General features: G+C 68.2%; 130 protein-coding genes and 22 pseudogenes (2 of these 152 only partly in view). 75 read left to right on the forward strand and 77 right to left on the reverse strand.

Translation table 11 applies throughout. From position 1 onward, the window contains the following. Window positions 1-276, reverse strand: partial view of a DUF2975 domain-containing protein gene (locus tag G7085_RS09465; RefSeq protein ID WP_231980124.1) — the 5' portion only. 57 nt of this gene lie to the left of the window's left edge; the window shows 276 of its 333 coding nt (coding positions 1-276); it begins with the start codon at window positions 274-276; its stop codon lies off the left edge, out of view. Beyond that, the gene (locus G7085_RS09470; protein ID WP_197510772.1) at window positions 240-449 is read right to left on the reverse strand and encodes a hypothetical protein; all 210 of its coding nucleotides are present in this window, start codon (window positions 447-449) and stop codon (window positions 240-242) included. The genes G7085_RS09465 and G7085_RS09470 overlap by 37 nt, the downstream gene beginning before the upstream one ends. 405 nt (window positions 450-854) lie before the next feature. Between G7085_RS09470 and G7085_RS09475 the strand changes: the two genes are divergently transcribed. From G7085_RS09475 to G7085_RS25300, 5 genes are all read left to right on the forward strand, one after another. Then, on the forward strand, window positions 855-1073 hold the full coding sequence (locus tag G7085_RS09475) for a hypothetical protein (RefSeq protein WP_197510773.1): 219 nt from the start codon (window positions 855-857) through the stop codon (window positions 1071-1073). 414 nt (window positions 1074-1487) lie between these two features. Continuing rightward, window positions 1488-2141, forward strand: a complete 654-nt coding sequence (locus G7085_RS25290) for a helicase domain-containing protein (protein WP_231979375.1) — start codon at window positions 1488-1490, stop codon at window positions 2139-2141. Continuing rightward, the gene (locus G7085_RS25295; RefSeq protein ID WP_231979376.1) at window positions 2129-2986 is read left to right on the forward strand and encodes a helicase domain-containing protein; all 858 of its coding nucleotides are present in this window, start codon (window positions 2129-2131) and stop codon (window positions 2984-2986) included. Before G7085_RS25290 ends, G7085_RS25295 begins: the two co-directional genes overlap by 13 nt. Before the next feature lie 59 nt (window positions 2987-3045). Next, window positions 3046-3174, forward strand: coding sequence for a hypothetical protein (locus G7085_RS30025; protein ID WP_269451824.1), 129 nt, complete (start codon window positions 3046-3048; stop codon window positions 3172-3174). Continuing rightward, window positions 3167-3352, forward strand: a complete 186-nt coding sequence (locus tag G7085_RS25300) for a hypothetical protein (protein WP_231979377.1) — start codon at window positions 3167-3169, stop codon at window positions 3350-3352. The genes G7085_RS30025 and G7085_RS25300 overlap by 8 nt, the downstream gene beginning before the upstream one ends. 187 nt (window positions 3353-3539) lie before the next feature. On the opposite strand, the gene G7085_RS09485 is transcribed toward G7085_RS25300, so the two are convergent. Then, on the reverse strand, window positions 3540-3725 hold the full coding sequence (locus G7085_RS09485) for a hypothetical protein (RefSeq protein WP_197510774.1): 186 nt from the start codon (window positions 3723-3725) through the stop codon (window positions 3540-3542). Beyond that, entirely contained in the window at window positions 3700-4491 is a 792-nt protein-coding gene (locus tag G7085_RS09490) for a pirin family protein (RefSeq protein ID WP_197510775.1), read from the reverse strand. The genes G7085_RS09485 and G7085_RS09490 overlap by 26 nt, the downstream gene beginning before the upstream one ends. Window positions 4492-4626: 135 nt before the next feature. On the opposite strand from G7085_RS09490, the gene G7085_RS09495 reads away from it, so the two are divergent. Then, on the forward strand, window positions 4627-5784 hold the full coding sequence (locus G7085_RS09495) for an FAD-dependent oxidoreductase (protein WP_331715580.1): 1158 nt from the start codon (window positions 4627-4629) through the stop codon (window positions 5782-5784). Here the strand turns inward: G7085_RS09495 and G7085_RS09500 are convergent. The 4 genes from G7085_RS09500 to G7085_RS09510 form a co-directional block, all read right to left on the reverse strand. After that, on the reverse strand, window positions 5756-6904 hold the full coding sequence (locus G7085_RS09500; protein WP_197510777.1) for a DUF2207 domain-containing protein: 1149 nt from the start codon (window positions 6902-6904) through the stop codon (window positions 5756-5758). The two genes, G7085_RS09495 and G7085_RS09500, sit on opposite strands and share 29 nt — an antisense overlap. A 120-nt stretch (window positions 6905-7024) precedes the next feature. Further along, on the reverse strand, window positions 7025-7336 hold the full coding sequence (locus tag G7085_RS32440; protein WP_408647084.1) for a hypothetical protein: 312 nt from the start codon (window positions 7334-7336) through the stop codon (window positions 7025-7027). Continuing rightward, entirely contained in the window at window positions 7330-8730 is a 1401-nt protein-coding gene (locus tag G7085_RS09505; RefSeq protein ID WP_331715582.1) for an ABC transporter ATP-binding protein, read from the reverse strand. The genes G7085_RS32440 and G7085_RS09505 overlap by 7 nt, the downstream gene beginning before the upstream one ends. A gap of 430 nt (window positions 8731-9160) precedes the next feature. Next, the gene (locus G7085_RS09510) at window positions 9161-10483 is read right to left on the reverse strand and encodes a citrate synthase (protein WP_197510778.1); all 1323 of its coding nucleotides are present in this window, start codon (window positions 10481-10483) and stop codon (window positions 9161-9163) included. Window positions 10484-10802: 319 nt separating this feature from the next. Between G7085_RS09510 and G7085_RS09515 the strand changes: the two are divergent. The 3 genes and pseudogenes from G7085_RS09515 to G7085_RS09525 all read left to right on the forward strand — a co-directional run bounded on the left by G7085_RS09515 (window position 10803) and on the right by G7085_RS09525 (window position 14619). Beyond that, window positions 10803-12055, forward strand: a pseudogene (locus tag G7085_RS09515) (MFS transporter). 3 nt (window positions 12056-12058) lie between these two features. Further along, window positions 12059-13885, forward strand: coding sequence for a DEAD/DEAH box helicase family protein (locus G7085_RS09520; protein ID WP_197510779.1), 1827 nt, complete (start codon window positions 12059-12061; stop codon window positions 13883-13885). Further along, window positions 13882-14619, forward strand: coding sequence for a hypothetical protein (locus tag G7085_RS09525; protein ID WP_197510780.1), 738 nt, complete (start codon window positions 13882-13884; stop codon window positions 14617-14619). Before G7085_RS09520 ends, G7085_RS09525 begins: the two co-directional genes overlap by 4 nt. A gap of 480 nt (window positions 14620-15099) precedes the next feature. Here the strand turns inward: G7085_RS09525 and G7085_RS09530 are convergent. The 19 genes and pseudogenes from G7085_RS09530 to pduA form a co-directional block, all read right to left on the reverse strand. Beyond that, a pseudogene (locus tag G7085_RS09530) lies at window positions 15100-16085 on the reverse strand (malate dehydrogenase). Beyond that, window positions 16082-17373: pseudogene (locus G7085_RS09535) on the reverse strand (aldehyde dehydrogenase family protein). Before G7085_RS09535 ends, G7085_RS09530 begins: the two co-directional pseudogenes overlap by 4 nt. Before the next feature lie 333 nt (window positions 17374-17706). Next, a pseudogene (locus G7085_RS30035) lies at window positions 17707-18495 on the reverse strand (cob(I)yrinic acid a,c-diamide adenosyltransferase); the annotation flags it as partial. 3 nt (window positions 18496-18498) lie between these two features. After that, the gene (locus G7085_RS09545) at window positions 18499-18765 is read right to left on the reverse strand and encodes a EutN/CcmL family microcompartment protein (protein WP_197510781.1); all 267 of its coding nucleotides are present in this window, start codon (window positions 18763-18765) and stop codon (window positions 18499-18501) included. Window positions 18766-18768: 3 nt separating this feature from the next. Beyond that, on the reverse strand, window positions 18769-19500 hold the full coding sequence (locus tag G7085_RS09550; RefSeq protein WP_197510782.1) for a flavoprotein: 732 nt from the start codon (window positions 19498-19500) through the stop codon (window positions 18769-18771). After that, entirely contained in the window at window positions 19493-20197 is a 705-nt protein-coding gene (gene eutJ / locus G7085_RS09555; RefSeq protein WP_331715583.1) for an ethanolamine utilization protein EutJ, read from the reverse strand. The genes G7085_RS09550 and eutJ overlap by 8 nt, the downstream gene beginning before the upstream one ends. Window positions 20198-20311: 114 nt before the next feature. Further along, complete coding sequence (gene pduL / locus G7085_RS09560; RefSeq protein WP_197510783.1) at window positions 20312-20944, reverse strand: phosphate propanoyltransferase; 633 nt, start codon at window positions 20942-20944, stop codon at window positions 20312-20314. A gap of 2 nt (window positions 20945-20946) precedes the next feature. Beyond that, the gene (locus tag G7085_RS09565) at window positions 20947-21219 is read right to left on the reverse strand and encodes a BMC domain-containing protein (protein ID WP_197510784.1); all 273 of its coding nucleotides are present in this window, start codon (window positions 21217-21219) and stop codon (window positions 20947-20949) included. A gap of 271 nt (window positions 21220-21490) precedes the next feature. Next, window positions 21491-21715 (reverse strand): annotated as a pseudogene (locus G7085_RS09570) (BMC domain-containing protein); the annotation flags it as partial. After that, on the reverse strand, window positions 21715-22107 hold the full coding sequence (locus tag G7085_RS09575; protein WP_197510785.1) for a glycerol dehydratase reactivase beta/small subunit family protein: 393 nt from the start codon (window positions 22105-22107) through the stop codon (window positions 21715-21717). The pseudogene G7085_RS09570 and the gene G7085_RS09575, both read right to left, overlap by 1 nt. Beyond that, window positions 22104-23132: a diol dehydratase reactivase subunit alpha gene (locus tag G7085_RS30040; RefSeq protein WP_331715584.1), complete on the reverse strand. Its 1029-nt coding sequence runs from the start codon at window positions 23130-23132 to the stop codon at window positions 22104-22106. Before G7085_RS30040 ends, G7085_RS09575 begins: the two co-directional genes overlap by 4 nt. Then, window positions 23036-23917, reverse strand: coding sequence for a hypothetical protein (locus tag G7085_RS30045; protein ID WP_331715585.1), 882 nt, complete (start codon window positions 23915-23917; stop codon window positions 23036-23038). The genes G7085_RS30040 and G7085_RS30045 overlap by 97 nt, the downstream gene beginning before the upstream one ends. 42 nt (window positions 23918-23959) lie before the next feature. Then, a complete protein-coding gene (locus G7085_RS09585; RefSeq protein WP_197510786.1) occupies window positions 23960-24490 on the reverse strand; it encodes a diol dehydratase small subunit in 531 nt (176 codons plus the stop codon). A gap of 12 nt (window positions 24491-24502) precedes the next feature. Further along, window positions 24503-25165, reverse strand: a complete 663-nt coding sequence (locus G7085_RS09590) for a propanediol/glycerol family dehydratase medium subunit (RefSeq protein WP_197510787.1) — start codon at window positions 25163-25165, stop codon at window positions 24503-24505. A gap of 10 nt (window positions 25166-25175) precedes the next feature. Next, window positions 25176-26837, reverse strand: a complete 1662-nt coding sequence (locus tag G7085_RS09595; RefSeq protein ID WP_197510788.1) for a propanediol/glycerol family dehydratase large subunit — start codon at window positions 26835-26837, stop codon at window positions 25176-25178. Continuing rightward, window positions 26834-27046 (reverse strand): BMC domain-containing protein, encoded by a 213-nt coding sequence (locus G7085_RS30050; RefSeq protein ID WP_331715586.1) that lies wholly within the window; start codon window positions 27044-27046, stop codon window positions 26834-26836. Before G7085_RS30050 ends, G7085_RS09595 begins: the two co-directional genes overlap by 4 nt. Further along, a complete protein-coding gene (pduB, locus tag G7085_RS09600) occupies window positions 27043-27504 on the reverse strand; it encodes a propanediol utilization microcompartment protein PduB (RefSeq protein WP_269452108.1) in 462 nt (153 codons plus the stop codon). The genes G7085_RS30050 and pduB overlap by 4 nt, the downstream gene beginning before the upstream one ends. Further along, entirely contained in the window at window positions 27447-27626 is a 180-nt protein-coding gene (locus tag G7085_RS09605; RefSeq protein WP_197510789.1) for a hypothetical protein, read from the reverse strand. The genes pduB and G7085_RS09605 overlap by 58 nt, the downstream gene beginning before the upstream one ends. 8 nt (window positions 27627-27634) lie before the next feature. Next, window positions 27635-27910, reverse strand: a complete 276-nt coding sequence (gene pduA, locus G7085_RS09610; protein ID WP_197510790.1) for a propanediol utilization microcompartment protein PduA — start codon at window positions 27908-27910, stop codon at window positions 27635-27637. Between the two features lie 142 nt (window positions 27911-28052). On the opposite strand from pduA, the gene G7085_RS09615 reads away from it, so the two are divergent. From G7085_RS09615 to G7085_RS36285, 5 genes are all read left to right on the forward strand, one after another. Further along, window positions 28053-28436 (forward strand): BMC domain-containing protein, encoded by a 384-nt coding sequence (locus G7085_RS09615; RefSeq protein ID WP_231979379.1) that lies wholly within the window; start codon window positions 28053-28055, stop codon window positions 28434-28436. 50 nt (window positions 28437-28486) lie between these two features. Further along, entirely contained in the window at window positions 28487-28780 is a 294-nt protein-coding gene (locus G7085_RS25310; protein ID WP_231980130.1) for a EutP/PduV family microcompartment system protein, read from the forward strand. Between the two features lie 76 nt (window positions 28781-28856). Then, the gene (locus G7085_RS09625; protein WP_197510791.1) at window positions 28857-30146 is read left to right on the forward strand and encodes a PocR ligand-binding domain-containing protein; all 1290 of its coding nucleotides are present in this window, start codon (window positions 28857-28859) and stop codon (window positions 30144-30146) included. Next, the gene (locus G7085_RS36280; RefSeq protein ID WP_456300394.1) at window positions 30143-30670 is read left to right on the forward strand and encodes an iron-containing alcohol dehydrogenase; all 528 of its coding nucleotides are present in this window, start codon (window positions 30143-30145) and stop codon (window positions 30668-30670) included. Before G7085_RS09625 ends, G7085_RS36280 begins: the two co-directional genes overlap by 4 nt. Further along, complete coding sequence (locus G7085_RS36285) at window positions 30664-31128, forward strand: hypothetical protein (protein WP_456300395.1); 465 nt, start codon at window positions 30664-30666, stop codon at window positions 31126-31128. The genes G7085_RS36280 and G7085_RS36285 overlap by 7 nt, the downstream gene beginning before the upstream one ends. A gap of 465 nt (window positions 31129-31593) precedes the next feature. Here the strand turns inward: G7085_RS36285 and G7085_RS25315 are convergent, their stop codons facing one another. Together G7085_RS25315 and G7085_RS09635 are read right to left on the reverse strand one after the other, a co-directional pair. Further along, complete coding sequence (locus G7085_RS25315; RefSeq protein WP_331715587.1) at window positions 31594-31836, reverse strand: AMP-binding enzyme; 243 nt, start codon at window positions 31834-31836, stop codon at window positions 31594-31596. After that, a pseudogene (locus G7085_RS09635) lies at window positions 31719-33307 on the reverse strand (AMP-binding protein). Before G7085_RS09635 ends, G7085_RS25315 begins: the two are co-directional and overlap by 118 nt. Before the next feature lie 99 nt (window positions 33308-33406). Here G7085_RS09635 and G7085_RS32445 point away from each other — a divergent pair. The 6 genes from G7085_RS32445 (at window position 33407) to G7085_RS09660 (ending at window position 37239) form a co-directional block, all read left to right on the forward strand. After that, the gene (locus G7085_RS32445; RefSeq protein WP_331716051.1) at window positions 33407-33601 is read left to right on the forward strand and encodes a hypothetical protein; all 195 of its coding nucleotides are present in this window, start codon (window positions 33407-33409) and stop codon (window positions 33599-33601) included. Beyond that, window positions 33535-34356, forward strand: coding sequence for a macro domain-containing protein (locus G7085_RS25325; protein ID WP_331715589.1), 822 nt, complete (start codon window positions 33535-33537; stop codon window positions 34354-34356). The genes G7085_RS32445 and G7085_RS25325 overlap by 67 nt, the downstream gene beginning before the upstream one ends. 1120 nt (window positions 34357-35476) lie before the next feature. After that, window positions 35477-36097 (forward strand): hypothetical protein, encoded by a 621-nt coding sequence (locus G7085_RS09645; protein ID WP_197510792.1) that lies wholly within the window; start codon window positions 35477-35479, stop codon window positions 36095-36097. Window positions 36098-36099: 2 nt separating this feature from the next. Continuing rightward, window positions 36100-36294 (forward strand): hypothetical protein, encoded by a 195-nt coding sequence (locus G7085_RS09650; RefSeq protein ID WP_197510793.1) that lies wholly within the window; start codon window positions 36100-36102, stop codon window positions 36292-36294. Window positions 36295-36445: 151 nt separating this feature from the next. Beyond that, complete coding sequence (locus G7085_RS09655) at window positions 36446-36697, forward strand: hypothetical protein (RefSeq protein WP_197510794.1); 252 nt, start codon at window positions 36446-36448, stop codon at window positions 36695-36697. Continuing rightward, window positions 36694-37239 carry a COX15/CtaA family protein gene (locus tag G7085_RS09660; RefSeq protein WP_231979381.1) on the forward strand — a complete coding sequence of 182 codons (546 nt, stop codon included), beginning with the start codon at window positions 36694-36696 and terminating at the stop codon, window positions 37237-37239. Before G7085_RS09655 ends, G7085_RS09660 begins: the two co-directional genes overlap by 4 nt. Window positions 37240-37308: 69 nt before the next feature. On the opposite strand, the gene G7085_RS09665 is transcribed toward G7085_RS09660, so the two are convergent. From G7085_RS09665 to G7085_RS09680, 4 genes and pseudogenes are all read right to left on the reverse strand, one after another. Next, window positions 37309-37473: a CBS domain-containing protein gene (locus tag G7085_RS09665; protein WP_197510796.1), complete on the reverse strand. Its 165-nt coding sequence runs from the start codon at window positions 37471-37473 to the stop codon at window positions 37309-37311. Further along, window positions 37470-38300 (reverse strand): CNNM domain-containing protein, encoded by an 831-nt coding sequence (locus G7085_RS09670; protein WP_197512835.1) that lies wholly within the window; start codon window positions 38298-38300, stop codon window positions 37470-37472. Before G7085_RS09670 ends, G7085_RS09665 begins: the two co-directional genes overlap by 4 nt. Before the next feature lie 31 nt (window positions 38301-38331). After that, on the reverse strand, window positions 38332-39000 hold the full coding sequence (locus G7085_RS09675) for a transporter associated domain-containing protein (protein ID WP_197510797.1): 669 nt from the start codon (window positions 38998-39000) through the stop codon (window positions 38332-38334). Then, a pseudogene (locus tag G7085_RS09680) lies at window positions 38970-39679 on the reverse strand (CNNM domain-containing protein). The gene G7085_RS09675 and the pseudogene G7085_RS09680 overlap by 31 nt, the downstream one beginning before the upstream one ends. Window positions 39680-39848: 169 nt before the next feature. Between G7085_RS09680 and G7085_RS34670 the strand changes: the two are divergent. Next, window positions 39849-41389, forward strand: a pseudogene (locus G7085_RS34670) (ribose-phosphate diphosphokinase). On the opposite strand, the gene G7085_RS09705 reads toward G7085_RS34670, so the two are convergent. The 5 genes and pseudogenes from G7085_RS09705 to G7085_RS09725 form a co-directional block, all read right to left on the reverse strand. Further along, window positions 41334-41537 carry a hypothetical protein gene (locus G7085_RS09705; protein ID WP_197510802.1) on the reverse strand — a complete coding sequence of 68 codons (204 nt, stop codon included), beginning with the start codon at window positions 41535-41537 and terminating at the stop codon, window positions 41334-41336. The pseudogene G7085_RS34670 and the gene G7085_RS09705 sit on opposite strands and share 56 nt — an antisense overlap. A 68-nt stretch (window positions 41538-41605) precedes the next feature. Continuing rightward, window positions 41606-42004: an MFS transporter gene (locus tag G7085_RS09710; protein WP_197510803.1), complete on the reverse strand. Its 399-nt coding sequence runs from the start codon at window positions 42002-42004 to the stop codon at window positions 41606-41608. Next, window positions 41887-42162 (reverse strand): hypothetical protein, encoded by a 276-nt coding sequence (locus tag G7085_RS09715; RefSeq protein WP_197510804.1) that lies wholly within the window; start codon window positions 42160-42162, stop codon window positions 41887-41889. The genes G7085_RS09710 and G7085_RS09715 overlap by 118 nt, the downstream gene beginning before the upstream one ends. Before the next feature lie 271 nt (window positions 42163-42433). Further along, window positions 42434-43473, reverse strand: a pseudogene (locus G7085_RS34675) (NAD(P)-dependent alcohol dehydrogenase). A 97-nt stretch (window positions 43474-43570) separates the two neighbouring features. After that, window positions 43571-44296, reverse strand: coding sequence for a hypothetical protein (locus tag G7085_RS09725; protein ID WP_197510805.1), 726 nt, complete (start codon window positions 44294-44296; stop codon window positions 43571-43573). Between the two features lie 427 nt (window positions 44297-44723). Between G7085_RS09725 and G7085_RS09730 the strand changes: the two genes are divergently transcribed. Further along, window positions 44724-45236, forward strand: a complete 513-nt coding sequence (locus G7085_RS09730) for an SAF domain-containing protein (RefSeq protein WP_197510806.1) — start codon at window positions 44724-44726, stop codon at window positions 45234-45236. Then, entirely contained in the window at window positions 45233-45364 is a 132-nt protein-coding gene (locus tag G7085_RS30055) for a hypothetical protein (RefSeq protein ID WP_269451825.1), read from the forward strand. Before G7085_RS09730 ends, G7085_RS30055 begins: the two co-directional genes overlap by 4 nt. On the opposite strand, the gene G7085_RS09735 is transcribed toward G7085_RS30055, so the two are convergent. Beyond that, entirely contained in the window at window positions 45345-45860 is a 516-nt protein-coding gene (locus G7085_RS09735; protein WP_197510807.1) for a hypothetical protein, read from the reverse strand. The two genes, G7085_RS30055 and G7085_RS09735, sit on opposite strands and share 20 nt — an antisense overlap. 508 nt (window positions 45861-46368) lie before the next feature. Here G7085_RS09735 and G7085_RS09740 point away from each other — a divergent pair. The 14 genes and pseudogenes from G7085_RS09740 to G7085_RS09805 form a co-directional block, all read left to right on the forward strand. Further along, window positions 46369-47230, forward strand: a pseudogene (locus tag G7085_RS09740) (CpaF family protein); the annotation flags it as partial. A gap of 924 nt (window positions 47231-48154) precedes the next feature. Then, on the forward strand, window positions 48155-48529 hold the full coding sequence (locus tag G7085_RS09745) for a hypothetical protein (RefSeq protein WP_197510808.1): 375 nt from the start codon (window positions 48155-48157) through the stop codon (window positions 48527-48529). Between the two features lie 186 nt (window positions 48530-48715). Then, complete coding sequence (locus tag G7085_RS09750) at window positions 48716-48994, forward strand: hypothetical protein (RefSeq protein ID WP_197510809.1); 279 nt, start codon at window positions 48716-48718, stop codon at window positions 48992-48994. Window positions 48995-49080: 86 nt separating this feature from the next. Continuing rightward, window positions 49081-49335: a hypothetical protein gene (locus tag G7085_RS09755; RefSeq protein ID WP_197510810.1), complete on the forward strand. Its 255-nt coding sequence runs from the start codon at window positions 49081-49083 to the stop codon at window positions 49333-49335. Window positions 49336-49465: 130 nt separating this feature from the next. Next, the gene (locus G7085_RS09760; RefSeq protein ID WP_197510811.1) at window positions 49466-49657 is read left to right on the forward strand and encodes a DUF5906 domain-containing protein; all 192 of its coding nucleotides are present in this window, start codon (window positions 49466-49468) and stop codon (window positions 49655-49657) included. Then, window positions 49654-50058 (forward strand): hypothetical protein, encoded by a 405-nt coding sequence (locus tag G7085_RS09765; RefSeq protein WP_197510812.1) that lies wholly within the window; start codon window positions 49654-49656, stop codon window positions 50056-50058. The genes G7085_RS09760 and G7085_RS09765 overlap by 4 nt, the downstream gene beginning before the upstream one ends. Before the next feature lie 12 nt (window positions 50059-50070). After that, window positions 50071-50220, forward strand: a complete 150-nt coding sequence (locus G7085_RS09770) for a hypothetical protein (protein WP_197510813.1) — start codon at window positions 50071-50073, stop codon at window positions 50218-50220. A 141-nt stretch (window positions 50221-50361) separates the two neighbouring features. Beyond that, window positions 50362-50712 carry a hypothetical protein gene (locus G7085_RS09775; protein ID WP_197510814.1) on the forward strand — a complete coding sequence of 117 codons (351 nt, stop codon included), beginning with the start codon at window positions 50362-50364 and terminating at the stop codon, window positions 50710-50712. A 16-nt stretch (window positions 50713-50728) separates the two neighbouring features. Further along, the gene (locus G7085_RS09780; RefSeq protein WP_197510815.1) at window positions 50729-51190 is read left to right on the forward strand and encodes a hypothetical protein; all 462 of its coding nucleotides are present in this window, start codon (window positions 50729-50731) and stop codon (window positions 51188-51190) included. A 294-nt stretch (window positions 51191-51484) separates the two neighbouring features. After that, entirely contained in the window at window positions 51485-52084 is a 600-nt protein-coding gene (locus G7085_RS09785) for a hypothetical protein (protein ID WP_197510816.1), read from the forward strand. Window positions 52085-52351: 267 nt separating this feature from the next. Continuing rightward, complete coding sequence (locus G7085_RS09790; protein WP_197510817.1) at window positions 52352-52804, forward strand: MobC family plasmid mobilization relaxosome protein; 453 nt, start codon at window positions 52352-52354, stop codon at window positions 52802-52804. Between the two features lie 326 nt (window positions 52805-53130). After that, window positions 53131-53514: a relaxase/mobilization nuclease domain-containing protein gene (locus G7085_RS09795; protein WP_197510818.1), complete on the forward strand. Its 384-nt coding sequence runs from the start codon at window positions 53131-53133 to the stop codon at window positions 53512-53514. Next, on the forward strand, window positions 53511-54290 hold the full coding sequence (locus tag G7085_RS09800) for a hypothetical protein (protein ID WP_231979387.1): 780 nt from the start codon (window positions 53511-53513) through the stop codon (window positions 54288-54290). The genes G7085_RS09795 and G7085_RS09800 overlap by 4 nt, the downstream gene beginning before the upstream one ends. A 268-nt stretch (window positions 54291-54558) precedes the next feature. Further along, window positions 54559-54942, forward strand: a complete 384-nt coding sequence (locus G7085_RS09805; protein ID WP_197510820.1) for a hypothetical protein — start codon at window positions 54559-54561, stop codon at window positions 54940-54942. Between the two features lie 229 nt (window positions 54943-55171). Here the strand turns inward: G7085_RS09805 and G7085_RS09810 are convergent. The 3 genes and pseudogenes from G7085_RS09810 to G7085_RS09825 all read right to left on the reverse strand — a co-directional run. Further along, window positions 55172-55924, reverse strand: a pseudogene (locus G7085_RS09810) (DUF4192 family protein); the annotation flags it as partial. A 186-nt stretch (window positions 55925-56110) separates the two neighbouring features. After that, a pseudogene (locus G7085_RS32450) lies at window positions 56111-57438 on the reverse strand (DNA-processing protein DprA). A gap of 261 nt (window positions 57439-57699) precedes the next feature. Continuing rightward, window positions 57700-57906, reverse strand: a complete 207-nt coding sequence (locus G7085_RS09825; RefSeq protein WP_197510823.1) for a hypothetical protein — start codon at window positions 57904-57906, stop codon at window positions 57700-57702. A 376-nt stretch (window positions 57907-58282) separates the two neighbouring features. Between G7085_RS09825 and G7085_RS25355 the strand changes: the two are divergent. The 14 genes and pseudogenes from G7085_RS25355 (at window position 58283) to G7085_RS09905 (ending at window position 69312) form a co-directional block, all read left to right on the forward strand. After that, window positions 58283-59640 (forward strand): annotated as a pseudogene (locus G7085_RS25355) (type I restriction-modification system subunit M). Beyond that, entirely contained in the window at window positions 59633-59839 is a 207-nt protein-coding gene (locus G7085_RS09845; protein ID WP_197510827.1) for a hypothetical protein, read from the forward strand. Before G7085_RS25355 ends, G7085_RS09845 begins: the two are co-directional and overlap by 8 nt. 52 nt (window positions 59840-59891) lie before the next feature. Beyond that, complete coding sequence (locus G7085_RS09850; protein WP_197510828.1) at window positions 59892-61328, forward strand: type I restriction-modification system subunit M; 1437 nt, start codon at window positions 59892-59894, stop codon at window positions 61326-61328. Continuing rightward, complete coding sequence (locus tag G7085_RS09855) at window positions 61328-61750, forward strand: hypothetical protein (RefSeq protein WP_197510829.1); 423 nt, start codon at window positions 61328-61330, stop codon at window positions 61748-61750. The genes G7085_RS09850 and G7085_RS09855 overlap by 1 nt, the downstream gene beginning before the upstream one ends. A gap of 306 nt (window positions 61751-62056) precedes the next feature. After that, the gene (locus tag G7085_RS09860; RefSeq protein WP_197510830.1) at window positions 62057-62395 is read left to right on the forward strand and encodes a restriction endonuclease subunit S domain-containing protein; all 339 of its coding nucleotides are present in this window, start codon (window positions 62057-62059) and stop codon (window positions 62393-62395) included. A gap of 213 nt (window positions 62396-62608) precedes the next feature. Further along, entirely contained in the window at window positions 62609-62881 is a 273-nt protein-coding gene (locus G7085_RS09865; RefSeq protein WP_197510831.1) for a hypothetical protein, read from the forward strand. Beyond that, window positions 62878-63747 carry a type I restriction endonuclease gene (locus tag G7085_RS30060; RefSeq protein ID WP_197510832.1) on the forward strand — a complete coding sequence of 290 codons (870 nt, stop codon included), beginning with the start codon at window positions 62878-62880 and terminating at the stop codon, window positions 63745-63747. The genes G7085_RS09865 and G7085_RS30060 overlap by 4 nt, the downstream gene beginning before the upstream one ends. Further along, window positions 63630-64379, forward strand: coding sequence for a DEAD/DEAH box helicase family protein (locus G7085_RS30065; protein ID WP_197510833.1), 750 nt, complete (start codon window positions 63630-63632; stop codon window positions 64377-64379). Before G7085_RS30060 ends, G7085_RS30065 begins: the two co-directional genes overlap by 118 nt. Window positions 64380-64468: 89 nt before the next feature. Continuing rightward, the gene (locus tag G7085_RS09880; protein ID WP_197510834.1) at window positions 64469-65416 is read left to right on the forward strand and encodes a hypothetical protein; all 948 of its coding nucleotides are present in this window, start codon (window positions 64469-64471) and stop codon (window positions 65414-65416) included. 769 nt (window positions 65417-66185) lie between these two features. Continuing rightward, the gene (locus G7085_RS09885) at window positions 66186-66518 is read left to right on the forward strand and encodes a hypothetical protein (protein WP_197510835.1); all 333 of its coding nucleotides are present in this window, start codon (window positions 66186-66188) and stop codon (window positions 66516-66518) included. Window positions 66519-66650: 132 nt separating this feature from the next. Beyond that, on the forward strand, window positions 66651-66860 hold the full coding sequence (locus G7085_RS34680; protein ID WP_408647199.1) for a helix-turn-helix domain-containing protein: 210 nt from the start codon (window positions 66651-66653) through the stop codon (window positions 66858-66860). Window positions 66861-66974: 114 nt separating this feature from the next. Next, window positions 66975-67160, forward strand: coding sequence for a hypothetical protein (locus tag G7085_RS09895; RefSeq protein ID WP_231979388.1), 186 nt, complete (start codon window positions 66975-66977; stop codon window positions 67158-67160). A gap of 892 nt (window positions 67161-68052) precedes the next feature. Further along, on the forward strand, window positions 68053-68355 hold the full coding sequence (locus G7085_RS09900; protein WP_197510838.1) for a hypothetical protein: 303 nt from the start codon (window positions 68053-68055) through the stop codon (window positions 68353-68355). Between the two features lie 382 nt (window positions 68356-68737). Then, window positions 68738-69312 (forward strand): annotated as a pseudogene (locus G7085_RS09905) (recombinase family protein). A 102-nt stretch (window positions 69313-69414) separates the two neighbouring features. On the opposite strand, the gene G7085_RS09910 reads toward G7085_RS09905, so the two are convergent. After that, complete coding sequence (locus tag G7085_RS09910; RefSeq protein ID WP_269452109.1) at window positions 69415-70359, reverse strand: recombinase family protein; 945 nt, start codon at window positions 70357-70359, stop codon at window positions 69415-69417. Window positions 70360-70371: 12 nt separating this feature from the next. Next, window positions 70372-70794 (reverse strand): annotated as a pseudogene (locus tag G7085_RS30070) (recombinase family protein); the annotation flags it as partial. Between the two features lie 133 nt (window positions 70795-70927). Here G7085_RS30070 and G7085_RS34685 point away from each other — a divergent pair. Next, the gene (locus G7085_RS34685; RefSeq protein ID WP_408647085.1) at window positions 70928-71380 is read left to right on the forward strand and encodes a hypothetical protein; all 453 of its coding nucleotides are present in this window, start codon (window positions 70928-70930) and stop codon (window positions 71378-71380) included. After that, window positions 71340-71882 carry a type II secretion system F family protein gene (locus G7085_RS25365; protein WP_231979389.1) on the forward strand — a complete coding sequence of 181 codons (543 nt, stop codon included), beginning with the start codon at window positions 71340-71342 and terminating at the stop codon, window positions 71880-71882. The genes G7085_RS34685 and G7085_RS25365 overlap by 41 nt, the downstream gene beginning before the upstream one ends. A 101-nt stretch (window positions 71883-71983) precedes the next feature. Here the strand turns inward: G7085_RS25365 and G7085_RS09925 are convergent, their stop codons facing one another. Beyond that, the gene (locus G7085_RS09925; protein WP_197510841.1) at window positions 71984-72433 is read right to left on the reverse strand and encodes a hypothetical protein; all 450 of its coding nucleotides are present in this window, start codon (window positions 72431-72433) and stop codon (window positions 71984-71986) included. A gap of 214 nt (window positions 72434-72647) precedes the next feature. On the opposite strand from G7085_RS09925, the gene G7085_RS09930 reads away from it, so the two are divergent. From G7085_RS09930 to G7085_RS34690, 7 genes and pseudogenes are all read left to right on the forward strand, one after another. Next, the gene (locus G7085_RS09930) at window positions 72648-72935 is read left to right on the forward strand and encodes a hypothetical protein (RefSeq protein WP_197510842.1); all 288 of its coding nucleotides are present in this window, start codon (window positions 72648-72650) and stop codon (window positions 72933-72935) included. A 299-nt stretch (window positions 72936-73234) separates the two neighbouring features. Continuing rightward, on the forward strand, window positions 73235-73789 hold the full coding sequence (locus G7085_RS09935; protein WP_197513063.1) for a hypothetical protein: 555 nt from the start codon (window positions 73235-73237) through the stop codon (window positions 73787-73789). A 51-nt stretch (window positions 73790-73840) separates the two neighbouring features. Beyond that, entirely contained in the window at window positions 73841-74191 is a 351-nt protein-coding gene (locus G7085_RS25370) for a LysM peptidoglycan-binding domain-containing protein (RefSeq protein ID WP_231979390.1), read from the forward strand. 488 nt (window positions 74192-74679) lie between these two features. Further along, window positions 74680-75774: a hypothetical protein gene (locus G7085_RS09945; RefSeq protein ID WP_197510844.1), complete on the forward strand. Its 1095-nt coding sequence runs from the start codon at window positions 74680-74682 to the stop codon at window positions 75772-75774. A 253-nt stretch (window positions 75775-76027) separates the two neighbouring features. Further along, entirely contained in the window at window positions 76028-76165 is a 138-nt protein-coding gene (locus G7085_RS09950; protein ID WP_197510845.1) for a hypothetical protein, read from the forward strand. Next, window positions 76162-76485, forward strand: coding sequence for a DUF5107 domain-containing protein (locus G7085_RS32455; protein ID WP_197510846.1), 324 nt, complete (start codon window positions 76162-76164; stop codon window positions 76483-76485). The genes G7085_RS09950 and G7085_RS32455 overlap by 4 nt, the downstream gene beginning before the upstream one ends. Before the next feature lie 312 nt (window positions 76486-76797). Continuing rightward, window positions 76798-77010 (forward strand): annotated as a pseudogene (locus G7085_RS34690) (DUF5107 domain-containing protein); the annotation flags it as partial. Here the strand turns inward: G7085_RS34690 and G7085_RS09965 are convergent. After that, window positions 76992-77360: a hypothetical protein gene (locus G7085_RS09965; RefSeq protein WP_197513064.1), complete on the reverse strand. Its 369-nt coding sequence runs from the start codon at window positions 77358-77360 to the stop codon at window positions 76992-76994. The pseudogene G7085_RS34690 and the gene G7085_RS09965 sit on opposite strands and share 19 nt — an antisense overlap. A 77-nt stretch (window positions 77361-77437) precedes the next feature. Between G7085_RS09965 and G7085_RS09970 the strand changes: the two genes are divergently transcribed. After that, window positions 77438-78853, forward strand: a complete 1416-nt coding sequence (locus tag G7085_RS09970) for a hypothetical protein (protein WP_197513065.1) — start codon at window positions 77438-77440, stop codon at window positions 78851-78853. Next, window positions 78850-79290: a hypothetical protein gene (locus G7085_RS09975; RefSeq protein ID WP_197510848.1), complete on the forward strand. Its 441-nt coding sequence runs from the start codon at window positions 78850-78852 to the stop codon at window positions 79288-79290. Before G7085_RS09970 ends, G7085_RS09975 begins: the two co-directional genes overlap by 4 nt. A 737-nt stretch (window positions 79291-80027) precedes the next feature. Here the strand turns inward: G7085_RS09975 and G7085_RS09980 are convergent. The 7 genes from G7085_RS09980 to G7085_RS25390 all read right to left on the reverse strand — a co-directional run bounded on the left by G7085_RS09980 (window position 80028) and on the right by G7085_RS25390 (window position 85661). Further along, complete coding sequence (locus G7085_RS09980) at window positions 80028-80456, reverse strand: hypothetical protein (RefSeq protein ID WP_197510849.1); 429 nt, start codon at window positions 80454-80456, stop codon at window positions 80028-80030. A 305-nt stretch (window positions 80457-80761) separates the two neighbouring features. Next, the gene (locus tag G7085_RS09985; RefSeq protein ID WP_197510850.1) at window positions 80762-82039 is read right to left on the reverse strand and encodes an ABC transporter substrate-binding protein; all 1278 of its coding nucleotides are present in this window, start codon (window positions 82037-82039) and stop codon (window positions 80762-80764) included. Between the two features lie 56 nt (window positions 82040-82095). After that, entirely contained in the window at window positions 82096-82998 is a 903-nt protein-coding gene (locus G7085_RS09990; RefSeq protein ID WP_231979392.1) for a carbohydrate ABC transporter permease, read from the reverse strand. Beyond that, window positions 82998-83498 carry a carbohydrate ABC transporter permease gene (locus G7085_RS25375; protein ID WP_231979393.1) on the reverse strand — a complete coding sequence of 167 codons (501 nt, stop codon included), beginning with the start codon at window positions 83496-83498 and terminating at the stop codon, window positions 82998-83000. The genes G7085_RS09990 and G7085_RS25375 overlap by 1 nt, the downstream gene beginning before the upstream one ends. Further along, window positions 83474-83923, reverse strand: a complete 450-nt coding sequence (locus tag G7085_RS25380) for a carbohydrate ABC transporter permease (protein ID WP_231979394.1) — start codon at window positions 83921-83923, stop codon at window positions 83474-83476. The genes G7085_RS25375 and G7085_RS25380 overlap by 25 nt, the downstream gene beginning before the upstream one ends. A 12-nt stretch (window positions 83924-83935) precedes the next feature. After that, window positions 83936-84646 carry a hypothetical protein gene (locus tag G7085_RS25385; protein ID WP_231979395.1) on the reverse strand — a complete coding sequence of 237 codons (711 nt, stop codon included), beginning with the start codon at window positions 84644-84646 and terminating at the stop codon, window positions 83936-83938. After that, the gene (locus tag G7085_RS25390; protein ID WP_331715591.1) at window positions 84570-85661 is read right to left on the reverse strand and encodes a glycoside hydrolase family 35 protein; all 1092 of its coding nucleotides are present in this window, start codon (window positions 85659-85661) and stop codon (window positions 84570-84572) included. The genes G7085_RS25385 and G7085_RS25390 overlap by 77 nt, the downstream gene beginning before the upstream one ends. 217 nt (window positions 85662-85878) lie before the next feature. Here G7085_RS25390 and G7085_RS10005 point away from each other — a divergent pair, with 217 nt between their 5' ends. Further along, window positions 85879-86052, forward strand: a complete 174-nt coding sequence (locus tag G7085_RS10005) for a LacI family DNA-binding transcriptional regulator (protein WP_197510851.1) — start codon at window positions 85879-85881, stop codon at window positions 86050-86052. Beyond that, window positions 86052-86852 (forward strand): substrate-binding domain-containing protein, encoded by an 801-nt coding sequence (locus tag G7085_RS10010; RefSeq protein ID WP_197510852.1) that lies wholly within the window; start codon window positions 86052-86054, stop codon window positions 86850-86852. Before G7085_RS10005 ends, G7085_RS10010 begins: the two co-directional genes overlap by 1 nt. 11 nt (window positions 86853-86863) lie before the next feature. Here the strand turns inward: G7085_RS10010 and G7085_RS34695 are convergent. Both G7085_RS34695 and G7085_RS10020 read right to left on the reverse strand, forming a co-directional pair. Then, window positions 86864-89139 (reverse strand): annotated as a pseudogene (locus tag G7085_RS34695) (heavy metal translocating P-type ATPase). Further along, window positions 89136-91004, reverse strand: a complete 1869-nt coding sequence (locus G7085_RS10020) for a cytochrome c oxidase assembly protein (RefSeq protein ID WP_197510853.1) — start codon at window positions 91002-91004, stop codon at window positions 89136-89138. The pseudogene G7085_RS34695 and the gene G7085_RS10020 overlap by 4 nt, the downstream one beginning before the upstream one ends. Window positions 91005-91239: 235 nt before the next feature. On the opposite strand from G7085_RS10020, the gene G7085_RS25415 reads away from it, so the two are divergent. Next, window positions 91240-91635: a DUF5134 domain-containing protein gene (locus G7085_RS25415; protein ID WP_197510854.1), complete on the forward strand. Its 396-nt coding sequence runs from the start codon at window positions 91240-91242 to the stop codon at window positions 91633-91635. A gap of 4 nt (window positions 91636-91639) precedes the next feature. On the opposite strand, the gene G7085_RS10030 is transcribed toward G7085_RS25415, so the two are convergent. The 21 genes and pseudogenes from G7085_RS10030 to G7085_RS25435 all read right to left on the reverse strand — a co-directional run bounded on the left by G7085_RS10030 (window position 91640) and on the right by G7085_RS25435 (window position 102631). Continuing rightward, window positions 91640-92059, reverse strand: coding sequence for a substrate-binding domain-containing protein (locus G7085_RS10030; protein WP_197510855.1), 420 nt, complete (start codon window positions 92057-92059; stop codon window positions 91640-91642). Window positions 92060-92092: 33 nt separating this feature from the next. Next, a complete protein-coding gene (locus G7085_RS10035; protein WP_197510856.1) occupies window positions 92093-92254 on the reverse strand; it encodes a hypothetical protein in 162 nt (53 codons plus the stop codon). Beyond that, window positions 92223-92378 carry a hypothetical protein gene (locus tag G7085_RS10040; RefSeq protein WP_197510857.1) on the reverse strand — a complete coding sequence of 52 codons (156 nt, stop codon included), beginning with the start codon at window positions 92376-92378 and terminating at the stop codon, window positions 92223-92225. Before G7085_RS10040 ends, G7085_RS10035 begins: the two co-directional genes overlap by 32 nt. Window positions 92379-92597: 219 nt before the next feature. Further along, window positions 92598-93185, reverse strand: a complete 588-nt coding sequence (locus tag G7085_RS10045) for a M56 family metallopeptidase (protein WP_197510858.1) — start codon at window positions 93183-93185, stop codon at window positions 92598-92600. Then, window positions 93068-93394: a hypothetical protein gene (locus tag G7085_RS10050; protein WP_231979398.1), complete on the reverse strand. Its 327-nt coding sequence runs from the start codon at window positions 93392-93394 to the stop codon at window positions 93068-93070. Before G7085_RS10050 ends, G7085_RS10045 begins: the two co-directional genes overlap by 118 nt. Continuing rightward, window positions 93391-93600 carry a hypothetical protein gene (locus G7085_RS10055; protein WP_331715592.1) on the reverse strand — a complete coding sequence of 70 codons (210 nt, stop codon included), beginning with the start codon at window positions 93598-93600 and terminating at the stop codon, window positions 93391-93393. Before G7085_RS10055 ends, G7085_RS10050 begins: the two co-directional genes overlap by 4 nt. Then, the gene (locus G7085_RS10060; RefSeq protein ID WP_197510860.1) at window positions 93597-93761 is read right to left on the reverse strand and encodes a hypothetical protein; all 165 of its coding nucleotides are present in this window, start codon (window positions 93759-93761) and stop codon (window positions 93597-93599) included. Before G7085_RS10060 ends, G7085_RS10055 begins: the two co-directional genes overlap by 4 nt. A gap of 223 nt (window positions 93762-93984) precedes the next feature. Next, window positions 93985-94539, reverse strand: coding sequence for a LacI family DNA-binding transcriptional regulator (locus tag G7085_RS10065; protein ID WP_197510861.1), 555 nt, complete (start codon window positions 94537-94539; stop codon window positions 93985-93987). Continuing rightward, window positions 94455-94832, reverse strand: coding sequence for a LacI family DNA-binding transcriptional regulator (locus tag G7085_RS10070; protein ID WP_197510862.1), 378 nt, complete (start codon window positions 94830-94832; stop codon window positions 94455-94457). The genes G7085_RS10065 and G7085_RS10070 overlap by 85 nt, the downstream gene beginning before the upstream one ends. Beyond that, on the reverse strand, window positions 94825-94977 hold the full coding sequence (locus G7085_RS34700; protein ID WP_197510863.1) for a hypothetical protein: 153 nt from the start codon (window positions 94975-94977) through the stop codon (window positions 94825-94827). Before G7085_RS34700 ends, G7085_RS10070 begins: the two co-directional genes overlap by 8 nt. A 52-nt stretch (window positions 94978-95029) precedes the next feature. Continuing rightward, a pseudogene (locus G7085_RS25420) lies at window positions 95030-96117 on the reverse strand (GH116 family glycosyl hydrolase). Beyond that, complete coding sequence (locus G7085_RS10085) at window positions 96117-96746, reverse strand: hypothetical protein (protein ID WP_197510865.1); 630 nt, start codon at window positions 96744-96746, stop codon at window positions 96117-96119. The pseudogene G7085_RS25420 and the gene G7085_RS10085 overlap by 1 nt, the downstream one beginning before the upstream one ends. Next, a complete protein-coding gene (locus tag G7085_RS10090; RefSeq protein ID WP_197510866.1) occupies window positions 96746-97369 on the reverse strand; it encodes a GH116 family glycosyl-hydrolase in 624 nt (207 codons plus the stop codon). The genes G7085_RS10085 and G7085_RS10090 overlap by 1 nt, the downstream gene beginning before the upstream one ends. Then, a complete protein-coding gene (locus tag G7085_RS25425) occupies window positions 97366-97602 on the reverse strand; it encodes an ABC transporter permease family protein (RefSeq protein WP_231979400.1) in 237 nt (78 codons plus the stop codon). Before G7085_RS25425 ends, G7085_RS10090 begins: the two co-directional genes overlap by 4 nt. Beyond that, window positions 97602-98036, reverse strand: coding sequence for a carbohydrate ABC transporter permease (locus G7085_RS32460; protein WP_331715593.1), 435 nt, complete (start codon window positions 98034-98036; stop codon window positions 97602-97604). Before G7085_RS32460 ends, G7085_RS25425 begins: the two co-directional genes overlap by 1 nt. 181 nt (window positions 98037-98217) lie before the next feature. Continuing rightward, window positions 98218-99147, reverse strand: a complete 930-nt coding sequence (locus G7085_RS10100; protein ID WP_197510867.1) for a carbohydrate ABC transporter permease — start codon at window positions 99145-99147, stop codon at window positions 98218-98220. A gap of 73 nt (window positions 99148-99220) precedes the next feature. Further along, complete coding sequence (locus G7085_RS10105) at window positions 99221-99361, reverse strand: hypothetical protein (protein WP_197510868.1); 141 nt, start codon at window positions 99359-99361, stop codon at window positions 99221-99223. Further along, complete coding sequence (locus tag G7085_RS10110; protein WP_197510869.1) at window positions 99322-100416, reverse strand: ABC transporter substrate-binding protein; 1095 nt, start codon at window positions 100414-100416, stop codon at window positions 99322-99324. The genes G7085_RS10105 and G7085_RS10110 overlap by 40 nt, the downstream gene beginning before the upstream one ends. Next, window positions 100308-101336, reverse strand: a pseudogene (locus tag G7085_RS32465) (DUF4185 domain-containing protein); the annotation flags it as partial. The pseudogene G7085_RS32465 and the gene G7085_RS10110, both read right to left, overlap by 109 nt. A gap of 19 nt (window positions 101337-101355) precedes the next feature. After that, window positions 101356-102477, reverse strand: a complete 1122-nt coding sequence (locus G7085_RS10120) for a DUF2961 domain-containing protein (protein WP_197510870.1) — start codon at window positions 102475-102477, stop codon at window positions 101356-101358. A 37-nt stretch (window positions 102478-102514) separates the two neighbouring features. After that, on the reverse strand, window positions 102515-102631 hold the full coding sequence (locus G7085_RS25435; protein ID WP_231979402.1) for a DUF2961 domain-containing protein: 117 nt from the start codon (window positions 102629-102631) through the stop codon (window positions 102515-102517). A 426-nt stretch (window positions 102632-103057) separates the two neighbouring features. Here G7085_RS25435 and G7085_RS34705 point away from each other — a divergent pair. The 5 genes and pseudogenes from G7085_RS34705 to G7085_RS34720 all read left to right on the forward strand — a co-directional run. Beyond that, a pseudogene (locus tag G7085_RS34705) lies at window positions 103058-103228 on the forward strand (hypothetical protein); the annotation flags it as partial. Window positions 103229-103314: 86 nt separating this feature from the next. Further along, window positions 103315-103536, forward strand: a complete 222-nt coding sequence (locus G7085_RS30080) for a Rossmann-fold NAD(P)-binding domain-containing protein (RefSeq protein WP_269451828.1) — start codon at window positions 103315-103317, stop codon at window positions 103534-103536. Window positions 103537-103674: 138 nt separating this feature from the next. Continuing rightward, a pseudogene (locus G7085_RS34710) lies at window positions 103675-103724 on the forward strand (hypothetical protein); the annotation flags it as partial. A gap of 1 nt (window position 103725) precedes the next feature. Continuing rightward, a complete protein-coding gene (locus G7085_RS34715; RefSeq protein ID WP_408647086.1) occupies window positions 103726-103890 on the forward strand; it encodes a GNAT family N-acetyltransferase in 165 nt (54 codons plus the stop codon). After that, window positions 103827-104108, forward strand: a complete 282-nt coding sequence (locus tag G7085_RS34720; protein ID WP_408647200.1) for a GNAT family N-acetyltransferase — start codon at window positions 103827-103829, stop codon at window positions 104106-104108. Before G7085_RS34715 ends, G7085_RS34720 begins: the two co-directional genes overlap by 64 nt. A 53-nt stretch (window positions 104109-104161) precedes the next feature. Here G7085_RS34720 and G7085_RS10135 read toward each other — a convergent pair whose 3' ends face one another. Then, a complete protein-coding gene (locus G7085_RS10135; RefSeq protein ID WP_197512841.1) occupies window positions 104162-105499 on the reverse strand; it encodes an FAD-binding protein in 1338 nt (445 codons plus the stop codon). Window positions 105500-105505: 6 nt separating this feature from the next. On the opposite strand from G7085_RS10135, the gene G7085_RS30085 reads away from it, so the two are divergent. The 5 genes and pseudogenes from G7085_RS30085 to G7085_RS10150 all read left to right on the forward strand — a co-directional run. After that, window positions 105506-105799: a TrmH family RNA methyltransferase gene (locus G7085_RS30085; RefSeq protein WP_331715966.1), complete on the forward strand. Its 294-nt coding sequence runs from the start codon at window positions 105506-105508 to the stop codon at window positions 105797-105799. A 64-nt stretch (window positions 105800-105863) separates the two neighbouring features. Then, the gene (locus G7085_RS32470; protein WP_331715594.1) at window positions 105864-106004 is read left to right on the forward strand and encodes a TrmH family RNA methyltransferase; all 141 of its coding nucleotides are present in this window, start codon (window positions 105864-105866) and stop codon (window positions 106002-106004) included. A 129-nt stretch (window positions 106005-106133) separates the two neighbouring features. Beyond that, the gene (locus tag G7085_RS32475; RefSeq protein ID WP_331715595.1) at window positions 106134-106526 is read left to right on the forward strand and encodes a type I restriction-modification system subunit M N-terminal domain-containing protein; all 393 of its coding nucleotides are present in this window, start codon (window positions 106134-106136) and stop codon (window positions 106524-106526) included. Window positions 106527-106669: 143 nt separating this feature from the next. Further along, window positions 106670-107662 (forward strand): annotated as a pseudogene (locus G7085_RS10145) (type I restriction-modification system subunit M). Next, window positions 107659-108664, forward strand: the 5' portion of a protein-coding gene (locus tag G7085_RS10150; protein WP_197510872.1) for a restriction endonuclease subunit S. Its footprint extends 107 nt past the window's final position; only the first 1006 of its 1113 coding nucleotides appear in the window; its start codon is at window positions 107659-107661; its stop codon lies beyond the right edge, outside the window. Before G7085_RS10145 ends, G7085_RS10150 begins: the two are co-directional and overlap by 4 nt.

Below are 108664 nucleotides of genomic sequence, written 5' to 3' on the forward strand. Positions count from 1 at the left end.
CGCCGGCCTGGTCGATGGCCTGCCGCAGCAGCCTGCGGAGCACGAGCACGAGCAGCGCGATACCCCCAGCACCAGGGAGGCGCCGCAGATGAGCCCGACCATCCCGGGGGCGACGTCTCCCGGTGCCAGCAGCACTCCGAGCGCGAGCGCGAGCAGAGAGGCAGCCACGAAGGCCCCGATGACGACGTCGACGTAGCGGAACGACGCCTCGGAGAAGACCGATCCGCGGCGCACAAGTGTCAGGAGGCGCCAGATGCACACCGCGAACACCTGCATGGTGAGCACCGCCAAGCCCCCGATGGCGACGAACGCGACACGCGCCCATCCCGGACACCGGGGTCGTCCAGGTCGTTCCAGACGGTGGGCAGGATCATCACCTGCACCACGAGCGACCCGGCCAGCGACAGCGCGATCACGGCCTTCAGCACGCCTATCGTGACATTGCCCATCTCGGACCTCCTCCACGCCCTTCGCCGAAAATCTATCGTTTTACGATAGCTTTCTCAAGACAGTCGACAGATCCGGCGGCAACCCGCCCTGGCGAAGCGGCCCACCCGCGGAGGATGAGCCCATGACGACTCTGCGACCCATGACCTTCCGGGACGCCGCCGCCCTGCACGCGTCCTTCGCCACGCTCGGCTGGGACAAGCCGGCCGCCCTGTTCGAGGAGTACGCGCGACTTCACGCCCGCGGAGAGCGGGTCGTCCTCGTGGCGGAGGTCGACGGCGAACCTGCCGGCTACTGCACCCTGCGGTGGGCAGCCAACTATCCCCCGTTCCGGGCGGCGGGCATCCCGAACTCGTGGATCTCAATGTGCTGCCCGGTACCGGCGGCACGGCATCGCAACCCTGCTGATGGACGCGCTGGAGGCGGCCGCCGCGGAGCGGTCGGACACGATCGGCCTCGGCGTCGGGCTGTACGCCGACTACGGCCCTGCCCAGCGGATGTATGTCCTGCGCGGCTACGTACCCGACGGGCGGGGCATCGTCTACGCCGACGAGCAGGTCGCTCCGGGCGGATCGATCCCCATCGACGACGACGCCTGCCTGATGTTCACCAGGCGCCTGCGGTAGGAGGGCCTCCCTCGACCAACCGGCCCTTCCGGGGGACACGTTACGGAAGGCCCGGGGCCTTCCGTACCTCCAATCTATACCGGGCAGGGGCCTTGTGGCAAGGCCCAACCGCGGAGCAGAATCGCTCTCCTGCACCGCCGCCCCGCCCTCACCCGAGGGCCCTGGGCGGCATCGGTCAGGAGGAACGCCCATGCAGCTGTCCGTCTTCAACCTTCCCCCGCGCGCCACGCCAAGGCCGACCCGACCCTGATCGGACCCGACGACGAGCGCCTCACCGCGATCGCCGCCACCCTGGCGACACAGGTCGCCGAGGCCGGGCGCCGCCTCGATGAGCTCCGGCTCGAGCCGGCGGGGAACGGCCGCAAGGCCCTCGACCGCGACCTCGCGATCCACCACCTCACCTCCCGGTTGGGAGTGCTGCGGCGCTTCGGGGTCGACGTGTGCCTCGGCAGGATGGTGCCGACCGACGGGAGCGACCCGGTGTACGTCGGGCGCGTCGGACTCACCGACTCCGACGGCGATCCGCTCCTGATCGACTGGCGGGCTCCGGCCGCCGAGCCGTTCTTCGCCGCCACCCACGCGGCACCGGCCGGGCTCGCCAGCCGCCGCCGCTACCGGTGGCGCGACGGCCGCGTCGTCGACTACTGGGACGAGGTGTTCAGCGGCGAGGTCGGCCCCAGCGCGGCACACGACGACCAGTCGGCCTTCATCGCGAGCCTGGCCGGGCGCAGGACGAGCCGGATGCGCGACGTGCTGGCCACGATCGCGTCCGATCAGGACGCCGTCATCCGCGCCGACGCAGACGGGGCGCTGGTGGTCGACGGTGGGCCGGGCACCGGCAAGACCGTCGTGGCGCTGCATCGCGCGGCGTACCTGCTCTACGAGGACCCACGCCTCGGCAGCCGCGGCGGGGTGCTCGTGATCGGCCCGCACCGCGGCTACCTCCATTACGTCGCCGACGTGTTGCCGGCCCTCGGGAGGACGGCGTCGCCGTCGCCACGCTCGCGGACCTCGTCCCCCAGGGCAGGGACGCCGGGCCCGAGACCGACCCCGAGGTGGCGCGCCTGAAGTCCTCTGCCCGCCTGCAGGACGCCGTCGAGGCGGCGGTCGCGTTCTACGAGGAGGCCCCGACGGACGCGCTGACGGTGGAGACGGCCTGGTCGGAGGTCGAGGTGGAGGCCGCGGACTGGCAGGAGGCGTTCGGCTCACCCGAGCCGGGCACGCCGCACAACGAGGCGCGCGACGACGCCTGGGAGGCGTTGCTCGACATCCTCGTCGACAAGCACGGGGGCGACGACGACCTGGATGAGGCCGACGTGCGGGCCTCCCTGGCAGGCAACGGGGAACTGCGCGACGCCTTCCGCGCGGCCTGGCCGATCCTCCACGCCGACGACCTCGTCTCCGACCTGTGGTCGGTCCCGGCGTACCTCAGGCTGTGCGCACCGTGGCTCTCCCCGGAGGAACGGGTGACCCTGCGCAGGCCCGAGGGGTCACCGTGGACGCAGGCAGACCTGCCGTTGCTCGACGCCATGCGCCGCAGGCTGGGCGATCCGGCCGCCTCGGCCCTGCGGCAGCGCGGGGCGACCGCGATCGCGGAGAACCGCGCCTACATGGACGACGTCGTGTCAGGGCTGCTCGCCTCCGACGACGACCCCGAGTCGCCCCTGCCCTACCTGAACCGGGCCTCGATCCGCGAGGCCCTGATCGATCGCGACGTCGCTCCGGCAGGGAAGCGCGACGCTCTTGCAGGGCCGTTCGGGCACATCATCGTCGACGAGGCGCAGGAGCTGACGGACGCGCAGTGGCAGATGGTGCTGGCCCGGTGCCCCTCGCGCGCCGTCACGGTCGTCGGGGACAGGGGCCAGGCCCGCGACGGCTTCCCGAGAGCTGGGACGAGCGCCTCGCGCGGGTAGGGTTCGGGGCCGTCACCACCCGCACCCTCACCCTGAACTACCGCACCCCGCGGCAGGTGATGGAGGCCGCGGAACCGGTGATCCGCGCCGTGCTGCCGGACGCCAACGTGCCCGAGTCGGTGCGGGAGGGTCCCCGGTCCGCTACCGACCCGCCTCCGACCTCGGCCTGTTGGTGGACGGGTGGTTGACCGGGCACGAGGAGGGATCGTCGCGGTGATCGGCGAGCCGGGGTATCCGTCGTCCGAGCGGGTAAGCAGCCTCACTCCCGAGTTGGTGAAGGGCCTCGAGTTCGACCTGGTCGTGCTGGTGCGCCCCGACGAGTGGGGTGACGGCATCCGCGGGCTGTCGACCGCTACGTCGCCATGACGCGGGCGACCGACGAGCTGGTCATCCTCAGCTGAGCGGCCGAGGTACGCCAGCGCCTGCGACGCCTCTTCCTGCTCCCACTGCCGGCAGCGGTGGCGGGCCGGACCGACAGCCCCGGCGCAAGCCTTCTCCCGAACCCACTCCAAGGGCCGACGGTCCGCGATCTACGCTCAGACACCGGCGCGCATCAGGCCTCCCGACCGCGGCGGAAGCGCCGCTTGAGCGTGCCATCGGGCAGCTCCGGGGCCCGCAGGCGCGGCACCGGGCCGCGGTATCCGGGCACGCGGCCGAAGCGGTCGTCAGGCGCCTCGTTCCACTCGGAGCGGAGCCGCGCGATGTCCTCGTGGCTACGGCCGATGAAGTTCCACCACATCACGATCCCTCGTCGAACGGTTCCCCGCCGAGCAGCATGATCCGGGCTGGCGCGTCGGTCGGGTTGTGCAGCCGCAGGTGGCCGAGGCCCGCGTCGCGGACCCCGAGGACGCTGTTGTCGAGGCGCACACCATCGAACTCGACGTGACCGGTGTCGACGAGGACGCCGTGCTCGAAGCCCGGGTCGACCTCGGTCTCCCAGGTCGTGCCCGGGCGAGCCAGATCTCGGAACCGAGCAGCGGCGTCTCGGTGTGCACCGGCGAACCGGACGCGCCGAGCGAGCCGATGAACGTGCGGGCCTGCACACCGGGGTGGTCGTCCCAGACCTCCGGCTCGTGATGCTGGAACTCCCGGGTGAGGTCCTTCGCCCGGTCGGGCAGCACCACCCACAGCTGCACCCCGTGCAGGGCGGCACGGCTCCTCGTCGACACCTCGGAGTGGGAGATCCCGTATCCCGACGTCATCAGGTTCACCTGCCCGGGCAGCACCATGGCGTGCACGCCACCGGAGTCACGGTGCTCGATCTCGCCGGAGAACAGCCAGCTGACGGTCTGCAGCGACGTGTGGGGTGGGGCGGCACGTCCATGCAGGCGCCCTCTTCCGGGCCGTAGTGGTCGATGAAGCACCAGGCGCCCACGAAGGATCGGCGCAGGTTCGGCAGCGTGCGCCGCACCCGGAGGGCGTCCTCGCCCCGAGCGCGACGTCCTTCGGCGGGAACGTGTCGACCAGGTCGGGACGATGCTCGAACGGGACGGGCAGTCGAGCACGGGGCGTCGGTCTCGGTGTTGCTCATGGCGGCTCCTCTCCTCCGAACACCATCCCCCGGGGTAGGCGGCCGGTCAAGGTCCCGGACAACCCGGTTGCCGGGCGGGTTAGGCTCGTCGACGAAGGGGTGCCAGGAAGTGAGAGCTGTCGACGCCATCGTCATCGGGGCGGGTCAGGCCGGGCTTTCGGCCGCTTACCACCTGCAGCGCCTCGGCATCGACTTCGTCGTCCTCGACGCCAACGAGCATCCCGGCGGGGCATGGCAGCACCGCTGGGATTCCCTGACGATGCGCGACGTGCACGGGGTGGCCGACCTGCCGGGTATGCCCGTGCCGGACCTCGACCCGACGGCGCGCGCGAACGAGACGGTGCCCGCCTACTTCGCCAGCTATGAGGCCCACTTCCACCTCCCGGTCGAGCGCCCCGTCACGGTCACCTCCGTGACCCCGGAGGGCCCGTCACCGGACGCGCTCCTCACCGTCGACACCTCCGACGGACGCTGGTCCACCCGCGCCATCGTCAACGCCACCGGTACCTGGGACACGCCGTTCCTCCCCTACTATCCCGGCGCCCGAGACTTCACCGACCCACAGTTCCACACGGCCAGCTACCCGGGCCCCGAGTTCTTCCGCGGTAAGCGGCTGGTGGTGGTCGGAGGTGGCGCCTCCGCGGTCCAGTTCATCGGCGAGCTGGCGGGCATCGCCTCCGGCATCGTCTGGGTGACGCGCCGCGAGCCGGTGTGGCGAACCGGGGACTTCGACCCGGAGGCCGGGCGCGAGGCGGTCGCCATGGTGGAGGACCGCGTCCGGCGTGGCCTGCCTCCCCGCTCGGTGGTGAGCGTCACCGGGTTGGCGCTGCGCCCACAGGAGCGCAGGGCGGCGGAGATGGGCATCTACGAGGCACGCCGCCCGATGTTCGACCATGTTGAGGCGGACGGTGTGCGCTGGGCCGACGATTCTTTCGAGCGTGCCGATGCGATCGTCTGGGCGACCGGGTTCCGGGCCAGCATCGGGCACCTCACGCCCCTGCGGCTGCGTGGCGTGAGCGGGGGCATCCAGCTGGAGGCGCCCCGCGACCCGCACACGTACACAACTGCCGCCCGTGATGGGCGCATCCACTTCGTCGGCTACGGGCCCTCCGCCTCGACGATCGGTGCGACGCGGGCGGGCGGGTGGCCGCGCTCGCCGTCCGCGACCAGTTGGCCCGCTGACCCTCGCTGCGCCCTGTGGAGTCCGCGTCCAGGGTTCTCCTGCCCGCAGGTTCGCGCTAGAAGTCGAAGTCGAGGTCGGAGATGAAGTCGCCGATGCCCTCCACGAAGCCTCCCAGCCCGTCCGCCACGTCACCGATGCCGCCGAGCACGTCGCCGATGTCGAACATCGCATCGAAGTCCCCGAACATCGCCATGGAGTAGGCGAAGTCGACGCCCAGATCCATCCACAGCAGACCCTCCATGATGCCGCCGTCCCCGAAGCCACCACCCTCGCTGGCCTTCGCCACATCCCCGAACACCTTCGCCCAGTGCGCGGCGACGCCGAACACCAGCGCGTAGGGAAGGTAGCGGCTGAAGATGCCCGCGGCCTCCTCGGAGCTGAACTGGTCGGCCTCCGCCGTCGCAAGGTACTTCTTGAAGCCGAGCGCCTGGATCATCGCCGCGGTGCCGGTCGCGGTGCGGGGCACGCGCCTCTTGACGCGCCTCGCCGCGAAGACGGCAGCGCCGATCAGGATGCCCGCCGAGAGGAGGGTCCACAGCGAGAGCGTGTTGACGAACATCAGGAGGCAGTAGGCACCCAAGGCGATCCAGCCGAGGGCGGCGAGGCATCCGGCCGACTTCGAGCGGGGGTCCTTGTCATACCAGCCGTTGTTGACCGTCTGCGCGTACAGCTCGTTCTGCAGGCCACGCACATCTCCACCGCGGAGCTGCGTCCAACGGCTCATCAGGACGCCGTTCGCGTCCGCAACCGAGAACAGCGAACGGAGCAGCCGCTCCTCGAACGGGTCGAGGCGGTCGCCGGCAGGTTGAGGATCGACAGCGGTGATCTGCCAGTCGCGGGCCTTCTTCTTCGGATCCGCCTGCCGCTTGGCGTCGGCGTCCACCGCCTTGATCCTCAACCAGCCGCGCACCGCGAGATCGACGACGGTGGCGGTGATGTCGCGCATCTCGGCCTGCCCGTCGACGATGGTGCCGACGAGCCCCGGGCGGAGCCCGCGCGGCGGCGAGAACGCGACGGCGACCTCGCCGGAGTACTCACGACCCGGCTGCACCTTCGTGATGGGCGCCGACTGCCCCACGGGTGGCACGAGGCCCGGGGTCAGCCCGACGAAGATCCGGTCGTGGAAGAACCGGTTGGCGAGCGCTCCGACGGCGAACAGCGCGCCGGAGCCGAGGACCGCGATGACCAGAAACCCGAGTTCCATGGAAGACATGCCTCCCATTGTGTCGGACGAGGCAACCAGCCGCACCGGCGCCGATCGGCGGTCTCGAGGAGCTCAGGCCCCGGTCGCGGAGTCAGCGTCAGGCCATGCGCCCCGCGCCGGTCAGCGGACGATGTCGTAGCGGGCGAGCTTTGCCTTGTCCGCCTTCGACGTCGAGCCCTGCAGCGCGAGCAGCTCGGCGTAGATGCCACCGGTGGTCGCCAACTCGGCGGGCGTGCCGACCTCGTCGACCCGCCCCTCACGCAGCGTGACGATCCGGTCGACCGAGGAGATCGTCGACAGGCGGTGCGCGATGATCAGCGTGGTGCGTCCCTCCATCAGCTCGTCGAGCCCGGCCTGGACGGCCCGCTCGGCCTTGGTGTCCAGCGAGCTGGTCGCCTCGTCGAGGATCAGGATGGGTGCGTCCTTCAGCAACGCCCGCGCGACGGACAACCTCTGCTTCTGCCCCCGGACAACTTGATGCCCCGCTCGCCGATCTCGGTGTCGAAGCCGTCCTTCAGCCGGTCGATGAACGTCAGGGCGTTGGCGCGGCGCGCCGCGGTGGCGAGCTGCTCGTCGGTCACGCCGTCGATCCCGTAGGCGATGTTCTCCCGGATGGTGCCGCTGAACAGGCTCGCATCTTGGAACACGACGCCGATCTCCCGGCGCAGCAGCTCGGACGGCACGTCGTGCACCGACTGGCCGTGCACGTGGACGGTGCCGGAGGTCGCCGGATACAGCTTCATCAGCAGGTTCACCAGCGTCGTCTTGCCGCCGCCCGACTCGCCGACGAACGCCACCCGCTCACCGCGGTTGATGGCGAGGTCGATGTTCTTGAGCACCAGGTCGGTGGTGTCGCCGTAGCCGAAGCTGACGCCGTCGAAGGAGACAACCGGGTCGTCGTCGCCCCACGCGACCGTGGGCTGTTCCGTGGCCACGTCGAGCGCGAGCGGGCTGTTCGGCTCGTCGATCTCGGCCATCACCTTGAAGAACTCCTCGCTGCCCGCGATCGCGCGCTGCGTGGTGTCGACCAGGTAGCTCATGCCGGTGACCGGCTGCTTCGCCATGTTGACCAGCTGGATCAGCATCACCATGACGCCGATCGTGAAGGCACCCTGCGCAGTCTGCACGAAGATGATGGCGAAGATGACGAAGAACACCACGTCCAGCACAGCGCGGCGCAGGGTATCCATCTTGTGCCAGAACGCGGACTGCTCCGCGGTCAGCGAGACGGCGTCATCGTAGTGGCCGCCGAAGCGGGCCAGTTCGTTCCGCTCGGTGACGAAGGACTTCACCACGCGCATCTGGCCGACGACCTCGGCGAAACGGCCGCCCGCGATGTCGTAGTGGTCGTTCTTCCTGTGCTCCCAGACCTGCCACTTCTTCGAGGTGAGCGCGGTGAGCCACACGAACGCCGGGTAGATGATGATCAGCAGCAGCGCGAGCCACGGCGAGTAGACCAGAGCAATCACCAGGACAGCGAACACGGTGATCAGCATCGGGAAGAAGTTGTTGGAGAACATCTGCAGGAAGTCGGTGATCGACGTGATCGACCGGTTCAGCCGCGAGATGATCGTGCCGGTGAGCTCGTTGTCGTAGTAGCGCTGGGGAAGGCGCAGCAGCTTGTGGTAGTAGCGCCGCGACAGGATGGCACGCAGCCGCGTCGCCATCAGGTCACCCCAGTACCCCGTCAGGTTCGTCAGCAGGGTGTTGGCAAGCGACAGCACGAGCAGCGCCCCGGCGAGCCAGATCAGCGTCGAGATCTCACCCCCGTGGCCGCCCACGATCCCCACGACCACATCGGTGGCTCGTGCGATGACGAACGGCATCAGCAGGGCGGTGGCCGCGATGGCGATGGCCCGACGATGATGCCGAGATATAGGTGCCACAGCTCCCTGGCCGTGGACAGGATCCTGACGATGCTTCGCATTTCTTGTTTCTCCTCCGGCCGAAACTCTAGACGGCGGCGGAAGGAACACCTAAAGGCTCCGGCTCGGCCCTCCCGTGATCTCATTCGGGGCACTTCCGGTGTTCACGGGCCCGCCGTCGCCTCGATCGCAGGGTGGCGCATGCAGACGAGGGCAGGTGCCTCCGGTTGCCTCCTGCTCGTCCTTCCTTGATGAGAAGGGCACCCACTCGTCAACGCACCCGTCGGCTGGTGACGACAAAGAAGGGCAGGCGGCCGAGGCCACCTACCCTTCTAATTCATTGGCGCCAACCCCACGATCGCGGAGCCCGGTGACGCCTCAGACTGTTGTGTCAGCGCTCGTTGACCGGCACGTAGTCGCGCTTCTCAGGGCCGACGTAGATCTGGCGCGGGCGGCCGATCTTGCGGCCGGGCTCGGCGTGCTGCTCACGCCACTGCGCGATCCAGCCGGGGAGCCGGCCGAGGGCGAACAGCGCCGTGAAGTGCTGGGCCGGGAAGCCCATCGCCTCATAGATCAGGCCAGTGTAGAAGTCGACATTCGGGTACAGCTTGCGCTCGATGAAGTAGTCGTCGCTCAGCGCCGCCTGCTCCAACTCGAGGGCCATGTCGAGAAGGTGGTTGGAGCCGCCGGAGTTGCGCAGCAACTGGTCGGCGTGGCCCTTGATGATCTTGGCCCGGGGATCGTAGTTCTTGTAGACGCGATGCCCGAAGCCCATGAGCTTCACACCAGACTTCTTGTCCTTGACCTGGGCCACGAAGTCCTTGATGTTGAGGCCCTCCTTCGAGATCTCACGCAGCATCTCGAGCACGGCCTGGTTCGCGCCGCCGTGCAGCGGACCGGAGAGGGCATGGACTCCCGAGCTCATCGAGGCGTAGATGTTCGCGTCGGCGGAGCCCACGAGGCGCACCGTCGAGGTGGAGGCATTCTGCTCGTGGTCGGCGTGCAGGATGAAGAGCGTCTCGAACGCGCGGACGACGTCGGCGTCGATCTCGTACTCCTCCTGCGGCGTGCCGAAGGACAGCCGCAGGTAGTTCTCCACGTAGCCGAGCTTCGTCTGCGGGTACAGGAACGGTGCGCCCACCGACGACTTGTACGCGTACGCGGCCAGCGTCGGCATCGAGCCGAGGAGCCGGAGGCTGGCCTCCTCGACCTGCTCGTGGTTGTGCACGTCGAGGGTGTCACGGTTGAACGACCCGAGGGCGGTGACGCCCGCGGCGAGCACCTGCATGGGGTGGGCGCCGCGCGGGAACGCGCGGAAAAGTTCCCGCATGCGCTCATCGAGCATCATGCGGCGGGCGATCTTGCCGTTGAATGTGTCGAGCTGCTCCTGGGTGGGGAGCTCACCGTAGATGAGGAGATACGCGACCTCGATGAAGGTGGCCTTCTCGGCCAGCTGCTCGATCGGGTAGCCGCGGTACTGGAGGATTCCCTTGTCGCCATCGATGAAGGTGATCGCCGAGACGCACGATGCGGTGTTCACGAAGCCGGGGTCGAGCGTGGTCACGCCCGTTGTCGACAGCAGCTTGCCGATGTCCAGCCCGTTGTTGCCCTGTGTGGCCTTCACCGTCGGGAGCGGGAGTTCGGCATCCCGTACCTGAGGACTCCGCTTTCGGTCATGCGATTGCCTTTCTCTGCGATTCCTGGCGGCCGCCATGGGCGCCGGGCAGCCTCTCTTGGGCTCTGCGGAACCCCACCATACAGCCCTCCGTGAACAACCCGGAAGGCTCGTTCGCGGCCGGGGCGGCCCTGGACAGGAACCGGCACCGTGGCTGTACGGACCACAGGGAGGCTCTGGCTACCCATCATGACCGAGCCTCGATCCCTGGCTGGGGAATCGACGAAGGTTAATGGATGGCTTCGGTTCGCGGCCCGGTACACAGTAGGTTGACGGCGTGAGCACCCCAGCACCGGCGGCACCCAGGACCGCCCTCTCCTCCTCCAAGGCCTCCACCCGGAAGGTCCTTGCCTGGGCCATGTGGGACTGGGGAACCCAACCATACGCAAGCGTCATCACGACCTTCGTGTTCTCCGTCTACATCGTCAGCAGCGCCTTCGGCGAGAACGATGTGCTCACCCAGAGGCTCGCGTGGGCGACCGCACTGTCGGGCCTGTTCGTGGCGCTGCTCGCTCCGGTCCTCGGGCAGGGTTCCGACCGCAGGGGTCGCCGCATGTTCCACCTGCGGTGGCAGACGTGGCTGCTCGCGGCCATCTCCGCGGCCATGTACTTCGTGGCGCCGTCGCCCGAGTACTTCTGGCTGGGCGCGATCCTGCTGGCGGGCGGCAACGTGGTGGCGGAGATCGCCAACGTCAACTACTACGCCGCCATCGACCAGGTCTCGACGCAGCGCAACGTCGGCCGGGTCAGTGGGTTGGGCTGGGGGCTCGGCTACCTCGGAGGCATCTCCATCCTGTTGCTGATCATCGTCGTGCTCGGCGCCGACTTCCCCGCCTCCGACGTGCGGCTCGCCATGCTGATGTGTGGCGCGTGGACCCTGCTGTTCACCATCCCCATCTTCGTCGCGCTGAAGGACCGCAGGCCCTCCGAACCGGTCGAGAAGCTGGGCGTCGCGGGCTCGTACCGGCAACTGTTCGTGTCGATCCGGGATCTCTGGCGCACATCGCCGAACACGGTGTTCTTCCTGCTGGCTTCCGCGCTCTTCCGCGACGGCCTGGCCGGCGTCTTCACCTTCGGCGGCGTGCTCGCCGCAGGCACTTTCGGCTTCGAGTTCAGCGAGGTGGTCATCTTCGGCGTCGTTGCCAACGTGGTCGCGGGCGTCGCCACGATGCTGTTCGGCCTGTTGGACGACCGGGTCGGCCCAAGGCCGTGATCGTCTTCTCGCTCGCCTGCCTCGTCGCCCTCGGCATCGGCATCTTCCTCCTGCACGACGGCGGAAAGCCGGTCTTCTGGGTGCTCGGCCTGCTCATGTGCCTGTTCGTCGGGCCGGCCCAGTCGGCCAGCCGCAGCTTCCTGGCCCGCCTGATCCCGGAGGGCATGAGCGGCGAGATCTTCGGTCTCTACGCCACCACCGGCCGTGCGGTGAGTTTCCTCGCCCCGACGCTGTTCGGGGTAGGGATCGCCTTGGGCCACATCGTGCTCGACGACCCGGCGACCGACACCCAGTACTGGGGCATCCTCGGCATCGTGCTCGTGCTGCTGGTCGGGCTGGTCGTGGCCCTCGCGGTGAAGGAACCGGCCCGTCCGGATCACGCGCCCGGGACGGCCTGAGGGGTGCGCTGGAGGCGCCACCAGCGCGAAGCCCTCGACGCTGTCGACGGGTCGACCGACGCCAGGCACTGGGTGGTGCTTCCTCCCGGGGCCGGCAAGACACTCGCCGGGGTCGGGGCCGCAGCGGCCTGGGAGCGACCCGTCGTGGCGTTCGCCCCCAACGTTGCGATCGTCACGCAGTGGCGGGCCGCCTGGGAGTCGTTCACGGGTGAGCGCGCCACCTCCGAGCGTGACCTGCCCACCGGTTTCACCGCACTCACCTACCAGTCGCTTGCCGTGTTCGACGGCGAGGCCGACGGCGGATCGCAGAAGGCGCGGCTGCACCCGAACGGGCTGGCGCTCGTGGAGCGGCTGCACGACGCGGGCCCCATCACGCTGGTGCTCGACGAATGCCACCACCTCCTCGAGGTGTGGGGCGATCTGCTGGACGAGATCGTCGCCGGGCTCCCCGATGCCATCGTGCTGGCCCTGACCGCAACCCCGCCGGACATGCTGACCGCGGCCCAGGCGGCCCGGGTGGAGCGGCTGTTCGGCGACATCACGTACCAGGCGGGGATCCCCGCGCTCGTGGCGGAGGGCGACCTGGCCCCGTTCGCCGAGTTGGCCTGGTTCACGACCCCGTCGACGCGGGAGGAGGAGTGGCTCGACGACCGCGCCGCACGGGCGCGCGAGTTGGTCTCTGAACTCACCCGGGTCGACGTCGTCGACGTGCCGCTGCTGGCCTGGGTGGGGCTGCACGACTGGCGCGACCTGGAGCCGGACATCGCGGACGCGGTCGTGCGGCTTGCGCTGTCCGGTCATCTCGACCTGCCGGAACATTCCCGGGTGCAGGAACGGCACCGCCGCGACGTGACGCTGGAGGACTGGCTGCTGGTGGCCGACGGCTGGCTCGCGGGCCTGGCGAAGGAGGACGGCGCCGGCCACGCCTTCCAGCGGCGGGTGGCGAAGCTGCTGCCCGGCGTGGGATACCGCTGGACCCGGCACGGGATCCGGCCCGGCCAACCGCTGGTCGACCGCGTGCTGAGTCGTTCGTCGTCGAAGGCCCAGGCCACGGTCGAGATCGCGGCCCGCACCCTGGCCGAGGATCCAGAGGCGCGGCTGCTCGTACTCACCGACCATGCGCGGGCGGCCGCGCTGCCCGCCGACCTGGACGGCATCGTCGAGCCGCAGTCGGGTTCGGTCGGCTGGCTGCTTGAGGCATTGGTGGCCGACGACCGGCTGGCCGACGCCCGGCCCATCGCCGTCACGGGTTCGAGCATCGGCGCCGAGGCCCATGTGCTGCGCGAGTTGCTCCCCGACGAGGCCTTCGACGCCACCGAGGGCGTCGTCGTGCTGGAGGGTACCGCCGCCGACAGGTGGCTTCTGGCTGCGACCGAGGCCCTGAACGCGGGCTGGACCCGCTGCCTCGTCGGCACCCGCGGTCTGCTGGGTGAGGGGTGGAATGCCCGCGCCGTCAGTGGGGTGATCGATCTGACCACCGCCACCACGTCGACGGCGATCGTGCAGACGCGCGGCAGGTCGCTGCGCACCGACCCCGGGCGCCCCGACAAGGTGGCGGTGAACTGGACGGTGACGTGCATCGCACCTGACCGGCCGCAGGGTGACGCCGATTATCGACGGTTGGTCCGCAAGCACACCGGCTGGTTCGCCGTCGATGAGGAGGGCGACGTGGTCGACGGGGTGGCTCATCTCGACTCGTGGCTGAGCCCGACCGCTCCCCGGCCGAGATCGGGTCGCTCAATGCCCGGGCCATGGCGCGCGCCGTCGACCATGCCTCGATCCGTGAGGCGTGGTCACGGGTCGATCCGGAGCGCACGGATGCGGTGGTGACCCTCCGGATCACGGCCGACCGCGGCCCCGTCGCCGTATCGGGCTCTCCCCTTCGTTCCCCCGCGGAGCTGGCGCCCAGGGCGCCGGTCGGCGCCGCCGGACTGGGCGTCGTCGCGGCTGGGATCGCGGGCGGGCTGGGGGTCATCGCGGGGCCGGTGGCCGCGGTGCTGATCGCGGTGTTCCTGGTCGCGTTCGTCGGCGAGTGGCTCTTCCGGGCTGCGCGCGTCCGCTCGGCTCTGACTGCGGAGCCCGCAATCTCCGACTACGCCCGCGCCGTCGCCGATGCCCTGCGCGACGCCGGCGAGTCGCCGGTGGGCGCCGAGGGCGTGCGCGTCGAGGTGACCTCCGGCGGTGAGACCCGGGTGCACCTCGAGGGCGTCGACGAGTCGGTCACGCTGCTGTTCGCGACCGCCGTCTCGGAGGTGATGGGCCCCATCGAGCAGCCCCGCTATCTGATCTCGCGCCCCGTCTGGGACCGGCGGCCCCTCTCGTTGAGGGACGCGCTGAGGCCACCGGCCGCCGACCGTGAGGTGTGGCATCAGGTGCCGGCCGGTTTCGCCCGGACGGCCGCCCGCGCCGAGCGGTTCCGGGTGGCGTGGGCGCGCTGGGTCCGCGACGGAAGGGTCGTCTACACGGGCAGCCCCGAGGGCGCCGGGCTGGCGACCGCACTGCGGTGGAGCTCCCCGTTCGGCGAAGACGCGGGCCTGCGGATCGTCGAGCGCCGCCACTGGTGAGGCGCCCCGCCCGCCCATTCGGAAAAATCGGCCAGTAGCCCATTCTGGTTGGTCAGCCTGAAAGTTCCGGCCACTGACCGGCCCCATGTGCGGCCGTGAAGGTCACCCCGAGCAGAGAAGAGAGGCGGCAAAGAGCTGAGCCCCGGCACGAGGAGAGGATGATGGTACCGGAGGGCCTGGCGTGCGTGAGCTGTTCCGCGACCTGCAAACCATCACAAACCGCTTGACAACACATAGGAGCAGGCGACGTCTCGTACCTCGCCGCCGGCCCGGCTCAACCGACTGCTACTGGCCGACCCCGACGACCACCCCGACCGGCGCAGAAACCCGAGTAGAGCCCACCTGCCTGTGGTCGGGTACCTGCCCATCGTCGGGGGTGGTTTCAGCACAAACCGCCTGGTGACCCTTGACAACACATAGGAGCCTCACGACAGGCGGTCGACTCCGTCGACACCAGTCAGGTTCACCCAGCAATCCGGATCAGATCAGACCCAACCCAGCGACGGCCTCAGCCTCCCGCCGAAGCTCCTCAACCGAAGCATCCAATTTCGACCGACCGAAGGCATTCATCTCCAAGCCCTGAACGATCGACCAGTCCCCGCGGAGCAGGTCACCGGGAACGACGACACCAGACCGTCAGGCACACCGTAGGACCCGTCGCTCGGCACGGCCATCGAGGTCCATACCCCTGGTTCGGTGCCCAGCAGCCAGTCCCTGGCGTGCTCGATCGTCGCGTTCGCCGCCGAGGCCGCACTCGACGACCCGCGCGCCGCGATCACCGCCGCGCCACGGGCAGCCACCTCAGGGATGAAGTCGAAGTTCAACCAGGCGTCGTTCCCGATCCACGTCGCCGCCGACACCCCGTTGATCCGGGCGTTGAACAGATCCGGGTACTGCGTCAGCGAGTGGTTTCCCCAGATCGTGACCCCCTCGACCGCATCGACGGGCAGGTTCGCCTCCCGCGCGGCCATGGAGCGGGCGCGATTGTGGTCGAGCCTCGTCAGCGCCGTGAACCTCTCCCTCGGCACGCCGGGCGCGTTGCGGTACGCGATCAACGCGTTCGTGTTGGCCGGGTTGCCGGTGACGACGACCCGCAGATCATCGGCCGCGACATCGGCGAGCGCCCTCCCCTGTTCGGTGAAGATCGCACCGTTTGCGGCAAGCAGGTCGGAGCGCTGCATGCCCGCCTTCCGCGGCATGGCGCCCACGAGCAGCGCCAGGTTGGCCCCGTCGAACACCTGCCTCGGGTCCGACCCGATCTCGATCCCCGCGAGGAGCGGGAACGCGCAATCGCTGAGCTCCATGACCACGCCCTCGAGCGACCTGAGCGCACCGGGCACCTCCAACAGCCGCAGCTCGACCGGCCGGTCGCCGGCCAGGTCACCGGCGGCGATCCGGAAGAGCAACGAGTAGCCGATCTGCCCGGCGGCGCCGGTGACGGCGATCCGTAGCGGCCGCATGGTCAGCGGACGTTGAGGTCGTCGACGAGCACGCAGCGGCGGGTGCGGGCGAAGTTGCGGGTCCGGGTGAGGCCCTCACCGGTCGGCCCGGCGATGGTGAACGTCGAGTACCCCTCGCCACCGATGCCGATGCCGTTGAACGACGGCCCGTTCTTCACAAAGATCGTGGTCTGGATCTCGCGGCCCATCTTCGTCAGCATCTTGACGTCGCGCGAGTGCATGATCGCCGTGTGCCGGTTGCCGTGCTCGAGTTCCACGGCGAGCGCGATGGCCGTCTCGACATCGGGCACCCGCACGATGCCGAGGATCGGCATCATCAGTTCGTGCACCACGAACGGGTGGTCGGCGGCGGCCTCGCACACGATGAGCCGGACCCGACGGGCGGCTCGACGCCGATGGCGCGCAGGATCTCGGCTGCGGGCTTGCCGACCCAGCCGGTATCGGGGCCGGTGCCCTTCGGGTTGAGGACGAGCCGCTCCAGCTTGGCGACCTCGTCGGCAGTGGCCTCGTAGGCGCCGGCCTTGATCATGTTGAACTTCAGCAGGTCGGCGATCGACTCGACGGCGATGCATTCCTTCTCGGCGGTGCACGGCAGGTTGTTGTCGAAGCTCGCTCCGTCGACGATGCTCTTGGCCGCGTGCTCGAGGTCGGCGGTGGAGTCGACGACGACGGGCGGGTTGCCCGCGCCCGCGCCGATGGCCTTCTTGCCCGAGCTGAGGACGGTGCGCACGATGCCGGGGCCACCGGTGGCGACGAGCATCTTCACGCTCGGGTGCTCGATCATGGCGTTGGTCGCCTCGATGGACGGTTCCGCGACGGTGACGATGAGGTTGTCGGGGCCCCGACGGCACGGAGCGCCTGGTTGAGCTGGCGCACCTGCCACACGGACAGGTTCTTGGCACGCGGGTGGGGGCTGAACACGACGGCGTTGCCTGCGGCGAGCATGCCGATGGCGTTGCAGATGATCGTCTCGGTCGGGTTGGTGGTGGGCGTGATGGCCCCGATGACACCGTAGGCGGAGTACTCGACGGTGGTGAGTCCACCGTCGCCCGACCAGGCGGAGGTCTCGAGGTCCTCGACGCCGGGGTGTTCTCGGCGGCGAACTTGTTCTTGAGGTATTTGTGGGCGACGTCGCCCATGCCGGTCTCGATCACGGCCTGCGCGGACATGTGGTCGAGGTTCTCGGGCGGAGCATGACCTCACGGATGGCCGCGACGTAGCGTCGACGCTCTGCCATGGAGCAGCGCCGGTACTGGTCGGCCGCGGTGGCAGCGGCCTCGATGGCGCTCTGCATGTCGGCGAAGACGCCGTCGCCTACGGTGTCGGCCGATCCGGCCGGAACCTGGGCGAGCACCTTACGGATGACGGCCTCAATCTGGGATGCGTCGATCGTCATGACATTTCTCCAAACACTTGATTCATCGCAAAGTTCAGGATTTCGCAGTCTTCTTCGACGGTTCCGCCGGAGACGCCCAGCCCACCGAGCAGTTGGCCGCACGCGAATACCGGCTCGCCGCCCCGAAGAGGACGACGCGCCCCTGGTTGCCGTCGGCCAACCCTGGAGGGCGGTGGAGGCGGCCCGGCCGAGCGCGGCCGTGGACTGCTTGAATGCCGCCGCGCTCCACGCCTTGTTCTGGGCGATGTCGACGCTACCGAGCAGCGAGTCGGCCATCCGGTGCAGTAGGACGGGCACGCCGGAGGCGTCGACCGCGGCGAACACGATCGGGACGCCCATGGCGGCGGCGCGCTCCTCGGCGGCCTCGGCGAGACGCTTGCACGAGTCGAGGGTCATCTCGACAGGTCGGGTGGCCTGTCGCATGGCGCCCCAACGGCCGGGTTCGGCTGCGGGGAGCAGGCGGGCGACGACGTCGCGCACGACCTGCTCGATGCGGGCCAGCTCGAACCAGGTCTCGGTGAGCCTGGCCAGCGCGTAGACGGCGTCGGAGAGCCGGTTGAGGTAGCGGACGAGTTCGGGCCGCACGGCCTCGGACTCGGACAGCGTCAACACGCGGCGTTCGGCGCGGCGCACGATGGTGCGGGCGGTGTGGAAGGGCGCGGAGACGGCATCGCGGCCGGGCACGACGAAGGCGCGCTGCGGGCCGGTGACCGCGAGGCAGTCGTCGATCAGCCGCTCGAGCAGGGCGACGTCGTCCTCGGAGATCTTGTTGCCGAGGATCTCGGCGCCGGCAGCATCGGAGGCGAGTTCGGCACCGAGCACGAACAGCCGCTGCTGGACGGCGTGCACGCGGTCGCGCCAGGCACCTGGTTCGAGGCCGGCCTTGGCGACGCCGATGGCGGCGTTGGCCTCATCGACGGTGCCGTACGCCTCGACGCGCAGGCTCTGCTTCGCGACGCGCGAGCCACCGAAGAGGCCGGTTGCTCCCTTGTCGCCGGTGCGGGTGTAGACGGCAGGCATGGCTCAGCCGATCTCCACCTCGTCGACGATGCCGACGATGGTCGAGTCGATGGGGGCGTCCGAGCGGTCCGCGGCGAACCGGGCAGACGAGCCCTTGGTGACGATGACGGTCTCACCGCGGCCGGCGCCGACGGTGTCGACGCACACCTCCGGCAGCCCGTCCTCGACGGCGTCAGCGGTCAGTCGGCGCGTGAGCAGCAGCTTGAACCCGGTCAGGCGGGCATCCTTGCTTGTCGAGACCACGGTCCCGATCACCTTGGCGAGATACATCCTTCACACCCTCTCTAGCGTGATGTGGGCGGAGGCGGCGGCCTCCAGGGCGAGGTCGGTGATGATGGCGGCGCGGGCGATCCGGACGGTGCTGTCCGGCCTCATGCCCGCGACTGTTGAGGCGGAGATGACCCGTTCACCGCAGTCGACGGCTGCCTCGTGGGAGGCGCCGACCAGCCGGGCGACGGCCCGGTCGAGTCGTTCGGCGGCGGAGAGCTTGACCCCGAAGGACGCCAGCCGGGTGAGATTCTCCCGCAGCATCGCGGCGTATCCCTCGGGCATGGCGGGGAACCACCCTCGCTTGTCTGCCGAGTCGGGGCAGGCGGCGTTGGTTGCGACCACCACCGGCTTGCCCGACATGATGAATTCGGACAGCACGTTGGAGGCCAGGCAGTCACCGATGCCGTGCACGACCTTCGCGATCATGTTGACGGTCATGGTGGGCACGATGAGAAGGTCGTGCGAGACGACCAGCGAGGTCGACGCCTTCGTCATGCCGACCCGCTCGATGGCGGCCTGGTCGAGGATGCGGGAGGCGCTGTCGGTCTGGATCCAGTCGAGGTTGACGGTGGACTTCGCGCGTCCGAGCGACTCGAGTGATGCCTCGAAGCCGAGCAGCGCCCCGGTGAACAGCACCAGCGCGTTGGGGCGCTGGGACTCCGGTGCGCGTGCCTCGGAGGCAAGGGCCTGCGCGACGATCTCGGCGATCATGGCGCGCAGCTCGTTCTCACTCATGGGTCCTCCTCATCGCTGTGCCGAGCGGGGTCGGGTAGAGCGGGTCGGGCGCCTGGGTCACGGGACGCCCGAGGATCTCGGCGAACACCTCGGCGGTGCCGGGCAGCGAACTGGCGCCGCCCACCAGGTGGATGGACAGCTCCGGTTGTCCGTCCAGCACACCGGCCGCGATGGTCGCCATCTTTTCGATGGTGGGTCGGATCAGGCCGAACACGAGGTCGGCGTTGGCCTTCTTCCGCTTGTACTTCTCGGCCGTCTCGAAGTCGATCCCGAGTGCACCCGCGACGACCAGCGACATGTGCTGCCCGCCGGTGGCCTCGTCGGCGCTGAGCTCGACAATGCCGTCGCGGAGGATGGAGACGCCTGTGGTGCCGTGGCCGATGTCGATGACGGCGCCGGTGGCGATCCCGAGCGCGGTGGCGGCGGCCACCGGCTCGTCGACCACCTCGGCCGACTCGAGGCCTGCTGCCTCAATGACGTTGGTGAAGATCTTGATGGTGGCCTTGTCGATCCCTGGCGGGACGGCGACGGCAGCCTCGTCGAAGCGGATGCCGAGGCTCGCCTCGAGGGCGTCCCTCAGCTTCTTCACGGCCCGGACGGCGCCGAGCCAGTCGATGACGACGCCGTCGCGCACAACGGTCGAGCGCATCCGGGCTCCCGCGATGGGCGCATCGGAGCCGTCCACGGCCGCCAGCACGATGTTTCCCGTGCCGAGGTCGACGCCGAGTCGCGTCGGCCCGGACGGCGTGCCCGTCTCCCCGTTCGCACCATCCGTGCGAACCGGTGCAGCGGTGTACGGCTCCCTCCCATGTCAGCGGCAGATCCGGACGTGGTCGCCCGTGCGGGCGCCGATGGCATTGCCCTCGTCGGTGTCGAGGTGCAGTTCCAGCAGGTAGGAGTCCTTCACCCGGACGAGGAAGTTGTCGAGGCGTCCGCCGCGCTCCCCCTCGAACTGGACGCTGACGCGGTCGTGGTTCTTCACGCCCAATGCTGCGGCCTCCGTCGGGCCCATGTGGATGTGGCGTCCGGCGACGATGACGGCATGGTCGAGCTTCACCCGGCCGCAGGGCCCCTCGATCTCGATCGGCGCGGCGTCGGCCAGGTCACCCGACTGCGCCATGGGCGCGTCGATGCCCAGCGCGAAGCAGTCGGTGCGGCTCAACTCGACCTGCGTCTGGGACCTGTTGGGACCCATGACCCGGACGCGGGCCATGGCTCCCTTCGGGCCGTGCAGCGTCACGCTCTCCTCGGCCGCGAACTCGCCGTGCTGGCGCACATACTTCCTGACCGACGGCGCGTCGTAGCCGAAGAGGGTCCGGAAGTCGGCGTCGCACAGGTGCAGGTGCCGGTTCGAGATCCCGACGATCACGCGTCGTGGGTCCGACTCCGCGATGCGGGCCAGTACCCGTTCCGCGAGGGTTGCGATCAGCTGCGTCTCCGTCACGATCAGGCCTTCGGCAGGATCTTCTCGACGTCGGCGTGGGGACGCGGGATGACATGCTGCGAGACGAGCTCACCGACGCGGGAGGCGGCGGCGGCACCGGCGTCGACGGCGGCCTTCACGGCGCCGACGTCACCACGGACGAACACGGTCACGTAGCCGGCGCCGATCTTCTCGGTTCCGACCAGCGTCACATTGGCGGACTTGGTCATGGCGTCGGCCGCCTCGACGGCTCCGACGAATCCCTTGGTCTCGACGAGACCCAGCGCTTGGCTCATGGGTTACTTCCTTCCAGCATTGGTCTTGGCAGGGTTTGCCGTTGCCTTGGCGGGAGCCTTGGCGATTTCCCGGGCCGGGCTCTTCGTCCCGGCGGGCTTGGTGGGGGCGGCCGCCTTGGCGGGCGCCTCTTCCGGGGCCGCTGCGGGCTCCGGGGCCGCTGCGGGCTCCGATGCGGGGCAGGCTCCGGTGCGGGGCGGACACGGGCGGCGTCAGGCCGACGGTTGCCGCGGAACGGACCATGGGCTCGACCTGCGTGTTGGGCCGCGGGATGACGAGCTTGCTCACCACGCGGGTGATCCTCGAAGCGGCGAGCGCGGCGGCGTCGACGGCGGCGGTGACCGCGCCGACCTTGCCGAGGACCTTGATGGTCACGAACCCGCCGCCCTTGGCGAGTTCGTAGCCGACCAGCTCGACGTTTGCGCTCTTGCAGGCCACGTCAGCGGCCTCGACGCCGGCGGTAAGGCCGACGACCTCAATCAAGCCGAGTGCTTCCATCAGTGCTTCCTTTCAGTCACCGGGGTTCCAGGGGTGCGGGTGGCGAACCCCCGCAGTGGGAGTCGCTTGACGACGCGGGCGGCGTCGCCGCCGATGAGCCTGCCGTCGACATCGGCCAGGAACCGTGCGATGTACGGGCGGTCCTCTGGCAGCTTCTCCGTGGTGATGACGACGTAGTCGAGCGAGACGCCGATACCGATGCCGAGCTTGGAGGCGACGGCGGCGGCGTGGGCGAGCTTCAGCGGGTTCAGCTCGGCGTGGCGGGTGAGCTCCACCGGGACCCCCTCTTCCTCGATGCCGAGCAGCAGGGTCACCAGGTCGTCGCCGGGCACCTGGTCGTGGACGTGGATCAGGATGCTCGGTGGAGTGAGCTTCGGGTTACGCGGGTTCATCGCTTCTCCTCCGCCCAGCTCAGCGCCAGCCCCGTCGCGACTGCGTTACGGGGCCCCTCGGTGCCGCGGATGTTCGCCCGGCCCGCAACCACGCGGTACTCGGCGAGCGCCTTGGTGACCAACTGCGGGATCTCGAAGTCGAGGGCGGAGCCGCCGACCAGCACGACAAAGTCGATGTCGCGGACGTTGTCGTTGGGAGATACCTTCCGCAGCGCGCGGATGGCGTTGGTGACGAAGACGCGCTCCTTTGCGCGGATCCGGATCTGGCGGATGGTCTCCACCGGAAGATCGATGTCGAGCGGGATCATGCCCTCGGGCTTGAGGACCACCACGCGAGCGTAGACCTGGGGCGGGAGCGGCTCGTCGAAGAATTGGACCGTGCCGTCCTCGTGCCGGATGTTGAAGACGGTCTCGACCTTGGCGAGCGGGTAGCGCTTGATGTCCTCGGCGGTGTCGAACATCTCCAGGCCGAGTTCGGACTGGATCATCAGGGTCACCATGTTGCCTGCGCCCGCCAGGTGGATGGAGACTCCGGATCCGTCGGCCCGCATGACGGAGGCGTCGGTGGATCCCGCGCCCATGTCGAGCACGGCGATCGGGGCCGCGCTGCCCGGGGTGGTGAGCGCGCCGCGGATGGCCATGTCGGCCTCGATGCCGCCGACCTCGACGGGCACGCCGACCTGGGCGGCGAGCAGGCTGGCGATGCGGTTCATCTGGAGCCGGTCGGTCTTGACCATCACGGCGATGCCGACCGCGGCCTCCATGGAGAACTCGTTGGCGATGCCGCCTGCCACCATGCGCGGCACCTGGGTGTCGACGGCCAGCAGGTCGGTGATGCGGATGTCCCGGGGCGACTGGTCGGTCAACTGGGCCATCGTGACCCGGACCTTCTCCATCATGCCGCCGACGTTGGTGCCGGGTTCGCCCGTCACATCCGAGACGGCGCGCACCGACACCACGGCGTCCATGATCTCGTCGGCGCCGCGCTCGACGTCGACCTCGGTGCCGCGGGGCTCGCCGTGCACGGTGAGCCTCCCTGCGGGGATCCGGCGCTCCTGGACATCACCCTTCGGGTCTTGATGACCACCGCGGAACGGTTGCCGACCAGGGAGCGGGCGAGGGGAACGACGTGCTTGGTGTCCTCGTTGTCGAGCTCGAACAGGGTTGCGATGCCGTAGGGGTTCGAGAGCGTCTCGACGATGCGGCCGACCTCGGCGACCTCGATGGCGGCGAGCATGCCCAGCGGCACCTTCTCGATGAGCCGCACCTCGTCGACGATCGGGATCTTGCAGTTGAGGCGGTTGTGCACCAGGTTGCCGTCGTCGGCCTGCAGGATGGCGCCGGTGACGTTGAGGTGCGGGGAGTCGTTGATGATCTGCGCGACGCGGTCGAAGGGGTGGCCGTGGTCGGCCACGACGATCCAGGGCCGGTCGGCGGATGCGCCCGCCAGTTCGGAGATGTGGATGGTGGTGCCGACGCCGATGCCGAGGCCACCGGGGGTCGACGGATTGTGTCCGATCATCGTGGACTCGGTGATGATCGTCTCGGTGATGGTCTCCATCGCGACGTCGCCGATGACGGGCGCCGCCTCGTTGACGCGGATCATGTCCAGGTCGTGGAGCTTCAGGTCTGCTTTGCCGAGGGCCACCTGCAGGGCGTGGAAAACGCCCTGCAGGTTGGCCTCGGTGCCCTTGATCCCGGTGGTCGGGATCGTAGAGCTTGCGAGGAACGAGATGCCGTCTCCGGTGACCCTGGCGAGCGCGACCTCAGTCGTCGCGTTGCCGATGTCGACGCCGGCTACGAGGCTCATCTTCGGTTCCTTCGGTAGTGGTGGATGGGAAGTTGAGGCTTGTCAGTCGACGCGGAGTCGGCCCCGGGCCTCGTAGACGTCGGCCGCCTCACGGAGGAAGCCCGCGGAGACGGTGGCGTCGTAGGTGCCTTCGAGCTCGGCAGCGATGTCGTACAGCTCGGCCTTGGTCGAGCGGTACGGGCGCAGCGCGTTGTAGATGGCGAGGAGGCGCTCATCGGGGACGGACACCAACTCGGCGGCACGGCGCATGTTGCGGGCAAGGGGGCCACGACCGGAGTCGTCGGCAACCTGGGCCTGCAGTTCGAGCGTGCCGGACGAGATGCGGAAGTCCTTGGCGTCGATGGCGCCCGACTTCATCTTCTCGAAGGTGAGGTCGTTCAGCTTCACGCCGCTGTCGGTGGTCACCAGCTGGGGTGACTTCTCAGCCAGCGGGTAGTCCTTGACTCCGACCGTTGCTCCGGTCGCTGCAGCGGCCGGGGCGGGCTTCTTCTCGAAGCTCACCTGATCGCTGCCGCCTCCGAGGTTCTTCATCACCTCGGCCATGATCTGACGAATCAGTTGCTCTTGATCCATTTTCGCTTCTCCTTAGCCGAAGCTGATCTGAAGGCCCTGGGCCTTCTTCTTCAGGTCGACGAGCGTGGTTTCCTTGTTGTGTAGCAGGGCCGCGATCGCCTGGTACTTCGGCCGGGCCATCTGGTCGTTGCGGACCGGGACGGGCGTCGGGCTCTCACCCTTGGCGTACTTGGCCGCGTTCTTGCCGATCGCCCGGAAGGTCGCCTCGTCGATCAGCGGCGACTGCGAGAACAGTTCCACGTTGCTGAGCGGCGGAAGGTCCTTCTGGTGGATGACGGTCGTGCCACGCGACTGGATCCCGATGCCGATGCCGGAGCCCGACAGCTTGGCCGCCTCGTGGGCGAGGAAGCCGACGTCCGCGGTCTTGTAGAGGCGGACGAAGCGGTACTTCAGCCCCTCCTCCTCGATGCCTGCGCAGATCTCCTTGAGCACCTGCGCGTGCGGGATCCCGATGATGGTCTCGTGGATCATCGTCGAGAACGCGGGCGAGAGGGCGATGACGACCTCCTTGGGATCGGTGCCGCGCGTGGCTTCACCGGTCTCGGCGATGGTCAGGTTCCCGACCGTCGTGGGCGTCATGGTGGCGACACCACCACCTGTGGGCTGGGCGGCCGGCTGCGAGACGAGCTCACGTACGACCTCTTCCACGAGTCGCTTGATGGTTGCTTGATCCATGGTGCTCACCTCAGATGCTTTCCGGGCTGACGGCCTGGCGGATCGTCTTGAGGATTTCCCACTTCTCATCCGAGATCTGGTAACCCGTCCTGGGTCCGGCGTAGTCGTTCGGGTTGTTGACGGCGGAGTCGACGTTGAAGTTGCGGTCGAAGATGGCGCTCGTGTGCAGGTAGTCGCCGGCGGCCCGGCGCTTCAGCAGGTTGAACACCGCCTCGGACACGTCGTCGAAGCCGCCGCGGGACAGCGCCTTCGCCACGTCGAGGCCGGTGACCTCGCGCTTCATCATCTCTTCTGCCGCCTTCAGGTCCTCGACGACATTGCGCGCCGGCATGTCCTTCGAACCGTTGGCGTAGGTGGCTGCCTCAACCTCTGCATCGGTGATGGCCGGGAGACCCAGCTCCTTGAAGGTGGCCTGGATCGCACGGGCGGCCTTGCGGCGCACCGCAACGACGTCTTCCTCGACGGCGGGCACGAGGCCTCCGTCTACGCGCAGGTCGCGCTGCAGGATGACCCAGTCGTCGTAGTCCTCGGCGTCCCAGTTCGAACCGGCGAACATGTTGTCGTAGTTCGGGGTGGCCGAGTAGCCGGAGCAGATGAAGTCCGTGCCGGGCACGAACTGCATCAGTGTGCGGGCGACGCGGCGCAGGTCCGAATGGGTGAACGTCTGGTCGTTGGACGAGGCGCACTCGAGGTCGAGCATGATGGCGATCAGGTTCTCGGCCAGGATCGCCCGGATGCCCTGCGGCACGGCGGCGGGAACGCCGACGCAGCTGACGGAGCCGTTCTGGGTGCCCTGCGAACCTGCCGCCTTGGTGACGAACAGGCAGCGGCTCTCGAGGTAGAGCATGCTCATGCCCTCGGCGAAGCCCATCTGCACCTCGGAACCGGTGCCCGACGTGAAGCGCATCTTCAGGCCGCGCGACGCGTAGCAGGAGGCGAGGAACGCCTTCGACCACGGGGTGTCGTCACCGTCCATGAACACTGCCTCGGTGCCGTACACCGAAACGGTCTCGGCGTATGCCGTCAGCCCCCGCATTCCGAGCTGGAGCTCGGTGGCTTCCTCAACCGCGCACTGGGTGAGGATGCCCGGGCGACCGACCTGCGCACCGACGAGAATCGCCAGGGCGTTGAACGGCGCGTAGCGCACGATGCCGACGGTGGTCTCCTCCTCAGCGAAGCCACGCAGGGCTGCCTCGGCGGCGTCCGCCGCGATCTGCACCGGGTTGTCGGCGACGTTGGTGACATGGCACTGGTTGGCCGGCGTCTTCCTTGCGCGCAGCTTGGTGACCGCGTTCATCATCTCGAGCACGCTCATCTGCGAGACGACCTCGGCCGCCTTGGCGGGGGTCATCGCGGTGGTGAGCGGGATCAGGGCGCTGCGGGGCACGTTGATGTCGCACAGCATGTGCGCGAGCACCACCGAATCCATCGCATTGACTTCCTCGGCACGCTCAAGGTTGATGCCGTAGGTGGCGATGAACGTGTCGAGCATGTCGAACTCGGCCTCGGCCTTGCCGTCAAGCTCGACGACCTTGCCGCCGACGATCTTGATCGACGGCTTCGGGTCGTTCGGCCCGTCCATCGCGATCAGGCCGACCTCCGGCCATTCGCTGACGAAGCCGTCCTGGTTCACGGGGCGGGCGTCGAGAACCTCAAACCTCTTGGATCTCACTGGTCAGTCTCCTCAGATGTAGGGAGTGGTCGAGGACTCGGGGTATGCCCGAGCGCACCCAGCAGGCCGCGGCCGACGTCGCGGGCGGCCACGATGGCCTGCCGGACGGCACCCGAGTCGCCGCTGAAGGCGCAGATGACCTCGTTGGAGAAGCTCGTGCCCTTGGCCGGGCTCGAGTAGGCGATCACGTCGATGGTCGACGCCTTCACCGCGGTGTCCGCCAGGACGACACCGATGGCGGCTGGGCCGCCGACGGTGATGCCGAACGACTTGCCGATGGGGCGCCGAACGCCTTGTTGAGGGCGTAGCTGGCGCGTGCCGTGTACTGGAACTCGAGGTGGCCCGCGTCGTTGCCGTACACGTCACCGAAGGTGCGGTCCAGCTCGGAGAGGGTGACCTCGACTGCGCGACGGGCGTCGGAGACGTCCTCGGCACCGAACACGATCAGCGAGCCGTGGCCGGCACCGCCCTTGGTGTCACGGGGGAGCTCGATCGTCAGGATCTCGCAGTTGGTGGCCTTGACTGCCTCATCGGCGGCGAAGATGTGCGGGCCTGCTCCGGTGCGGGCGCCGACGATGCCGATGGAACGGTACTTGGCCTCGAGGCCCATCATCTCGTGCAGCGCCGGGTCGACGTTTGCGATGACGAGTCCGATGGTGTCGCCCAGTGCGTTGGTGCCGACGAACTCGGTGGCGGCCGGGCGCTCACCTGCGGCGACCGCGGGGCCTGGTCGACAGGAAGCTTCTTCATGACCTCGGCCATGACCTTGTTGATCAGATCTTCAGACATTTCCACACTCACTTCACGCTCGGGAGGAGCTTCTCGACATCGGTGTGGGGACGCGGGATCACGTGGACGGAGATGACCTCGCCCACCTTGCCCGCAGCAGCCGCACCGGCGTCTGTCGCCGCCTTGACCGCTCCGACGTCGCCACGGACCATGACGGTCACGAAGCCGGCGCCGATCTTCTCGCTGCCGATGAGCTGGACGTTTGCCGACTTCACCATCGCATCGGCGGCCTCGACCGCACCGACGAATCCCTTGGTCTCGACAAGTCCCAGTGCCTCTTGCATGCTGGACTCCTTCGTCTGTCAACGGCCGCCCTGGCCGCATCTCCTGAAGGGTAGGCAGGCTTTGGCTACACGTTGCGGCCCCGTTGTTACACAATCCCGCCACCACCTGAGGGCACCCCTTGACCCTCTGGAGGCACCACGTATGGTGGGGGAGCAGGGAGGCACAGAGGCCGATGGAGAGCACCACAGAGAAGCAGCGGATCATCCAGGAATTCGTTCCTGGCAAACAGGTCACGCTCGCGCACATCATCGCGAATGCCGACCCGTTGCTGTTTCCGAAGATCGGCCTCGCGGACGCCCGCGGCGGTTCGGTCGCAGTGTTGACCCTGACCCGGGCGAGGCCGCGATCATCGGTGGCGACATCGCGAGCAAGGCCTCTGACATCCAACTCGCCTACGTCGACCGGTTCTCCGGATCATTGTTGATCACGGGGCAGTTGGCGGACGTCGAATCGGCCGTCCAGGCGGTGGTCGAGACGCTCTGCTCTGTGCTCGGTTTCACTCCGGCCCCGGTGACCAGGACGTAGACCTTGAAGTCGATCCTGCTCGTGGGCAGCGTTGGCGCGGGAAGACGACCCTGCGGCAGCGCCTCCAGGGCGGCGTCCTCGACTACGCGAAGACCCAGGCCATCGAGGTGCACGACGGAGTGGTCGACACCCCGGGAGAGCTCCTGGAGTCCATGTTCTTCAAGAACGCGCTGATCAACGCCTCATGGAGCGTCGACAGCGTCGTGCTTGTGCAGGCTGCCGACGAGCGCGGCACCCGATTCCCACCCGGTTTCAGCACGGCCTTCAACCGTGAGGTGCTGGGCGTGGTGACCAAATGTGCGCAAGCCCCGAGAGCCAGCGCGACGCCGCCGTCGGCCTGCTGAACCTCGCCGGGGCCTCGCGCGTCTTCTGTCTCGATTCAGTCACCGGTGACGGGGTCGACGAGTTTGTGGAGGCGATATGTCTTCCCTGATGCTGGGGACGCCCGGAATGGGCCCCGACCTGCGTCACCTGGTCGACATCGACCGGTTGCAGGAGATCCAGGACAACTACGCGGCCGAGACGGGTCTCGCGATGATCACCGTCGACTCGACGGGCTCACCTGTGACGACGGCGTCGCAGTTCAGCCAGCTGTGTCAGCTGCTGCGCCGCGACCCGAAGGTGCGGCAGCTCTGCTACGGATGCGACGCCCACGGCGGCTTCCAGAGCGCCATCGAGGGCCGCCCTGTCATCTATCAGTGCCACGCGGGCCTGGTCGACTTCTCGGTGGCCATCACACGCGGATCGCAGTACCTCGGCGCGGTCATGGCCGGGCAGGTGCTGCTCGACCGCGACCAGGAACAGCTCAACCGGATGCTGACTGGAAGTTCCGACCTCCCCTACTCGGAGGAGGCCAGGGCCCTGGCGAAGGAACTGCGGGTGGTGGCGCTCGATGAGCTGCACCACGCGGCCGAGGCCGTCGTGAAGCTGGCCAACGACACCCTCCTCGGCCGCGACTCGAAGCTGCTGCTGAAGGCGAGCGCCGGCCCGTACCTGGGCAGGCGCGCCTCCGAGCCACGCGGAAGCAGCACCCTGGTACCCGAGGGGACCCCACCGTCGTGCGTCGACCCCGTCGAGCTGGTGAGGCACCTCCACGAGCGCAACCTCGCGGGCAACCTCGACCTCGTGGGCGACTACCTCGACCAGTTGATCCCGCGGTGGAGCATGAAGGTGCCCCGCGAGCGGTTGGGCGACCTCGAGGACGTGCTGATCGGCGTCGCAACCGGCGAGGGTGTGCAGTACGGCCGTGACATGACGGTCGAGGTGATGAGCCGCCGCAAGGGCCGCCGCACGTCGATGAACCGGTACGAGGCCCAGGTGCACGCGGAACGCCTGCTGATCCTGTTGCACGAACTGGTCGAGCCGAAACTCGCCATGAACGAGCGCACCATCTCCACGTTGCTGAACGAGATCGAGAAGGATCCCACGGCGTTCCTGTCCGTGCAGAAGGCGGCCTCCTATCTCGCCTGGTCGGAGTCGCATTTCGCCCGCCAGTTCAAGCAGCAGACCAAGCAGAGCTTCATCAGCTACGTCACCACCAAGCGGCTGGACCGCGCGAAGCTGATGCTCGCCCACACAACCAAACCCGTGTTGCGGATCGCTGACGAGTTGGACTTCCAACCTCTCAACTACTTCTCGCGCACCTTCAAGAAACACACCGGGCAGACACCCACCGAGTACCGCCAGCATCTGGCAGAGGTCGATTCATGAGCACATTCACCCTTGCCACCGAGATCAGCTTCGGAGAGGGCGCGCTCGAGGGATTGCGGGAGTTCGCCGACCGACGGGTGTTCGTGGTCACGGATTCCTTCCTGGCGGGCACGGACGTGTTCGCGCTCGTGCTCGACCTCCTCGGCGCGGACACGGTCGTCTTCGACGAGGTGCTGCCGAACCCGACGGTGGCCGTGATCGGCAAGGGGGTCGCTTCCTATCTCGCTGCGCGCCCCGACGTGGTGATCGCCTACGGCGGAGGATCCCCCATCGACGCGGCCAAGGCCATGCACAAGGCGGCCATCGAGGTCGGCCTCGGGGCCGTGGACGGCCTCGTCGTCATCCCCACGACGTCGGGCTCCGGCTCCGAGGTGACGAGCTTCTCGGTGATCACCGAGGAGACCACGCACGCCAAGCTCCCGATGGTCTCACCGGATCTGGTGCCGAGGCTCGCGATCCTCGACGCCCGGGCCGTGCTGGGCGTCCCCCGCGCACCACCGCCGATTCCGGTATGGATGTGCTGACCCACGCGATCGAGGCCTACGTGTCGACCGGCGCGAGCGACTTCAGCGACGCCCTCGCGGAGAAGGCGACGCAACTGGCCTTCGCGAACCTGGTGCGCTGTTTCGAGGACGGCTCCGACGTCGAGGCACGCACGTCGATGCATCACGCATCGACGCTCGCGGCGATGGCCTTCGACAACGCAGGGCTGGGCATCGTCCACTCACTCGCCCATGCCCTCGGAGGGCGGTTCCCCGTCGCGCACGGTCGGCTCAACGCGATCCTGCTGCCTCACGTGATTGCCTTCAACGCGGAGCGCAGCGCTCGTTGCGCCGAGCGTTACGCCTGGCTCGGCCACCTCGCGGGGCCAGCGCGGTGGGTCCGAGGGCCGGGGTGCTCTCCTGCATCGCGCGGATCGACAAGCTCAACGCCAAGCTCGGCGTCGGCCCGGGCTGGCCCAGTGTGGCATCCCCCGCGATGACTTCACCGAGGCTCTCGACGAACTGGCCGACACCGCCCTCGCCGACGGGTGCACCGCGACGACCCCCGTCGCACCCACCCATTCCGACCTCGTTACGCTGCTGCGCGCAGCCTTCTGACACACCCTTTGGCAACTCCCGCGCCATCGGCGCGGGGCATCGGCCTGCCCGCCCCCGCCCTGCCAACCACCCACAATGTTTACGTCACCATCTTTTATCGGGAACCCGCGACAGATTGTGACACGCGTAGCCAAACGTTAATGCGACTCCGCAACTGAATCGGATGCCGAGTGCCGCAGACAATCGTTATCAATTCGCAATCATTTCTTGCGTTCAACTTCTTGACTTAAGCTCGAGGGCGCCGTCAACGAGGCGCTGCCGGTCGTGGGGCACTTCCGCGCCGCGCGCGACCCGGCGTGTCTCGCGATCATCGCCGACCGGGTCGCCTCCCTCGACGCCCCCGATCCTCAGGAGTGAGGGAGCGGCTCCATCACGTCGAGGCTGTCACGAACCTGCTTGCGCAGCACCTTGCCGAGCATCGACTTCGGCAGCTCATCGATGATGTAGAAGTCGCGAGGCACCTTGTAGCCGGTCAGCCGCTCCTTGCACCAGGCGCGCAGCTCCACGTACGTGAGGTTCGCTCCGGGCTCGGGGTTGACGGCCGCGATGACGCGCTCGCCGCCGACCTCCTCGTTCGGCAGGCCCACCACCGCGGCGTCGCGCACAGCGGGTGGGTCAGGAGCACAGCTTCCACCTCGGACGGCGCGACGTTGAACCCGCCGGTGATGATCAGCTCCTTGACGCGGTCGACGATGGTGGTGAACCCGTCCTCGTCCTGGGTGACGATGTCGCCGGTGCGCAGCCACCCGCCGGGCAGCAGGGTCTTGGCCGTCTCCTCCTCGTTGTGCCAGTAGCCCTGGAACACCTGGGGGCCGTGGATGAGCAACTCTCCACGCTCCCCCTGCTCCACGTCGCGGGTGGGATCCTCGGGATCGACGACGCGCATCCAGGTGCTGGGGAACGGCACGCCGATGGTGCCGCTGCGACGGGACTCGGCGAACGGGTTGCCGAGGCACACGGGCGACGCCTCCGTCATGCCGTACCCCTCGACGAGCAGGCCGCCCGAGACGGACTCCCACAGCTCGACGGTCGAGGCGGGCAGCGCCATGGCGCCGGAGATGCAGTACTTGGCGGAGCGCAGCGAGATGCCACGCTCCTTCGCGCGGCGGGCCGTCGCCTCGTAGATCGGCGGGACGGCGCAGTAGACGGTGGGCGGGCTCTTGACGGCCGCGTCGAGCACGAGGTTGACGTCGAAGGACGGGAAGAGCACGAGCCGGGCCTGCTTGAGGATGCCGTAGGTGAGGAACAGCGTCATGCCGAAGGCGTGGAACAGGGGCAGGATCGCGTAGAAGATCTCCTTGCGGTACTGCGCGCCGTGCATCCAGGCCTCGCCCTGGCGGGCGTTGGAGAACAGGTTGGAGTGGGTGAGCATCGCGCCCTTGGGCTGGCCCGTGGTACCCGAGGTGTACTGGATGACGGCAAGGTCGTAGACCGCCGGACGCGGGTGGGCCGGGTTGATCGGATCGGCCTTGAGAAGCTCCTCCCAGGGAATCGTTCCGGGGGCCGGCTGCGTGAGCTTCGCCTTGGTGGCGCGTAGCTTCTTCACCGGCAGGAGCGTGAGCGCGAGACGCTTCACAGTCGGGAAGGCCTTGAGCAGGTTCACCGACACGATCGCGTCGAGCTGGATGTCTGAGGGCTGCTCGCGGAGCTTCGCGACGGCGGCGTCCCAGGCGATGACGACGCGGGCGCCGTGGTCCTCGAACAGGTGCCGCAGTTCGCGCGCGGTGTAGAGGGGTTGTGCTCGACGACGACCGCACCGAGCCGCAGCACCGCGTAGAACGCGACGACGTGCTGCGGGCTGTTGGGCAGGATCAGGGCTACCCGGTCGCCGGCCTTGACGCCGAGCTTGCGGAGCCCTTCGGCGGCGCGGGCGATCTGGTCACCCAGCTCGGTGTAGGTGGTCTCCCTGCCGAAGAACTCGAGGGCGACTGCGTCGCCTCCCTCGGCGACCGACCGCTCGTACAGGCCGACCAGCGACTCGGTCGGGGCTTCGATCTCGGCGGGCACACCGGGCTGGTAGTGCCGTACCCAGGGGCGGTCAAGGGAGTTGTCATGCTTCATTTCTAGCAGGCCACGGGATTCGTGCGGTTCCGGGCCCGGGTGAGCCGTGTCGCGTCCGGCCCGGCCCTCACCGAGGGCCCCGGAGGGTCAGACTGGGGGATGGAACTCACCGCTGTGCTGGGCGACATCACGCGCCAGAGGGTCGACGCGATCGTGAACGCGGCCAACAACGCCATGCGCGGGGCGGCGGAGTCGACGGGGCGATCCACCGCGCCGGAGGCCCCGCTGTGCTCGAGGACTGCATCGCCCGGTTCCCCCACGGGTTGGCGACCGGTGACGCCGGCTGGACGGTAGCCGGCGACCTGCCAGCCCGCTGGGTGATCCACACCGTGGGGCCGAACTACCGGGCGGGTCAGCGGGACCGGAGGCTGCTGGAGTCCTGCTACCGGCGGGCGCTGGAGGTGGCCGACGAACTGTCTGTGGAGACGCTTGCGTTTCCCCTGATCAGTGCGGGCATCTACGCCTGGCCCCGGGAGGACGCGATCGATGCGGCTGTGACGACGTTGAGGGGACGCAGACCGGGGTCGGGGAGGTCCGCCTCGTGGCCTTCGACGAGGACACGTACGCCGGGATCTCTGCCTGCCTGGCATCGGCGGTTTGAGCCGACCGGCGTCGAGGAAGTCGACCGCCCGTCGTGCCGAAACCACCCCAGACGATGGGCAGGTACCCGACCACAGGCAGGTCAGCTCTACTCGAGTCTCAGCACCTGGCCGGGAGTGATCGTCGGGGACGGCCATCAGCAGTCGGTTGAGCCGGGCCGGCGACGAGGAACGAGACGCCGCCCGTGCCGAAACCACCCCAACGATGAGCAGACACCCAACCACAAGAAGGCCAACTCCACTCAGGTCCCTGCACCAAGTCGGAAGAGACCGTCGGGGACGGCCACCAGCAGTCGGTTGAGCCGGGCCGGCGACGAGGAACGAGACGCCGCCCGTGCCGAAACCACCCCAACGATGAGCAGACACCCAACCACAAGAAGGCCAACTCCACTCAGGTCCCTGCACCAAGTCGGAAGAGACCGTCGGGGACGGCCACCAGCAGTCGGTTGAGCCGGGCCGGCGACGAGGAACGAGACGCCGCCCGTGCCGAAACCACCCCAACGATGAGCAGACACCCAACCACAAGCAAGTCAGCTCCACTCAGGTCCCTGCACCAAGTCGGAAGAGACCGTCGGGGACGGCCACCAGCAGTCGGTTGAGCCGGGCCGGCGACGAGGAACGAGACGCCGCCCGTGCCGAAACCACCCCCAACGATGAGCAGACACCCAACCACAAGCAAGTCAGCTCCACTCAGGTCTCTGCACCAAGTCGGAAGAGACCGTCGGGGACGGCCACCAGCAGTCGGTTGAGCCGGGCCGGCGACGAGGAACGAGACGCCGCCCGTGCCGAAACCACCCCAACGATGAGCAGACACCCAACCACAAGAAGGCCAACTCCACTCAGGTCCCTGCACCAAGTCGGAAGAGACCGTCGGGGACGGCCACCAGCAGTCGGTTGAGCCGGGCCGGCGACGAGGAACGAGACGCCGCCCGTGCCGAAACCACCCCCAACGATGAGCAGACACCCAACCACAAGCAAGTCAGCTCCACTCAGGTCTCTGCACCAAGTCGGAAGAGACCGTCGGGACGGCCACCAGCAGTCGGTTGAGCCGGGCCGGCGACGAGGAACGAGACGCCGCCCGTGCCGAAACCACCCCCAACGATGAGCAGACACCCAACCACAAGCAAGTCAGCTCCACTCAGGTCTCTGCACCAAGTCGGAAGAGACCGTCGGGGACGGCCAACAGCAGTCGGTTGAGCCGGGCCGGCGACGAGGAACGAGACGCCGCCCGTGCCGAAACCACCCCAAACGATGAGCAGGCACCCGACCACAAGAAGGTCAGTTCCACTCGACTCTCTGCACCGAGTCGGGAGTGGTTGGTTTCGGCCACGGCCCGGCGCTTCGCGCTGGGGCCGGCTCAACCCGAGTCGCACGGCCGGCGCTCCGCGCGGGGGCCGACTCAACCGACTACTGCGGTCGGGTCTCCTACTGCAGGTGGGCTCCTCCACCGAGCCGGAAGAGATCGTCGGGACGGCCAACAGCACTCGTCGGCCCGATCTGCTGCCCCAGTCGTCCGCGACAAGGCGCCCTGTGCCAAGCTATCGATCAGCAACGGGGCTCAGGGGAGGCCATGGAGATCAAGCGCTGGCGTCGCTTCGGACACGACAGGCTCTACTTCACCGACGACGGCGGCACCCAGATCGGCTGGTGGGACCTCCCACCTCGACCCCGCACGAGGTCGCCCCGAACACCTCGCCACCGTCACCGCCGCCGCCGCGGCTGGTTGCAGCGCAACCCCGTCAGCCCTCCCCGGACCCGCCAACCCAAGCCCCTCGCCCCGGTGCCACCGCCGGTCCCCGTCACCGACATCGCCCACACCCTCCCCGGGCGACAGCTCTTCGAGCACGCGGCCGTCGAGGGCCCCGACTCGTCCTGGAACAAGGGCATCGAGGGCGAGAACGTCGTCGCGAACTGCCTCTTCGCCGCCCGCCAGGCCAACCCGTACTGGAGCTTCCTCAACTCCGTCCCCGTCGGGGAGACCACCGACATCGACCACGTCCTGATGGGCCCAGGGGCGTGTTCACCATCAACACCAAGCACCACCGCGACGCGAACATCTGGGTCGGCGGCGACACGGTGCTCGTCAACGGGCACAGCCACCCGTATGTCCGCAGCGCCCGTTCGGAGGCGGCCAAGACCGAGCGGCTCCTCACCAACGCCTGCAACTTCGACGTCGCGGTCCGTCCGCTGATCGTGGTCGTCGGCAACGGCAGGATGCAGATCAAGCAGCAGCCCGACGATGTGCTCGTGATGCACTACACCCACCTCACCCGCTTCATCCTCGAGCTACCGGCGGTGCTCCACCCGGACGCGCTGACGAGGATCCTCCTCACCGCCCGCCGCAGCGACAGTTGGCTGCGCCCACAACCGCGCCGCGCCGCCAGGTAACCCACCCCGCGGGACGACGGCCACCGCGGGCTGATTGGATGAAGCCGTCGTCTCCCGGAGGTTCCTCCATGCCCAGTTCCACGGTCGCCCACCGCCGCGTGACGCGGTGGGCCAACATCGCAATCTTCATCACGGTGCTGCTCGGGGCATCGTGTGCGCCACCGACTCAAGCTCGACGTGCCCGGCGTGGCCGGTCTGCTACGCCGACCAGGTCGGCCCCGACCTGGCTCCTGGCTGGCTGGAGAACCCGATCATCGAGTTCGTACACCGCTTCATCAGCTTCTCCGGGCTCGTGCTGCTCGGGGTCTCCGGCTGCCTGGGCCGCCGCTCCCCGACGCCCGGCTGCGCGTCCTCCCGTGGGTCGCGCTCGGCTGCGCGATCGGGTCGGCCGTGTTCGGGATGATGATCATCCTCTTCACGCTGCCGCTCGCGCTCGGCCTCCTCGACCTGCTGTTCGCACTCATCGCGATGGCGCTGATCGCCGTCACGGACGCCGCGCTCCGCAGGAAGCATCCTTCCTCCGAGGCCGCGGCCCCACGGCGTCTGGCAGGCGTCACGCTCATCCTGCTGTTCGCGATGCACCTGCTGGGCAGCATCGTCGCAGGCACGACCACCGCAGGCACCGGGTCCTTCACCCGCTGCCTCAGCTGGCCGCTGTGGGAGCTGCACGACATAGACCGCTTCCCGGCCCTGCAGATGCTGCGCATCGCGATGGCAGTGATGGCGATCGTCCTGATCGCCGCCCTCGTCGTGCTGTCGGCACGGAGGCCCGCACTGCGGCCCCTGCCCTCCTCGTCACCGCAGCGCTGCTCGTCGAACTCACGCTCGGCGTCGTCATCACCATCGGCGGGCTCGCACCGACTCAGACCAACGGCATCGACGCGACGATCGCCGTCAGCTACTCGGCCGCGGCGGTCGCGCTCATGTGGTCGCTCGCATGGCTGATGGGTCGCACATTCCCGGCGGCCAGCGCGGACGCACCGGTCCCGTTGACGGTCGGTCAGGCCTCCTGAGTCAGTCGCCCGCCTTCAGCATCGCCGACGGCATCAGGCCGGGCAGCACGTCCTCCAGCGTGATGACGCCCACCTCCCTCTCGCCGTCGGTGACGATGGCGAGTTGGGTGCGCTCCTTGCGGATCAGCGCCACCGCCGCGGCGAGACCGGTATCCGCGTCGATCACGACCGGGGTCGCGCCAACGACATCGCGGGCGTCGCCGGATCCTCGACGGCGAGCGTGTCGCGCACGTGCACCACACCGACGGTGTGTCCGGCCTCGCGCACCAGCACCCGCAGATGCCTGGTGTAGCGGGTGACCTCCTGCACGGCGGTGATGGTCGCATCGACCGGCACCTCGGAGAGCTGCTGGTCCATGTCGACCACCTCGCGCACCTTGGTGGTGCGCAGCGTCAGCACCTGTTCGAGCGACCCGGTGTAGCGCGAGTCGAGTGCCCCGACGTTGGCGGAGTGCTCGACGAGGTGCCGGAGCCCAGCCGCGTCCTGGCCGTGGTCCAGTTCGCTGACCGGTTCCGCGCCCGCCCTGCGCACCAGCCAGTTCGCCGATGCGTTCATGGCCTTCAGGATCGGGCGGGTCAGCCACATGTACCCGCGCAACGGCAGCGCGAGCAGCACGGACGAGTCCTCGGGGTGTGCGATGGCCCACGACTTCGGCGCCATCTCCCCGATCACCAGGTGCAGGAACGTGACGATGATCAGTGCCAGCACGAACGCCACGACGTCGGCCGCCGCGGGCGGGAGCCCCAACTCCAGCAGGGGCATCAGCGCATGGTGCACCGCCGGCTTGGTGATGGCTCCGAGGGCGAGGGTGCAGATCGTGATGCCCAACTGGGCGCCGGCGAGCACCAGCGTCAGCTCTGCCGAGTTCTTCAGCGCCGCCCGGCCCGCGGCCGTGTCGGCCCGGCGTTCGAGGCGGTGCTGCTTGGCCGCCATCAGGGCGAACTCGGAGGCGACGAAGAAGGCGCTGAGGAAGATGATGACTACGGTCCACAGCGTGACGGTCCAGCCGTTGGTCTCGAGGGGATCATGCCTCGGCCTCCCCGTCCTCCGGGGCGATCTCGATGCGGACCCGCGAGGGTACGTGCCGTTCGATCTCCTGCACCTCGAACGCGACGATGGTGGCGGGCAGGTCCTCGTGCAGGGTGCGCTCGCCGAGCGTCGGCTCTAGGCGAAGGGTGATGACGTCGCCCGCCGCAGGGAGGTCGCCCACCTCGTGGATCAGCAGCCCCGACAGGGTCTCGTAGTCGCCCTCTGGCAGCCGATGCCCGATGAGCTGCTCCAGATCGTCCAACGGCATGTCGCCGCGGACGACGTGGATGTCGTCGAAGGGGTTGGTGTCGAGGTCGTGCTCGTCGACGAGGTCGCCCACGATCTCCTCAACGAGGTCCTCGACCGTCACGATGCCGACGAAGGCACCGAACTCGTCGAGCACGCAGGCCAGTTCCTCACCCGCGTCACGCAGCACCTCCTGTGCGTCGGGCAGCGACATGAACGTCGGCAGGAAGAGTGAGTCGCGGGCGATGGTGGTGACGGGGCGCCACAGGTCGGTGTGTTGGTCGAGCACGTCGATGAGGTGGACGACGCCCAGCACGTCGTTGTTCTCCGCGATGACGGGGTAGCGGGTGTGGCCGGTGGCCATCATCTCCCGCACCTGCGCGATCGTCATCGAGTCACGGACGGTGCCGACGCGCACCCGGGCACCATCGCGTGCTCGACGTCGCGGCGGGGAAAGTCGATGATCCGGTCGATGACCAGCCCGATCTCGTCGGGCAGCGTGCCCGCCGCGCGGGAGTCGGCGACGACCCGCTCCAGGTCGGTGGCGGTGACGGCCGACTCGACGTCGTGCACCGGCTCGATGTGGAGGAGGCGCAGCAGCAGTTCAGCTGCCTTGTCGAACACCCAGATGACGGGGCCGAAGACCTTCAGGTAGACCCGGGTCGACGGCGTCAGGGCGCCCGCGACCTCACCGGGACGGGAGATCGCGTAGTTTTTCGGGAACAGCTCGCCGAACAGCATCTGGACGAGCGTCGAGAAGGCCAGCGCGACGAAGCCGCCGATGCCGACGGAGACCGCCGTCAGCGCCCCACCCGACAGCATCGAGCCGAGCGCCTGCCCGATCAGTGGCTCGGCTACGTAGCCCACGAGCAGGCCGGTGACGGTGATGCCGAGCTGGGCCCCGACAGCATGAACGAGGTGCGGCGGGTGATGTCCAGGGTGGCAGCGGCGCGTCTGTCACCGTCAGCCGCGCGGCTGCTGAGCCGAGACCGGTCGACCGCGACGAACGCGAACTCCTGCGCAACAAAGTAGGCGGTGGCTGCCGTGATCAGCAGCACGACCCCGATCCCGACCAGCAGCGAGACTATCGGGCTCACGAGGTGACCTCAGGATGACAAATGCGTTTATGACTCTCCGAGTCAGTGTTTGGCATGCGCACAAGTATTGCAGGTGTGTGGCCAATCAGCCCACGTTGAAGCCGGGGCTCTCCGGCGGCCGCCGGTGGTCGGTAGGCTGAGCGTCAATTCCCAGGGAAAGGGCACCCACGTGAAGGGCATCGTCGTCTTCTCCGGCTCGGCACATCCGGCTCTCGCCGACGAGATCTGCTCCCACCTCGGCATCGAACGCTCCGGCGTGAAGATCTCACGCTTCTCCAACGACTGCCTCCAGGCGCAGCTGCTCGACAACTGCAGGCAGCGTGACGTGTACATCGTGCAGCCGCTGGTGCCGCCGACGCAGGAGCACCTGATGGAGCTGCTCCTCATGATCGACGCGGCGCGCGGGCCTCGGCCAACCAGATCACCGCGGTGATGCCGCATTACGCCTACGCCCGCTCCGACAAGAAGGACGCGTCGCGCATCTCGCTCGGCGGGCGGTTGGTGGCCGACATGTTGTCGACGGCGGGCGTCGACCGCGTCCTGACGATGGCGCTGCACGCACCCCAGGTGCACGGCTTCTTCTCGGTGCCGGTCGACCACCTCACCGCGCTGGGTGTCATCGCCGACCACTACCGGGGCCGCGACCTCACCAACCACGTCGTCGTCTCCCCCGACCTCGGCAACGCGAAGCAGGCGACGCTGCTGGCGCGTCTGCTCGGCGTGCCCGTCGCGGCCGGCTCCAAGCAGCGCCTCGCCGACGACCGGGTTGTGATCGACAGCATCGTCGGCGACGTCGCGGGCAGGAAGGCGATCGTGCTGGACGATGAGATCGCCACCGGCGGGTCGATCATGGAGATCATCAACCGCCTGGGCGACTTCGGCTGCGACGAGGTGTCGGTTGCCTGCACGCACGGACTCTTCACGGGCAACGCGGTGCAGAAGCTGACGTCGTCGGACCGGATCACGGAGGTCGTGTCGACAAACACCGTCCCGGCGCCGGCCGAGTTCACCGGGCTGACGCAGTTGAGCGTTGCCGGGTTGTTCGCCGAGGCGATCGACCGGATCCACAGCGGCCGGTCGGTGAGCAAGCTGTTCAACGGGGTCGACCCGTCGCACGCACCGCCGCCGGAGGCCCTGAGGGCCTCTTCTGACGGCGCCGTGGGTGGGGAGGGTTCAGCGCCCCCGCCGCCCGCGGATCCGGTCGACGACCTCGCGCCAGGACGGCACGACGACGCCCTCGGCGGCCATCATGCGTCGCAGCCGGGCGCGGCTGAGCAGCATTCCGCCGATGCCGACCGCGAAGAATGGCGCCTGGAGCATCCACCCCCACCGCAGCTGATCGGCCGTGTACTCCTGCCCACCGGCGATACGGTCGAGGAAGATGCCCATCAGCAGGATCAGCAGGGTACCGCCGGTGAAGCCGCCCGCGATCACGATGCCGTTGGCCGCGCCCAGCCTGGTCGCGGGCAGGTTCGTGCGGGGAAGTCGAAGCCGATGCCGGTGCCGGGCCCGTTGACGGCGATCACCACCACGAGCAGGAACAGCAGCGGGGCCGGCGCCTCACCGGGCCAGAGGAGCACCGCCGCCCACACCACGATCATGGCCCCGATCAGCAGCAGTGCCAGGTTGCTGCGGCGGAGCGGGTGTCGCGCCGTCAGCGCACCGACGATGGGGCCGCGACCATGGAGGCAACGGACAGGACGACGATGAGTCCCGACGCCTCCCACTGCTCCAGGCCCTGTCCGATGATCAGGAACGGCATGCCCCACATGAACACGAAGGCGTTGAAGGAGAAGCCGGAGGTGAAGTGGATCCAGAATCCCAGTTGCGTGGCGGGGTGGGTCGTGACGCGCAGCATCCGGCGTGGGATCTCCCGCAGCGGGTCGACGACGACCGCGGACGGCTGGCCCTCCGGGGCGTTGCGGATCAGGGCGAAGGCGCCTCCCGCCCTACCAGGCAGAGCGATGCGGCGATCAGCAGCCCGTCGCGCCAGCCGAGCCCGTGGATCAACGGCAGCACGATGCCCACCGCGGCGATCTGGCCCAGCGATGAGCAGATGCCGGTGATCTGGGTGAGCAGCGGCACCCGTTTCGGCTCGAACCAGCGGGGCAGCAGCCGCAGCACGGAGTTGAAGAGGGCCGCGTCACCGAACCCGAGGAGGATCCTCGCAGCGTAGGCGAGCGGAAGTTGGTCGGCCAGCGCGAGGGTTACCTGCCCGAGCCCGACCACGATCGAGCCTCCGGTGATGAGGGCGCGGGAGCCGAACCGGTCGAGCAGCAGCCCGACGGGTACCTGGGCGATGGCGTAGGTGGCCAGTTGCAGCACCACGAAGGTCGAGATGACGCCGGGGTGGTGTTGAAGTGCTCGGCCGCCTCGAGCCCGGCGACACCGAGCGCAGTGCGGTGCATGACCACGATCGCGTATGCGAGGATGCCGACGCCCCACACGATCCACGCCGTGCGTCCGTAGCCGTTCGTGCTCACTTATCGCCTCCGCGGCAACCTTAAACCCCGCCACGTCGGGAGGGGCGATCCCCGTCTCGTGCCGGGTCGGACGGCGGGTCGGTCGGGCTGGGTCAGCGTCCGGTCGGCGGTCGGCCGCTGGGGTCGGCCCGGTTGCCGGGATGCGTGCGGGCCGACCCGGCCGGCCGCAGGACAGTGGACGCTGCCTGCTGGAACTATCCTCGCATGGCGAGCGAAACCCCAGTGGAGGGGTGTGGCCTCTCCACTGGGGCGGTGTGCTACCGGGCTCCGCCTAGATGGTCGAGGCGTCGATCACGTAGCGGTACCGGACCTTGGAGGCGATGACATTCTCGTAGGCCTCGTTGATCTGGTCGGCGGGATCACCTCGATGATCGGGCGCAGGTCGTGCTCCGCGCAGAAGTCGAGCATGGCCTGGGTCTCGGCGATGCCGCCGATGTTCGACCCTGCGAGAACCCGGGCCTGCCCGGTCAGCACCCCACGTCGAGGGTGGTCGGGTGCTCGGGAGGCCGACGTTGACGAGCACGCCGTGCGCCTTGAGGAGCTTCAGGATGGCGTCGAAGTCGATGCCGTCGGAGATGGTGGAGAGGATCACGTCGAACGAGCCGCGCAGCTTCTTCATGGCGTCCGGGTCCTGCGTCGACACGTAGTCGGTGGCCCCAGCTTGAGCCCGTCCTCCCGCTTGGCGAGGGTGCGGCCCAACACGATGGTCTCGGCGCCCATGGCTGCGGCGAACTGGACACCCATGTGTCCGAGGCCGCCCATGCCGACGATGCCGACGCGCTTGCCCGGGCCGGCGCCCAGCGCTTGAGGGGTTGTAGGTGGTGATGCCCGCACACATCAGCGGTGCGGCATGTTCGAGGCTCATGCCCTCGGGCACGCGCATCAGGTAGTCCTGCTCGACGGTGATGCCCTTCGAGTAGCCACCGGCGGTGGGAGGCCGTCGCGGCCGACGCCGTTGTAGGTCCACACGGTGCCGGGACGGCTGGTGCAGAACTGCTCCTCACCCTGGCGGCAGGAGTCGCACTCCCGGCAGGAGTCGACGAAGCAGCCGACGCCGACGCGGTCGCCGATCTTGAACCTGGTCACCTCGGAGCCGACCTTGCTGACCGTTCCTGCGATCTCGTGGCCCGCCACGAACGGGTAGGTGACGGGGCCCCACTCGCCGCGGACGGTGTGGATGTCGGAGTGGCAGATGCCTGCATAGGCGATGTCGAAGAACACCTCCGTCGGCCCGGGTTCGCGCCGGGTGATGGTGGTGGGCTCGTACCGACCGGTGGGCGAGTCGATGGCGTAGGCGGCGACCTCAGGCATTGCTACCTCCATGGAGCAGATGTGCGTTCAACCGCACCATATCGCTCCGCCGCCGGTTGCCCGAACTCCCCTGTGGAAGCCGCGCTCCCGGGGCAGGTCACTCGCCGCTGAGGCCCTCGAGCCAGTCGGCGGTCGGCTCCGCTCCGGGCATGGGCGCCTCGGCGTCGGCGGACGGCACGGTGCAGTCGGGCTTCTGCCCTGCGGCGGGGCCGAACTCCTTGCCGCCGAAGACGTACGTCTTCGCGTACTGGTAGTAGGCGTCGTACCTGCCCGTGTCGTAGGGGTTGTCGAGGGCGCAGCGGCCGACGTAGTAGCCGACGACGTCCGCGAAGGTCTCGGTGACGCTGCGGCCCGCGTAGTCGGAGAAGCGGCCCTGCTTGGCGTACAGCTTCTCGAAGGTCGTCCAGTACTCCGGATCCTCGTAGCGGTCAGAGTTGAGCACGTGCGCCAGTTCGTGTGCGACGAGGCGGGTCAGTCGGCCTTCATCGCCGGAGTCGAGTGCCTTCTGGAACTTGGAGAAGTCGAAGGTGACGTAGCTGCCCTTGGTGAGGCTCCAGTCACCCCACGCGTAGCCACTGATGCGGGCTGCGTTGAAGCCGACGTTGCCGTTGACCTTGGACTGGAGGTCGGCGCGGTAGGTGGTGCACTCCATCGCGTCGAGGGTCTGCCAGAGGATCTTGATCGAGGGGCGACGCTCCTCGGTCCACTGCGAGCCGGTGAGCTTGAAGCCGAAGTTCTCGGTGATGCCCGCCTTGAGCTGCTCGATGGACGCGCCCTCCGGGAAGGGGACGGTCGAGGCACAGGGCGTCGGGATGCCCGTCACGGGGCGACCGGCGTCGGGGCCAGTGGGAGCGCAGATGCGGAGGTGGAAACCACCGATGCCACGGCCACGGCCAAGCCGATTGCCGTCGCGGCGATCCATTTGCGCACAGAGCACTCCCTACAACTTGTCGTACCGACCAACCAAGAATCTCTCAGGAATCTCAGGAAGTCAAAACCTGTGTCCACCACACGCGCGGGACGGACGGCCCGTCGCCGTCGACTTATCCACCTGTCCGCGGACACCTGCCCTGTAGTCGGCACCCGCAAGCACCCGAAACCTGCCGTCGAGCACAGGTGCCGAGGAACAGCGGTGGTATCCGCCGCAGGTTCGTAACCCGGACCCGCCGCGAGGTTTCCACAGATTTCCACGTTCGCCTCCACTCCTCCCTCTACAGGTTTGAATGAAGCCCCACGGGAGGGAGGCACCGATGCACAGCCCACAGAGACCGACGAAACCGGACCTGACACCGCCCTCCGCCCCACGCCCGGACGCCGTCGCGCTCCGTGCGCGACGCAGCCCGAAGCTCGTGGCGCTCGGGGTGCTGCTCGTGGCCCTCGGCGGGATCGGCGCAGCCGCCCTGTTCACCATGAACGCCAACCAGGAGGCGGTCATCGTGATGGCGGCCGATGTCCGCAGGGGCGAGGTCGTCGAACAGTCAGACCTCACCGTGGTCGAGGTGCCCGACACGCTCACCGTCGAGCGGCTCCCCTCCACCGACCTGGACCGGCTGATCGGCCACCGCGCCCTGAGCGACCTGCCCAGCGGGTCGTTCCCCCTGGCGCGGCACGTCGGCACCGATCCGCTGCCCGACGGCCAGACCCTCGTGGGGCTCCGCCTTCCGTTGGGAAGGCTCCCCACTCCGACATCCCGCTGGCCACGAAGGTGCGCATCGTCGGCCTCGCAGAAGGCGACACCACCGCCGTCACCGCGAACACCATGAGCCTCCCGACGCTGCTCGACGACGGCGTCACCTACGCGCTCGATGTGGCGGTCACCGACTCCGAGGCCGACGCGGTGGCCCGCCTCGCCGCCACCGATCAGGTCGCCGTCATCGTGGTCGGTGCGTGATGGCTGTCATCCTGCTGACCTCCGCCACAGGGTCACCCGGCGTGACGACGACCGCGCTCGGGCTCGCCCTCACCTGGCCCGTCACGTGCTCCTTGCCGACTGCGACCGTGATCCGGGCCAGGCCGTGCAGGCCGGCTATCTGCGCGGGATGGACCATGGCGGCCGGGGCCTGGTCTCCCTCGCGCACCTGCACCGCGAGGGCGGCGCGCTCGCCCCGGAGCTGTGGCGGCAGACGCTCCCGCTGACCCAACCAGGCGACCCGCAACGCAGGCTGCTGCCCGGATTCAGTTCGGCCGGCTCGTCGCGGCTGTTCGAGCACATCTGGTCGAGCCTCGGTGAAGCGTTCGCCATGCTGGATGGGCAGGGCGCCGACGTGATCGTCGACGCGGGCCGCATCTCTGTCAGTGGGCTTCCCCTCGGCATGCTCGCGACGGCAGATGTCGTGCTTGTGTGCGTGCGTTCCACCCTCCGCTCGCTCGCCGCTGCCAGGATCCACCTCCTGACCTTGGAGGACCAACTCCGCAGCCTCACGACGCAGCCGCCCTGGGCCTGGCCGTGGTCGGCCCCGGCCGCCCGTACGCCACCGGTGAGATCGCGGCGCAGTTCGGCATCCCGGCCTGGGTCGAGCAGGGTGGGACCCCCGCTCGGCCGCCGTCCTCAGCGACGGCGACCCGGAGCCGCGACGCTTCCGCTCCGGGCGCTTCATGGGTGCCTTCCGCTCGGAGGCCCACGGGCTCGCCGACCGGGTCCGGAGGACGCGGGACCAGCTGGCCGCCGTCGCGGAGCCGGTCCGGTGAGCATCGGGGGCTTCCTTCGCTGGCCGGGGCGCTCGGCCAGCTGGGCGTCGTGCGCGATCCCGGCGTCCTCGGCCCACAGGGCCCACCCACCTGCGCGTCGAGGTCCCCTCCGCCATCGACTGGCCGGTGGTGGTCGGGATGCGGCGCGAGGCTGCCGAGGAGATCGCGTCGGAGTCGGCGAGGTGGCTCGCATCGAAGGGCCACCCCATGCCGGAGGCCGACAGACGCGCCAAGGGCCGGGCCGTCATCCGCACGATCGTGCATGAGAGGGCCAAGAGCCTCGGCGAGTCGGGGAAGGCGCTGTGGCCCATCGACCTGGAGACCCGCTACGCCGACGTGGTTGAGAACGCGATCTTCGGATACGGCCGTCTCCAGCCGCTCTTCGAGATCCCGACCGCGGAGAACATCGAGATCAACGGCTGTGACTCAGTGCATGTGCAGTACCCCGACGGGCGGCGCGAGCCCCATCCCCCGATCGCCGACACCGATGAGGAACTCGTGGAGGCGATCCGGTTCCTGGGTGAGACCGCCACCCCGCCAGGCCGTTCGACGATCTCCACCCCACGATGACACTCGCGCTCGGCGACCGCTACCGCCTCCACGCCATCGGGTTCGGCCTGTCGTTCCGGCCCAGCGTCGTCATCCGACAGCATCTCCTCACCGACGTCACGCTCGCCGATCTCGCCGAGGACGGCATGCTCCCCAGCGCGTCGCCCGCATGCTCCAGGCCGCGGTGATGGGCCGCAAGTCCATCGTGATCTCCGGCGACCAGGGCGCCGGGAAGACCACCCTCCTGCGGGCTCTGATCGCCGCGATCCACCCCACTGAACGGTTCGGCACCCTGGAGACCGACTACGAACTCCTCACCCATCTGCTCGCCCACCGCAGCAACGTCCTGGCGCTGCAGGCCCGGATCGGGATGGGCGAGCAGTCCGCTGCTGGAAGCGTCGGCTCATACACGGTCGCCGACCTCATCCCGGAGGCGCTGCGTCAGAACCTCACGCGGCTGGTGGTCGGCGAGGTCCGTGGCGCCGAGGCTGGAGCGATGTTCGAGGCGATGCAGTCCGGAGACTGAATAGGCAAGTTAGCACCATGGTGACCAACCGACAGTAACGGGGCCGACGAGGAGGACACTATTCCCGCGCGGCTACCACGGTCAGGTGGACGGGGTTGATGATGACTGCGCAATCGGCTCCCGCAGCAGCGTCCCGCTCAGCCAGGCTTACACACCAGGTCCGCGACACGTTGCCACGGGATGCGGGAGGTACTCGTTGCTTGCAGCACGCCCGGCCAGAGTTATCGCAGTTCTCGCAGTTTTCTCTGGCCGATCGCAGTTTTGAAATGCAAAACTGCGATAGCTTTCCGAGCTACCAAGTCCTGTTTGACTAGGGGTTTTCTCCTATATACTTCAAGATTCAATCTAATATCGCAGTTCTCGCAGTTTTCTACAGGTTACGCACGCGCACGCGCACGCGCACGCGCACACGCACGCGCGCACAAGCAGTAACTCGGGAAAAACTGCGAGAACTGCGATCGCGCCATCTTCGAGGACAAAGCCCCTGATCGGAGCACCAATCGTGCTATCGCAGTTTCAGTTTGCGAACTGCGATAACTGATTCAGAACTGCGAGAACTGCGATAACTGCGGCGTCACCGCACGGAGCCGGAGGTCATCGGTCGCCCCGCATCACCCGTCGCCGTGCCCGCTACCTCGCGGAAGCCCTCTCGATCGTCTCCGATGAAGGCGACTAGTCATGAGGTTGACCGGCCTGCTAGGATCGCCTCAGACATCAGAAACGGCGAATCGCACCGTCAGTAAGGTAACCGGCGTTGATGGGAGTGGGGTCGAGCCCGCCCGGAGTCGAGGAGACCGATTTGAACCTCTGGGTAACCAGGGGAGCGCCGTAGGAGGGCAACCGCCCTCCGCCCGCCGGCGGCGGGCCAACCCTCCCGGGATAGAGGAGCCCGATCCGGGGTCGCGAAAGGCGACCCTGATGACGGCGACCCAGCCGACCCAACCGACCCGGGTTGAGCATCTCGATCCAGCACACTTCGACCTCAACCAGCAGTACCCGATCCGGCACTACGTCGCGCACGGGATCGGGTCCGACGCAACCTTCCGGCGTCACCTCCGGTCCGGTGCCCTCCCCCACGAGTGGGACCGCGGGCGGATGGTGATGTTCCCCGCGGACGTGATGCGGGCGCTCCACCCCAGGCAGAACCCCAGCAACGACGAGCTGCAGGCCTGGGTCGAGGCGAAGGCCGCCGAGGCCCCGCCGATTACGTCCGAGCAGGCCGAGCTGGCGGCTCGCGTGATGGGCGCAGCGCTGCGGCAGCGCGTCGCTGAGTTGGGCGGTGCAACGGGATGAGTGCACAAGAAAACCCCCGGCGGGCAACCGAGGGGTCATCGAAGAGTTTGTCGGCTCTGAGGTCCATGATACCGGATCCACCCGTGACGACAAGCCCCAGCAAGCCTCCGCAATCCCTGCGGGGGCGCTAGGACCCAGAACGACATCATCGCCCAGGCCACGGCCGACTACATCGCGGGCCTGGACGTGGATGATCCTCCTCCGCCTCGTCAGATCGAGCGCGAACTCCTCGCGGCCACCAACTTCGCCTTCGGCTTGCAGAATGCCTCCCGCAAGGGTGACAACAAGATCTCGTTGCTGAAGACATTGACCTTCTCCCAGGTCGCCCAGCTGATGATCCACCTGCACCGCGTGGTCGCAGTGGCGCCCTCGGGAAGAACTCCGATCCCGACTACGACCTGCTCGCCGTCTACTGCCCCGCCGGCGATGACGAGGGCATCTACCTCACCAGCGAGAGGGACCTGAGGAAGGTCGCCCGGGCCTACAACCGGGAGATCACCATCAACCTCGCGAACGAGGTCTTCGCCGTCCTGCGCGAGGAGGCACCCCGGGTGCACCGCTGTTCTGACCGCGACCTGATCGCCGTGAACAACGGGATCTTCAACTACGCCACCAAGCAGCTCGAACCCTTCACCCCCGAGCATGTCTTCTTGTCGAAGTCGTCGGTCGACTACGACCCTGCTGCCATCTCGCCGGTGATCGATACTCCCGACGGGGACACCTGGGAGGTCGAGGAGTGGATGGCCAGTCTCTCCGACGACCCGAGATCGTCGAGTTGCTCTGGGAGGTCTGCGGTGCGGTGGTGAGGCCGCACGTGCGCTGGAACAAGTCGGCCTGGCTGTATGCAGACAAGGGCAACAACGGCAAGGGATCCCTGGTCGAGCTGATGCGCAACCTGTGTGGCCCTCGGCGCACACCTCCATCCCGCTGACCGAGATGGGCAAGGACTTCATGCTGGAGCCGCTCACTCGGGCCTCGGCGATCATCGTCGACGAGAACGACGTCGGGCAGTACATCGACAAGGCCGCCAACCTCAAGGCGATCATCACCAATGACGTGATCATGATCAACCGCAAGCACAAGTACCCCATCAGCTACCAGTTCTGGGCTTCATGGTGCAGTGCTTGAACGAATTCCCTCGCGTCAAGGACAAGTCCGACTCGTTCTACCGCAGGCAGTTGTTCATCCCCTTCGAGAAGTGTTTCACCGGTGTGGAGCGTCGCTACATCAAGGATGACTACCTCTCCCGTCCCGACGTGCTGCGCTACGTGCTGAAGCGAATTCTGCACATGGACTACTACGTGCTCTCCGAGCCCGAGGCCACCCAGCAGGTGCTGCGCGAGTACAAGGAGTACAACGACCCGGTACGCAACTTCTGGGGCGATCACCGCGATCTGTTCAAGTGGGACCTGCTGCCCTTCCCGTTCGTCTACGACATGTTCCGCAGCTGGTTCCCCGAACCAACCCTCCGGGTCGGCGGTGGGACGCAACGTCTTCATCAACGACCTGCGGCGGATCGTGACCGATGACCCGAGTGGGCTGTGGCTGACAACTCAGTGGCCAGCAAGGGCCGGATGGACGACCCCGAGCACCTGATCGCCACCTACGAGATGAGGTCCTGGTACAACCCGGCCTACGCCGCCCCAAGAGCGGACCACCCGGCCTCGACCGGTTGTGCACCCCTGTGTTGAACCCGTCCTATCGCGGACTGGTTCGTGTTGCGCCGCTGGCTGGGCCGGGAGGCGACGATGAGTGACCAACAAGACCGGGCCCGTCGAACGGGCCGCCCAAACGACTGGGGATGGGCTCCCGGCCAACGAGAGGAGTCATCCATGAACGACAAGGCATTGACGGAGTTCACCAGCCACATCACGGGCAAGAACGCCAAGGTCCGGCTCTGGCCGGACCGCATCGAGTGGGAGCTAGTGGGCCGCATGAGCACCGGCGCGAAGGCCGTGCTCGGCGCGGCCACGATGGGCATGTCGCTGCTCGCGACGGGGGTCCGCGGGAAGCGTGAGACCAACATGATCCTGGTCCGCTCGATCACCGGCGTCACGACCCGCAAGTCGGGCCTGATGCAGAACGAGGTCGTGGTCTCGACCCCGGCCGGGACCGTCGACTTCCGCTGTTCGACGTCGGAGGCAGCCGAGTTCAAGCGCCAGCTCCTGGCGCTGATCGGCTAGGCGGGAGGAGCTGGAGATGGGATTCCTGATCACTGTCGCCGTGATCGCGGTGATCGTGCTGCCGATCATCTTCGTCGGCGCCGTGGGCAGCTCGCTCAACTCTGACAAGAACCTCCGTGCACGGCTGCCGGAGATCTTCGACGAGTTGTTCGACGGTACCGACATCGTCACCTACAACGTGCCGATCGCGGTACAGGTGGGCGAGGTCATCGAGGCGGGTCGGGAGCGCGGCTACGTGTTCCGGCAGAGCGTCGACGGGCCAACTGGGACGCCGACGCTGTTGTTCGACAAGGACCCCGCAGCGTGGGCCGCGAAGCGTGCCCAGACTGGTCCGCCACCGTGGACCGGGAAGGGGCCCGGGCCGACGCCGAAGGGTCCGGCCAAGCCTCGTGCCAAGGGGCTGAAGGGCATGGAGCAGCGGATGCTGGAGGTCGAGCGTGAGTGGGCCAAGGCGAACCCCGGCTGGCCCGGGGACTGAAGATCGGACTGGTCAGCCTGCTGTGCCTGGGCGGCGTCGTGTCCTGCGTGTCGTGGGCCAACTCGGGGTCGGGGGCGGCAACAGCAGCACCTCCCGAGTCCTGCGTGAGTCCACCGCTGAGGTGGCCTGTGAGCGAGTGGTCCGCGAGAACCTCGGGGTTCGTCTGAGGTTCAAGCAGGGTGCGAACTGGGAGATCGACGGGGTTGGGCAATCAACGGTCGAGCCACTGGCGAGGGGTCAACTTCGGCTACTCGTGCGAGGTCACCGGCCCCGAGGGAGCGCATCGCGTCGAGATTGTCTCGCTGGGGTGAGGCCGACGACGACTACCCGCCCACACCCGGAGATGGGCACCGGGCCATCAACCAGAACCAACAACAGGAGGTATCAACCATGACATCTACGACCATGAGCAAGCGCCAGCGGAGGGCGCAGCAGCTCGCTGATCTCGTCGCCGAGCGCAAGGCGATGGAGGCTGAGCTGGCCGCCAGGAAGCGCGCGATCGAAGCCGAGGAGGCGGCCGACGAGAAGGCCGTCGACGAGGCGCTGAAGTACGCGAGCCGCGCCCGGTGTGCTGCCGTCGAGGAGCTGTACGAGGTGCTCGGTATCGAGGAGGACGTCGCCGTGACGACGACCAAGGACGGGACCGTGCGACGCACCCGCAGGGACCGCGACGAGACCCAGCGCGCAGCGCGCCTGGTCGAGGCCGTTGTGGCTCTGGTCTCCTCGCGCGACGACGCTGCCGAGCCGGTCGAGGCGGGGATCGAGCTGCCCCGGGAGGCCACCGACGACGCCGATCCCGAGGACGCCGAGGGTGATGGCGAGGACGCTGAGGAGGACGCTGAGGAGGACGCTGAGGACCCGCACGAGCGGGGCTACCAGCCGTTCGACCGGTAGCCGAGATGGCCCACTCGAACCCGGTTCCGCGGATGCGGGGCCGGGTTCCTCATTGCCCTGGGAGGGGACCCGGCGGAGCCGGGAGGGCGGAGCCCTCACCCCGAGGAGGCGCAGCCGACGAGCGGCAAGCACAACTGGGAGGGGTTTGCGGAGCAAACGCCCGTACAGTTGAACTGCTTGCCGTAACTCAGTTGTCCGGTATCCTGAATGCAGCGAAGCTCATGGGACCGAAGCAGCCAACTGAGTTACCGAGGGGAGGTCGAACGCATGACGACGAAGCCAGACGAGGCGCAGCCGAGACGGCGAGGAGGCAGGCGGGCGATCTACCCGAAGCGGGTCGAACTCAGGATGACGCAGGAATCGTTCGACCTCGCCGAGGAGTCCGCGAAGCGGGCGACCGAGGCGACGGGCCGCACCGTCACCGTCTCGGACGTCATCCGCGCAGCGGTGACCGACGGGTGCGCGCGGCTGGCGAGGGAGCAGGCGCAGCCGGTTGCCCCGAGCAGTGTGGAGCCGTGGATGCTGGACGCGCTCGTCGAGGGGATTCAAGATATTCGCACCGAGGCCAGACGGATCGGCCACAACGTCAACCAGCAGACGAGGGTCGCGCACGCAACGGGCCAGCCGACCGATGACCTCGACGAGGTCAAGGCACAGCTCGCGGACATCGACGCGAAGCTCGTGAGGCTGGCGGCGACCATCGCGGGCGTGGACGGTTGAGCTGATGAGGTCCCTTGCAGCGATCGTGGTGACCAGCCCGACGAGGAACTCGGCGAGGCTGGTCGCGTACGTGCTGACCGAGAAGAAGGGTCAGGCCCAAGGTGATCGGTTCGTCGCCGCGAGTGGCATCAACGGTGCGATCCCGGAGTTCGCCGAGAAGCAGTTCCGGGACAACCGGAAGCGTTGGGCGAAGGACGGCACGAGGACCGTCAAGGTGCGCTCGGGTACCGACGCGACCACCGGTGAGCCGCTCTACCGGGACGCCACCGAGGGTGCCTACGTTCAGGCGTATCACGTCATCCAGTCCTTCGCCCGGGACGGTGAGGGTGCCCTCGATCCGAGGATCCCAGGCGTGGGAAGAGGCGCACCAGCTCGGCCAGGAGTTCGCCCGGGAGCTGGCCGGACGGGGTCGTCGTGCGATCGTGGTCACGCAGATCGACGGGAGCACCGGCTGCGTGCACAACCACATCGTGCTCGACAGCATCGACCGGACGACCGGCAAGAGCTTCGCGTCGTCGAACGTGAAGCACTCCGTGCTGGCTGGCACCCACGACGCGCTGCTGACCAAGCATGGCTACGAGCAGATCAACGAGCGCCACTCGACGGGCTGGAGGCTGCAGGAGAAGAGCGAGGAGCGCGGCCTGGTGAAGCATCGGGAGTGGCGGGCCAGTGATCGTTCCGGGTCGAGCCGTTCAGCGTGGCGGTGTTGAAGGGCCGCATCCAGGCTGTGCTCGGCGACACCAGCTACGCCGACTTCGACGGCTACGCCGAGGCGCTGGCCAAGGTCGGCGTCCAGGTCGAGAAGCGTGGTGAGAAGGGTCGCGGGCTCACTTACGAGATGCTGTGCGAGGGCCCGGATGGTGAGTACGTCAGGTCGAGCCCGAGCCGCCGACGACGGGCTGGAAGGCTTGGGAGGTTCGCGATGCTGGACGCGGTCGAGCAGGCCCTGGCGCGCAACGTGGAGCTGGCGCGCGAGCAGCAGCAGACCGCGAAGCCGGCACGGCCGATGACGATGGCGCAAATGATCGCGGCGATGGATGATCTGGATGCTGTCATGGCCGAGCAGCGGGCCAACACCATCGCGGCGTACCTGGACGATCAGGCACGCGAGCGCCGGACGAGGGAGATGCTGGCCGAGGCCCTACGGGCCGAGGTGGAGGTGTCCGACGAGACCGTCGAGGAGACCACTATCGACCGCATGGCCCTCGCCGAGCAGGTGTGCCTGGACGCCTCGGAGCTGCGTCGGTGGAACCTCCGGAGCCCCGATCGGTACGAGATGCGACTTCGCGGGATGGCCGACCAGGACGTCGAGGACGCGATCCGCGCGTGGTACGACCTCGACCAACCGGAGACTACCTGGGAGCGCGAGCGGGAGGCCCAGCATGGCGCGCCGGCTACCGCCGGCACGGCTCCGGGGTCGGCCCCGGCTACCGCCGGCTCCTCCCCGAGATGGCTGCCCCGCTCGCCGACCCGGTGGTCGAGATGAAGGCCCCCGAGCCCGAGACGACGGTGACCGTCGAGACGCCGCAGGTCGTGCGAGAGGCTGCGGAACCGCAGGCCGAGGAGACGGTCGAGGACAAGGCCGAGGTGCGCGCGCCGGCTACCGCCGGCTCGACGCCGGACCCGCGCCGGCTACCGCCGGCACCGGGCCCGAGGTGTCCCCGACCTCCGGGGAGCGGGACGTCACGCCCTACCGGTCGCGTGTACGGAGCCGGAAGCCGACGCGCGAACGCGAGGAGCCGGCGTGGGACCAGATGGTTGCGATTGACGAGCGTTGGCAGGCGCAGTTGGCCGACGGCCAGGCTGTCGACGGCGGGCTGGTGAAGGGCCTGAGGGTGAGCACGTTGCAGCGCTACGAGGAGGACCTCGACCCGGCGGTTGCGTACGAACTCTGGCGGCGAGCGGCGAAGCTGGCCGAGGCGAAGAGGGTCCGCGAGATTCGGCAGAACGAGGAGTTGGCCGCGGCGATGCGCGCCGAGGTCGACGCCGGCGACCTCGCCTGGAGCGGCGAGCCGACGACCCTGGAGGACCTGAAGGTGGTGGCCACCAGGGGGCTGACGTCGCGGGAGAAGGCGCTCAAGCAGTTCAACGAGCCCGTCCTCGAGACGCGTCCCGAGGACGGCGAGCTGGAGCACTGACGCCAGACGGAGACCCCGCCCCAACGGGGCGGGGCCATGGCTCATCGCCTCGACGAGACCGTCGCCATGAGGCGATCGAGCTGATCTCGGATCGACATCAGACGCTCGAACTCGGTGTCGTTCAGCACGTCCGATCCAGTGCACGGAGCGGTCGTGTCGCACAACCCGTCAAGGATCAGCACTACCACTCCCAACGTGCCCAACACGCGACCCTTCTCTTCAGCGCGGGTCATGCCGGAACACCCGGCTCCAGGCGCATCGCGAAGTCGTCCCACAACAGCGGTGGGAGGCACTCCACCACCGCGTGGTTGAGCACCCGCAGCATTGGGTGGTCGCGGTCCAGCTCGGTGAGCTGGTCGATGCAAGCGTTGACCAGCGCCCCCTCCCCGGCCGCCCACGCGGCGCAGCCGGCGGCCACCAGCGGCAGGACAGCGACGGGTCCCTCGGAGGCGCGGACGACCTCGGCCCAGTACGCGAGCCACATCTTTGAGTTCGTTGTGCGGATGCGAGCGAGGACGGGCTCGACGGCGGAGTGGTCCATGCCGAGCGCGGCGATCCGGCCGAGGTTGACTGGCTGGCCTGCCTCCCACTGGTCGAGGGCCTCCACGACGGCCCGGACGATGCCGGAGCCGGACATGTGGGCCATCTCCGCTTGGGTGCTGGCGAAGGCCTCGTCGAAGCCTTCCGGGAGGGCCCCGGAGCCGGCTTCGAGCTGCGCGACGATCTCGGATCGGGAAGCGGCGAGCACGTTCCCGTTGTAGATGCGTTGGCAGCTGATCGGGTCGCTGGCGACCTCGTCGAGGCTGCCGCTCTGGCCGGAGACAAGCGAGGTGTAGCTTTCGGCTCCCACCATGACGTGCTCCAGCAGCTCGACACCCTGGCTGGCGAGGTGGGCCACCAGACGCTCGATGAGCGGTAGGTGGCGTGGATCGGGCTGGTAGCTGACGACGATGAAGCCGTTGGCCCGGTCTGTGCCACAGCTCGCGACATCTGGTGGTCGAGCTTGACGTCGGTGAGGCCGTCGAGATCGGTCCGTGCGGTGATTCTGACGATGTGGTCTTGCAGGAGGCTCACGACGGCGCTACGGCTCGGCCGGAAGCCGAGCTGGAACTCGTTGAGGGCGATGAGGCTGGCGCCGTTGGTGGCGCGCAGTGCGGGTACGGTCATGTCAGTTCTCCTCGGTGGTTATGGCAGTGCAGTCGACGAGGACGTCGTGGGTGGACGTGACGAGCCGGGCCCGGCCGTCACGGATGAGCTGGTGGGGAAGCTGCGAGGTGGCGCTGGTCACCGGCCCGGGCACGGCGAACAGCCCGCGGCCGAGGTTCTCCGCCCAGGTGGCCGACCAGCCAGCGTTGGAGCGCCTCGCGGCCTCGACGACGACCGTGCCGCAGGCCAGGGCTGCCAGCAGGCGAGCCGAGGCCAGGAAGCCGGCCCGTGACGGCGGTGTGCCGGGCGGCTGCTCGGCAACCACGGTGCCGCGCTCCTTGGCGGTGGCCACGAGGGACTCCGATGCCCGCGGGTAGACCGCGTCGATCCCGAGGCCAGCACGACGAGCGCGTTGCCGCCGGCGGCCAGGGTGCCGCGCAGGGCCGCGGTCGGGATCCCGTAGGACGAGGTGGTCACGACCGAGTGGCCGCGCTCGGCCAGCTCGGCAGCCATCTCGCGGGCGACGTTGTCGCCGTAGGCGGTCGAGGCCCGCGACCCGGTGATCGCCACCGGCTCGTTGGCGGCCAGCAGGGACTCCCCGGCCAGCCACAGGCCCAGCGGCGCCCAGGGGCCGCCCAGGTGAGGTGCATCGAGCTCATCGAGGGCGACTGGCCACTCCTCGTCGCCGGGGACGACGAAGCGCGCGCCAGCGCGCTCGGTGCCCACCAGGACAGCGTCGATGTCGAGGTGCCGGGCCTTGTGGCCGGCTCCGGTGTCCTGGGCCATCAGCCGCAGCCAGCCCTCCACCGGGCCGCGCTCGGCGGCCACCCGGGCCACCTCGGAATCGTAGGGACGGGCGACACAAGCCAGCGCCAGGCGGGCGGTGCGCTCGGTGAGTACGGGGCGGAGACAGGCATGAGCCCTCCTTCGGGACGGACGGGGCGCGCGGATCGACACCCTCGGTCGCGCCCCCGGCCGGGCTCCGCCCGGCGAGGCCCACCACCTGCAAACGCAAGACCCCGCGGCGCTGGGCCACGGGGTCTGGTGGGGTCGCTCAGGCCGGCTGGGCGGCCTTCTGGCGGCGCTGGCGGCCTTGGGAGCCGGCTGCGCCTCCTCGGTCGGCTCGGGCGCCGTGGCGGCCTCAGAGGCCTGCTGAGCCTCGCGCAGGCGGCGGGCCAGCCGATCCAGGGTCACCGCACGCGATTCGAGCGGGTTGGCCGACTCGATCCTCAGGTACTGCTTGTAGATGATCTCGCCGGTGGCCGGGTGCGGGTATTCCTCCGAGCGCATGGTGTACGCGAACTGGACGAGGTCGCCCTGGTGGAGGTAGTCGAAGATGCCCAGGCCCATGGTCTGGGCCGAGACGAAGGTCTCCAGCGAGATGCGGTCGGAGTCACGCTGCCCGGCGCGGTTCTTGAAGTTCCGCCGCGTGTAGATGGTGACGAAGACCTTCTTGCTGCCGTCCTCGTTGGTGAAGGAGATCGGGTCAGCGGCGAGGTGGCCGGTGATCGAGCCGTTGTTCGCGGGTTGGTCATGATTGCGCTCCTCGTGGTCGAAGGTTCTGTGTCGATGGTTGTCCCGGACCAGCACTGCTGGTCCCCTACTGTCCTGTCAGGCCGAGTTCGATGGCGTGTGAGGTGAGCAGACGCCACAACGGGATCCTGGGCTGATCAGGCGCTCGATGTGGCCCGAGGCGCTGTAGGCGACGAGCCGCGCGCGCGAGATCGTGTCGTCGCGGTCGACGATCGCCTCGGCGTAGACGCCAGGGCCACCGGTGGACAAGGTGATCCGCACGGCCCGCAACGGAACCGCTTCCATGACCGACTGCCAGATCGCTGTGCCTGGGTCTTGGAGTTCGCCGGAGCCGTCGTCGTAGGGCGGCACTCATCCATGGCGGCGATCAGCTCAGCCCAGACCTCCTCGGTTCTGTCGAGCTGGTGTTCAAGGTAGGTCTGGTCGTCGGACATGGTTGAGCCCTCCTGCTCTCGTGTGAGTTCAGAAGGGCTCCCGGCACAGCTTCAGCTGTGCTGCTGCGGCGCTGCAGGTGCGCTGTCGCTGCCTGCCATGTCTCGGTTTGTATCAGCCACTGATACACTCCGAAGCAGTGCGAGGCATGGTCCGCTCCACTGTCAGTGGCAACTGGCAGGATCAGCTCTGAAGTTGGCCAGGTACGAGGAAGGTCGCGGTTCGAGGTATGAACGAAGAAGAAGCAAGGGCGATCGCGCGCGGTCTGATCCCAGGCAATGCGAGTCCCGTGACGCTGTCCGAGCTGGAGAGCTACCTGGCCGAGGCTGCAAACCTGTTGCGGGGATCGATCGACCAAGCCGACTTCAAGGCGTACATCTTCCCGTTGATGTTCTTCAAGCGGATCAGCGACGTGTACCTGGAGGAGTACGGAGAGGCCTTGGCCGACTCCGGTGGCGACCACGAGTTCGCATCGTTTAGGGAGAACCATCGTTTCGCCATCCCGGAGGGCTGCTTGTGGGACGACGTGCGGGCGCGGACCGAGAACATCGGAACAGCGCTGCAGACGGCGTTCCGGGAGATCGAGAAGGCGAATCCCGAGACGCTGTACGGCATCTTCGGCCACGCGAGCTGGACCAACAAGGACAAGCTGTCCGACGCCAAGCTGGCCGCCCTCATCGAGCACTTCTCCACCAAGGCGCTGACCAATGCAGCGGTCGCCCCGGACGTGTTCGGCAATGCCTACGAGTACCTGATCAAGCGGTTCGCTGACCAGTCGAACAAGAAGGCCGGGGAGTACTACACCCCGCGTTCGGTCGTCGGGCTGCTGGTCGACATGCTCGACCCCGGGAGGGTGAGACGGTCTACGACCCCGCTTGCGGCACCGGCGGCATGCTCATCGAGGTCATCGAACACGTCAAGCGTGCCGGCGGCAACGCGAGGCGGCTGTGGGGCAAGCTGTACGGCCAGGAGAAGGTCTTGGCCACCTCGGGCATCGCCCGGATGAACCTGCTGCTGCACGGCGTGGAGGACTTCCACATCGCCCGCGAGGACACGTTGCGCACACCGGCGTTCTACACCGGCAACCGACTGGCCCAGTTCGACTGCGTGGTCGCGAACCCACCTTCTCGCTCAAGAAGTGGGGCGACGTCGAGTGGACCACCGACCCGTGGGGTCGCAACAAGCTGGGTGGCGTCCCGCCGAAGGGCTATGCCGACTGGGCGTGGGTCCAGCACATGATCACCTCGGCGCGGCCAGGTGTGGGCCGCATCGCCGTGGTGCTCCCCAGGGGCGTTGTTCCGACAGGGCGCGGAGGCCCGTATCCGGGAGCACGTGCTCAAGGCGGACCTCATCGAGGCTGTGATCGGCTTGGCCCCTAACTTGTTTTACGGCACGGGGCTGGCCGCCTGCGTCTTGGTGCTTCGCACCGAGAAGGCCCGTGAGAAGAGCGGCAAGATCTTGTTCATCAACGGTGAGTCGTTGTTCAAGCGAGGCCGGAACCAGAACACCTTGGAGCCCGAGCACGCGAGGGCGCTGCTGGAGACTTACCAGGGTTCTCCGACGTCGAGGGTTGGCACACGTGGCTGACCTGGGCGAGATCGAGGCCAACAGCTTCAACCTGAACATCCCGCTGTACGTCGCGCCCGTCGACGACGGCGAGCAGATCACACTCAGCGACGCGCTGGCAGAACTGGAATCAGCGCATGCCGCGGTGAACGAGACCAGAGCCGCGCTGGAGGCCGAGCTGGCGAAGTGGGGCCTCGGCTTGGAAGGAGCCAACGCATGAGCGAGCGCATCACCCAGCGCGAGCTGGAGACGTACCTGTGGGCGCAGCGGTGGTGCTGCGCGGCCTGATCGACGCCGGCGACTACAAGCAGTACATCTTCCCGCTGGTGTTCCTCAAGCGTCTCTCCGACGTCTACGACGAGGAGCAGACTGCGGCCTTGGCGATGTACGAGGGCGACGAGGACCTGGCGAACCTGCCGGAGAACCACCGGTTTGTGATCCCGGACGGAGCTCACTGGGCAGACGTGCGAAAGGTTACCCAGAACATCGGGGCTGCGGTGCTGAAGGCGATGCGAGCGATTGAGAGTGCGAACCCGGACTCGCTGCCGGGCGTGTTCGGCGACGGCGACTGGGGAAACAAGAACCTGTTGTCGGACTCGACGTTGTCGGACCTGATCGAGCACTTCTCGACCCAGACGCTGTCGATCGCCAATCTGCCCGAAGACGAGCTCGGCAACGGGTATGAGTTCCTGATCAAGAAGTTTGCTGATGACTCCGGCCACACGGCCCAGGAGTTCTACACCAACCGCACGCTGGTGCACCTGATGACGCAGATGCTCAAGCCTGAGTCGGGCGAGTCGGTCTACGACCCCACCTGCGGCACCGGCGGCATGCTGATCTCGACGGCCGCTGAGCTGAAGAAGCAGGGCAAGGAATGGCGCAACCTCCGGTTGTACGGCCAGGAGCTGAACTACGGGACCTCGGCTATCGCGCGGATGAACCTGTTCCTGCACGGCATCGAAGACGGCCTGATCGCCCACGGCGATGTGCTCGGGCGACCGGCGTTCCACGACAGCAAGGGTGCGCTGCAGAAGTTCGACGTGGTGCTGGCCAACCCGCCGTACTCGATCAAGGCCTGGAACCGGGCTGCGTTCGTGAAGGATCCGTACGGCCGCAACATGTGGGGCACGCCCCCGCAGGGTCGCGCCGACTACGCTTTCTTCCAGCACATCGCCAAGAGCCTCGACCCGCACACCGGCCGCGCAGCGATCCTGTTCCCGCACGGCGTGCTGTTCCGTCGTGAGGAGGCTGCGCTGCGCGAGGCGCTGGTGAAGACCGACCTCGTCGAGTGTGTGCTGGGCCTGGGGCCCGGCCTGTTCTACAACTCGCCTATGGAGGCCGTGGTCATCACGCTGCGCGCTAGGAAGCCCGTGTCTCAGCAAGGCAAGGCGCTCTTCATCAACGCCGTGAACGAGGTGGCACGCGAGCAGGCACAGTCGTTCCTGCGCGAGCGGCACCAGGAGAAGATCCTCGGCGCCTACCAGGGCTTCGCTGATGTGGAGGGCTTCGCCGCGGTGGCGACGATGGACCAGATCGCCGACAAGGGCTACAGCCTTGCCATCCCGCTCTACGTTTCCGGCGCCAAAGCTGCGTTGTCTGGTGACGAGCTGGGCGTGGCGGATGCGCTGGAACTGTGGCGTGAGGCGAGCAACGGGGCGGACGCCTCGATCGAGAGCGTGCTGGGCATGCTGCGGAAGGAGGCCTCCTGATGAGCCTCAACCTGGACAAGAGCACGTGGCGCCGGGTGAAGTTCGGCGATGTCATCGACTCGATCACCGATCGGGTTGACGACCCCTCGTCTGCCGGAGTCGACCGCTACGTCGGCCTTGAGCACCTCGATCCCGGCGTGCTCACGGTCGAACGGTGGGACAGCCCCGACAAGGTGGAAGCGCAGAAGCTGCGTTTTCAGCCGGGTGACGTCATCTTCGGGCGCCGACGCGCTTATCAGAAGAAGGTTGCTCGGGCTGACTTCGAGGGATCTGCTCAGCGCATGCGTTGGTTCTCAGGGCGAAGTCGGGGCTCATGCACCCGGACTTTCTGCCGGTGTTCCTCGCCAGCGACTACTTCCTTGACCGAGCCATCGGTATCTCAGTCGGTTCGCTCTCTCCGACGGTCAACTGGCGCGATCTGAAGGTTCAAGAGTTCGACCTACCGCCCGTCCCCGAACAGGAGCGGCTCGCGGACCTGCTGTGGGCGGTGGAGCGGCACCATCGGTCACTATCGAACCGACAGTCAGCTGCCGCCGTTTCACGGTCGACGTGGCTCGACCAGATGCTTGCGTCGGGGCTTGGGAAAGGCGCCCGATTTCAAGCCTGGTGCTCGCTGGACCGACCAACGGTAAGTCGGCTCCGGGTAATGATGAGGGCGTGGTGTGCCCACGCTTAGCATCAGCGCCGTCAGGGACGGTCGCGTCGTGGGCGGGTCATCTGTGAAGTATATGGATGTCACCCCCGAGTCGGTGGCGAACTTTGTCATCGAGGAGAACGATTTCCTGATTGTGAGGGGCAACGGAAACAAGTCGCTGACCGGCCTCGGAGGTTTGGCGGTGGGCGGACTACCCGATGGATGCGTCTATCCAGACCTTCTGATCCGTTTGCGGTTCGATCGAGCGCAGATACTCCCTGCGTTCGCATGTGCGCAGTGGAACTCCGCAGCGGCCCATGCGGCACTGCTGCGGAACGCGAAGTCGACCAACGGTATCTGGAAGATCAACGGCCAGGATATTAAGACCCATGCGCTCGTGACTCCCCTATCCCGGAACAGCGAGCGATTCTGACACGTGATGCAACTTTTCAAGAGGGCGCGGGTGCCGACGGCGCTGAGCTGGAGAATCTGACGGCTCTTCGAGCCTCCCTCCTCAACGAGATCTTCGGAGGCAACTGATGTTCAACGAAGCCAATACGGTCCGTGACTACGTGCGCGACGTGCTCGTGCAGAACGGCGTGCCGTTCGTGGCCGGCTCACAGCTGCCCGGTCGACGGGCGAGGTGATGATCGAGAGCCAGGTGCGCGACGCCCTGATCCGGCTGAACCCGGAGGTCGCAGCAGACCCGGCCAAGGCCGAGGAGGTCATCTACAAGCTGCGGGCGATCCTGATCTCGGCGCGGAACACCCCGCACCCGGTGGTGGCCAACGAGGAGTTCGCTGCTTGGTTGACCGGTCAGCGATCGATGCCGTTCGGCGCCGACAACGAGCACGTCACGGTGCGGCCGGTCGACTTCGACAACCCGTCAACAACGACTGGGTCGTCTCGACGGAGGTGACGTTCCGGCAGGGTCGGGTCGAGAAGCGGTTCGACCTGGTGCTGTGGTGCAACGGTATGCCGCTGGCGGTGGGTGAGGCGAAGACCGCGACCAGTTCGGCCATCAGCTGGATCGACGCTGCGGCGCAGGTGCATGACGACTACGAGAAGAGCGTCGCGCAGTTCTTCGTGCCGAACGTGCTGTCCTTCGCCACCGAAGGCAAGGACCTGCGCTACGGAACTGTCGGCATGCCGATCGAGAAGTGGGGACCCTGGCGCGACGAGGACGATGATGCACCCCTCGTGTTGGGCCTGGGTGCCGTGCGCAGCGCGGTGGAGGGTGCGCTGGTGCCGGCCTCGGTGCTGGAGTTCCTGAGGTTCTTCACGGTGTACGCCACCGACAACAAGCATCGTCGGATCAAGAACATCGCGCGCTACCAGCAGTTCCAGGCCACCAACCTGATCGTGGAGCGGGTGCTGCTGGGTGAGACGAAGAAGGGCCTCATCTGGCACTTCCAGGGCTCGGGCAAGTCCCTGCTGATGGTGTTCACCGCGTTGAAGCTGCGCGCGATGGCTGCCCTGACGAACCCGACGATTCTGATCGTGGTGGACCGCCGTGAACTGGACACCCAGATCACGGGGACGTTCAACTCCGCAGACGTGCCAGGGCTGGTGGCGACCGAGTCGCGTGCCGAGTTGAAGCAGCTGTTGTCGCAGGGGCCCGCAAGATCATCGTCACCACGATCCAGAAGTTCGGTGAGATCGAGGGCGTGCTCGACGACCGCGACAACATCATCGCGATGGTCGACGAGGCCCACCGCTCGCAGGAGGGCGACTTCGGTCGGCAGATGCGCCAAGCCCTGCCAAACGCCTTCCTGTTCGGGCTGACAGGCACACCCATCAACAAGCGCGATCGCAACACGTTCATGTGGTTCGGATCGGACCAGGATGAGGGCGGTTACCTGTCGCGGTACTCGTTCTCGGCCTCGATCCGTGACGGCGCCACGCTGCCGCTGCACTTCGAGCCCCGGCTCTCTGAGATCCACATCGACCAGGACGGCATCGACCAGGCGTTCGACGAGCTGATTGCGGCTCACAACAACCTGAGCGAGAGCGACAAGGTCACCCTGTCGAAGAGGGCGGCCTCCATCGAGGTGCTGATCAAGGCACCCGACCGCGTCCGCCAGATCGCGGCCGACATCGCCGAGCACTTCCTGACCCGCATCGAGCCGCAAGGCTTCAAGGCGCAGGTGGTGGTGTACGACAAGTACTCGTGCGTCGCGTACAAGGCCGAGTTGGACAAGTACCTGCCGGTGGAGGCTTCCACGATCGTGATGTCGAAGGCGCGCACGGATCCAGCGGAGTGGGCGCAGTGGACGCCTGACGCGGCACAGACCGAAGCGTTGCTCAAGCGGTTCAACGATCCCTCAGATCCGCTCAAGATCGTCATTGTCACGGCGAGGCTGCTCACCGGCTTCGACGCCCCATCCTGCAGACCCAGTACCTGGACAAGCCGCTGAAGGACCACACACTGCTGCAGGCGATTACGAGGACGAACCGGACCTATCCTCCGGACAAGACGCACGGTCTGATCGTCGACTACCTCGGGGTGTTCGACGACGTGGCGGAGTCGCTGAAGTTCGACGACGAGTCGGTGCACGAGGTGATCTCGAACATCGAGGAGTTGAAGGCGCAGTTCCCTGACGCCATCGCGGCTGCGCTCGCGTTCTTCCCCGGCGTCGACCGCACAGTGGGCGGCTACGAGGGCCTGGAGGCTGCCCAGACCGCACTGGGGCCGACAAGGGCACGAAGGACGCGTTCGGGCTCGCGTTCAGCATCGTCACCCAGTTGTGGGATGCGATCAGCCCGACCCGCTTCTCGGGGAGTTCGAGAGCGACTACCGCTGGCTCGTGGACGTCTACGAGTCCGTGCGGCCGGTCGACACCGCTGGCCGGCTGATCTGGCACGCGCTGGGGCGCAAGACCATCGATCTGATCAGCCAGTACGTGGAGGTGGAGGTCCCCAACCGGCTGAGACGATCAAGCTGGACGCCGAGACCATCGAGGACCTGCTCAGTGGCGATCCCAGCAAGACAGACCCGAAGGAGATCGAGAAGCAGATCACCGCGCGTATTGCCCGGCACCTCACCAACCCGAAGTTCGTCGAGCTGGGCAAGCGACTCAACGACCTGCGCAAGCGCTACGCCGAAGGGCAGCAGTCCAGCCTGGACTTCCTGCGCTCGCTGCTGGAGCTGGCCCGCGACACCGTGGCGGCCGAGAAGGCGCTGAACGAAGTGCCGCGCGAGGAGCGCGGCAAGGCTGCGCTCACGGAGCTGTTCGAGGCTGTGAAGGGCGAGGACACGCCCGTCATCGTCGAGCGCGTGGTGGATCGGATCGACGAGGTGGTGCGAGGCATCCGGTTTGACGGCTGGCAGGCCACCAGCGAGGGGGATCGCGAGGTCAAGCAGGCCCTGCGCAGGACGCTGTACATCCAGTTCAAGATCCGCGACGAGGACGTCTTTGAGAAGGCCCTCGGTTACGTCCGCGAGTACTACTGATCAAGGAGCCAGCCCATGATGCACTATTTGGGCCCCAGCGTGGGCAAGGTGCCGCTCTCGACCTGGGACGAGGTTGTCACGGCTGCAGCAGGGGCCTGCTGGAGGAGACCCAGTGGGTTGAGCTGAAGGCGATGTTTGGTCCGGCGAACAAGGCAGTGAACGTTGAGCTGGCCCGTGACCTGGCTTCACTGAGCCTGTACGGCGGTGTGCTCGTGTTCGGGTCAAGGACAAGACGTTCGAGGTGGTCGGATGCGACGTGGCAGGGATGGTCGAGCGGATCTCCCAGGTCGCCTCGACCCGCGTGCATCCGCCACTGTCCCCGTGATCTACCCGGCGATCCAGCATCCCGAGGACGAAGGGTCGCATGTGCTGGTTGTCGAGGTGCCCGCCTCAGCGCAGGCACCACACATGGTGGACGGCGCTTACTGGGGCCGCTCCAGTGATGGCAAGAGGAAGCTCGCTGACCCGAGGTGCGGGAGCGGATGGAGGCACGAGCAGGTGACGCAGCCACGTTCAAGGCGCGACTGCTGTCGATGGTCGACCGAGACCCTCTGGCTCCGTCCATTGCGGACCACCCGACCGGGAACGGACATATCTACCTCTTGGCAGAACCGTGTGCTCCGGTGTTGGGTCGAGACGAGGAACTTCATCTCCAGAACGTGGTGGCGCAGTTGTTCCGTGATCAGGACGCGCGCGGCTCGCTGTCCTCGCTCGACAGCTCTGCTCGCGACCCCTGGGCTTGGCGGTGACGACGCGGTACTCCGAGCCGATGGAGCGCAGGCACGAGGACATGCTTTGCCACCTGCTGTGCCTGGACGAGGATTCCAGCCTGGAGTTCGTCAGTGGTGGCGGCACGATGTACCGCCCGCGTGGATTCCGAGAAGAGGGCGCGATCGAGGTTGTCGGTACCACGACGATCCTGAAGTCGACGCTGCAGTTCTTCCAGCTCATCGGTGAACTGTCGCTCCGCCACTGGGGTTATGCGGGGCAGTGGCGGGTTGGCATCCACGTAACGAACCTGGCCGGCAAGGAAGTCTCGTTCAATGACTTCTTGCGACGGGGCACCACGTTCCCCGCGATGTGTACACCCACCAGATGCTGACTGCGCCGGCATCTTGGACGGAGGGTGCAGAGCCTGAGGCGCGCAAGTTGTTGGCCGGGTTCCTGAGGGAATCGGGCGAGAGGGTGCAGCGCTGCACGAGGTGCAGTTGTGACAGCCGTGTGGGCTGAGCGAGTGCGGGAGGCCCGGAAGCTGCGGGGCTGGTCCCAGACCCAGCTCGCTGAAGCTGCCGGTGTTTCCCGGCCAACTGTGGCCCGGATCGAGGCAGGCCAACGGGTGAGCCTCAGCACCTTGACCAGAGTCGCTGCCGCTGTGGGACTGGAGGTCCAGATATTCGTTCAGCAAGCCGAGGGTGACCACTCCCCGACTAGATTCACCCCATGACGCGCTGTGCAGCCCACAGGTGCCCGAGGAGGCTCTCCCCGGGCATCAGCTGTGTCGTCTCACCAGCGCCGCCTGGAGGCCGGTGGAGGGCTTCCTGTGGCTGGTGAGCCGGTGGTGGGCGACCCCTCGGGCCACGGGCGGTACGGCATCCTCGACACCAACGAGTACGGCGTGCTCTGCCACGAGTGCGGCGACCGTTTCGCGAGCGTCGGGATCCACTCGCAGCGTGTGCATGACCTGACCGCCCGGGAGTACCGCGAGCGCCACGGGGTGGAGGGCCGCTGGCGTTTCCTCGGGTGAAGGGACCCGTCGGCGACCGAGGGCCTGTCCCAGGTGCGGCAGGACGGTCACGACCCGCCGACGGACCTGCGACCAGTGCTGGGCGGTGAAGCAGGAGCGACCTAGTTCACCGTCAAACAGGGTCTACCCCAACTACCACGACCGGATGCGGCGTTTCCTGCGTCCAACGGCATCGGTGATGTGTATCGCTGGACAGGAGTGGAGAGGCGGTCCAGGCATGGTCGGACACAAGGGCCAGGTGGTCGGGTACGTGCGCATGAGCGCGGCCGACCTGTGACTGGCAGCGATACATGGCGGGCTTCTGGTGACGCTGAGTGGCACCCAGCTCGGGGCCGGCATCGCTGGGGCTAGCGGACCTCTGCTCCTCAGAAGATCGATCTCGAGCTCCCTAGCCGTGGGTACTCCTGCCGTCCGGCGCCTCGCAGTTACACGCGGTCTTCGAGGGAGGCCAAACGCCCAGCCTCAGGGCGGAACTTCGCCCCCATGTCCCGCACCCGCTCACAGATCGTGATGACGCGCGGCTGCCACACCGTACCTCGTGGTTGGCCAGACGGCCTCGGAGGCGTCACTGTCAGAAACCGCCCGATTCCCGTGCTGGGCACGCTTAGGTTCCGTCGCCCCAACGCGGCTACCTGGCTGTCGTGAACCCCCGCAATATCGTTCATCGCCGCTTTCAAGTACGTCATCGAGCCGGCCGACCCGTGCGCGATGGCATTGCGGGTGGCGACCATGAGCGCGAGGACCTTCCAGTCCAAGTAGTCCAGCGACTTCGGCAGCGCAGCCAGGTTCGGTACTAGGTGATTGTCCGCCTTGGCGTCCGAGGACCGCTTGTCCTTGAAGGTGAGGTTGTAGTCGTTGGGTCGAGCATTCCCGCGACCCGCGCCATCGTCGGGTGCTTGGGCAGCACGACTTCAAATCGGCCCTCGGGTCCGCCTCGATGCCCTCGATCAGGGCCTTGACCTTCTGGTCAGACTTCGCGGCGTCGACCACGCGGTTGCTCACCCAGGCGCGGAACTGGGTCGCGTCGCAGGCGATGGCTCGTATATGCCAGTCGGTCCGAAACGCCTCCCAGTTGGTGGCGCAGGCGCTCAACGTGGCCTCAGAGGTGGCGTGCAGCGCGGGTTGGCCGAGCACATCCGCCTGCGCCTGGATCGCCCACCAGTGGTCGATGACGCGCTGCTGCGCATCGAGGTAGGCCTCGACGGGTTTGCGGAGGTCCGGGGTCCTGGTCACCCGCCCGATGCTATCGGTGCACGGCGGTGAGCGTTCATCTCCGATGCCTCTGCCGATGCGCAGCTGGCATAACTACGTCGATGCACAGGCTGCCTAGTGTGAGCCGTAGGCGGGGCGAGCGCACAGAGGATGAGGTCGCAGGCACCTAGCAATAGAGGAACATCCACGCACGCGTATAGGACTGCCGCCCTCGAACAACCACTTGGGCGCGTTCGATAGCCGGTCGTTCACCGGGACGGCCGGCTGGACATGAGGGATTGGGCGGCCACGCGGGACGCGGTGTCCCGTTTAGGGCGTCCGATGATGTGTTTCGATGATGGGGCCTCTAACGGTACAATCGAGGCATGAAGATCGGGTACGCGCGGGTCAGCACCGGCGGGCAGGACTCCACGGCGCAGCGCGAGGCGCTGGAGGCGATGGGAGTGGCCGCCGCCGACATCTACGTCGACGAGGGGTTGACCGGCCGGAACCGGGCCCGGCCGGAGCTGGGCAAGGCGCTGGCCGCCGTCCGCGCCGGCGACGAGTTCGTGGTCACGAAGCTCGACCGGCTTGCCCGCAGCATCAGGGACGCCCAGGACATCGCCGAAGAGCTGCAGGCCAAGGGGTGACGCTGCGGTTGGGGGCGTCGGCCTACGACCCGGCCGACCCGATGGGCCGGATGATGTTCAACGTCATGGCCACCTTCGCCGAGTTCGAGGCCGACCTGATCCGACTCCGCACCAAGGAGGGCATGGCGGTCGCGAAGGCGAAGGGCCGGCTGAAGGGCAAGAAGCCCAAGCTCAGCACCGTGCAGGAGAAGCACCTGGTCGAGCTGTACCAGGCCGACGAGCACACCGTCGGTGAGCTGGCTGAGCTGTTCGCCGTGGGCAGGTCCACCGTCTACCGGGCGGTCGAGCGGGCTAGGGCGTCTTCCAGGTGATGCGTACGGTCTCGGGGTTGACGATCCGCTTGCGGTAGTCCCCGAGGTAGGCGTTCTCCTTGGTGCCCGGAGCCAGGATCTCGATCACGCAGAAGGCATCGATCAGGGCACGCTTGGCGTCTTGGGTGAGGCCATGCCACGCGGCACCGACGTCGTCGGCCTCAAGGATCTCGCGCGCCGCCGGCGAGGCGGGCATCGGGAGCTGTGACTCCAGCTCCTCGCGCTTGACGCTGGTGACCCGGTTGAAGGCCAGCAGTTGGGGCAGCGTGATCTCGTTGCGCGCGTGAGCCTCGGCCATCTCGATCGAGCTGGTGTCGAGTTCGCGCAACTGCGCCTCGATTCCGGCCACATCGACGGCTGGGCCGTGGCGATCGTGAGTTGCCGCCGTGTTTCGGGCCGAGACAGCCGGGCGATCATCACGCGCTCGACATAGTCGTCGATAGGACCGCTTTCCCGGTAGACGTGCTGACCTTTGAGACCACACCTGATGCGCCGGCGACCGTTGCGCTGGCCACCGCTCATCATCGGACTACCGCACTCGGCACAGCGGGCCAGCCCTGACAGCAGCTGACGCTCGCCGCTCGGGAATCGGCGCTTCTGGGAGTTGGTTTCCAGTACGCGCTGGACCGCGCGCCACTGCTCGCGCGTGATGATGGCCGGCCAGGTGGCAGGCACCGGTTCGCCCGTCTCGGGGTCACGGACCTCCTCACCCTTGTAGGTCACGATTCCAGCGATGCGACGGCTCCGGAAGTGTGCACGGACCCGTTCGCCTGTCCAGCGAGAGGGGCGCAACGAGGGCAACGGCGGGGGTTCCTCATTCTTGGCAAGCGCATCCTCGACGGCCTCGGCGTGGGCGGCCAGCTCCTCCTGCGAGCGATGCCGACCCTGTGGAGGCAGCAGCCCCGCCTCGTTCCAGCGCTTGGCGATGCCGTACAGCGACCCCTCGTTCAGGATGGACTCCACGCCCTCGCGAATGGCCTGGGCCTCGACGTCGCGGATGGTGACGCCGTCGGGCTCGTAGCCGAAGCATCGGCGTGTGACGTGCATCTTCCCCTGCAGGGCACGCTGCTCGTTGGCGGCACGGTGGCGGGCACCCTTCTGCTCGGCCTCGTACAGCGCGACGGACCCGGCGATGCGTGCCTGCAGCCGTCCGCTCGGGAGGGTCAGGTTGAGGGCGCTCGACATCACTGCGTGAGTCGGGACGGTCGCGGCCTGGCACACGTCGATGTAGCGCTCCAGATCGGAGATCTGGCGGTACAACCGATCGTGGTGCCAGCACACCACCACATCGACACGCTTCTCAGCGATCGCGGAGAGCATGTCCTCGTAGCGAGGGCGACGGGTGCCGGAGTAGGCCGAGACGTCGTTGTCGGAGAAGACCTCGACCTCCTGCCAGCCGCGGCGCTCGATGAGCTTGCGGCAGGCCTCCAGTTGCCGGCGAACACCCATCCCAGTACGGGTGACGTCCTTGGAGATGCGGGCGTAAACGACTGCGCGAGACCCAGGGGCAGGTCTTCGGGGTGTCGGTCGTCATGGTCATAACTCTATCATCCAAGCTGGAGCGGGCACCTTGTCCACAACGCATTCCCACTCCGCCTCGTCCACCATCGACCGGTTGGCGGCCCGTGTCGCGCAGGGGCGCGTGATGAGCATCGAGGACGCGATGCGCCAGATCGCGCACCACATGAACTTCGTGGTCCACGTCACCCTGCAGGACGACGCCTGGCGTGGCGGGACGCGAAGGCGGTTCGTCTCGGAGGTGCGCCAACTCACGGGCTCGATGGAGGCGGGCGCCCGTCCACACACCTCGTCTACCGCGCCGCGACCGCCACGGAACCGGAGCTCTTCCAGCCGGAGGCCGGCATGTCGGCCGAACTGGCGCCGTTCGAGAGGGCGGGCAATGGGGCTGACTCTGGCGATCACCGCCGGCGGCGCCGTCGGCCTCGGCCTCGTCCTCGTGGTCGCGGGCTGCTCCGCGCGGAACCATCCACAGATTCATCCACAGGTCTGTGGACAAGTGCCCGCCGATGGTGGGAAACCCTCTCGGCACGCAGGCGGGGCTGGATGATCGGATCCGCTCTCGCGGGCGTCCTGATCGCCGTCGCGACGGGCTGGTTGATCGCGCTGGTGATCGTCCCCGCGGGCTGATCCTCCTGCCCGGCCTGCTGTCCAGCCCGCCGCAGCGGGAGATCGAGACACTCGCCGGGCTCGACAGGTGGGTCCGCCTGATCGCCACCTCGTTGACCGCGGGCAAATCGATCCGCGACGCGATCTTCGCAACGAGACGTCAGGTCGCTCCCGTGCTGCGCGAGCCGGTGGCGCGGCTGTGCACCCGGCTCGATCAGCGGTGGACCATGCGCGACGCGTTGTGGGTGCTCGCCGACGACCTCGACTCCGCCGATGCGGACGCCGTCGTGGCCGCGCTGGCCATCGCGTCCTCCCGCGGTGGCGCGGGCGCCCGGGTGACGCTCGGCGCGCTCTCCGACAACATCCAGGACCGACTCAGGGCTCTGCGTGAGATCGCAGCCGAGCGGCGAAGCCCCGGGCGGTGGTGCGGCAGGTCACGCTGATCACCCTCGCCGTGCTGGGCGGCGCGCTCCTTCTGAGCCCGCAGTTCTTCGAGCCCTACTCGACCCGGTGGGTCAGGTGGTGGCCTCACGCTGGCCGCCGTCTACCTGGGCTGTCTGATCATGCTGCGCCGCCGCACCGTGCCGCAGCCCACGCCTCGCTTCCTGCGGAGCATGCAGTGACCGGGCTCGTGGTTGCGTTCGGCATGCTCGTGGGCCTCGGCGCGTACCTGGCCGTGCGGGGCAGCCTCACCCAGCCGGTCCGGCTCGGAGACGCGCTGGCGATCCTGGACCGGCATCACCTCGTCACCGATCGCAAGCCGACGGCTTCCGGGCTCGAGGGCCTCGCCCAGCGCCTGCAGCGCGGGCTCCGCCTCCCTCTCACCGAGAATCAGCAGCGACTGCTTGCCATGCAGGGCCGCACCGTCGGTGACTTCTTCACCGAGAAGTTCGTCTGGACCGCTGCGGGCCTGCTCCTGCCGACCCTGTGGGCACTGATGCAGTGGGCATTCGGACGCGCCCGGGCCTCGCGTCGGTGGGCGTCTCCCTGGCATGTGGGCTCCTCGGGTACTTCGTCGCCGATGCGCGGCTCAGGGGCGGCGCAGAACGATATCGCGCCTCGGCTGTCGACGGGATGCACACCTTCTTCGATCTGGTGGTGCTGGAGCGGCTGGCCAACGCCTCGGCGGCGCAGGCCGCCGCGAACGCGGCCTCCATCTCCGACGCCCCCTGTTCCATCGGATCTCCGCGGGTCTGGAGCGGGCCCGCATGGAGCAGAGCCAGCCGTGGGACGAATTGCGTCGGATCGCCACCGAGTGGAACGTGTCGGAACTGGCCGACTTCGCCGACGTCATGCAACTCGAGGAGCAGGGCGCGGGCCTCGCCGACATCCTGCAGGCGCGGGTGCGGGAACTGCGCGACGCGCATCTCAGCCGGCAGAAGGCCGAGGCGCAGGAGGCCAGCGAATCGCTGTCGCTCTGGATGACCCTGCCTGCACTGCTGCTGGGTGTGGCTCTCGTCACTCCCGCGCTCCTCACCCTGCTCGGGCCGGGGTGAAACCGTGGAGAACGTGACTGTGGACAACCGTGGATCCGGCGTCCGGCCGGCGGAGAGTACAAATCAGGAGGAACCCATGTCGATCATCCACCACAGCGTCGGGATGCTCGTGCATCTGCTGCACGGAGCGCCCCGAGCCGAGACGAGCGCGGGCTCAGCCAGAGCACCGAGAACGCCATCCTGTTGGCGGGTGCCGCCGCGATCGCGCTGATCGTCATCGCGGCCATCACCGCTTACGTCACAGACCACCTCCCAAGTGACATGACCGACGAGGCATCCAGGCGGCCTGGGAGCGCGCGATGAGGGCGGCACGTTCGGCCGGCGCGCTCATCGTGGTGTGCCTGCTTGTCGCCGGGGTGCCATGGGCGCTGAACCGGTTCGGGTCGGCAGGCGACCTGCTCACGGTCGACTGGTCGTCCGTGCTCACCGCACCCATCGGGAGCGACCTTGTGCTTGCCCTGCTCAGCGCTGTCGGTTGGCTCGCCTGGGCATTCATCACCGCGGCCCTCGCCTGGAGTTCCTGGCCGTCGCCTCCAGGCAGCGCATCCGCGTGCGGCTCCCGGCACCGGATGGTTGCGGCCGCTGATCGGGACACTGGTGGTGGCCGCCGCCGCATCCCCACCCTCGCCTCGGCGGACGTCGCGGCCCCGCCACCCGGGACGCTCGCACAGCCGACCGGCGGTACGACGGCGCCTGCGCCCCGGCCGTCGGCCGGGAGGCCCCGGTCGGGCGCGGATACGTGGTGCAACCCGGCGACGAGCTCTGGGACATCGCCGAGCGCGAACTCGGCAGCGGTGAGCGGTGGCGCGAGATCGTCGCGCTCAACCCGGCCATCGGCGACTCGCTCAAGGTGACCACCGGGCAGAGCCTCCGGCTGCCCCAGGGCCTGAGCACGCCCCGCTCCCATGGACGATGCGCTCGTGGTGGTGCAGCGGGGCGACTCGCTCTGGGCCATCGCGGAGCGGGTCCTCGGCGACGGCGCCCGATGGCCGGAGATCCACGAGCTCAACCGGGGCATGATCGCCGATCCCGACGAGATCGAGATCGGATGGGTGCTCGCGCTCCCGGACGCGCAGCCACCCGCCCCGGCTGATCCCCCACCTTCCCACCACCCGCGGCCAGGCCTGCCGACCCCTCCCCTCGGAGACCCGGATCGCCGGTGCGACGGGCACCGCGTCGCTTCCCCCGCCAGCGCCGACTACGAGCCCACCCCACCCGGGACCGCAACACCTGAGCCCACGACACCCCGGGCGTGACCCCGGCCACGGCGGAACGGCCCCGGCAACCACGTCCGGAGCCGACCGGGCGGCCGACCCGCTAGGCATCGTCGCGCCCATCGGCGCAGTGCTGGCCGTCGGCCTGATCGGGGGTTCGCGACCCGCCGCCGCGCCCAACTCCTGGGCCGCTCCGTCGGGCGACGGGTCCTGCCCGTCGAACCGGCGGTCGCCAGCTTCTGGGGCGCCCTCGCCCGGCACGCCGAGTCGGCTCCCACCACCGACGCCAGCCACACCCCGCCACCGTCCTGCTCGGCTGGGAACCCGACGGGACCCCGCTGTGGTTCGACCTCGAGTCGGCACACGCCACGGTCCTGACCGGTTCCGAGGCCGACGGGGGCTGGCCGCGATCCTGACCTCGCTCTCCTCCGCACCCTGGTCGGAGCCGGTCGAGGTGGCTGTGGTCGGGGGCGACGAGTGGGCCGAGGCCCTCGACGACCCTCGGATCACGGCGCACCCGTCGACCGCCGATGGCCTCACTGCGCTCGCGCGGCTGTGCGCGACAAGACGGCTCGAGCTCCGCCATGGCGCGCTACCCGAGCTCCGCGCCGATCCCGACCGGGCGGGCACCTGGCGCCGACGGTGTTCCTGTTCGAGCACCCCTCACCCCTGCGCAGTTCGACGCGGTCGGCGACGCCATGGCGCTCGGCGAGGTCGGCGTGAGCGTGGTCGCGACGGCCGCCGATGCGCCACACATCGCCCACACGACGATCGACCTGATGCCCGGAAACGGTAGGCGGGCGGGACAACCTTCACCCCCAACTCGTAGGCGTGCCCGCGCGACGCATGCTGGTCGACCTGTTCCACACGACCGGATCGACCGAGACCCTCCCGCCCCCTGGTGGGCCGAGGACGGCACGGAGCCGTCCAACGTCCTTCCACTCCCCGCACCGAGACCCACGGTGAGGAACACGACATGCCCGAACCTCCAGACCACCGGGACCATCCGACGCTGCAACTCCTCGGCGACGTGGAGCTTCTGGCGCCCGCCGGGCCACCCCGACCAGGGCCGTCGCGCAGTGCATGGAGTACTGCGCCTGGCTGCTCAGCCACCCGGCTCGACGCCCACCGCGATGTCCCGCGACCTCCTGGTCGCCGAAACCACCCGCCGCTCAAACATGAGCCGGCTGCGCACCTGGCTCGGCTCCGCACCCGACGGCGCCCCGTACCTGCCTGACGCCTACACCGGCCGCATCCGCCTGGACACGCGGGTCTCCTCCGACTGGGAGCGCTTCTGCGCCCTGCTGTCGGGCGGGGTCAACGTGTCCTCGTCGGCCGCGCTGAGGCAGGCGCTACACCTCGTGCACGGAACCCCACTCGGCGCGTTCGGCTTCCAGTGGCTCTGGGCCGAGACCCTGCGATCCGACATGGTGGCGATGATCGTCGATGCCGCGACCGTGCTGGCCGACCGGGCCATCACGCACGAGGACCTCGATCTCGCGCTCTGGGCCGTGGGCCGGGGCAGGTTGGCCGCCCTGATGACGACCAACTGGCCGTGCGGGCGATCCACGTCTACGCGCTCTCGGGCCGCACCACCGACCTGGACGACGCCGTTCTCAGGCTGAACCGCACGGTCCGTGCCGCCGGGCGCGACCTCGACCCGGCGTTGGCGCGGCGCGTGCAGCTCGCCATCCACCTTTCATCCCACGGGGTGGCCGCAGACGCCGAGTGACGCTGGAGCCACATCGTCGTTTTGTCCTAGTTTGCCGTCGCCCACACCCTGGGAACGGTGTTCCCGTCCCGCTAGTTTCGTCTCCATGAACACCGAAGACTCCGCCGTCACGCTCCCCCACCCCTTCCGGGCTGGAGCCAGGCCAGGTGGCGGCCTGGTCGGAGCCCATCGTCATCGACACCTACGACGTGGAGACCCCTGACGATTACCCGGCGTACCTCGACCGGCGCGTCTACCAGGGGTCGTCGGGCCGCGTCTACCCCAGCCGTTCTACGACAGGGTGAGCGGCAGCAAGGCCCCGCGCAGCTGGGAGGCCCTGCACCTCGAGAACGAGTACGTGCGCCTCACCGTGCTGCCCGAGTTGGGCGGCCGGATCTACTGCGCGATCGACAAGACCCGCGACTACGACTTCTTCTACAAGAACAACGTGATCAAGCCCGCCTGGTGGGCGTCCTCGGCCCATGGATCTCCGGCGGCGTCGAGTTCAACTGGCCCCAGCACCACCGCCCGGGCACCTACCTGCCCTCCGAGTGGACGATCGAAGAGGAGGCCGACGGGGCCCGCACCCTGTGGTGCGCCGACCTCGACCCGTTCGCCCGGATGAAGGGCATGCACGGCATCCGGCTCCGCCCGGCAGTTCCGTCATCGAGGCCCGCGTCCGGCTGTTCAACCGCACCACCGAGGTGCAGACATTCCTGTGGTGGGCCAACGTGGCCGCCCGCGCCGGCGATGACTACCAGTCGTTCTTCCCCACCGACGTGCACTTCGTCGCCGACCACGCCAAGCGCGCGGTCACCGGGTTCCCCGCAGCCAACGGGGAGTTCTACGGGATCGACTACCGCGACCGGGTCACCCTGAGCGACCCGACGGTGACCGAATCGACTGGTACCGCAACATCCCCGTGCCCACCTCCTACATGTGCCTCGGCAGCAGCGACGACTTCTTCGGCGGCTACGACCACGGCGTCGGCGCCGGGTTCGTGCACTGGGCCGATCACCGCGTCTCCCCCGGCAAGAAGCAGTGGACCTGGGGCAACGATCCGTTCGGGTGGGCGTGGGACCGCAACCTCACCGACACCGACGGCCCGTACGTCGAGTTGATGGCAGGCGTCTACACCGACAACCAGCCCGACTTCACCTTCCTGCTGCCCGGCGAGACCAAGACCTTCAGCCAGTACTGGTACCCGATCCAGGGCATCGGTGCCGCGCACCAGGCCACCCTGGAGGGCGCCGTCCACCTGTCGCTCGACGGTGATGTCGCGACGCTGAACTTCGTTCCGACCCGCGCCGGCGACCTCCGCCTCACACTTGACCTCGACGACGGCGAGGTCTGGGCCGAGGACGTCGCCGCCGCTCCCGGCGAGCCGGTGCTCCGCCAGGTGCGCCTGCCCCGCCCGGCCGACCTGCCTGCGCTCACCGCGACCGTGCGCAGCGGCGACGAGGTGCTGCTGGCCTGGCGGCCCGCCCCATCCCCGACCACGTCGACCTGCCCGACCCGGCGACCGAGCAGCCCGCCCGGACAGCATCGCCAGCATCGACGAGCTCTACCTCACCGGCGTGCACCTCGAGCAGTACCGGCACGCCACCCGCTCCCCGGAGCCCTACTGGGAAGAGGCGCTGCGCCGCGACCCCGGCGACACCCGCACCAACACGGCGATGGGCGCCCGTCGCTACCACGACGGAAGGCTCGACGAGGCGGAGACGCACCTGCGTCGGGCAGTCGCACGCCTTGTCAAGCTCAACCCCAACCCCGCGACGGCGAGGCCCACTACCTGCTGGGCCTGGTGCTGCTGGCCCGCGGCGACCTGCGCGGGCGGACGCGGCCTTCGGCAGGCTGGCTGGAACGCCGCCTGGAAGGCGCCGAGCGAGCTGGCCCTCGCCCGGATCGCGGCCACCACGGGTGAGTGGGGCGACGCCGTCCGCCGCGCGGGCGAGGTACTCACGCTCGACACCCGCAACTCGCAGGCCCGCGCCATCCGCGTGATCGGGCTCCGCGCGCTGGGGCGCGACGGCGAGGCCGCGGCCGAGCTCTCCGCCGCCAGGCTCGACGACCCGCTCGACTGGTGGCTCCGCAGCCTCGACGGCGACACTGATGCCGACGCGGCGACCCTGATCGACGTCGCGCTCGAGTTCGCCAGCCTCGGCCGCCTCGGCGACTCCCTCACCGCCCTCGACAGCGCCGAACGGCGCGAGCGCGACCGCCCTGTGCCGGGCATGAGCAACCAGATCCCGCTGATCCGCCTGCACCGGGCCGACCTGCTGGCCCGCTCCGGTGAGGGCGCGGCGGCCGACGACGAACTCGCGGCCGTCACAGCCGAGGGGCACCGGGGCTGCTTCCCGGCGGGCTCGACGACGCCCTCATGCTCGGTCGAGTGCATGCGGCCCGCCCGACCACGCCGGTGCCGCCGCCCTGCTCGGCCACTGGCTCTACGCCCACGGCCGCGCCGAGGAGGCGATCGCCGCCTGGTCGGTGGCCCGCAGGACCCGGTGTCGCTGCGCAACCGCGGTGTCGCCGCGTTCAACCACCAGTACGACGCCGCGCTGGCCGTGGAGTGCTACGACGAGGCCCTGCGGCTCTCACCCCGGGACCCGCGCCTCTGGTTCGAGCGCGACCAGCTCGCCAGGCAGCTCGGCGAGCCGCTCGAGGCCCGGATCACCCGCCTCGAGGCCGTCCGCGACATGGTGGCCGCCCGCGACGACCTGACAGTCGAGTACACCAACCTGCTCATCCGGCTCGGCCGCCTCGACGAGGCGCACGACCTGCTGCTCCGGCACGAGTTCCATCCCTGGGAAGGTGGCGAGGGACGCGCACTTGCCGCTTGGGAGGACGCCAACCTCGGGTTGGCCCGACGGGCACTCTCCGGTGGTGACGCCGAGGCCGCGCTCGCGTCCGCCGAGGCCGCCTGGGCACCCTGCCCACCCTCGGCGAGGACAGGCACCCGCTTGCCAACGCGGCGCACCTCGACCTGGTGACCGGTGACGTGCTCGCGGCGCTCGGCCGGGACGCCGAGGCAACGGCCGCGTGGGAGCGGGCGGCCGCCTCGCGCGGCGACTTCGTCTCCATGGCGACCACCGAGTTCAGTGAGCGGTCGATCTGCTCGGTCCACGCGCTGCGACGGCTCGGCCGCGAGGGTGAGGCCGACGATCTGGCCAGGGCGTTGTCCGACTGGGCGGTCGCGCTGCGCGACGTTCCCGCCATGGTCGACTACTTCGCCACCTCGCTGCCCACCATGCTGCTGTTCCACGAGGATCTGCAGCGGCGCCGGGAGCTGACGTGCGACACCATCGCGGCGCAGGCGGCGCTCGCTCTCGGTGACGGCGCGGCCGCGGCGAGGCTCGCGGCCGACGTGCTCGCCGTCGACCCGGCCGACCCGCATGCCTTGGAGGTGGCCTCGGCCGTCTCCGCCTGACCGGTCGCGCAGGTGGCGTAGCCCCGGTCTGCAGGCGCAGGCCGGGGCGAACGCATCCTCAGCCCGGTGCGGGGTCAGCCGCACTCGTCGCATTCGCCGCTGACCGGAAGCAGCCCGAGCTCGGGGTGGACGGGGCACACCTTGTTGCCCTGCAACGGCCCCTCGTGCGCCCGCCCAGCTGCGCGTGCGTGGAGAGTGGCCGGAAGGCACCCCGTTCGCGGTGCGCTGCGCATCCGCGGGCTCGCAGCCCTTCGCGAACTCCAGGAAGCCGGGGTTGACGTACATCACGGTCCGCCCCCTCTCCGCGCATGGATGTAGCTCCCGTCGGGGCCTCCTCGAAGCTGGTCACCTCGAGGCGTTCGATCTGCTCGAGGATGTAACTCAGATCGCGGTCGGCCCAGGATCGCCAACGCAGTGCCTGCTCGCGCGACAGTGCGCGGCGGCTCGACATCGATTCCCTCATGCCCTGATGCTAGGGATGGATGCCGACAGTTTCTGCAACTAGGGACAAGATCTCCCGCCGCCCTTCCCGGGTCAGGCCAGATCCCAGCCGATCTCAAGCGTCGTCGCCTGTCCGGGGCAAGGTCCACGAGCGGCCCGAGGACCTCCAGTTCGACGAGGTGCGCCTGCGGATGCAGCCCCCGAATTGGGCAAGCGGAGCCCGATCGGGTACTGGAGCCACAGCTCCACCCTCGCGCCGCCGTCCGGATAAGGCGCGCCGTCGATGGCGTCGAAGGTCAGTCGGAGCCCGGTCCCGTCCCGCGGTCGAGGGCCACGAACCGCTCGGCCGCGGTGAACCCCAGCTTTCCGACGACGTCCTGTACCGGAATCTCCCACGCACCCCCGCGGTAGCGCCCGGTGTCGATCTCCCCGACCGCCTCGATCATGCGCACGGGTGCCTCGTCCGGGCCGCGCCCACGCGCAGCACCCCGCGCCGGCGAGCCCCACGGTGGCGACCTGACACACCTCCCACACCGCCCACCGCACCGGATCGGCGCCGACGTTGCGGAACTCGACGCTCTGCCGGAACCGCGACCCCGTGGCGGGATGTCGAACGCGCGCGTCACCTGCAGCCCGGTCCGCGGATCGGGCGGGCTCGTCATGGTCAGCCGATGCCCTGCGGCGGTGTCGGCGAGGGTGGCCCGCCAGGAGCCGGAGTCGAGCACGGGATCGGGTGGCCCGCCCACTGGCCGCGGACCGGCCCTGCGGCCGGTGCGGAACGTCGCTGGCCGCCGGAGAGGCCGGTGAGTGCACGCGCTGCAGGACGCGCGGTTCGCTCGCCGCGGACGCCCTGGCCCACCTGTTCGGCTGACCGGGGACCGCGTCCGACGGGGCAACGCCACCACGGAAGAGGGCGGCGCCCCACCTGGTAGGTGGGGGCGCCGCCCTCGTTCAGCAGAGACTCACTGCATGAAGCCGTTGGACTTCGCGTAGGCCTCGAGGTCGGTCTGCCAGGCCTTGTAGGCCTCGGTCAGGGTGCCGGAGCCGTTGTAGGCGCCGTTGACCTTGTCGCCGAAGATCGAGTTGGCGTAGACCTGGAACGGCAGGTAGCTCCAGCCGGGGAGCACGTCGGCAGCGGCCTGGGCCAGCACCTTGTTGTACTCCTGGCCACCGAAGTACTCATCGGTGTGGGCCAGCCATTCGGCGTTGTCGAGGTCGGCGGTGGTCGCCGGGAAGTTGCCGCCGGCGATGCGGATCGGGGCGCCGTCACCGTTGGAGACGTACTCCACGAACTTGTAGGCCGCCTCCTTCTTCTCGCTCGACTCGAGGATCGCGATGGAGGAGCCACCGTTCTCGGAGTTGGCCTTCTTGCCTGCCTCGGGAACCGGCGTCGTGGCGACGCGGAACTTGCCGGAGGCCTCGGGGCCGAGCCGATCAGGTTCGCGGGCATCCAGGCGCCCGTGATGAGGCTGGCGAGGGTGCCGTCGCCGAGGCCCTTGAACCAGTCGTCGGACCAGCCGGAGACCTTCGTGTTGATGAGGTCCTCGTCGATCATCTTCTGCCAGAACTCGGCGAACGAGACGACGCCCGCGTCACCCAGGTTGATGGTGACGGACTGGCCGTCGATGCCGAACGGCTTGCCACCGGCGAGCCACATCATCGAGGTGTGGAAGCCGGCGTCGCCGTTGTCGGAGGTGATGTAGTTGTTCGGGCCGAGCGCGCGGATCTTCTTGGCGGCCTCGTAGAACTCCTCCCACGTTGCGGGCGGGGCGGCGATTCCGGCCTTGGTGAAGACCTCTTCGTTGTAGAACAGGGCCATCGGCCCGGAGTCGACCGGCAGACCGAAGACCTTGCCGCTCTCGGCAAGCGTGACGGCATTCCAGGTGCCGGTCGTGTACTTGTCCTTGAGATCGGCGGCGCCGAACCCGGACAGGTCGGCGAGGCGACCGGGGATGGCGTACTGGCCGACGGCGTAGTACTCGATCTGGGCGATGTCGGGCGCACCGGAGCCGGCGGCGATCGCGTTGTCGAGCTTCGTGTAGGTGTCGCCTGCACCACCGACGTTCTCGAGGTTGATCTTGATGTCGGGGTTGGCCTTCTGGAAGGCCTCGACGACCGGCGTCAGGGTGGGCTCCCACGCCCACACCGTCAGCTCGGTGGTCTCACCGGTGGTGGGGGCCGAGGCGGAGGCGGAGGTGGTGCCACCCGCGGTCGGCGAGGCCGCCGGGGTGGTGCCGCCGCCACAGGCGGTGAGCCCGACGGCGAGGGTCGACGCCAGGGCGGCGCCGAGGATCTGCTTGATCTTCATGAGTTTCCTCTCAACAGTGAAGGGATCTTGGGGTTAGGCGGTGGACAGGGACGGGGTCATTCCTTGACGCTGCCGGCGGCCAGGCCGGACTGCCAGTAGCGCTGCAGGAACAGGAAGGCGATGATCAGGGGGATGATCGTCAGGAGCGAGCCGGTGATGATGACGTTCTGCAGCGGGTTGGCTCCACCCGCGGCCGAGTAGGTCTGCAGCTTGATGTCGTTGAGGCCGGTGGTCAGCGGCTTCCACTTCTCAGACGTGAGCATGATGAGCGGCAGGAAGTAGTTGTTCCAGGTCGCGACGATGGCGAACAGGGCGACGGTGACGATGCCGGGGCCGAGCAGCGGCAGCGAGATCCGGAAGAACGTGTTGAACTCGCTCGAGCCGTCGACGCGGGCGGCCTCGAGCAGCTCGTCCGGCACGGCCTCGGAGGCGAACACCCACATCAGGTAGAAGCCGAACGGGGTGATCAGGCACGGGATGATGACCGCCCACGGCGTGTTCACCAGGCCGACCTTGCTGAACATCAGGAACAGCGGGACCGTCAGCGCGGTGCTCGGCACCGCGATGGCACCCATGACGACGGCGATGACGCCGCGCCGCCCGGGGAACTTGTACTTGGCCAGCCCGTAGCCACCCAGCACCGCGAGCAGCGTTGCACCACCCGCGCCGACCACCACGTACATGATCGTGTTGAGGAACCAGCGGCCGAAGATGCCGTCGCGGTAGGCGAACGTCTGCTTGATGTTGTCGAACAGGGCGAACGAGTCGCCGAAGGCGAACCCGAAGGTCGACACGTAGTCGGCCTGGGTCTTGGTCGCGCTGATCAGGAGCCAGACGAGCGGGATGAGCGCGTAGATGACGAACAGCGCGGTCAGGACCGTGAACACGACCGACCTGCGTGGCTTGATCCTCGGGCTGCCCTTGATGGCCTTCGCCCTCATCATGGTGGGTGCGGACATCACTTGACGCCTCCCTTCGCGCCCCAGAGCTGCACGACGTAGGCGACGGCGACCGTGATGAGACCCATCACGATGGCCAGCGTCGCCGAGTAGCTGGGGTTGTTGGCCTCGAACGCGAGGTGGAACGCGTAGAAGTTGGGGGTGAAATAGGTGGTGATGGTGTTGCCCGCCATCTGCTGCAGGACGTTCGGCTCGTTGAAGAGCTGGAAGCTGCCGATGATCGAGAAGATGACGGCGATCATCATGGAGCCGCGGATCGCGGGGAGCTTGATCGCCTTAATGACGTTCCACTCGCTCGCGCCGTCGATCGCGGCCGCCTCGTAGAGCGATCCGGGGATCGTCTTGAGGGCGGAGTAGAAGATCAGCATGTTGTAGCCGATGAACTCCCAAGTGACGATGTTGCCGATGCCGACCCAGATGAGCGACGGGCTGAAGAAGTCGACCGAGGTGCCGAGCAGGTTGTTGACCTCACTCATCACGCCGTATCTGGTGCCGTACATGAAGCCCACATCAGCGTGGCGACGACGGCAGGGATGGCGTAGGGGAGGAACACCGCGACGCGGAAGAAGTTGGCGCCCCAGATCCGGCCTGAGTCGATCGCGAGCGCAAGGAACATGGAGATCAGGAGCATGATCGGCACCTGGATGAGCAGGAACAGCGCCACGCCGACGACACCTGACCAGAAGTTGGGGTCGGCGAAGAGTTTGACGTAGTTGTCGAAGCCGACGAACTGCTCTCCCTGGGAGACGCCCCACACCATCTTGGGCTGGAAGAAGGACAGGTAGATCGCGTAGATCAGCGGAGCGATGAACACGATCACGAAGAAGAAGAGGAACGGCCCCACGAACATCCAGCCGCGCCAGTCGCGCTTCCGCTTCCTCGTGATGAGACTCGCCGCGGTGCTGCGGGCTTCCATGACTGTCATGTGGGTTGCCTCCTATGCCTCGGTGTGACCGAGACGGGGAGCGGACACGAAGGTGGCGACCGGACGGGCGGCCGCGTCGAGTTCCCAGACCACGATCCTGTTGCCCGCGGGGCGCAGGAGCGGACCGGGCACGTACATGGTCTCGGTCGGCCCTGCGGACCAGTACCGGCCGAGCAGGAACCCGTTGACCCAGACGAGGCCGGTGCCGAACCCCGTCGTGTCGAGGAACAGATCGACGCCCGGCTCGGCGTCGAAGTCACCGCCCAGCAGGACGGGACCCGCCAGGGGGCGGTCGGCCGGCAGCGCCACGGCACCGTCGGTCAGGCCGGGCATCGCGTCGTGGTCGACGATGGAGACCGCCCAGTGCGTGAGGTCGCGGGTCGCGGTGCGGGCCGGGCCGATGAGCCCCTTGGACTCCCCGAGACGGCCCGCGTAGTTGACGCGGCCGAGATCCTCGACGAGCAGACGGAGCCGTCCGGCGCCGGGCAGGGCAAGCGAGCGCTGATGCTGGGTGCGTTCGATGGTGCCGACGGGGCGGCCGTCGAGGAACGCGAAGACGCGGTCGCGGACCTCGTCGAACACGACCACCCGGTCGGCGTCGGTGACGTCCGTCTCGTAGACGGCGAAGCTCGCCTCAGGGTCGACCTCATCCTGCAGCGGCAGCCGGTCGAAGACCTCGGGGACGCCGACCGCGGCCGCCCAGTCGGAGCGGCCGAGGGCCACCTCGAACTCGGGGCCGCCACCCGCCCTCAGGGGTCTCCTCAGGCACCGGGGCGTACCGCGCGATGACCTCACGGAAGGCGTCGAATTTGGGCCCGGGGGTGCCGTCCTCGCTCAGCGGCGCGTCGTAGTCGTACGACGTGATGGTCGGCACGTAGACGCCCTTGTCGTTCGCGCCGTTGTAGAGCGCGAAGTTCGTCCCGCCGTGCAGCATGTACAGGTTGACGCTGCCTCCCACGGCCAGGAGCGCGTCGAGGTCGGCCGCGCTCTGCTCGGGTGCGGTGATGTGGTGCTCGCGGCCCCAGCTGTCGAACCAGCCGTCCCAGAACTCGGTGCACATCAGCGGCCCTGTCTCCTGGTGCCGGCGGAGCACCTCGAGCCGCTCGGTCGTGCGGGATCCGAAGGTTCCGGTGCGGAGCAGCTCCGGGAGCCCCCCGCGGCCGAGCATCTCGTCGTTGGCCTGATCACAGGTGAACAGCGGTACGTCGATGCCCTGGGCCTTGATGAGTTCGACGAGCGAGCGCAGGTATGCGGCATCGTCGCCGTAGGCGCCGTACTCGTTCTCGACCTGCACCATGAGGACGTTGCCGCCCCGGCTGATCTGGCGCTCTCTGACCAGTGGCAGCAACTGCGCGTAGTACGCGGCGGTGGCGTCCATGTATCGCGGGTCGCTGGTCCGCACACGGATGCCGGGCTTAGCCGTCAGCCAGGTCGGCATACCTGCATTGCGCCACTCGGCGCAGATGTAGGGGCCGGGGCGCACGATCGCGTAGAGCCCGTGCTTGGCGGCCAGATCGAGGAAACGGCCCAGATCGTGCCAGCCGTCGGTGCGGAACTCGCCCTCGCGGGAGGAGTGGAAGTTCCACGCGACATAGGTGTCGATCGTGTTGAGGCCGAGCTGGCGGGCCTTGATGATCCGGTCCTCCCACAGGTCGGGGTGGACACGGAAGTAGTGCAGTGAGCCAGAGATGATCTGGAACTGCCTCCCGTTCAGCCGGAAGCCGTCATCGGCTACCACGAAGGACACATGCGCTCCTCGTTGAGTTCTGATGTTTACGTCACCATTTGACCACCATCCCGTGCCTCGCGCAAGTCACGACTTGATAACGGGGAGTATCACCACAATCATGGTGCTGAACGACTGCACAGTGTTAACGTAGACACAGCAGCAGAGAAGGTGTCACCGAAGCCATGAGCACGCATCCGCCCGGATCAAGGGCCCATCCATCGAAGACGTGGCCCGATTGGCCGGCGTCTCCGCACAGACCGTCTCGAGGGTGTCGACCGGGGCCGAGAAGGTTCGCCCCGTCACACGGGACAAGGTACTCGAGGCGATGGCGCAGCTCGGCTACACCCCAACCACGCGGCGCGCGCGCTCCGCAGGGGCGCCTTCCAGACCATCGGGCTGATGGCCAGCCGGTTCGAACGCACCGGGGAGGCTCTCACCACATCGGCGGTGATCGAGGCCGCACGGGCCGAGGACTACGGCGTCACCATCGTCAACGTGAAGGATCCGGGCGCCGAGGGCTGGGAGTCCGCGGCCTCCCGCCTCTCCAGCCAGGCGATCGACGGGCTCGTGATCCTGCGCGCGGAGGGCACCCCGGAGGACCTGTCACTCCCCCGCACACTGCCGGTCGCGGTGTCCGATTCACGGCTGATCGGCCTCTACCCGGCCGTCAGCTCCAACCACATGCAGGGAAGCGCCGACGCGACCGGACACCTGCTCGCCCTCGGACACGCGGTGGTCCACCACATCGCAGGCCCCGCCGACTCCGACCCGGCCATGGCCCGCATGGCGGGCTGGCGGCGCACCCTCGAGCAGGCAGGCATCACCCCACCCGAGCCGCTGCACGGCGACTGGAGCGCCGAATCCGGGTATGTGCTGGGCCTCACGCTGGCAGCCGACCCGACGGTGACAGCGGTGTTCTGCTCCAACGACGAGATGGCCATCGGCGCCATGCGGGCGTTCCATGAGGCGGGGCGGGTAGTTCCCACCGATGTCTCCGTGGTGGGGTTCGACGACCTCACGCTCAGCCCGTTCCTGCCTGTGCCGTTGACGACGGTCCGGCAGGACTTCCGGGCGATCGGCCACGAGCTGGTGGCCCTGCTGCTCGACCAGCTGAGGTCGGCCGTGCGGAAGCCGCACGAGCGCGTCACCATCCCCACCGAGCTGATCGTCCGGGGCACGTCGGCACCGCCCAGGGCGTAGCCCGGTCGAGCTCAGGAGTCGAGCAGGTCTTCCGTGTGCTCCTCCGCGGGAGCCGCCACCCGCTGACTGCGGTAGTTCTGCAACCGCAGCGAGTTCTGCACCACGAGAACGCTCGAGAGTGACATGGCCGCCGCCGCGATGAGAGGGTTCAGGAGCCCGGCCGCCGCCACCGGCACCGCGGCCATGTTGTAGGCGAAGGCCCACACCAGGTTCGTCCTGATGGTGCGCAGCGTCCTGCGGGACAGGCCGACCGCGTCGGCGATGGCCACGAGGTCGTCGCGCACGATGATGATGTCGGCGGCGCGCAGAGCGATGTCCGTGCCGGTGGCGATGCCCAGCCCCAGGTCGGCGGTCGCGAGCGCGATCGAGTCGTTGATGCCGTCGCCGACCATCGCGACGAACTCCCCGTCAGCGCGCAGCTTCTCGATGACATCGGCCTTCTCCTGCGGGAGTACCTCTGCGATCACCCGGTCGATCCGAGCTCGGCGGCGATCCGCTCCCCGGCCTGGTGTGAGTCCCCGGTCAGCAGCACCGTCCGGAGCCCCTGCGCCTTGAGCGACCCGATCGCCTGTCGGGCATCGGGCTTGATGGTGTCGCTGATGGCGATGCAGCCGACGAGTTCCCCGTCGACGGCCACGAGCGAGACGCTGTCGCCGCGGTCGCGGGCCCGTCCGACGGCCTCGCGCAACACGGCCGGGGCCTCGAGGCCGCGGTCGGTGAACAGTTGCGGGTTGCCGACGATGACCTCGACGTCGTCGACGATGGCGCTGGCGCCCAGCCCGGGCAGGGTGGCGAAGCCCTCGGCATCGGGGTGACGAGCAGGCGGGCGGTCGCCTCCCGCTCGATGGCGCGGGCGATGGCGTGTTCCGATCCGCGCTCGACGGCCGCGGCAAGCGCGACCACGCGGTCGGGGTCGTCTGCGACAACCTCATCGACGTCCATGGTGCCGGTGGTCAGGGTGCCCGTCTTGTCGAGGACGACGGTGGTGATCTGGCCGCTTGCCTCCAGCGCGTCGTGGCCCTTGATGAGCACGCCGAGGCTGGCGCCGCGCCCGATGCCGACCATCAGGGCGGTCGGCGTGGCGAGCCCCAGGGCGCATGGGCAGGCGATGATGAGGACGGCGATGCCGGTGCCGTAAGCCTGCTGCAGCGGGGCGCCCGCGATGACCCATCCGATGGTGGTGAGCACCGCGAGCCCGATGATGGTGGGCACGAACCAGGTGATGACGCGGTCGACGAGGCGCTGCACCTGCGACTTGCGGGCCTGCGCGTCCTCGGTGAGGGCCGCCATCTGCGAGAGCTGCGTGTGTGCGCCGACCGCGGTGGCGCGCACCACGATCCGGGCGTCGGTGCTGATGGTGCCGCCGGTCACGGCGTCGCCCACCCCGAGCGACACGGGCACCGGCTCGCCGGTGAGCATGGACGCGTCGACGGCAGCGGAACCCTCGACGATCACGCCGTCGGTGGCGATGCTCTCACCCGGCCGCACGATGAACGCGTCACCGACGCCGAGCGCCGAGATGGGAACGACCCGCTCGACGCCGTCGCTCAGCACCCGAACCTCGGTGGCGGCGAGCGCGTGCAGCGCGCCGAGCACGTCGCTCGCCTTCCTGCGCGACCTGGCCTCGAAGTAGCGGCCGGCCAACTGGAACGTCGTCATGCCCGCAGCGACGTCGAGGTAGACGGAGTTCGCCCCTCCGGCGTGGCGCCGAACCCGAGCCAGAAGCCCTTGTCGCTGGCCTCACCCAGCCCGAACAGCAGCGTGGCGACGGCCCATCCGAACGAGGCGACGATGCCGAGGGAGACAAGGGTGTCCATGCTGACGGCGCCGTGGCGGAGATTGCGGAGCGTCGCCTTGTGGAACGGCCACGCGCACCAGGTGACGATCGGGAGCGCGAGCAGCAGACATACCAGTTCCCAGCCGGGGAACCGCCACTGCGGCGAGAGGGCGAGCACGATGGTGATGTCCATCAGCGGGATGGCCAGCGCCGCGGCGGTGATGAGCCGACGGCGCAGGGAGGTGATGTGCATCTCGGTGGCCCGCTTCGACCACATGTCCTCATCGTCGACGCGCTGGTGCGCCCGTAGCCGGCCTTCTCGACCTCCGCGATCGCGGCTCCGACGTCGTCGATCCCGGTGATGGTGGCCCGGTTGGTGGCGTAGTTGACGGTGGCGGTGACGCCGTCCAGCTTGCGGAGCTTCTTTTCGATGCGGTTGGCGCAGGCCGCGCACGTCATGCCACTGATCTCGAGCTCGATCAGGCCCGGTCGCGTGTCGAGTTGGCTCATCGCCCGCTCCCCTCCCGCTTGTCGGTGCCGCGTTCGGCCAGCGCCGCGAGCATCGCGTTGTAGTCCTCGTACTCGGTGTCGCGGCCCGTGTCCATGTGTCGGTCGCGGCGCGCGGCCTCCTTACGGTCCTGCCGCGCCCACTGGATACCGAGGGCCACGACCACCAGGAGCGACGGGATCTCGCCGCCGGCCCATGCGACGCCGCCGCCGAGTTCCTGCGCCGCGGGAAGGTCGGCCCACGGGATGTCGAGCATCCGGTAGAAGTCCTGGCCGATGATGGAGCGGCCGTTCATCAGGATGACGCCGAAGAAGGCGTGGAACGGCATCGCGGCCATCGCCATGCCGAGCTTGGCGATGTGTGGCAGCGGCTTCGGGCCACGGTCGACGCCGATGATCAGCGAGTAGTAGATGTAGCCGACCACCAGGAAGTGGACGTTCATCAACTGATGACCCCAGTGGTAGCGCATCAGGGTCTGGAACAGGTCGGTGAAGTAGAGCGCGTAGTACGACGAGATGAACAGCACGAACGCGACGAGCGGGTTGTACAGCGCCTTCGAGACGCGCCACGAGAGAAGCCACGACACCCAGTCGTGCAGGCTCGCGACCGGTCCGCCAGCGCGGCCTGCACGCAGCAGCAGGGTGAGCGGGCCGCCGAGCGCGAGCAGCACAGGCACCAGCATGCTGAGCGACATGTGCATGATCATGTGGATGCCGAAGTGGGGGGCCGAGTAGTAGCCGAGGCCGGAGCTGGTGGCCATGACGGCGAACACCCAGCCGAGGATCCACGAGACGGTGCGGCCCAACGGCCACGCGATGCCGCGGCGGCGCACCACTACGAGCGCACCGAGGTAGACGGCGATGCCCGCAACCGCGATCGCGATGTAGAGCAGGTTGGGCCGCCAGGTGCCTGCGATGGCCGCGAACGTCGGAGCCACCTGCGGGTCGAACCCGAGGAACACCTCGTTGACGCTGGTGGGGACGTCGTACTGGGGCGGGGGTTTGCGCAGCATGGCCGCCGCGACGGCGACCCAGCTGAACACGCCGACCGAGGCGAGCGCGAGCAGGCCGTTCTCCGCGCGCCGGAAGCGGCGGCGTCGGCGGGTGACGACGACGGCGATGGTGGCGGTCACGATCAGCGCGAGCGCCGCCCATCGGACGAGCATCAGCCAGCCGGTCGCGCTGGCCAGCAGCGGGGTGCCCGCCAGCTTGAACCAGGTGACGACGACCTCTGCCAACGCGATCAACGGCAGGGCGACCACCGCCATGCGGAGCCAACGACGCCAGGTGACGGTGGCGATGACGCTGCCCAGCAGCGACCGGATCGCGAGCACGACGAGCACACCGAACGTCGGGTAGGCCGCCACGGCCTGGATGACTGCGGCGTCGAGGCCGAGGTCGTGGTTGGGGCCGACGAGCACCTGGCCCACGACGATGGGGGTCAGCACCGCGATGGCCGCGGCCCAGAGCCCGATCAGCAGCGTCGTCCAGCGCGACGCCGTCCGTGCGGTGAGAGCGACGATCGCGGCGAACGCGAACCGGATGATGGAGGCCGACAGGTTGCTCGCGGCATCGACGACGTAGGCCGTGATGCCGGGCTGCCCGAGCGCCGAGAGCGGTACGCCCGCGGTGTCGAGCGCGTACAGCGGGATGAGGGCGAGGGCGGCGACGGCCCACACGGCGCTGGCCCACCGCAGGATGGTGAGGTCGCTCCCCGCGGGAAGCGGGAAGGCCTTCCGGCCGGGCAGCGGCCGCAGGAGCAGCACGTGGATGAGGGCACCGACGGCGACCAGCGACGACATCTCGGCGAGGGACTGCGCGACGGCGGTGGCGGCGGAGATCGCCGGGCCCGGATACGTCCTGATCAACTCCGTATAGGGGCGTCGCCGAGGTAGACCGCGAACGCGGCCGGGAACACCAGCACGAGCGCAACCCGAGGGTGGTGACGGCGCGCAGCAGGCCGCCGCGTCCCTTGGGATCGACCGTGGTCGTCATCGCTTCGAGCCTCTCAGATCGGACGCCGCAACTCTACAGGATGTGTTGTTGTGGGCCCTCGGCGTCTGTTACGTTCTCTACAACCTGTAGAACCGAATCGAGGCCTCCGTGATCTCCGACCCCACCGTACGGCTGCTCTTCACCATCCTCTTCGTCGCCATCGCCGGCTACCTGGGGTTCAGGGCGGTCGCCGAACGCAGGCGTCCCGTCCAGGTGATCTGCGACGTGTTGCACCTGCTGATGGCGCTCGTGATGGCGGCCATGGCCTGGCACTGGTGGCGGATGCTGCCCTGGACCGCGCAACTGGTCTTCTTCGCCGCGGCGACGCTGTGGTTCATCGGGGTGGCGATCGCGTTGCGGGTCGGGCGCTTTGAGCGGGAGCAACTTGTCCACCCGGCGTGGCACCAGGTGGTGCACGCGATCATGATGGCCTCGATGACCTGGATGGTCGCGGTGATGCCCCCGGTGGCCACCACCACGCGATGTCGCCGTTCGCGATGGTGATCGGCTACGCCTTGACGGCCGCCATGCTGGTGGGGCCGTGTGCTTCGCGGTCAGCGCGGTCCGGCACCGCGATCACGGCAGGCACGGCACCCTCGACACCGTGGTGATGATCGCCATGCTGCTCGGCATGTCGTGGATGAACTGGCTGATGTTCTGAGCCACCAGCGACGTCAGGAGCCGGCGGGCCGGTGGTGCCGCGCACCACGAGGCGCGGCTGCAGCGCCCTGGCCTGAGGTTCGCGCGAGGGATCGGCCACCCTCTCCAGGGCCAGCCGGACGACCATCCGTCCGAGCGTCACGGGCTGTTGATCGACCCTCGTCAGGTCGATCGCCCGGAGTTCCGACGTGCGGAGGTTGTCGAATCCGACCACCGCGATGTCCTCCGGCACCCGCAGCCCGGCATCGCGGATCGCCCGGGTGGCCAACACCACCGGCACCGATCCGGACAGTTCCCGGACTTATGTCGCCGGACAGGACCCGCTGATCATGATCAGGACGTCGACCTGCGCGCCGAGCAGTTCGTTGATCGTGCGGGTGTCGCGGGCGCCGTCGGGGTCGGAGATGCCTACGACCACTCCGATGTCCCGTTCATCCGCCTCCGTCTGGATGCCCGCCAGCACATCCGTCCATGAGGTCATTGCGCACGTCGAACACCAGCACACCGATCGAGCGGACACCCTTCGAGGCCAGTCGCGAGGCGAGCGTGTTGCGGCGGTACCCGAGCTTCTCGCCCATCCCCAGCACATATCGACGGGTCTGTTCCGAGGCCCCTCAGCGCCGCGGTAGACCACCGAGACCAGTGCCCGGGAGACGCCGTCGGCACGCGCAACATCGGCCATCGTGGGCGGCCCTTCCACGACCGGCCCCTTCCCAGGACTGCTGATGGCTCTGTCTCCTCTGCCGGGAGCCACGGGATCGAGGCTCCGAACACCCTGCCAAGGGGCCCTGGTGGCCGGGCGCGGCTCAGACGCGCACGGGTTCGGGGAGGCCGACGCCGACCACACCCGCGGCGGGCAAGGCCCTCAACCGCTCGGCGCGCACCAGGAAGCCCGCCTCGCCGCTCACCTGTGCGAGGCGCTCGAGCGCGACGGCCACCTGCGCGGAGCCCGCCTGGCGCGCGGCGACGTCGTCTGCCACGAGCTCGACCAGCATGACTGTCGCCCGGCGCAGCCCCGTGCCCGCCGGCACGAAGCGCGGCAGGCACGACGCGTTCAGCTCGGCCAGCCGGACAAGCAGGCCGTGCCTCCCGGTCAGGTGCGCGTACTCGTGCGCCAGCACGGCCCGCAGCTGCGCCGGTGTGAGCGCCTGCTCCAGAGCCGAGGACACCAGGATCTCCGGCCTGCGGCCCGGAACCGCGACGGCCACCGGATGCTCCGACTCGAACCTGACGAGCGTGAACGCCGTCCTGTCCTCCCGTGAGGTGGCCACCGGCGTCAGCCTGCGCAGCGACCTGCGGTAGGAGTCGACCAGCGGCTCCGACATCCCGGAGGCGAGCCCGACGACCGCGGCCACGAGCAGCACGCCGCCCCACGCGCCGACGGTGGCCAGCAACGAGGTGTCGGCCCGGAGGCGGCCACCGCGACGGTGACCGCGAAGGCGGCGGCCGCCATGGCGACCCCGAGACCGAGGGCGGAGAACCAGAGGGTCAGCGCGAGGCGCGGGCGGAAGACCTGCCAGCGGCCACCGCCCAGCGCGATGGGTGCGCCGAACGCGAGCGCGACCGCGCCGGCCAACAGGGCCCCCGCGAGAGGCACCGTCACCGCCGCTTCGCCGCGAGCGCGTCACGCAGGAACGTGACGTCGGCGTCGTCGAGGTTGCCCGCGAAGCGCAGCAGCACGGCGCGCCGGTCGTCGACCTCGCCGAGCACGCCGAGCATGAGATCGGAGGCATGCTCCTCGGTGCTCTGGGCCGCCGTGAACAGGACCTTCCGGGGCGACACCTCGACGCGTTCGACGAGGCCCTTCACGCGGAGCCGGTCGAGGATCGTGAGCAGCGACGTGTACGCGGGCGCGGCTCGTCGAACAGGTCCTGGACGGCGCGGGCACCGACGGGCCCGTCGAAGCCGCGCAGGATCCGCAGCACCTGCGCCTCCAGTTCGCCCGGCTCCCGGGACCGCTTACCCGCCATGGATCGACCTCCTGCCGGAATGCTACGCCACGTAGAGATCCAGCGGTGGTGGTGACGCTCAGCGGTCACCCCGCAGCGAGCTTCCGCGCACGTGCAGCACCGGGTCCAGCAGGATCCGGGCGTTGGTGAGTTGCCCTCCGCGGCGCGGGTGGCGAGCAGTTGCCCGCCCAGCGTCCGAGTTCCTCGGACGGCTGCTCGACGACCGTGACCTGTGGCTCCACCATCAGATTCCACCGGTCGTCGTCGACCCCACCAACCCGATCTCCGGGCCGATCGCCCTGCCCTGGCTGCGGAGCGCGCTGAATGCCTCACCGGTCAGCGTGTTCGTGGTGGCGAAGACGGCATCGGCCTGGGTCGTCGCGACGATCCGGGCGACCTCGGCCGGCCGGTCGGCGTGGAAAGGCAGCGAGAAGACCCGGTCGGGGTCCACGGGGTGGCCCGCCGCGGCCATCGCCCGACAGAAGCCGTCCTCGCGGTCGCGCATCGGCGAGATGTCGATGGTGTGGTTGAGCACCAGCGGCGTGAACCGGCCCTGCTCGAGGAGGTGCTCCGCCGCGAGCCGGCCGATCAGCCGGTTGTCGACGGCGACGGCGTCGCCCGCGAACCCCACCACGTCGCGGTCGACCGTGATGACCGGGATGCCCGCGCGTTCGAAAGGCCGCAGGTGGCTCGGCTTCGGTGAGGCCGAGGCGATCAGCACCCCGGAGACCATGTGCGCGATGACCGTCTCGATGGAGGCGCGTTCCCGCGCGGCGTCCTCCAGGGTGTTGCAGAGCACCACCGAGTACCCTCGGCGTTGGCGACCGTCTCGAATGCCTCGACCAGCCGCACGAAGAACGGGTTGCGCACGTCGGGCACGATCGCGGCGAGCAGGTCGGAGCGCTGCCTCCGCAGCGCGCGCCCCGCCCCGTTGGGTCGGTAGTTGATCTCGCGCGCCGCCACCTGGACGCGCTCGGCCAGGTCGGCAGCAACCTTCGGGTGCCCGTTCAGCACGCGCGACACCGTCGCGGCGGACACCCCTGAAGCCAGCGCGACGTCGGCTATCGTCGGCTCCCGCCGTCGCTCATCCATGGCGGCCCACCCGGCACGGACCCGCGTCCGGGGTCACGTCGTCGGGGAACCCGAACCTGGCGCCGTCGTCTCCGCGCACCACCTCGCGCACCGTCAGCATGCCGCGGTGGCAGATGATTTCGGCGGAATCGGTCTCAACGCTCACCGTGCCCCAGCCCTCCCCGTCAGGATCGGGAACTGCCCGTTCCGTCCGACCTTCAGCGTCCCGTCGATCTGATTCCAGCTGAGGCCGAGCGACGCTTCGAACAGGCTCCAACCGGACATGGCCCGCACGTAGTGGTCGCCGCATTCGACCTCGTTGAACGGGTTCCGTCGGCGACCGTCGTGTCGATCCCAGATGGCCTCCGCGACGGCGGCCCCTCCTCGAGGAGGCCCTCCCGCACGCAGTGCGCCGCGACCTGGTACTCGACCCCGGTCCACACCTCGTCACAGTACAGCGTCGGCACGTCCGGCCTGCCACCGGTCGGCCACGTGCACAGCACCAGGCCGCGCTCGCCCGCCACGGCGTAGGGCCGCTGGGTTGCGGTGCCGGCATCGTCCAACAGATTGTGCCGCACGACGTTGGCGAGGGCCTCCCGGACGTGGTCGCGGGCAGCAGATAACCGAGGTCCAGCTCGTGGGCCCACCACTGGCCGATGAGTTGATCGGACAGGCAGCCCGGGCCCCACTGGTGCACGTCGGGCAGGCCCGGGTCGGGCACCTGGACGTAGTAGCCGCCGCGGAAGCACTCCCGGTCGAGCGCGGCCGAACTCCTCTCGAAGCGGTCCTGCCACCGCCCGGCCCGCTCCCGGTCGCCCGTCAGCAGCGCCAGCTCCTCGGCGGCGCGGAGCGCGGCGAGCCAGTAGGTGCCCATGTAGGTGTTGGCACCGTGCAGCCCGATGTCGTAGGTGCAGGGCTGGATGCCGTGCAGGAGGCCGGTGTCGTCCGGATCCCAGGTGGTGGCGATGTGGTCCATCAGCGCGACGATCCGGCCCCAGCGTCCCCGCACCCAGTCGAGTCCGATCGCGCCGCGGCGCAGCTCGCGGTAGATCTTCAGGATCGACCCGCACATCCCGTCGAGGGCCGGCTGGTCGGGCGCACCGACGGGGCCGTCGCCGTGCTGGCGGAGGTAGCGGGGCAGGTGGACGCGGTGCGGGAGGGCCCCGGACGGGGCCTGCATCAGGTCGAGTTCGGTCTCCCGCATCGAGCGTTCGAGACCAGGGAAGATGGCCGAGGCGGCCTGCGCGTAGTTCCAGACGTGGGTGCAGTTCAACGGGCAGGCGCCGCCGACGTCGCCTGACCACATCAGCGTCGACTCCCCAGCAGCCCCTCGTAGCCGTAGAAGTTGCCGTCCCGGGTGCGGAAGGTGGTGGGGGTGCGTAGCGCGACGGGTTGCGCGGCGAGGTGGGTGCGCCACCGCTCCGGCAGATCGACCGCATCGAGGGCGTCGGTCCAGGCGCGGGTCGTTCCCCAGTGCGCATCCCACCGGCCGAGCGCGTCGTCGGCGACGGCGAGGGCGTCGGGAAGCGGGTGGCGTAGTGGTTGCCGATGAAGAACCGGGTCGCCCCGACATCCGGCCGGTCGGGACCGTACTGGACGAAGTCGACGTACCGGTTGGGGAAGTGCCAGGTCAGCACGAAGCGGACGGTGACGCTGCCTCGGGCCGGCACCTCGTTGTGCGCGATGAGCGCACCCAACCAGGTCGACCCGGGCGGGCTGGGCCCGAAGCGTGGCTCGGGGCGCTCGCCTGCCCGACCTGCGCCCACGACACCGCGTCGAGCACCGTCCGGTCGCCCCAGGGTGCCAGCACGCGGAGGAGGTCGAAGAGTTCGCCAGGCTCCTCGAAGCACGGCAGAGCGACCACCAGGTCGCCCTCGCAGGAAAGGACCTGCTGCCCGACCACGGCGACGACGGCGCCACCGACGGATTGTCCATCACGATGTCGGCGCGTCTGCCGGAGCGCCGGAACCGGTTGACGTTGCCGCCGTAACCGGGGCCCGTACCCCACGGGGGTTGAGATGCGGGTCCAACCCGACGGCGTTGTGGGCGGCGAAGGCGAGCCACGTCCAGGCCACCACGTCGGAGGTGTTGACCAGTTCGACGTCGACGAGCACCGCCGGGAGGCCCGACGCATCCGGGTCGCCGGGCACCAGGGGTGAGACGGCGCGGACCCGCACCTCGATGGGGCCGCCCGTGTCGTGGGTCACCTCTGCCACCGGGTAGGTCGCCTTCATGGTGGTGCGGGTGCCGCCGTGCGCCCCGATCAGGTCCCGCTGCCAGCGCGGCACGAGGTCGTCGTTGAACATCGGCGTGGCCGGCCGGCCGCGCGCGCCCTCATCGTCGCGGGCGGCCTGCAGCACCATCGAGCGGTTGAGGATCGGCTCCAGTTGCTGAACCCGCAGCGCCATGAAGGTGCCGGGAAGGTCGCCGTGGTGGGTGCCGACATTCATCAACTGGGCCTGCCGGAAGCCGCCGTCGGAACCCAGTGCGATGGAGCCCGTCCCGACGCCGCCGAGCGGCAACGCGACGGCGGGATGGTCGTCGGGATTCCAGGTCACTTCAGGCCCGCCATCTTGATATTGCCGATGATCTGGCGCTGGAAGATCAGGAACAGCACGATCACCGGGAGCGCCGCGAGCGTCGAGCCGGCCATCAGGAGCCCCAACTCGGTGTTGCGCTCCGAGCGGAAGGTGGCCAGGTACTGCTGCAGCACGTACTTGTCGGGCGAGGTGATGGTCAGGATGGGCCACACGTAGGAGTTCCAGTAGGCCAGGAACGCGGTGATGCCCATCACGACGAACGGGGCTTCGACAGCGGCAGGAACAGGCTGAAGTAGATCCGCAGGCGCCCGCAGCCGTCGAGCATGGCCGCCTCCTCGAGGCTCGAGGGGATGTTCAGGTAGAACTGGCGGATGAAGAACACGCTCGCCGCGCTCGCGGCGCCCGGGATGACGAGGACGGCGAGGGTGTCGAGCATGTAGAGCTTGGTCACCACGATGAAGCTCGTCAGCAGGATCGTCATGCCGGGGATGAACATGGTGGTGATCACCAGCACCCACAGCGTCTTCTTGAACCGGAACTCGAGCCGTGCGAACGCGTAGGCGGCCAGCGAGTTCACCGTGAGGCTGAGCAGCGTGAACAGCACCGCGCCGAGCAGGGTCCAGGCCAGCGTCCGGAGGAAGGTGGGGTCGGCGAGGATCTGCGCGTAGTTCTCCCACTTCCACACCTCGGGAAGAACTGGAAGGGGTCTGGATGACTTCGGTCTTGGTCTTGAAGCCCGCGATCACCATCCAGGCGAGCGGGAAGAGGGCTGCCACGATGTAGACGGCGCCGACGAGGCCCTTCAGGATGCCGCGGATCCACCACGCGGCGTTGCGGGAGGGCGACGGATCTCGGGATCTGCCATGTCAGTCCACCAGCTTCTCGGAGTTGAGCACCTTGAACACCATGGCCGACACGGTGCCGAGCACGACGAACAGCAGCAGCGCCGCCGCGATCGAGTAGCCGACATTGATGTCGTTGCGGAAGTGGTTGAAGATGAACAGGTTGGGCAGGGTGGTCGAGTCGAGCGGGCCACCGCCGGTCATGATGAGTGGCAGTTCGAACTGCTGGATGGCCGCGACGAAGCCGGTGATCAGCAGGTAGAGCAGCACATTCTTCATCTGCGGGATCGTGATGTAGAAGGTCTTGGCCCACCAGCCGGCACCCTCCATGGAGGCCGCCTCGTAGAACTCCATCGGAATGTCGACCATGGCTGCCACCATGATCAGCGACGTGAGGCCGAGCCCGAGCCAGATGGCGGGCACCGCGATCGCGAGCAGCGACCAGGCGGGGTCCCCGATCCAGGCGATCGGGTCGATGTTGAAGTGGCCGAGGAACCAGTTGAGCAGGCCGCCCGAGTAGTCGTAGATCAGCACGAACACGATGGATGCGATCACCGTGGAGATGATCGTCGGGATGTAGATGCTCACCTTCAACGCGCTCGCGAACCGACGCGACACCGCCACCACGAGACAGGCGAAGAAGAAGGCGAGGATCAACATGATCGGCACCGTCATGGCGACGAACAGGAAGCCCCGCTTGATGGTCGCCCAGAAGAGCGGGTCCTTCAGGACGGCCAGGTAGTTCTCCGTTCCGACGAACTCCGGGGCCTTGTAGAAGCTCCAGTTCTGGAACGACAGGTAGACGGCGTACACGGCGGGCCAGACCACGAAGATGCCCAGCAGCGTCACCACCGGTAGCAGCAGCAGGTAGGCGACCTTCGTGTCACGGTACGCGTAGCGCCCGCGGCGTCGTCGCGTCGCCCGGTCCTCGCGACCGGGGGCGGTGGTGGTCATGGTTGTCTCTTCCCAACTTGGGCGGGCACGGCGGGGGCGGCTGACCACCGCCCCTGCCGTGTCCGCTCGGCGACTACTTCTTCGGAGCCTTTTCGGGCAGCTTCTCACGGTCGATGACGGTCTTGATCGCGGCCGTTGCGGTCGCGAGCGCCGCGTCGACCGGGGCTGCGCCCTTCATGCCGGCCTCGATCGCGGTGCCGACGGCGAGCGACACGTCCCAGGGGTAGGTGGGCTCGGGGATGGCAGTCGGGGCGATCTTGTTGGTGACGATGTCCGACCAGGGGCGTCTGCGGCCTTCTGGTCGGCGGCAACCGCATCCTGCACCGACTTGCGGACCGACACCTTGGTGAACTGCGTCTCCACGAAGAACGGCACCAGGTTGGCCGGGTCACCGGCGATGGCCCAGGAGAGGAAGTCGCCCGCGGCCTGCCCGTTCTTGGTCTTGGCGTCGATGACCCACTTGAAGTTGCCGAGCGTGGTCGCGGTGCGGCCGTCGGCGGAGGCCGAGTTCGGCATGGGGCCGATGCCGGTCTTCTTCAGCAGGTCGGGGTAGTCGGAGCCGATCTCGGACATCATCCAGGAGCCGGACACCTTGAAGGCGCACTTCTTCTGGCCGAAGTCCTTGCCCTCCACGTAGGCGGCGAGCGCCTGCTTCGGCATGTACTCCTTGTCCCACAGCGTCTTGTAGACGCCGATCAGTTCCTTGTAGCCGGGCTCCTCGACTGCGGCGGCGGTCCAGGTGTCGTTCAGGGCGAGGTGGCCGTTGAAGTTGTACTGCTGGCCGACGCTGGACCAGGCGAACGTGATCGCGTCGCCGGCCGGCGAGATGCAGTACTGACCCTGCTGGAGGGTGGGCTTGATCTTCTCGCACATCGCGAACAATTCGTCCCAGGTCTCGGGCCCCTTCTCCGGGTCGAGGCCGGCGGCGCTCAACATGTCCTTGTTCCAGAACAGGACGGCCTGGGGTTCGAGCAGCAGCGGGTAGGCGTAGAAGTTGCCGTCGATCTCCGAGACGGGCCGGGCGGCCTCGATGATCTCGTCGAGCGCCGACTGCTTCATGACGTCGTTGAGCTTGAAGAGCTGGCCCGCGGTGACGGCGTCCTGGATGGCCCCAGGGTGGGTGTAGACGTCGGGCGCCTTGCCCGCCGCCTGCGCGGCCTTCATCTTCTGGTCCCACGCATCGGCGGGCACCTCGGTGCCGACGACCTTGACCGCGGTCTGCGCCTTGTTGAACTGGTCGATGATGCTCTTGTACCACTCGTTCTCCACCGGGGTGAAGGTGCGGTGCCAGAACGCGATGGTGGTCGCGGCCGCGGCGCTGCCGCCACCGCCCCGCCTGTGGTCTGGGTGGCCGCGGGCTCCCGGGGGTCCCGGATCCGCATGCGGCAAGCACGCTGACGGCGGCGATCCCGCCGGTGGCGCCGAGGAGCTTCCGCCTCGAGATGTTGTTGGTCATCGTTGACTCCTTGGGTTTGTCTCCCGCATCTGTGTGCGGGTGGTTGGTTGCTCCGACCCGGACGATCTAGTGGTCGCCGGCCCGGCGGAGGTCCATTGCGTACCAATAGACCTGGTAGGGCCCCAAATTGAGAGCGTGAAGTAGACCCGTCGCCCGTCCTCGTCGACGTAGCGGGGCACAGGTAGGGGCGTAGAGCCCGGGGTGTCGGCCTGGCTGAGGATCTCGTGCGGGTCGCTCCACGGCCCCACGGCGACAGGCCCTCGTAGAGGACGGCCGACCCGTTGTCGAGCATCGTGGTGAGGATCCACCGCTCGAGGTGGGTGGACCACATGACCGACAACTCCGCGGTGCCACGGTCGAGCACCACGACGGCGTCGTCGGGGTCGCGGCTCCAGGTCGCCACCGCGTCGGTCTCACCGGCGAAGTACTCGTAGGCGCCGAGGTCGGCGACGGCCTCGTCCGTTGCGGGCACCCGCATCAGCCTGACCGGTCCGAACCTGCCTGCAGGGATGCCCCACAGATAGATGTGGTCGACGCCGTCGACGGTCAGCGGCACCTGGGCCAGTTGGACGAAGTTCGAGTCACCCGGCCAGGTGACACCGTCGAGGATCTCCCAGTTCCGGCCTCCGTCCGTGGAGCGGGCCAACCCGGCGTGGTCGGCCTCCCAGACCCCGGGGTCGCCCCAGTGCCACACGGACATGTAGGCCAGGTAGAGGGTCTCCCCACCGCGAAGAGCTGCGTGGGGATCTTGGTCACCTCCCCGACCTGCTCGTTCGGCTTGTGTTCTCCGGGAGCACCTCCTTCACCTGATCGAGGTCGTCGAGGATCCAGCCGTCGAAGGTGAGCCCGTCGGTCGGGTCGTCGTCGGTGGTCCAGGCGAGACAGTTGGATTTCCACACGTCACCGGTGCCGCCGAAGGCGTCGTCTTCACGGATCCCGAAGTTGTCACCGAAGACGAGCCAGGTGCGGTCACCGACGGTGGTCATGTGGCCGAGGTCGGCGCCTGCGAGCAGCACCGATGCGGTGTCGTTGATGGCGCCCGGGCCGGTGAGCTGGGCGATCCGGGTGACGCCGGTCACGCCGTCGAGCACGAACCCTCGGCGACCGGGGTCGCCAGCGGGCCGCGCGGCGGCGCGCCGCATGCCGTGGCCAGTGAGGCCACGGTGCCCGCGGCGAGCAGCCCTCGACGGGTGATGTCCATCAGGCGAGCCTCGGCATCCGCTGCGCGACCGGGGGAGGGTGAGGGTCTCGTCGATGCGGTCGAGGTACCAGTAGGCAACCGAGGAGATGTCATCGGAGCGCTGGTTGTTGTGACCGTGTTCGATGGTGACCCGCACCGACTCGCTGAAGGTGACCGGATCCTCGATGTGGAAGCGGTACATGGAGATCTGGCCCGACCAGTTCGGGCCACCGGGCATGGTGATGCCGTGGTAGGGACCGTGGAACGGCTCCGACGGGCACCATGCGGTGTTGAAGTAGTCCTCGGTGCCGGTCCCGTGGATGTTGGGCGGCCAGGACTCGCCGTCGACGAAGATCATGTCGTCACCCTCGCCGTACCAGTTCCAGGCCTCGGTGTGGCGCAGGTTGGTGACGTTGAAGGTACAGCCGACGTAGTGGCCGCGGCCCTTGGTCTCGAGGATCGTGTAGTTGCCGTCACCCGTGGTGTTGTCGCCCTCGAAGAGGAACTGGCCGTTGGTCAGGTCACCCTGCTCGATCCCGTCGGTGGGGCACTCACGGTGCCACGAGGCATGGAAGCGGCCGATGCCGTCCTCGAGCTGGTCGAAGGCCTCGTAGTCGATGTAGAAGTAGAACCAGAGCACGAGCTCGTCGCACTCGCTCGTCAGCTCGAAGCGGGCACCGTCTGCGAACGGCATGTGGAAGAAGCTGTTGAACGCCTTGCCGTCCTGGGGCTCATCTGGAGCGGGAGCGACGCGAAGTTGGTCGTCTTGGCGTGGCCGACGCCGAAGAAGTCGCCGAGGGGACGAGGATGCTCGGCTTGCCTGAGCCGTCCCAGTAGGCGCGGAGCACGAGCTTGCGGAGGAAGTCGTTGTCGGGGTCTCGGGCGTGGTCGGTCCCGCCGGGCGACCGTCATCCAGATGTGGTTGACGTCGCCTGCGCCCGCGATGTCGGCGAGCTGAACCGTCTCGCCCGGGCGCAGCGTGATGCGGTCCTCGTTGCCGCCGGCCGGGTCGTAGGACGAGACGCGCCTGCGTTTCGTGTCCCGGAGGCGGGCAGGTCCCGGAGGCTGGATCCGTGGTCCCCGTAACGTGTCATGTGTGGTTGCCCTTCCTCGGATTCCCGGGACTCCGACGTCGCGAGAAATGCTGAGTAATCGATTTCTCAGATGCTAGATCCGCTGCGCCCCGGACGTCAACCCTCCTATGCCGGCCATTCGGACGACACGGCCCGCGATATGCGGGCCCGCCGTGGGCGCGCCTGCGCGGCAGACGCACAATGAACCATGAAGATCAACGACGCTGCGGCCGAGTTCCTGGCCTGCCGAAGGATCGCCGTGACAGGGGTCTCCCGGACCCCGGAAGCCACGGTGCCAACGTGATCTACGACCGGCTCGTCGAGCGTGGGTTCGACGCGGTCGCGATCAACCCGAACGCCACCGAGATCTCGGGACGGCCCAGCTACCCGGATCTGCCGGGGCACCCGAGGGATCGGGCGGTCGTGATCGCCACCGCCCGAAGCACGCCCTGGCGACGATGCGGGAGGCGGTCGATCTCGGGATCACCAAGGTGTGGCTGCACCGCTCGATCGACGGCGGCAGCCTCGACGAGCAGGCCGTCGCATACGGAAGGGAGCACGGGGTCGTCGTCATCGATGGCGGCTGTCCCCTGATGTTCGAACCCGTCTCCGACGGCGCCCACAAGGCGATGTGCGCCGTGATGAAGTTGACCGGGAGGGTGCCGCGAAACGTTACCTGATGTGCGGGCGGACTACGCTCGCATCATGCGCCAGTTTCCCGACGACGAGATCGGCTTCGGAGGCGGTCGACTCCGCCCGCTGCGCGAGGACGATCTCACCGACATCACCGCGGCCTGCAACGACGAGGCGATCCGCGCCTGGCTTCCGATCCCCATCCCTACACGACCGATGACGCGCGCGACTTCGCCATGGCGTACGCACCGGCGCAGCTGGCCTCCGGCGACGGCATCGAGCGCGCCGTCGAGTCCGGTGGTCGGCTCTGCGGGGTCATCGGGCTGAAGGACGCCGACTGGTCGGTCGGGTCGACGGAGGCCGGTTACTGGCTCGCTCCGTGGGCAGGGGCCGCGGCTTGATGACCACCGCGCTCGCCGTTCTCACCGGTTGGGCCTTCGATCTGGGCATGCAGCGGGTCGAGGTCCGCGTTGCGAGCGGCAACCTCGCGTCGCTCTCGGTGGCGCTGCGCGCAGGGTTCCGGATCGAGGGGACTCTCCGCAGCTCGATCCGGACCCACGGTGGGTTGCGCGACGCGGTCGTGCTCAGCCGGCTCGCGTCAGACCCGCAGGGTTGGTAGCGGGCGGCCACCCCGCGTCGGGGGCGTGCGGGTGGCCGGTCCTGCCGGGTCGCTCAGCGCGCCTCGGCGGCGTGCTTGGCGATGATGTAGCCGTAGACGAGGCCCTGGCTGATGGTCGCGCCCGCACCCGGGTAGCTGTGGCCGAACACGTTGGCCGCGGCGTTGCCCTGGGCGTAGAGGCCCTCGATGACCTCGCCGGACTCCTTGACGGCGCGACCGAACTCGTCGGTCATCACGCCACCGCAGGTGCCGAGGTCGGAGACCACCATCTTGACCGCGTACAGAGTCCCACCGAGTGGACGCAGGTTCGGGTTCGGGGTCTGCGTCGGATCGCCGTAGTACCGGTCGTACGCGCTGTGGCCGCGCTGGAAGTCCTCGTCGACGCCGGCCCCCGCGATGAGGTTGAACCGGTCGAGGGTCGACTTCAGGGTGGACCGGTCGACGCCGATCCCGTTGGCGAGCTCGCCGATCGACTCGGCCTTGTGCGCGATCCCGGCCTCGTACCAGGCATCCGGAAGCGCCATCCGCGGGAAGATGCCGCCGGCGAACACGCAGGAGTTGCGGTACTGCTGGTCGAAGATGAGCCAGATGTCGGTGACGGGATCGCCCTCCTGCTCGCGCCGGAGCACCTCCTGCCCAAAGCTCATGTAGTCGGTGGCCTCGTTGATGAAGCGCTTACCGGTCTGGTCGACGATCATCGAGCCGGGGAGCGACCGCTCGGCGAGCAGGATCGACGGGGCCTGGCCCTCCGCCACCGGGGCGACGGCCGGGAACCACCACGCCTGGTCGAGGTTGGCCAGCTCGGCACCGACGCCCTCGGCCATGGCGAGCGTGTCACCGGTGTTGCCCTCGGAGCCGAGGCTGAGGTTGTCGTAGTAACGCTCGGACTGGTGCTCCCGACGCAGCTTCCGGTTGTGGTCGAACCCGCCGGCGGCAAGGACGACGCCCTTGCGCGCGGTGACGGTGGCGCGACGCCCCTGCTGCTCGACGACGGCACCGGTCACGGCGCCCCGCTCATCGGTCACCAGTTCGACGATCGAGGTCTCCGTCCACACGGGGATGCCGGCGTTGAGCACTCCCGCGTACATGCCGCCCGCGATGGCCTGGCCACCGGCGGAGTACTCGCGCTTGATGGCGAGGCCTCCCATGCCCTGGACGACCCGACGGATGATCTTCGGGATGGACTTCAGCGGGGTGCGCATCATGAGGTTCATCCACTTGTAGTCGGCGCCGGTCACCGGCATCGGCACGGGCGCCTCCATGGTGGCGGGGCGGAACCGGGCGCGCTGGTCGCCGAGCTTGCGCAGGTCGAACGGCTTCGGCTCGCAGCTTCGACCGGCGGCGTCGCCCCCGGCTCCTCCGGGTGGTAGTCCGAGTAGCCCTTGGCCCAGAAGAACATGTGTGGTCCCAAACTACCCCATCCAAAACCTGCAGCTGAGCCGCGCAGGCGTAGTCGGATCGCGGTTCTGGAGGGCCTTGTCGACCATACCAACGTCGGCAGCGCCTTCCGCAATGCTGCTGCTCTGGGCCTCGACGCTGTGCTGGTGTCACCGACCTGCGCTGACCCGCTCTACCGACGCTCAGTGCGGGTCTCGATGGGCACGGTCTTTCAGGTTCCGTGGACGAGGATCCCGAGTGGCCGGCGGGTATTCACGAGTTGCAGGAGGCCGGCTACGTCGTGGCCGGCATGACGCTGGGGAGGGCGCTATCACCCTCGATGAGCTAGTAGCGGAGGATCACGAGAAGCTCGCGCTCGTGTTCGGTACCGAGGGCCATGGCATCACGCCCCAGACAGACGCACTGCTCGATCGCCGGGTCACGATCCCGATGATGGGCGGCGTGGACTCGCTGAACGTGACGGCGGCGGCAGCAGTGGCGTTCTACGCGACGCGCTGATGTCGCGGGGACCCGAGCGTCAGTGGTCGCCGATAGCCTGTGAACGAACAACCCAGCACCGTGATTGCGCAGTGGCGCGGAGGAGACAACCCTATGGCACCGACCACAAAAGAGGCGCAGCGAGCCGAGTTGCATAAGACGATCTGGCGTATCGCGAACGACCTGCGTGGCAGCGTCGACGGGTGGGACTTCAAGTCCTACGTGCTGGGCATGCTGTTCTATCGGTTCATCTCCGAGAACCTCACGGCGTACCTCAACAAGCACGAGCATGATGCGGGCGACGTGTCGTTCGACTACCGGCTGACGGCGGATTCCGACGCGGAGTTCGCGCGCGACGAGGTCGTCGCGGAGAAGGGTTCTACATTCTGCCGTCCGACCTGTTCGCCAACGTGCGGGAGGGTGCGGCGCGGGACGAGAACCTCAACGAGACGCTCGAGCGGGTCTTCAAGAACATCGAGGCGTCGGCGCTGGGTACGGACAGTGAGGATGACATCAAGGGTCTGTTCGACGACCTGGATGTGAACAGCAACAAGCTCGGCTCAACGGTCGCCAAGCGGAACCAGAAGCTGGTGAAGCTGCTCGACGCGATCGGCGACCTGCCGCTGGGACGGTGGGAGGACAACTCGATCGATCTGTTCGGCGACGCCTACGAGTACCTGATGCAGATGTACGCCGCCAACGCAGGCAAGTCCGGTGGTGAGTACTACACGCCGCAGGAGGTCTCCGAGCTGCTGGCGCGTATCACGGTGGTGGGCAAGAAGCAGGTCAACAAGGTCTACGACCCGGCGGTGGGCTCCGGGTCGCTGCTGCTGAAGTTCGACAAGGTTCTCGGAAGAACAACGTCCGCCAGGGGTTCTACGGCCAGGAGATCAACCTGACCACGTACAATCTCGCCCGGATCAACATGTTCCTGCACGACGTTAACTACGCGGACTTCAACCTCGCGCACGGCGACACGCTGATCGATCCGGCGCACTGGGATGATGAGCCGTTCGAGGCGATCGTGTCCAACCCGCCCTACTCGATCAAGTGGGAGGGCGATGCGAACCCGCTCCTGATCAACGACGAGCGGTTCTCCCCGGCCGGTGTCCTCGCGCCGAAGTCGAAGGCTGACTTGGCCTTCACGATGCACATGCTCAGCTGGCTCGCCGTCAACGGCACGGCCGCGATCGTTGAGTTCCCCGGCGTGCTGTACCGCGGGGAGCGGAGAAGAAGATCCGGCAGTACCTCATCGACAACAACTACGTCGACGCGGTGATCCAGCTGCCGCCGGACCTGTTCTTCGGCACGACGATTGCGACCTGCATCCTCGTGCTGAAGAAGTCGAAGAAGACCAGCGACGTGCTGTTCATCGATGCGTCGGCCGAGTTCAAACGCGTTGGCAACAAGAACAAGCTGCTCGAGGGCACCAGACGAGAATCCTCGAAGCATTCACGACGCGCGAGCCCCAGGACCACTTCGCCACGATCGTGGGTAACGAGGACATCGCGGTGAATGACTACAACATCGCGGTGTCATCGTACGTGGAGGCGGAGGATACCCGCGAGGAGGTCGACATCGTCGAGCTGAACGCCGAGATCGCGCGCATTGTGGCTCGCCAAGCGGAGCTGCGGACAGCGATCGACGAGATCGTGGCCGATCTGGAGGACTCCAAGTGAGCCGCATCGACGAGCTCATTCAGGCGATGTGCCCGGAGGGGGTAGAGTACGCCAAGATTGGTGTGCTCGCGCAGGTCGGAACTGGTAGTAGCGACCGCAAGGACGCTATTTACGGCGGAAATTACCCGTTCTACGTCCGCTCGAAGGACGTCATGCGCATCGACTCGTATGAGTTCGACGAAGAAGCACTGATTATCCCTGGCGAGGGCGGCATTGGTGAGATTTTCCACTACGTTAATGGCAAGTATGCATTGCACCAGCGTGCATATCGGATTCACTTCACAGACCCTCGTGTGCATCCCAGATTTGCCTATTTCTACTTCTTGACATATTTCAAGAGATTTATCGTCCAGAAGGCCGTCAGTGCAACTGTGACCTCGATCAGGAAGCCGATGATTACGGACTTTCCATTCCCGGTGCCGCCTCTCGAAGTGCAGCGCGAGATCGTGCGAGTATTGGATAAGTTCACTCAGCTGGAAGCGGAGCTGGAAGCGGAGCTGGAATCCCGGCGCGCCCAGCACGAGCACTATCGGCACGCCGCGCTAACGTTCGGCTCAAACGTGGCGATCACTAAACTTGGCGATCTTGCGAAAAACCTTGACAGTCGTCGCAAGCCAGTAACCCGTGACGCACGTGTGCCCGGTGAAATTCCCTATTACGGTGCGTCCGGAATTGTTGACTACGTGAGTGAGCACATCTTCGACGGGGACTACCTGCTGGTGTCGGAGGATGGGGCGAATCTTCTCGCGCGCTCGACCCCGATCGCGTTCTCGGTCTCAGGCAAAACTTGGGTTAATAACCATGCCCACGTTTTGGAGTTCACCACGTACGCCGAGCGACGCTTCGTCGAGTTCTATTTGAATTCGATCGATCTTGCCCCGTACATATCTGGCGCGGCGCAGCCGAAACTGAATAAGGCAAATCTCAATAAGATTCCGATTCCGAATCCATCGATGACTGTGAAGGAGCAGATCGTCGAAGTGCTCGATAAGTTTGACGCCC

The organism is Tessaracoccus coleopterorum (assembly GCF_011174705.1).
Lineage (GTDB): Bacteria > Actinomycetota > Actinomycetes > Propionibacteriales > Propionibacteriaceae > Arachnia > Arachnia coleopterorum.

What these genes read in the sequence shown, in the direction of transcription:
- G7085_RS25375 (WP_231979393.1), bottom strand. Translation starts at nt 83,498, where the DNA reads ATGTACGGCACCAGATACGGCGTGATGAGTGAGGTCAACAACCTGCTC.
- G7085_RS10060 (WP_197510860.1), bottom strand. Translation starts at nt 93,761, where the DNA reads ATGGCGGGTAAGCGGTCCCGGGAGCCGGGCGAACTGGAGGCGCAGGTG.
- G7085_RS25380 (WP_231979394.1), bottom strand. Translation starts at nt 83,923, where the DNA reads ATGACAGTCATGGAAGCCCGCAGCACCGCGGCGAGTCTCATCACGAGG.
- G7085_RS10100 (WP_197510867.1), bottom strand. Translation starts at nt 99,147, where the DNA reads ATGACCACCACCGCCCCCGGTCGCGAGGACCGGGCGACGCGACGACGC.
- G7085_RS10120 (WP_197510870.1), bottom strand. Translation starts at nt 102,477, where the DNA reads ATGCCGTTCGCAGACGGTGCCCGCTTCGAGCTGACGAGCGAGTGCGAC.
- G7085_RS09500 (WP_197510777.1), bottom strand. Translation starts at nt 6,904, where the DNA reads ATGGAACTCGGGTTTCTGGTCATCGCGGTCCTCGGCTCCGGCGCGCTG.
- G7085_RS09575 (WP_197510785.1), bottom strand. Translation starts at nt 22,107, where the DNA reads ATGAACCCGCGTAACCCGAAGCTCACTCCACCGAGCATCCTGATCCAC.
- G7085_RS09885 (WP_197510835.1), top strand. Translation starts at nt 66,186, where the DNA reads ATGGAGCGCAGGCACGAGGACATGCTTTGCCACCTGCTGTGCCTGGAC.
- G7085_RS09790 (WP_197510817.1), top strand. Translation starts at nt 52,352, where the DNA reads ATGACGACGAAGCCAGACGAGGCGCAGCCGAGACGGCGAGGAGGCAGG.
- G7085_RS10085 (WP_197510865.1), bottom strand. Translation starts at nt 96,746, where the DNA reads ATGGACAATCCGTCGGTGGCGCCGTCGTCGCCGTGGTCGGGCAGCAGG.
- G7085_RS09985 (WP_197510850.1), bottom strand. Translation starts at nt 82,039, where the DNA reads ATGAAGATCAAGCAGATCCTCGGCGCCGCCCTGGCGTCGACCCTCGCC.
- G7085_RS09505 (WP_331715582.1), bottom strand. Translation starts at nt 8,730, where the DNA reads ATGCCGTTCGTCATCGCACGAGCCACCGATGTGGTCGTGGGGATCGTG.
- G7085_RS09730 (WP_197510806.1), top strand. Translation starts at nt 44,724, where the DNA reads ATGCACAGCCCACAGAGACCGACGAAACCGGACCTGACACCGCCCTCC.
- G7085_RS09825 (WP_197510823.1), bottom strand. Translation starts at nt 57,906, where the DNA reads ATGGAAGCGGTTCCGTTGCGGGCCGTGCGGATCACCTTGTCCACCGGT.
- G7085_RS30080 (WP_269451828.1), top strand. Translation starts at nt 103,315, where the DNA reads ATGCGGGAGGCGGTCGATCTCGGGATCACCAAGGTGTGGCTGCACCGC.
- G7085_RS09565 (WP_197510784.1), bottom strand. Translation starts at nt 21,219, where the DNA reads ATGAGCCAAGCGCTGGGTCTCGTCGAGACCAAGGGATTCGTCGGAGCC.
- G7085_RS09475 (WP_197510773.1), top strand. Translation starts at nt 855, where the DNA reads ATGGACGCGCTGGAGGCGGCCGCCGCGGAGCGGTCGGACACGATCGGC.
- G7085_RS09590 (WP_197510787.1), bottom strand. Translation starts at nt 25,165, where the DNA reads ATGGATCAAGCAACCATCAAGCGACTCGTGGAAGAGGTCGTACGTGAG.
- G7085_RS09605 (WP_197510789.1), bottom strand. Translation starts at nt 27,626, where the DNA reads ATGTCTGAAGATCTGATCAACAAGGTCATGGCCGAGGTCATGAAGAAG.
- G7085_RS09780 (WP_197510815.1), top strand. Translation starts at nt 50,729, where the DNA reads ATGGGATTCCTGATCACTGTCGCCGTGATCGCGGTGATCGTGCTGCCG.
- G7085_RS09935 (WP_197513063.1), top strand. Translation starts at nt 73,235, where the DNA reads ATGAGGGCGGCACGTTCGGCCGGCGCGCTCATCGTGGTGTGCCTGCTT.
- G7085_RS09855 (WP_197510829.1), top strand. Translation starts at nt 61,328, where the DNA reads ATGAGCCTCAACCTGGACAAGAGCACGTGGCGCCGGGTGAAGTTCGGC.
- G7085_RS09545 (WP_197510781.1), bottom strand. Translation starts at nt 18,765, where the DNA reads ATGTATCTCGCCAAGGTGATCGGGACCGTGGTCTCGACAAGCAAGGAT.
- G7085_RS09705 (WP_197510802.1), bottom strand. Translation starts at nt 41,537, where the DNA reads ATGCTGCGCGTCACGACCCACCCCGCCACGCAACTGGGATTCTGGATC.
- G7085_RS25365 (WP_231979389.1), top strand. Translation starts at nt 71,340, where the DNA reads ATGGTGGGAAACCCTCTCGGCACGCAGGCGGGGCTGGATGATCGGATC.
- G7085_RS25370 (WP_231979390.1), top strand. Translation starts at nt 73,841, where the DNA reads ATGGACGATGCGCTCGTGGTGGTGCAGCGGGGCGACTCGCTCTGGGCC.
- G7085_RS09625 (WP_197510791.1), top strand. Translation starts at nt 28,857, where the DNA reads ATGTCTTCCCTGATGCTGGGGACGCCCGGAATGGGCCCCGACCTGCGT.
- G7085_RS09910 (WP_269452109.1), bottom strand. Translation starts at nt 70,359, where the DNA reads ATGCACGTCACACGCCGATGCTTCGGCTACGAGCCCGACGGCGTCACC.
- G7085_RS09615 (WP_231979379.1), top strand. Translation starts at nt 28,053, where the DNA reads ATGGTGGGGGAGCAGGGAGGCACAGAGGCCGATGGAGAGCACCACAGA.
- G7085_RS30085 (WP_331715966.1), top strand. Translation starts at nt 105,506, where the DNA reads ATGTGTGGTCCCAAACTACCCCATCCAAAACCTGCAGCTGAGCCGCGC.
- G7085_RS10070 (WP_197510862.1), bottom strand. Translation starts at nt 94,832, where the DNA reads ATGGATGAGCGACGGCGGGAGCCGACGATAGCCGACGTCGCGCTGGCT.
- G7085_RS10010 (WP_197510852.1), top strand. Translation starts at nt 86,052, where the DNA reads ATGGCCAGCCGGTTCGAACGCACCGGGGAGGCTCTCACCACATCGGCG.
- pduA (WP_197510790.1), bottom strand. Translation starts at nt 27,910, where the DNA reads ATGCAAGAGGCACTGGGACTTGTCGAGACCAAGGGATTCGTCGGTGCG.
- G7085_RS09485 (WP_197510774.1), bottom strand. Translation starts at nt 3,725, where the DNA reads ATGTGGTGGAACTTCATCGGCCGTAGCCACGAGGACATCGCGCGGCTC.
- G7085_RS09550 (WP_197510782.1), bottom strand. Translation starts at nt 19,500, where the DNA reads ATGAGTGAGAACGAGCTGCGCGCCATGATCGCCGAGATCGTCGCGCAG.
- G7085_RS09930 (WP_197510842.1), top strand. Translation starts at nt 72,648, where the DNA reads ATGGAGCAGAGCCAGCCGTGGGACGAATTGCGTCGGATCGCCACCGAG.
- G7085_RS09865 (WP_197510831.1), top strand. Translation starts at nt 62,609, where the DNA reads ATGATCGAGAGCCAGGTGCGCGACGCCCTGATCCGGCTGAACCCGGAG.
- G7085_RS09585 (WP_197510786.1), bottom strand. Translation starts at nt 24,490, where the DNA reads ATGGATCAAGAGCAACTGATTCGTCAGATCATGGCCGAGGTGATGAAG.
- G7085_RS09470 (WP_197510772.1), bottom strand. Translation starts at nt 449, where the DNA reads ATGGGCAATGTCACGATAGGCGTGCTGAAGGCCGTGATCGCGCTGTCG.
- G7085_RS09510 (WP_197510778.1), bottom strand. Translation starts at nt 10,483, where the DNA reads ATGGCGGCCGCCAGGAATCGCAGAGAAAGGCAATCGCATGACCGAAAG.
- G7085_RS09805 (WP_197510820.1), top strand. Translation starts at nt 54,559, where the DNA reads ATGGTTGCGATTGACGAGCGTTGGCAGGCGCAGTTGGCCGACGGCCAG.
- G7085_RS09925 (WP_197510841.1), bottom strand. Translation starts at nt 72,433, where the DNA reads ATGCCAGGGAGACGCCCACCGACGCGAGGCCCGGGCGCGTCCGAATGC.
- G7085_RS30045 (WP_331715585.1), bottom strand. Translation starts at nt 23,917, where the DNA reads ATGAGCCTCGTAGCCGGCGTCGACATCGGCAACGCGACGACTGAGGTC.
- G7085_RS32445 (WP_331716051.1), top strand. Translation starts at nt 33,407, where the DNA reads ATGGAACTCACCGCTGTGCTGGGCGACATCACGCGCCAGAGGGTCGAC.
- G7085_RS09660 (WP_231979381.1), top strand. Translation starts at nt 36,694, where the DNA reads ATGATGATCATCCTCTTCACGCTGCCGCTCGCGCTCGGCCTCCTCGAC.
- G7085_RS09760 (WP_197510811.1), top strand. Translation starts at nt 49,466, where the DNA reads ATGGGCAAGGACTTCATGCTGGAGCCGCTCACTCGGGCCTCGGCGATC.
- G7085_RS09645 (WP_197510792.1), top strand. Translation starts at nt 35,477, where the DNA reads ATGGAGATCAAGCGCTGGCGTCGCTTCGGACACGACAGGCTCTACTTC.
- G7085_RS09745 (WP_197510808.1), top strand. Translation starts at nt 48,155, where the DNA reads ATGACGGCGACCCAGCCGACCCAACCGACCCGGGTTGAGCATCTCGAT.
- G7085_RS30025 (WP_269451824.1), top strand. Translation starts at nt 3,046, where the DNA reads ATGGAGGCCGCGGAACCGGTGATCCGCGCCGTGCTGCCGGACGCCAAC.
- G7085_RS30055 (WP_269451825.1), top strand. Translation starts at nt 45,233, where the DNA reads ATGAGCCTCCCGACGCTGCTCGACGACGGCGTCACCTACGCGCTCGAT.
- G7085_RS09860 (WP_197510830.1), top strand. Translation starts at nt 62,057, where the DNA reads ATGGATGTCACCCCCGAGTCGGTGGCGAACTTTGTCATCGAGGAGAAC.
- G7085_RS09945 (WP_197510844.1), top strand. Translation starts at nt 74,680, where the DNA reads ATGGCCTCACTGCGCTCGCGCGGCTGTGCGCGACAAGACGGCTCGAGC.
- G7085_RS09775 (WP_197510814.1), top strand. Translation starts at nt 50,362, where the DNA reads ATGAACGACAAGGCATTGACGGAGTTCACCAGCCACATCACGGGCAAG.
- G7085_RS36280 (WP_456300394.1), top strand. Translation starts at nt 30,143, where the DNA reads ATGAGCACATTCACCCTTGCCACCGAGATCAGCTTCGGAGAGGGCGCG.
- G7085_RS25425 (WP_231979400.1), bottom strand. Translation starts at nt 97,602, where the DNA reads ATGGGCATCACCGCGTTCCTGGCCTACTGGAACTCCTACGTGTGGCCC.
- G7085_RS34715 (WP_408647086.1), top strand. Translation starts at nt 103,726, where the DNA reads ATGGCGTACGCACCGGCGCAGCTGGCCTCCGGCGACGGCATCGAGCGC.
- G7085_RS09990 (WP_231979392.1), bottom strand. Translation starts at nt 82,998, where the DNA reads ATGTCCGCACCCACCATGATGAGGGCGAAGGCCATCAAGGGCAGCCCG.